Origin of the sequence: Sphingomonas sp. AX6, from assembly GCF_902506605.1 — a bacterium.
In the GTDB taxonomy this organism is placed as follows: Bacteria; Pseudomonadota; Alphaproteobacteria; order Sphingomonadales; family Sphingomonadaceae; genus Sphingomonas.
On sequence record NZ_LR733979.1, the window covers coordinates 1,123,484 to 1,236,988 of the forward strand.

The 113,505-nt window shown below is 63.3% G+C and carries 108 protein-coding genes and 2 tRNA genes (2 of these 110 only partly in view); 62 read left to right on the forward strand and 48 right to left on the reverse strand.

The window, feature by feature from the left end; translation table 11 throughout:
• A protein-coding gene (locus ENHY17A_RS05545) for a patatin-like phospholipase family protein (RefSeq protein WP_159710824.1) crosses the window boundary here: on the reverse strand, positions 1–443 show its beginning. 715 nt of this gene lie to the left of the window's left edge; 443 of the gene's 1,158 nt are visible here — the first part of the coding sequence; it begins with the start codon at positions 441–443; its stop codon lies off the left edge, out of view.
• Between the two features lie 120 nt (positions 444–563).
• Here ENHY17A_RS05545 and ypfJ point away from each other — a divergent pair, with 120 nt between their 5' ends.
• A complete protein-coding gene (gene ypfJ / locus ENHY17A_RS05550) occupies positions 564–1,448 on the forward strand; it encodes a KPN_02809 family neutral zinc metallopeptidase (RefSeq protein WP_159714185.1) in 885 nt (294 codons plus the stop codon).
• Between the two features lie 6 nt (positions 1,449–1,454).
• On the opposite strand, the gene ENHY17A_RS05555 is transcribed toward ypfJ, so the two are convergent.
• The 10 genes from ENHY17A_RS05555 to ENHY17A_RS05600 form a co-directional block, all read right to left on the reverse strand.
• Complete coding sequence (locus ENHY17A_RS05555) at positions 1,455–2,663, reverse strand: GGDEF domain-containing protein (RefSeq protein WP_159710826.1); 1,209 nt, start codon at positions 2,661–2,663, stop codon at positions 1,455–1,457.
• Positions 2,664–2,716: 53 nt separating this feature from the next.
• On the reverse strand, positions 2,717–3,706 hold the full coding sequence (locus ENHY17A_RS05560) for an NADP-dependent oxidoreductase (protein ID WP_159710828.1): 990 nt from the start codon (positions 3,704–3,706) through the stop codon (positions 2,717–2,719).
• A 159-nt stretch (positions 3,707–3,865) separates the two neighbouring features.
• Entirely contained in the window at positions 3,866–4,807 is a 942-nt protein-coding gene (locus tag ENHY17A_RS05565; RefSeq protein WP_159710830.1) for a DUF2171 domain-containing protein, read from the reverse strand.
• A 142-nt stretch (positions 4,808–4,949) separates the two neighbouring features.
• Positions 4,950–6,623: an MFS transporter gene (locus ENHY17A_RS05570; protein ID WP_159710832.1), complete on the reverse strand. Its 1,674-nt coding sequence runs from the start codon at positions 6,621–6,623 to the stop codon at positions 4,950–4,952.
• Positions 6,624–6,742: 119 nt separating this feature from the next.
• Positions 6,743–7,888 carry a glycoside hydrolase family 53 protein gene (locus ENHY17A_RS05575; RefSeq protein WP_159710834.1) on the reverse strand — a complete coding sequence of 382 codons (1,146 nt, stop codon included), beginning with the start codon at positions 7,886–7,888 and terminating at the stop codon, positions 6,743–6,745.
• Positions 7,885–10,560 carry a TonB-dependent receptor gene (locus ENHY17A_RS05580; protein WP_159710836.1) on the reverse strand — a complete coding sequence of 892 codons (2,676 nt, stop codon included), beginning with the start codon at positions 10,558–10,560 and terminating at the stop codon, positions 7,885–7,887. Before ENHY17A_RS05580 ends, ENHY17A_RS05575 begins: the two co-directional genes overlap by 4 nt.
• Before the next feature lie 99 nt (positions 10,561–10,659).
• On the reverse strand, positions 10,660–12,954 hold the full coding sequence (locus tag ENHY17A_RS05585) for a glycoside hydrolase family 2 protein (protein ID WP_159710838.1): 2,295 nt from the start codon (positions 12,952–12,954) through the stop codon (positions 10,660–10,662).
• Positions 12,955–12,956: 2 nt separating this feature from the next.
• Positions 12,957–13,592 carry a 2-dehydro-3-deoxy-6-phosphogalactonate aldolase gene (locus ENHY17A_RS05590; RefSeq protein WP_159710840.1) on the reverse strand — a complete coding sequence of 212 codons (636 nt, stop codon included), beginning with the start codon at positions 13,590–13,592 and terminating at the stop codon, positions 12,957–12,959.
• A complete protein-coding gene (locus ENHY17A_RS05595) occupies positions 13,589–14,458 on the reverse strand; it encodes a 2-dehydro-3-deoxygalactonokinase (protein ID WP_159710842.1) in 870 nt (289 codons plus the stop codon). Before ENHY17A_RS05595 ends, ENHY17A_RS05590 begins: the two co-directional genes overlap by 4 nt.
• Positions 14,455–16,095, reverse strand: coding sequence for a sodium/sugar symporter (locus ENHY17A_RS05600; protein ID WP_159710844.1), 1,641 nt, complete (start codon positions 16,093–16,095; stop codon positions 14,455–14,457). The genes ENHY17A_RS05595 and ENHY17A_RS05600 overlap by 4 nt, the downstream gene beginning before the upstream one ends.
• Positions 16,096–16,283: 188 nt before the next feature.
• Here ENHY17A_RS05600 and ENHY17A_RS05605 point away from each other — a divergent pair, with 188 nt between their 5' ends.
• Complete coding sequence (locus ENHY17A_RS05605; protein ID WP_201296344.1) at positions 16,284–17,021, forward strand: FadR/GntR family transcriptional regulator; 738 nt, start codon at positions 16,284–16,286, stop codon at positions 17,019–17,021.
• 24 nt (positions 17,022–17,045) lie between these two features.
• On the opposite strand, the gene ENHY17A_RS05610 is transcribed toward ENHY17A_RS05605, so the two are convergent.
• On the reverse strand, positions 17,046–18,839 hold the full coding sequence (locus tag ENHY17A_RS05610; RefSeq protein ID WP_159710846.1) for an IlvD/Edd family dehydratase: 1,794 nt from the start codon (positions 18,837–18,839) through the stop codon (positions 17,046–17,048).
• A gap of 257 nt (positions 18,840–19,096) precedes the next feature.
• Between ENHY17A_RS05610 and ENHY17A_RS05615 the strand changes: the two genes are divergently transcribed.
• The 9 genes from ENHY17A_RS05615 to ENHY17A_RS05655 all read left to right on the forward strand — a co-directional run bounded on the left by ENHY17A_RS05615 (position 19,097) and on the right by ENHY17A_RS05655 (position 30,021).
• Complete coding sequence (locus ENHY17A_RS05615) at positions 19,097–20,848, forward strand: gamma-glutamyltransferase family protein (protein WP_159710848.1); 1,752 nt, start codon at positions 19,097–19,099, stop codon at positions 20,846–20,848.
• Positions 20,845–21,267, forward strand: coding sequence for a VOC family protein (locus ENHY17A_RS05620; RefSeq protein ID WP_159710850.1), 423 nt, complete (start codon positions 20,845–20,847; stop codon positions 21,265–21,267). The genes ENHY17A_RS05615 and ENHY17A_RS05620 overlap by 4 nt, the downstream gene beginning before the upstream one ends.
• Before the next feature lie 162 nt (positions 21,268–21,429).
• The gene (gene acnA, locus ENHY17A_RS05625) at positions 21,430–24,102 is read left to right on the forward strand and encodes an aconitate hydratase AcnA (RefSeq protein WP_159710852.1); all 2,673 of its coding nucleotides are present in this window, start codon (positions 21,430–21,432) and stop codon (positions 24,100–24,102) included.
• A gap of 578 nt (positions 24,103–24,680) precedes the next feature.
• Positions 24,681–25,634: a polysaccharide deacetylase family protein gene (locus tag ENHY17A_RS05630; RefSeq protein WP_159710854.1), complete on the forward strand. Its 954-nt coding sequence runs from the start codon at positions 24,681–24,683 to the stop codon at positions 25,632–25,634.
• The gene (locus ENHY17A_RS05635; protein WP_159710856.1) at positions 25,631–26,551 is read left to right on the forward strand and encodes a GNAT family N-acetyltransferase; all 921 of its coding nucleotides are present in this window, start codon (positions 25,631–25,633) and stop codon (positions 26,549–26,551) included. Before ENHY17A_RS05630 ends, ENHY17A_RS05635 begins: the two co-directional genes overlap by 4 nt.
• Before the next feature lie 84 nt (positions 26,552–26,635).
• Positions 26,636–26,947 (forward strand): YdeI/OmpD-associated family protein, encoded by a 312-nt coding sequence (locus tag ENHY17A_RS05640; RefSeq protein WP_159710858.1) that lies wholly within the window; start codon positions 26,636–26,638, stop codon positions 26,945–26,947.
• Between the two features lie 28 nt (positions 26,948–26,975).
• Positions 26,976–27,704: a DNA repair protein RecO gene (gene recO / locus ENHY17A_RS05645; protein WP_159714191.1), complete on the forward strand. Its 729-nt coding sequence runs from the start codon at positions 26,976–26,978 to the stop codon at positions 27,702–27,704.
• Between the two features lie 164 nt (positions 27,705–27,868).
• Positions 27,869–28,912, forward strand: a complete 1,044-nt coding sequence (gene leuB / locus ENHY17A_RS05650; RefSeq protein ID WP_159714194.1) for a 3-isopropylmalate dehydrogenase — start codon at positions 27,869–27,871, stop codon at positions 28,910–28,912.
• Positions 28,909–30,021: a glycosyltransferase family 2 protein gene (locus ENHY17A_RS05655; RefSeq protein ID WP_159710860.1), complete on the forward strand. Its 1,113-nt coding sequence runs from the start codon at positions 28,909–28,911 to the stop codon at positions 30,019–30,021. Before leuB ends, ENHY17A_RS05655 begins: the two co-directional genes overlap by 4 nt.
• Here the strand turns inward: ENHY17A_RS05655 and ENHY17A_RS05660 are convergent.
• Entirely contained in the window at positions 30,018–31,259 is a 1,242-nt protein-coding gene (locus ENHY17A_RS05660) for a phospholipid carrier-dependent glycosyltransferase (protein ID WP_159710862.1), read from the reverse strand. The genes ENHY17A_RS05655 and ENHY17A_RS05660 overlap by 4 nt on opposite strands.
• Positions 31,260–31,516: 257 nt before the next feature.
• On the opposite strand from ENHY17A_RS05660, the gene ENHY17A_RS05665 reads away from it, so the two are divergent.
• The 5 genes from ENHY17A_RS05665 to ENHY17A_RS05685 all read left to right on the forward strand — a co-directional run bounded on the left by ENHY17A_RS05665 (position 31,517) and on the right by ENHY17A_RS05685 (position 35,114).
• Positions 31,517–32,725: a trans-sulfuration enzyme family protein gene (locus ENHY17A_RS05665; RefSeq protein ID WP_159710864.1), complete on the forward strand. Its 1,209-nt coding sequence runs from the start codon at positions 31,517–31,519 to the stop codon at positions 32,723–32,725.
• A complete protein-coding gene (gene apaG / locus ENHY17A_RS05670; protein ID WP_159710866.1) occupies positions 32,722–33,120 on the forward strand; it encodes a Co2+/Mg2+ efflux protein ApaG in 399 nt (132 codons plus the stop codon). Before ENHY17A_RS05665 ends, apaG begins: the two co-directional genes overlap by 4 nt.
• Positions 33,121–33,241: 121 nt before the next feature.
• On the forward strand, positions 33,242–34,036 hold the full coding sequence (locus ENHY17A_RS05675) for a LysR family transcriptional regulator (protein ID WP_159710868.1): 795 nt from the start codon (positions 33,242–33,244) through the stop codon (positions 34,034–34,036).
• Complete coding sequence (locus tag ENHY17A_RS05680) at positions 34,033–34,581, forward strand: GNAT family N-acetyltransferase (RefSeq protein WP_159710870.1); 549 nt, start codon at positions 34,033–34,035, stop codon at positions 34,579–34,581. Before ENHY17A_RS05675 ends, ENHY17A_RS05680 begins: the two co-directional genes overlap by 4 nt.
• 65 nt (positions 34,582–34,646) lie before the next feature.
• Positions 34,647–35,114 (forward strand): YkgB family protein, encoded by a 468-nt coding sequence (locus ENHY17A_RS05685; RefSeq protein ID WP_159710872.1) that lies wholly within the window; start codon positions 34,647–34,649, stop codon positions 35,112–35,114.
• A gap of 4 nt (positions 35,115–35,118) precedes the next feature.
• Here ENHY17A_RS05685 and ENHY17A_RS05690 read toward each other — a convergent pair whose 3' ends face one another.
• Complete coding sequence (locus ENHY17A_RS05690) at positions 35,119–36,405, reverse strand: serine hydrolase (protein WP_159710874.1); 1,287 nt, start codon at positions 36,403–36,405, stop codon at positions 35,119–35,121.
• Positions 36,406–36,418: 13 nt separating this feature from the next.
• Positions 36,419–38,398 carry a DNA topoisomerase IV subunit B gene (gene parE / locus ENHY17A_RS05695; protein WP_159710876.1) on the reverse strand — a complete coding sequence of 660 codons (1,980 nt, stop codon included), beginning with the start codon at positions 38,396–38,398 and terminating at the stop codon, positions 36,419–36,421.
• 166 nt (positions 38,399–38,564) lie between these two features.
• On the opposite strand from parE, the gene ENHY17A_RS05700 reads away from it, so the two are divergent.
• Entirely contained in the window at positions 38,565–39,410 is an 846-nt protein-coding gene (locus ENHY17A_RS05700) for an outer membrane protein (RefSeq protein ID WP_328799129.1), read from the forward strand.
• 77 nt (positions 39,411–39,487) lie between these two features.
• Here the strand turns inward: ENHY17A_RS05700 and ENHY17A_RS05705 are convergent, their stop codons facing one another.
• From ENHY17A_RS05705 to ENHY17A_RS05715, 3 genes are all read right to left on the reverse strand, one after another.
• A complete protein-coding gene (locus ENHY17A_RS05705; protein ID WP_159710878.1) occupies positions 39,488–41,140 on the reverse strand; it encodes a TadG family pilus assembly protein in 1,653 nt (550 codons plus the stop codon).
• Complete coding sequence (locus tag ENHY17A_RS05710) at positions 41,137–41,565, reverse strand: TadE/TadG family type IV pilus assembly protein (protein WP_159710880.1); 429 nt, start codon at positions 41,563–41,565, stop codon at positions 41,137–41,139. Before ENHY17A_RS05710 ends, ENHY17A_RS05705 begins: the two co-directional genes overlap by 4 nt.
• A gap of 282 nt (positions 41,566–41,847) precedes the next feature.
• Positions 41,848–42,588, reverse strand: coding sequence for a GcrA family cell cycle regulator (locus ENHY17A_RS05715; RefSeq protein ID WP_159710882.1), 741 nt, complete (start codon positions 42,586–42,588; stop codon positions 41,848–41,850).
• Positions 42,589–42,659: 71 nt separating this feature from the next.
• On the opposite strand from ENHY17A_RS05715, the gene ENHY17A_RS05720 reads away from it, so the two are divergent.
• The 8 genes from ENHY17A_RS05720 to queE all read left to right on the forward strand — a co-directional run bounded on the left by ENHY17A_RS05720 (position 42,660) and on the right by queE (position 49,668).
• The gene (locus ENHY17A_RS05720) at positions 42,660–43,505 is read left to right on the forward strand and encodes an ABC transporter permease (protein WP_159710884.1); all 846 of its coding nucleotides are present in this window, start codon (positions 42,660–42,662) and stop codon (positions 43,503–43,505) included.
• Between the two features lie 101 nt (positions 43,506–43,606).
• The gene (locus ENHY17A_RS05725; RefSeq protein WP_159710886.1) at positions 43,607–44,083 is read left to right on the forward strand and encodes a hypothetical protein; all 477 of its coding nucleotides are present in this window, start codon (positions 43,607–43,609) and stop codon (positions 44,081–44,083) included.
• 133 nt (positions 44,084–44,216) lie between these two features.
• The gene (locus ENHY17A_RS05730) at positions 44,217–45,413 is read left to right on the forward strand and encodes an aspartate aminotransferase family protein (protein ID WP_159710888.1); all 1,197 of its coding nucleotides are present in this window, start codon (positions 44,217–44,219) and stop codon (positions 45,411–45,413) included.
• Between the two features lie 157 nt (positions 45,414–45,570).
• The gene (gene argF / locus ENHY17A_RS05735; protein ID WP_159710890.1) at positions 45,571–46,494 is read left to right on the forward strand and encodes an ornithine carbamoyltransferase; all 924 of its coding nucleotides are present in this window, start codon (positions 45,571–45,573) and stop codon (positions 46,492–46,494) included.
• Between the two features lie 119 nt (positions 46,495–46,613).
• Positions 46,614–47,543, forward strand: a complete 930-nt coding sequence (gene hslO, locus ENHY17A_RS05740) for an Hsp33 family molecular chaperone HslO (RefSeq protein WP_159714200.1) — start codon at positions 46,614–46,616, stop codon at positions 47,541–47,543.
• 219 nt (positions 47,544–47,762) lie between these two features.
• Entirely contained in the window at positions 47,763–48,179 is a 417-nt protein-coding gene (locus tag ENHY17A_RS05745) for a DUF3617 domain-containing protein (protein WP_159710892.1), read from the forward strand.
• A 170-nt stretch (positions 48,180–48,349) separates the two neighbouring features.
• A complete protein-coding gene (gene queC / locus ENHY17A_RS05750) occupies positions 48,350–49,039 on the forward strand; it encodes a 7-cyano-7-deazaguanine synthase QueC (protein WP_159710893.1) in 690 nt (229 codons plus the stop codon).
• Positions 49,036–49,668, forward strand: coding sequence for a 7-carboxy-7-deazaguanine synthase (gene queE, locus ENHY17A_RS05755; protein WP_159710894.1), 633 nt, complete (start codon positions 49,036–49,038; stop codon positions 49,666–49,668). The genes queC and queE overlap by 4 nt, the downstream gene beginning before the upstream one ends.
• A 121-nt stretch (positions 49,669–49,789) precedes the next feature.
• Here queE and ENHY17A_RS05760 read toward each other — a convergent pair whose 3' ends face one another.
• The 3 genes from ENHY17A_RS05760 to lipB all read right to left on the reverse strand — a co-directional run bounded on the left by ENHY17A_RS05760 (position 49,790) and on the right by lipB (position 51,704).
• The gene (locus ENHY17A_RS05760; protein WP_159710895.1) at positions 49,790–50,461 is read right to left on the reverse strand and encodes a hypothetical protein; all 672 of its coding nucleotides are present in this window, start codon (positions 50,459–50,461) and stop codon (positions 49,790–49,792) included.
• A 206-nt stretch (positions 50,462–50,667) separates the two neighbouring features.
• Positions 50,668–50,937 carry a hypothetical protein gene (locus tag ENHY17A_RS05765; RefSeq protein WP_159710896.1) on the reverse strand — a complete coding sequence of 90 codons (270 nt, stop codon included), beginning with the start codon at positions 50,935–50,937 and terminating at the stop codon, positions 50,668–50,670.
• 95 nt (positions 50,938–51,032) lie between these two features.
• A complete protein-coding gene (gene lipB / locus ENHY17A_RS05770; RefSeq protein WP_159710897.1) occupies positions 51,033–51,704 on the reverse strand; it encodes a lipoyl(octanoyl) transferase LipB in 672 nt (223 codons plus the stop codon).
• Positions 51,705–51,756: 52 nt separating this feature from the next.
• On the opposite strand from lipB, the gene ENHY17A_RS05775 reads away from it, so the two are divergent.
• A complete protein-coding gene (locus tag ENHY17A_RS05775) occupies positions 51,757–52,608 on the forward strand; it encodes a hypothetical protein (protein WP_236547765.1) in 852 nt (283 codons plus the stop codon).
• 14 nt (positions 52,609–52,622) lie between these two features.
• The gene (locus tag ENHY17A_RS05780; protein WP_159710899.1) at positions 52,623–53,333 is read left to right on the forward strand and encodes a hypothetical protein; all 711 of its coding nucleotides are present in this window, start codon (positions 52,623–52,625) and stop codon (positions 53,331–53,333) included.
• Here ENHY17A_RS05780 and ENHY17A_RS05785 read toward each other — a convergent pair.
• The 8 genes from ENHY17A_RS05785 to ENHY17A_RS05820 form a co-directional block, all read right to left on the reverse strand.
• Positions 53,297–53,896 (reverse strand): GNAT family N-acetyltransferase, encoded by a 600-nt coding sequence (locus ENHY17A_RS05785; RefSeq protein ID WP_159710900.1) that lies wholly within the window; start codon positions 53,894–53,896, stop codon positions 53,297–53,299. The two genes, ENHY17A_RS05780 and ENHY17A_RS05785, sit on opposite strands and share 37 nt — an antisense overlap.
• Before the next feature lie 97 nt (positions 53,897–53,993).
• The gene (gene hemF, locus ENHY17A_RS05790) at positions 53,994–54,836 is read right to left on the reverse strand and encodes an oxygen-dependent coproporphyrinogen oxidase (protein ID WP_159710901.1); all 843 of its coding nucleotides are present in this window, start codon (positions 54,834–54,836) and stop codon (positions 53,994–53,996) included.
• A gap of 25 nt (positions 54,837–54,861) precedes the next feature.
• Positions 54,862–55,923 (reverse strand): 5-(carboxyamino)imidazole ribonucleotide synthase, encoded by a 1,062-nt coding sequence (locus ENHY17A_RS05795; RefSeq protein ID WP_159714203.1) that lies wholly within the window; start codon positions 55,921–55,923, stop codon positions 54,862–54,864.
• 17 nt (positions 55,924–55,940) lie between these two features.
• Positions 55,941–56,426 carry a 5-(carboxyamino)imidazole ribonucleotide mutase gene (gene purE, locus ENHY17A_RS05800; protein ID WP_159710902.1) on the reverse strand — a complete coding sequence of 162 codons (486 nt, stop codon included), beginning with the start codon at positions 56,424–56,426 and terminating at the stop codon, positions 55,941–55,943.
• Between the two features lie 265 nt (positions 56,427–56,691).
• Positions 56,692–58,116 (reverse strand): aldehyde dehydrogenase family protein, encoded by a 1,425-nt coding sequence (locus ENHY17A_RS05805; RefSeq protein WP_159710903.1) that lies wholly within the window; start codon positions 58,114–58,116, stop codon positions 56,692–56,694.
• Positions 58,117–58,203: 87 nt separating this feature from the next.
• Positions 58,204–58,812 carry a flavodoxin family protein gene (locus ENHY17A_RS05810; protein ID WP_159710904.1) on the reverse strand — a complete coding sequence of 203 codons (609 nt, stop codon included), beginning with the start codon at positions 58,810–58,812 and terminating at the stop codon, positions 58,204–58,206.
• A gap of 331 nt (positions 58,813–59,143) precedes the next feature.
• Positions 59,144–60,556, reverse strand: coding sequence for a type I glutamate--ammonia ligase (gene glnA, locus ENHY17A_RS05815; protein WP_159710905.1), 1,413 nt, complete (start codon positions 60,554–60,556; stop codon positions 59,144–59,146).
• A gap of 95 nt (positions 60,557–60,651) precedes the next feature.
• Positions 60,652–60,990, reverse strand: coding sequence for a P-II family nitrogen regulator (locus tag ENHY17A_RS05820; protein WP_159710906.1), 339 nt, complete (start codon positions 60,988–60,990; stop codon positions 60,652–60,654).
• Between the two features lie 248 nt (positions 60,991–61,238).
• Between ENHY17A_RS05820 and ENHY17A_RS05825 the strand changes: the two genes are divergently transcribed.
• The 3 genes from ENHY17A_RS05825 to ENHY17A_RS05835 all read left to right on the forward strand — a co-directional run bounded on the left by ENHY17A_RS05825 (position 61,239) and on the right by ENHY17A_RS05835 (position 63,226).
• Positions 61,239–61,916, forward strand: a complete 678-nt coding sequence (locus ENHY17A_RS05825; RefSeq protein ID WP_159710907.1) for a type 1 glutamine amidotransferase domain-containing protein — start codon at positions 61,239–61,241, stop codon at positions 61,914–61,916.
• Between the two features lie 144 nt (positions 61,917–62,060).
• Complete coding sequence (locus tag ENHY17A_RS05830) at positions 62,061–63,116, forward strand: serine hydrolase domain-containing protein (RefSeq protein ID WP_159710908.1); 1,056 nt, start codon at positions 62,061–62,063, stop codon at positions 63,114–63,116.
• A 36-nt stretch (positions 63,117–63,152) separates the two neighbouring features.
• Positions 63,153–63,226: transfer RNA gene (locus ENHY17A_RS05835), tRNA-Gly, on the forward strand.
• 117 nt (positions 63,227–63,343) lie between these two features.
• Here ENHY17A_RS05835 and dinB read toward each other — a convergent pair.
• On the reverse strand, positions 63,344–64,414 hold the full coding sequence (gene dinB, locus ENHY17A_RS05840) for a DNA polymerase IV (protein WP_159710909.1): 1,071 nt from the start codon (positions 64,412–64,414) through the stop codon (positions 63,344–63,346).
• Between the two features lie 94 nt (positions 64,415–64,508).
• Entirely contained in the window at positions 64,509–65,264 is a 756-nt protein-coding gene (locus tag ENHY17A_RS05845) for a competence/damage-inducible protein A (RefSeq protein WP_159710938.1), read from the reverse strand.
• 64 nt (positions 65,265–65,328) lie between these two features.
• Here ENHY17A_RS05845 and map point away from each other — a divergent pair, with 64 nt between their 5' ends.
• Positions 65,329–66,153, forward strand: coding sequence for a type I methionyl aminopeptidase (map, locus tag ENHY17A_RS05850; protein WP_159714206.1), 825 nt, complete (start codon positions 65,329–65,331; stop codon positions 66,151–66,153).
• 139 nt (positions 66,154–66,292) lie between these two features.
• Complete coding sequence (locus ENHY17A_RS05855) at positions 66,293–67,105, forward strand: metallophosphoesterase family protein (RefSeq protein ID WP_159710940.1); 813 nt, start codon at positions 66,293–66,295, stop codon at positions 67,103–67,105.
• A gap of 143 nt (positions 67,106–67,248) precedes the next feature.
• Here ENHY17A_RS05855 and ENHY17A_RS05860 read toward each other — a convergent pair whose 3' ends face one another.
• The 7 genes from ENHY17A_RS05860 to ENHY17A_RS05890 form a co-directional block, all read right to left on the reverse strand.
• On the reverse strand, positions 67,249–67,998 hold the full coding sequence (locus ENHY17A_RS05860; protein WP_159710942.1) for a class I SAM-dependent methyltransferase: 750 nt from the start codon (positions 67,996–67,998) through the stop codon (positions 67,249–67,251).
• A gap of 101 nt (positions 67,999–68,099) precedes the next feature.
• Positions 68,100–71,507, reverse strand: coding sequence for an autotransporter outer membrane beta-barrel domain-containing protein (locus tag ENHY17A_RS05865; RefSeq protein WP_236547766.1), 3,408 nt, complete (start codon positions 71,505–71,507; stop codon positions 68,100–68,102).
• Between the two features lie 286 nt (positions 71,508–71,793).
• Positions 71,794–72,351, reverse strand: coding sequence for a 30S ribosomal protein S9 (gene rpsI, locus ENHY17A_RS05870; protein WP_159710946.1), 558 nt, complete (start codon positions 72,349–72,351; stop codon positions 71,794–71,796).
• Positions 72,351–72,830: a 50S ribosomal protein L13 gene (gene rplM / locus ENHY17A_RS05875; protein WP_159710948.1), complete on the reverse strand. Its 480-nt coding sequence runs from the start codon at positions 72,828–72,830 to the stop codon at positions 72,351–72,353. Before rplM ends, rpsI begins: the two co-directional genes overlap by 1 nt.
• Before the next feature lie 138 nt (positions 72,831–72,968).
• Positions 72,969–73,757, reverse strand: a complete 789-nt coding sequence (locus tag ENHY17A_RS05880) for a hypothetical protein (protein ID WP_159710950.1) — start codon at positions 73,755–73,757, stop codon at positions 72,969–72,971.
• Positions 73,750–74,082: a divalent-cation tolerance protein CutA gene (gene cutA, locus ENHY17A_RS05885; protein ID WP_159710952.1), complete on the reverse strand. Its 333-nt coding sequence runs from the start codon at positions 74,080–74,082 to the stop codon at positions 73,750–73,752. The genes ENHY17A_RS05880 and cutA overlap by 8 nt, the downstream gene beginning before the upstream one ends.
• Positions 74,079–75,146: a COX15/CtaA family protein gene (locus ENHY17A_RS05890; protein WP_159710954.1), complete on the reverse strand. Its 1,068-nt coding sequence runs from the start codon at positions 75,144–75,146 to the stop codon at positions 74,079–74,081. The genes cutA and ENHY17A_RS05890 overlap by 4 nt, the downstream gene beginning before the upstream one ends.
• Positions 75,147–75,282: 136 nt before the next feature.
• Between ENHY17A_RS05890 and ENHY17A_RS05895 the strand changes: the two genes are divergently transcribed.
• From ENHY17A_RS05895 to ENHY17A_RS05945, 11 genes are all read left to right on the forward strand, one after another.
• On the forward strand, positions 75,283–75,654 hold the full coding sequence (locus tag ENHY17A_RS05895; RefSeq protein WP_159710956.1) for a MerC domain-containing protein: 372 nt from the start codon (positions 75,283–75,285) through the stop codon (positions 75,652–75,654).
• A 50-nt stretch (positions 75,655–75,704) separates the two neighbouring features.
• Positions 75,705–76,181 (forward strand): Fur family transcriptional regulator, encoded by a 477-nt coding sequence (locus tag ENHY17A_RS05900; RefSeq protein ID WP_159710958.1) that lies wholly within the window; start codon positions 75,705–75,707, stop codon positions 76,179–76,181.
• 38 nt (positions 76,182–76,219) lie between these two features.
• Complete coding sequence (dxs, locus tag ENHY17A_RS05905; protein ID WP_159710960.1) at positions 76,220–78,148, forward strand: 1-deoxy-D-xylulose-5-phosphate synthase; 1,929 nt, start codon at positions 76,220–76,222, stop codon at positions 78,146–78,148.
• A gap of 10 nt (positions 78,149–78,158) precedes the next feature.
• Positions 78,159–78,911 carry a TlyA family RNA methyltransferase gene (locus tag ENHY17A_RS05910; protein ID WP_159710962.1) on the forward strand — a complete coding sequence of 251 codons (753 nt, stop codon included), beginning with the start codon at positions 78,159–78,161 and terminating at the stop codon, positions 78,909–78,911.
• Positions 78,912–78,940: 29 nt separating this feature from the next.
• Positions 78,941–80,014, forward strand: coding sequence for an efflux RND transporter periplasmic adaptor subunit (locus ENHY17A_RS05915; RefSeq protein WP_159710964.1), 1,074 nt, complete (start codon positions 78,941–78,943; stop codon positions 80,012–80,014).
• The gene (locus ENHY17A_RS05920; protein WP_159710966.1) at positions 80,014–83,157 is read left to right on the forward strand and encodes an efflux RND transporter permease subunit; all 3,144 of its coding nucleotides are present in this window, start codon (positions 80,014–80,016) and stop codon (positions 83,155–83,157) included. Before ENHY17A_RS05915 ends, ENHY17A_RS05920 begins: the two co-directional genes overlap by 1 nt.
• 16 nt (positions 83,158–83,173) lie before the next feature.
• Positions 83,174–83,728 (forward strand): TspO/MBR family protein, encoded by a 555-nt coding sequence (locus ENHY17A_RS05925; RefSeq protein WP_159710968.1) that lies wholly within the window; start codon positions 83,174–83,176, stop codon positions 83,726–83,728.
• 166 nt (positions 83,729–83,894) lie between these two features.
• Positions 83,895–84,200 carry an accessory factor UbiK family protein gene (locus tag ENHY17A_RS05930; RefSeq protein ID WP_159710970.1) on the forward strand — a complete coding sequence of 102 codons (306 nt, stop codon included), beginning with the start codon at positions 83,895–83,897 and terminating at the stop codon, positions 84,198–84,200.
• 109 nt (positions 84,201–84,309) lie between these two features.
• On the forward strand, positions 84,310–84,813 hold the full coding sequence (locus ENHY17A_RS05935) for a YbjN domain-containing protein (RefSeq protein ID WP_159710972.1): 504 nt from the start codon (positions 84,310–84,312) through the stop codon (positions 84,811–84,813).
• A gap of 17 nt (positions 84,814–84,830) precedes the next feature.
• Positions 84,831–85,610: a pyrroline-5-carboxylate reductase gene (gene proC, locus ENHY17A_RS05940; RefSeq protein ID WP_201296346.1), complete on the forward strand. Its 780-nt coding sequence runs from the start codon at positions 84,831–84,833 to the stop codon at positions 85,608–85,610.
• Between the two features lie 215 nt (positions 85,611–85,825).
• Positions 85,826–86,440: a hemerythrin domain-containing protein gene (locus ENHY17A_RS05945; protein WP_159710976.1), complete on the forward strand. Its 615-nt coding sequence runs from the start codon at positions 85,826–85,828 to the stop codon at positions 86,438–86,440.
• A 281-nt stretch (positions 86,441–86,721) separates the two neighbouring features.
• Here ENHY17A_RS05945 and ENHY17A_RS05950 read toward each other — a convergent pair whose 3' ends face one another.
• The gene (locus ENHY17A_RS05950; RefSeq protein ID WP_159710978.1) at positions 86,722–87,231 is read right to left on the reverse strand and encodes a MarR family winged helix-turn-helix transcriptional regulator; all 510 of its coding nucleotides are present in this window, start codon (positions 87,229–87,231) and stop codon (positions 86,722–86,724) included.
• Between the two features lie 80 nt (positions 87,232–87,311).
• Between ENHY17A_RS05950 and ENHY17A_RS05955 the strand changes: the two genes are divergently transcribed.
• The 3 genes from ENHY17A_RS05955 (at position 87,312) to ENHY17A_RS05965 (ending at position 90,725) form a co-directional block, all read left to right on the forward strand.
• Complete coding sequence (locus ENHY17A_RS05955; protein ID WP_159710980.1) at positions 87,312–88,403, forward strand: branched-chain amino acid aminotransferase; 1,092 nt, start codon at positions 87,312–87,314, stop codon at positions 88,401–88,403.
• Between the two features lie 61 nt (positions 88,404–88,464).
• Positions 88,465–88,539: transfer RNA gene (locus tag ENHY17A_RS05960), tRNA-Gln, on the forward strand.
• A 113-nt stretch (positions 88,540–88,652) separates the two neighbouring features.
• Positions 88,653–90,725 carry an integrase gene (locus tag ENHY17A_RS05965; protein ID WP_159710982.1) on the forward strand — a complete coding sequence of 691 codons (2,073 nt, stop codon included), beginning with the start codon at positions 88,653–88,655 and terminating at the stop codon, positions 90,723–90,725.
• A 225-nt stretch (positions 90,726–90,950) separates the two neighbouring features.
• Here ENHY17A_RS05965 and ENHY17A_RS05970 read toward each other — a convergent pair whose 3' ends face one another.
• Entirely contained in the window at positions 90,951–91,961 is a 1,011-nt protein-coding gene (locus tag ENHY17A_RS05970; protein ID WP_159710984.1) for a hypothetical protein, read from the reverse strand.
• Positions 91,962–92,337: 376 nt separating this feature from the next.
• On the opposite strand from ENHY17A_RS05970, the gene ENHY17A_RS05975 reads away from it, so the two are divergent.
• The 7 genes from ENHY17A_RS05975 to ENHY17A_RS06005 all read left to right on the forward strand — a co-directional run bounded on the left by ENHY17A_RS05975 (position 92,338) and on the right by ENHY17A_RS06005 (position 100,886).
• Positions 92,338–95,760, forward strand: coding sequence for a MobA/MobL family protein (locus tag ENHY17A_RS05975; protein WP_159710986.1), 3,423 nt, complete (start codon positions 92,338–92,340; stop codon positions 95,758–95,760).
• A 351-nt stretch (positions 95,761–96,111) separates the two neighbouring features.
• Positions 96,112–96,876, forward strand: a complete 765-nt coding sequence (locus ENHY17A_RS05980; RefSeq protein ID WP_159710988.1) for a ribonuclease H-like domain-containing protein — start codon at positions 96,112–96,114, stop codon at positions 96,874–96,876.
• Between the two features lie 47 nt (positions 96,877–96,923).
• Positions 96,924–97,586, forward strand: coding sequence for a hypothetical protein (locus ENHY17A_RS05985; protein WP_159710990.1), 663 nt, complete (start codon positions 96,924–96,926; stop codon positions 97,584–97,586).
• Positions 97,586–98,518: an AAA family ATPase gene (locus ENHY17A_RS05990; RefSeq protein ID WP_159710992.1), complete on the forward strand. Its 933-nt coding sequence runs from the start codon at positions 97,586–97,588 to the stop codon at positions 98,516–98,518. Before ENHY17A_RS05985 ends, ENHY17A_RS05990 begins: the two co-directional genes overlap by 1 nt.
• Positions 98,519–98,606: 88 nt before the next feature.
• Positions 98,607–99,140 (forward strand): hypothetical protein, encoded by a 534-nt coding sequence (locus ENHY17A_RS05995; RefSeq protein WP_159710994.1) that lies wholly within the window; start codon positions 98,607–98,609, stop codon positions 99,138–99,140.
• Between the two features lie 55 nt (positions 99,141–99,195).
• Positions 99,196–100,068 (forward strand): hypothetical protein, encoded by an 873-nt coding sequence (locus ENHY17A_RS06000; RefSeq protein WP_159710996.1) that lies wholly within the window; start codon positions 99,196–99,198, stop codon positions 100,066–100,068.
• Between the two features lie 329 nt (positions 100,069–100,397).
• Positions 100,398–100,886: a nuclear transport factor 2 family protein gene (locus ENHY17A_RS06005; RefSeq protein WP_159710998.1), complete on the forward strand. Its 489-nt coding sequence runs from the start codon at positions 100,398–100,400 to the stop codon at positions 100,884–100,886.
• A gap of 28 nt (positions 100,887–100,914) precedes the next feature.
• Here ENHY17A_RS06005 and ENHY17A_RS06010 read toward each other — a convergent pair whose 3' ends face one another.
• The 5 genes from ENHY17A_RS06010 to copC are packed head-to-tail and all read right to left on the reverse strand — an operon-like array spanning position 100,915 to position 105,455.
• Positions 100,915–101,304: a MerR family transcriptional regulator gene (locus tag ENHY17A_RS06010; protein ID WP_159711000.1), complete on the reverse strand. Its 390-nt coding sequence runs from the start codon at positions 101,302–101,304 to the stop codon at positions 100,915–100,917.
• Complete coding sequence (locus ENHY17A_RS06015; RefSeq protein WP_443018289.1) at positions 101,301–103,661, reverse strand: heavy metal translocating P-type ATPase; 2,361 nt, start codon at positions 103,659–103,661, stop codon at positions 101,301–101,303. Before ENHY17A_RS06015 ends, ENHY17A_RS06010 begins: the two co-directional genes overlap by 4 nt.
• A 49-nt stretch (positions 103,662–103,710) precedes the next feature.
• Positions 103,711–104,124, reverse strand: coding sequence for a DUF305 domain-containing protein (locus ENHY17A_RS06020; RefSeq protein WP_159711002.1), 414 nt, complete (start codon positions 104,122–104,124; stop codon positions 103,711–103,713).
• A gap of 57 nt (positions 104,125–104,181) precedes the next feature.
• The gene (gene copD, locus ENHY17A_RS06025) at positions 104,182–105,069 is read right to left on the reverse strand and encodes a copper homeostasis membrane protein CopD (protein ID WP_159711004.1); all 888 of its coding nucleotides are present in this window, start codon (positions 105,067–105,069) and stop codon (positions 104,182–104,184) included.
• Positions 105,069–105,455 (reverse strand): copper homeostasis periplasmic binding protein CopC, encoded by a 387-nt coding sequence (gene copC / locus ENHY17A_RS06030; RefSeq protein WP_159711006.1) that lies wholly within the window; start codon positions 105,453–105,455, stop codon positions 105,069–105,071. Before copC ends, copD begins: the two co-directional genes overlap by 1 nt.
• 119 nt (positions 105,456–105,574) lie before the next feature.
• Between copC and ENHY17A_RS06035 the strand changes: the two genes are divergently transcribed.
• From ENHY17A_RS06035 to ENHY17A_RS06070, 8 genes are all read left to right on the forward strand, one after another.
• Entirely contained in the window at positions 105,575–105,853 is a 279-nt protein-coding gene (locus ENHY17A_RS06035) for a hypothetical protein (protein ID WP_159711008.1), read from the forward strand.
• Positions 105,850–106,287, forward strand: a complete 438-nt coding sequence (locus ENHY17A_RS06040) for a periplasmic heavy metal sensor (protein WP_159711010.1) — start codon at positions 105,850–105,852, stop codon at positions 106,285–106,287. The genes ENHY17A_RS06035 and ENHY17A_RS06040 overlap by 4 nt, the downstream gene beginning before the upstream one ends.
• A complete protein-coding gene (locus tag ENHY17A_RS06045; protein ID WP_159711012.1) occupies positions 106,284–106,844 on the forward strand; it encodes an RNA polymerase sigma factor in 561 nt (186 codons plus the stop codon). The genes ENHY17A_RS06040 and ENHY17A_RS06045 overlap by 4 nt, the downstream gene beginning before the upstream one ends.
• A 72-nt stretch (positions 106,845–106,916) precedes the next feature.
• Complete coding sequence (locus ENHY17A_RS06050) at positions 106,917–108,065, forward strand: acyltransferase family protein (RefSeq protein ID WP_159711014.1); 1,149 nt, start codon at positions 106,917–106,919, stop codon at positions 108,063–108,065.
• 92 nt (positions 108,066–108,157) lie between these two features.
• Positions 108,158–110,029 carry a copper resistance system multicopper oxidase gene (locus tag ENHY17A_RS06055; protein WP_159711016.1) on the forward strand — a complete coding sequence of 624 codons (1,872 nt, stop codon included), beginning with the start codon at positions 108,158–108,160 and terminating at the stop codon, positions 110,027–110,029.
• On the forward strand, positions 110,026–111,258 hold the full coding sequence (locus ENHY17A_RS06060; protein WP_159711018.1) for a copper resistance protein B: 1,233 nt from the start codon (positions 110,026–110,028) through the stop codon (positions 111,256–111,258). Before ENHY17A_RS06055 ends, ENHY17A_RS06060 begins: the two co-directional genes overlap by 4 nt.
• Before the next feature lie 37 nt (positions 111,259–111,295).
• Positions 111,296–111,832 carry a DUF305 domain-containing protein gene (locus tag ENHY17A_RS06065; protein ID WP_159711020.1) on the forward strand — a complete coding sequence of 179 codons (537 nt, stop codon included), beginning with the start codon at positions 111,296–111,298 and terminating at the stop codon, positions 111,830–111,832.
• 8 nt (positions 111,833–111,840) lie between these two features.
• Positions 111,841–112,263, forward strand: a complete 423-nt coding sequence (locus ENHY17A_RS06070) for a DUF411 domain-containing protein (protein ID WP_236547768.1) — start codon at positions 111,841–111,843, stop codon at positions 112,261–112,263.
• 54 nt (positions 112,264–112,317) lie between these two features.
• On the opposite strand, the gene ENHY17A_RS06075 is transcribed toward ENHY17A_RS06070, so the two are convergent.
• The 3 genes from ENHY17A_RS06075 to ENHY17A_RS06080 form a co-directional block, all read right to left on the reverse strand.
• Entirely contained in the window at positions 112,318–112,530 is a 213-nt protein-coding gene (locus ENHY17A_RS06075) for a hypothetical protein (protein WP_236547769.1), read from the reverse strand.
• A 27-nt stretch (positions 112,531–112,557) separates the two neighbouring features.
• Positions 112,558–112,890, reverse strand: a complete 333-nt coding sequence (locus ENHY17A_RS14705; RefSeq protein WP_236547770.1) for a hypothetical protein — start codon at positions 112,888–112,890, stop codon at positions 112,558–112,560.
• A 77-nt stretch (positions 112,891–112,967) separates the two neighbouring features.
• A complete protein-coding gene (locus ENHY17A_RS06080) occupies positions 112,968–113,366 on the reverse strand; it encodes a MerR family transcriptional regulator (RefSeq protein WP_159711024.1) in 399 nt (132 codons plus the stop codon).
• An 81-nt stretch (positions 113,367–113,447) separates the two neighbouring features.
• Here ENHY17A_RS06080 and ENHY17A_RS06085 point away from each other — a divergent pair, with 81 nt between their 5' ends.
• Positions 113,448–113,505, forward strand: the beginning of a protein-coding gene (locus ENHY17A_RS06085) for a cation transporter (RefSeq protein WP_159711026.1). Its footprint extends 587 nt past the window's final position; 58 of the gene's 645 nt are visible here — the first part of the coding sequence; the start codon lies at positions 113,448–113,450; its stop codon lies off the right edge, out of view.

Genomic DNA, 113,505 nt, shown 5'->3' on the forward strand with positions numbered 1-113,505 from the left:
TCGTAATAGCTGAGCGCCCCGTCGCTTCCCGGTACGGCCCATTGCGGCGGCATCAGGCGCGGGCGAAAAAAGCCGGGGACTCCGGTTGCCAACACCATCGCGGCGGACATTTCATGCGCCCATTCGCGAAACACGTCGCTGTCGGGCAGCGGCAGATCGGGCAGGATGCTCGCCGACAGGCTCCAGAATTCGCGTAACCGCTCGACCCGGCGTTCGGGTGGATTGCCCGCTACGATCGCTGCATTGACCGCGCCGATCGAAATGCCCGCGACCCAGTCGATCTCGACCCCGTGCTGCTCCAGCGCCTCGATCACGCCCGCCTGATAGCTGCCGAGCGCACCGCCGCCTTGCAGCACCAGCGCCACGCAATCGGGCAGTGGCAGCGTGGCGCACTTCGTACGGTTGCGCTTGCGCGGCGCGCGGATCGGTTCGACGTCGGCCATGAGGCATAGATGGCCCTTTTGGTGCAGTGCATCAACCAGTCGATCAACACGGCGCGATTGCAACCCTTGGCCGCGCGGCGCATTCTGACCGCGTAACGAAACCAGCAAGGTCTGATGCTCATGCGCCTCGACGATATCGGCCCCAGCGACAATGTCCGCGATCTGGGAAGCGGCGGCGGCGGGGGAGGCGGCGGTGCGGGCATGTTGCTCGGGCTGTTGCCGATGCTGTTCGGGCGCAAGATGGGTTGCGGCGGGATTGCGCTGCTGCTGATCGTCGGGGCCGCCTATCTGTTCATGTCCGGTGGCGGTGGGTTGCTGGGCGGCACCAGCGGGGTACAGCAGAGCCAGACCGCGGGGCAGACGCCCCAACAGGTCTGTTCGCTCGAAGCGCGCCAAACCGCTTGCGCCGCGCATGCCCTCGCCGAGACGACTTGGGCGCAAATCTTTCAGGAACAGGGCGCGCGCTATCAGTCGGCAAGTCTCAATTTCTTTCAACGCAATGCTGATTCGGGCTGCGGCGCGGCGCAATCGGCGATGGGGCCGTTCTACTGCCCCAGCGACACCGGCATCTATCTCGACGCGACGTTCTTCGACGAACTGGAAACGCGGTTCGGCGCGGCGGGCGATTTCGCCGAAGCCTATGTCATCGCACATGAAGTCGGCCACCACGTCCAGAATCTGACCGGCCAGATGGATCAGGTTCGCCAGCTTCAGGCGCGGGCGTCGCAGACCGAAGGCAACCAGCTATCGGTGCAACTCGAACTCCAGGCTGATTGCTACGCAGGCGTCTGGGCCGCCCGCAACCGCGACCGGCTGGAACCCGGCGATATCGAGGAAGGGATGACCGCGGCCAATGCGATCGGCGACGACACGCTGCAACGCCAGTCGCAGGGAACGGTGGTCCCCGACAGCTTTACCCATGGTACGTCGGAACAGCGGATGACGTGGCTGCGGCGTGGGCTGGAAAGCGGCGGCGATCCGGCGGTGTGCAACACCTTCGGCTGAGATAGGCTAAGCCGCCAGACGCACCTGATTGCGGCCGCCCGATTTTGCGGCGTACAGCGCGTGGTCGGCCCGGCCCATCAGTGAATCGCGATCCTCATCGTTTTCGAACGTGGCGATGCCGGTGCTGATCGTGATCGTCGCCTCCACTCCGGACGGCAGCGGCACGGTCGAGCGTGCGATGATCCGCCGCAACCGCTCACAAATGGTGCGCGCGGCGGAGATTTCGGTGTGGGGCATCAGCACCGCGAATTCCTCTCCGCCGATCCGCCCCACCAAGTCGTGCGATCGCAGCGTGTCGGTCAACAGCGTTGCGACATGCGTCAGCACGATGTCGCCGGCACGGTGACCGTGGCTGTCGTTGATGCGTTTGAACAAATCGATGTCAACGATGGCGACCGCCAGCGAACGCCCGGTGCGCGCCGACAGGTCGCGTTCGCGCTGGAGCGCGGCAAAAAAGCTCCGGCGATTGAGCAGGCCGGTCAATTCGTCATGGCTCGCCATGTAATGCAGTCGTGCCGACAGCGCGACCGCGCGGACATGCGCGCGCGCTGCGCCGACACCGATCATTCCGGCAATCCCGAGGAAGACGAGCGCGAGCGCGGCCAGCGAATAGGTCAGTATTTCCTGACGCCGGTCTGCCGCGGACGCGGCATCGGCGTGGAGGCGCTGTTCGTCGATTTCGGCCTGCGCCAGTGCGTCGATTCGCCCTAGAATCGATGCCATGCGCTGTTCGGTACGGCCCGACCGTAGCCGCTCGATCGCGACTTCGCGCGCGCCGTTCTGCTGCATTTCGACCAGCCGGTCACCCATCACATAAATGGAATCGAGTTCCATACCGATGGCGGCGACCTGGGCACGGCGATCGGCGTTGTTCCCTGCAAGCGAGCCGAGCTTTTCGACCAACGCGCGGCCTTCATTGCGTTCGCGCACGAACGGCAGCAGACTGCGGGCTTCGTTGGTGATCATATAGCCACGTACCGCACGGCCCGCCGCGTGGATCGACAATTGCAGCTTGCTGGAGACGAGCAGCATGTCCTGCGTCAGCACATGCTGTGCCTCCGCTGAGTTTCGAATGCGCGCCTGGTTCATCGTCGATGCCACCAGCGCGGCCAGCATCACGACCAGCAGCACCAGCGCGCCAAAGCCGATCCACTGGCGCCGCTTGCGGTCGCGCGCTTCGCTTCGTTCGAAATCGAGAGGGGCGGGATTCGTCAACACTTACTCCTGCCTCCTTGGTAGAAGGCAGGAGTAAACAGGGTGTTAGTGGATCACGTCTTGACCAGCATCTTGCCCTTGTTGCCGCCGGTGAACAGCCCCAGAAACGCGTCGGGCGCGGATTCCAGCCCGTCGAACACGGTTTCCTCGCGCTGCAATTTGCCCGCTGCCTGCCAAGCAGCCATGTCGCGGTAGAAGTCGGCCGATTTGGACATGTGATCGCTGACCAGAAAGCCCTGGATGCGGATGCGCGCGGCGATGGTGCGGGCGATGTAGCGCAGGCTGGTCGGTTTTCCGTCGTTGTAGATGTCGATCATCCCGCAGATCGCGAACCGGGCGTTCTCGCGCGCGGTTGCGAATGCCGCGTCGAGATGATCGCCGCCGACATTGTCGAAATAGACGTCGATGCCTTGCGGGGCCGCCGCCAAGAGCGCGCGGACCAGCGATCCTTCGGCCTTGTAATCGATGACGTGATCGGCACCCAGCGAACGCACCCAGTCGCATTTGTTCGCACCACCCGCAGAGCCAATGACGGTCATGCCCTTGGCCTTGGCGATCTGGACAACGGTGGAGCCGACCGCGCCGGCGGCAGCGGACACGAACACCGTCTCGCCTTCCTTGGCTTCGGCAACCTGGAGCAGCCCGAAATAAGCGGTCATGCCGGGCATGCCGAATTGGCCGAGAAAGGCCTGATCGGGCAGGCCGAGCGCGGGCAGTTTCTGGACTTCTTTCGCCGAGAGAACGGCTTCGTCGCGCCAGCCGGCCATGTGCAGCACCTTGTCGCCGACCGCGATGCCGTCCGCCTTGCTTTCGACCACGTCGCCGACCGCGCCGCCGGTCATCGGCTCGTCGAGCCCGAACGGTGCGGCATAGCTTTTCACGTCGTTCATGCGGCCGCGCATATAAGGATCGACCGACAGCCAGCTATTGGCGATCCGCACCTGGCCATCGGCCAGTGCGGGCAGGGCGATGTCCTTCAGCGCGAAATCGTCCGCTACGGGCGTGCCGTTGGGACGGCGCATCAAATGCCAGGCGCGAGCCATTTTCTTTCTCCTGTTGGGATTGGATGGGCTCAGCATGGCCAAGCCGGTTGCAATTCGCAACCCATTTCGCCGCGACACAGAAAAGGGGCCGGACGTCGCCGTCCGGCCCCAGATCGACTCCCGCGCAGCTGCGAATGCACGCGGTCACCGCATGGACCCCTAGTAAGTGCCCGAAAAGCTACGGTTGAGGTTGTGCGTTCCGACCGCGTCGTCGCGGTCGCCGAACATCGCGCGATTATTTTCCTCGTCGCGCCATTCGCGTTTGGCCTCATCCGCGGTCTTCCGGATCGTCACCTTGTCATCGACCGTTTGAATCCAGCGCGACGGGATCGAGTGGTGATGACCGCCGGCGTCCTTGTCGCTTTTGGTCAGGATGATGCGGTCGCCGCGCACCTTGTCGACGGTGCCGACATGGGTGCCGTCGGAACCGACGACTTCCATATGTTCGGCAGCCTGTTTCAGGCTGTCGCGCTGACCCTGGCGTTCGGTGCGGAAGCTGGCGAATTCGTTGCGGAATTTCTGCGAGTTCTCCCGCCGATATTCGTCGTAATCGCGGTCGAGTTCGCCGATGCGCTCGCGCCGCCACGACGAATAATGCGGATCGGTTTCGTATCGATCATCGTAGCGCTGGTCGAGTTCGCGGCGATGCTCGGCCTGGTCGTCGCCGAACCAGCTACGCACTTCGTCTCCGGCACGTGCGATGAAGCCGCGGTCGTCATAGTCATAACCCGGCTCGCCACGCGGACGATCGCCTGCCGACCGGTTGCGACCGTAATCGGCGAAGCGCTGACCATCCTGAGCTTGGCTGCCCTGCCAGTTTCCGCCGCGATCATTGGTCGTGCGACGCGCACCGCCATAATAATCGCGCGCGCCATAGCTTTCGCGCCCCGGTGTGTCGCCGCGATACCCGCTGTTGCGGTCGTAATCGTTGCGATCCGAGCTTTCGTCGTCGCGGCCATAACCGGCGGCGCGATAGTCGCGTGCCGACGAATAGCCGTAGTCGCCACCCGACCCATAGTCGGTGCCATATGTCGAGCGCTCGCGACGTCCGTAATGATCGCGGCGGGGATCGGTGCTGCGTGGATAGCGGTCGTAACCCATCTAGGCCTCCTCTTAATCCATGTTAAGATGCTGGGGCGAAACGACTTATCGGGCCGCGTCCCTCATCTGCCACGACAGCGGATCAGGGGGAAATAGGTTCCCTAAATTGGTCGCATTTGGGCCGCGCTTTGGCGCAGGAGGCCTATTCCTCGTCGATCTTGCGGCGAAAGGTTTCCGGCAACAGAAACACGCCGATGACCACCGTGATCGCCGCGACGATCACCGGATACCACAGCCCCGAATAGATGTTCCCGGTCGCCGCCACGATCGCGAACGCCGTCGTCGGCAGGAACCCGCCGAACCATCCATTGCCGATATGATAGGGCAGCGACATCGACGTGTATCGGATATTGGTCGGAAACAGTTCGACCAGCATCGCGGCGATCGGCCCATAAACCGCGGTCACATAGAAAACGAGGATGAACAGGACCAGCACCACCATCGGCTTGTCGATTGCATTCGGATCGGCCTTGGCGGGGTAGCCTGCATCGGCCAGTGCTGTGGTGACGTCGCGCTGAAACGTTGCGATCGCCGCTCCCCGGTCGGGGGTGCCGACCGCGTTCGGATCGACCGCCGGAATGACGGTCTGGCCGATGGCGATGCTTGCCACCGTTCCGGGTGCCGCCTCGACATTTTCGTAACTGATGCCGGCCTTTGCCAGATAGGATTTGGCGATGTCGCAGCTTTTGGAATCGAACTTGTTGCGCCCGACCGGGTCGAACTGCACCGAACAGTCGTTCGGATCGGCGGTGACAGTCACAGGCGAGGATTGGGTAGCGGCATAAAGCGCCGGGTTCGCTGCATTCGAGAGCATGCCGAACAGCGGAAAATAGGTGATCGCGGCAAGCAAGCATCCGGTCAGGATAATCGGTTTGCGCCCGATCTTGTCGCTCAGCCAGCCGAAGATGACGAAGAACGGCGTTGCGATCAGCAGCGCGATGGCGACCAGGATATTCACCGTCGCACCATCGACCTTCATCACTTTTTCAAGAAAGAATAGCGCGTAGAACTGGCCGGTGTACCAAACCACCGCCTGACCCGCGACCGCACCGAACAGTGCAAGCAACACCAATTTGAGATTGGGCCAGTTGCCAAAACTTTCCTTGATCGGCGACTTGGCGGTTTTCCCTTCGTCCTTCATCTTTTGATAGACGGGGCTTTCTGCCAATTGCATCCGAATCCACAGCGACACGGCGAGCAGGCCGATCGATACCAGAAAGGGCAGACGCCAGCCCCAATCGGCAAACGCCTCCTCGCCGACCGCCAGGCGCACGCCGATGACGACCAGTAACGCCGCGAAAAGGCCGAGTGTCGCGGTCGTTTGAATGAAGCTGGTGAACAGCCCGCGCTTTCCCTCGGGGGCATGTTCGGCGACATAGGTCGCAGCGCCGCCATATTCGCCGCCCAGCGCCAGCCCCTGGAGAAGCCGCAGCACGACGAGCAGGACCGGCGCGGCTACCCCGATCGAGGCGTAGCTTGGCAATAGTCCGACGCAGAAGGTCGAAAAGCCCATCAGGCCCATCGTCACCAGGAACGTGTATTTGCGCCCAACCAGATCGCCCAGGTGCCCGAACAATAGCGCGCCGAACGGGCGCACCGCGAACCCGGCGGCGAAAGCGGCCAGCGCCAGGATGAAACCCGTCGTCTCGTTGACGCCGGAGAAGAATTGCTGGGTGATGACCACCGCGAGCAGGCCATAAAGGTAGAAATCATACCATTCGAACACGGTGCCGAGCGAAGAGGCCAGAATGACCTTGCGCTCTTTCCGGCTGATCGCGCGCCGGTCTTCGGCAACCGGTTCAGATATGGTTGCCATGTCCAGTTTTCCCCCGAGTTGAATATTCCGCGATCACGCCTTGCGCGCCATGCGTCCGATAAGACCATTGGTTGCCCCGGCGCGCAATGGCGCAGGTCGCGATCGATGGCATTGGACGGTCAGGGCGCAATGGCGGGCGCGCTCGCGGCTTCTGCCGGGGTATAGCTCCGCCCCAGAAAGTCGAAGGCGGGCAGCGCTTTATGCTGACCCAAGTCGAACCATGCGGCGTTTTCCCAGTTGGAACCTGTTCCCCAGCGCGTCTTGCACCCGGTGGAAACCCAGGCCGGTTCCCAATAGACGACGCCGATGCCGCCATTGTCGACGACCAACTGCGTCATGTCTGTCAGATAGGCGAGCTGCCCTTTGGGCGTCGCGGGATAGTCGGCGAGCAGCGTGTCGGGGCCGAGCAGGTCGGGCGAGCTGTCCTCGCCTTCGCGCGAAAAGGGATAAGCGGTCTCCACCAGAACCACATCGGCCTTGTAGCGTTGCTTCGCCGCCTTGATCGTCGCGCCCAGCTGTGCGGGCGTCCATTTCGACCATTTGCGGTAATAGCTGATGCCGATCAGGTCGTAATCGACCACGCCCGCTACCGTCGCATCGTCGAACCAGGGCAGGACGTTTTCCGGCTGGGCGATGTGGAGCATCACCTGGGGCGCGGTGCCGGTCGCCTTGCCCGCTTCTCGGACTGCGCGGATACCGGCGTTGAGCAAGATGGCGTTGCGATCCCAATTGATCGCCTTGGTCGGGCCGGCCATCAATTCGCCGTTGGTTTCATTCCCGACCTGTACCCAGTCGGGCATCAGCCCTTCGCCGTTGAGGCGGATGAGCGTGTCATAGGTGAATTGATGCAGCGCCGCCGCCTGCTGGTCGGTCGTCATGCCTGTCCATGCGGCGGGGACGAGCTGCTTTTCGCCGTCCGCCCAATCGTCCGAATAATGGAAATCGAGCAAGGTCGCCTGGCCCGACGCCTTGGCGCGGCGCAGCGTCTTCACGACATCGTCATAGTCGCTGTAGGGCGTCCATTTGGCATCGTTCCACAACCTTACGCGCACGATATTGCCGCCGCGTGCCGCCATATAGTCGAACGGATCGATGCGCTTGCCCGCGGGATCGCGGAACACCGCCCCGCAATCCTCCATTTCGTTCACATAAGACAGGTCCGCCCCCAGATAGAGGCCGTTCTTGGTGCTGAGCGGCGCGTCCTGCGCGATTGCCGCGGTGCCGAGCGCGGAGGCCGCCAGCAGCGATACGAACCGCCCGATCACAGCGTGAACCCGATGCCGAGCATGTAGCGTGTCCCGAATTTCTCGTACCGACCCTGAAGATCGCGGTCGCCATAATAGGTTTCGAACGGTTCGTTGGTCAGGTTGTTGGCCTGGAACGTCAATTGCAGCCCGGCGACCGGGGTGTTGTCGGGGAATTCGTAGCTCATCTGGAAATCGAGCACGCCTTCGGGTGCGGTGAACAGGATACGATCGGTATCGCCCAGCTCGGTCGCATAGCTGTCGCGGTAGCGATAGCCGACCCGGCTCTCGAACCCCGCCTTGCTGTAGTAAAGCACGGCGTTGAAGACATGTTTGGACAGCCCAGGCAGCGCGATCGAGCCGATCGCATTGTCGTTTTCATCGACCGAAATGTTGCTGTCGGTAAAGCTGTAGTTGAGATAGGTGCCGAACCCGTCGAGCGGTGAGGGCAGGAAGGTGAACGCTTTCTGGAACAGCACTTCGAATCCGCGGATATAGCCGCCATTGCCGTTGACCGGCTGGCGGAACGTGCCCTCCAGATCGGGGCCACCGGCGGGATCGGGGACGAAGATCGTCGTGACCTGCGGCACGATGAAGGTGTCGAGATCCTTATAGAAACCAGCAACGGTCAGCGCGCTGTCGGCATCGAAATACCATTCGAGGCTGGCGTCTAGCTGATTGGCGCGGAACGGCTCCAGGAACGGGTTGCCGCCGAATGCCGACGGCGCGCCGAAGGTGAAGACCCCGAACCCGGCGTTGAGATCGTCGAGCGGTGCACGCGCCACCGCACGGCTGGCACCCAGGCGGAGTTGCAGCTCGTCGGTAATCTTGAAATTGAGGTTCAGGTTGGGCAGCCAATCGGTGAATTCGTTGCGTACCGCAACTGGCGTCGCGATTTCGATCACGCTGAAATCGGGTTGCTCAATCTGGTCGATACGCGTGCTTTGCGACAGGGTTTCGGTGCGGATGACGCGAAGCCCCGCATTGCCCGTCACCGGTAGCCCGAACAGCGACCCATCCAGGTTCAACTGGGCATAGCCCGCATAGGTGTTTTCCCCCACGACCCAGCTCGACCGCTGGTCGAAGAAGGACGTGGTCGGGTTGATGGGGCCGAACAACTGCTCGACCGCGTCGTCGATGCGGATCGATCCCACGCCGGGCAGCCCGGCATATTCGCCGCCGAAATAGAACGGGTCGTTGAGCAGGCTGGCGGGGATCGGCGTGCGTGCTGCGGGGTCGATAAAGCCGAACTGGGTGCGCTGGGTATAGTCCTTCGACCGGTCGGTGAACCGCGCGCCGACCGCGATCGAGCGGAACAGACCGCCGCCCAGTTCGCGCGACACGTCCAGCGTCCCCGACCACATCTCGTCGTTGATGATGGGCGCGCCGCCGCCATTTTCGGGAATCTGGAAGTCGGCGATGCGGAATATGTTGGGATCGGTCAGGTCGAGGTTGATCGACATATCGGGCCGCCGCCCGCGATAGGACTGGAAACTGGTGGTCGGCACCGCGCCGAACGGCTGGGTGCGCAGCGTCAGGAATTGCTGGTCGCGGTGCGTGGTCGAATAGGCGGCGTCTGCAGCGATCGTCCAGCCGTTCGCGGTGTATCGGGCATTCAGGCCGCCGGCATAAAGATCGTCCTTGAAGAAGAACTGTTCGTTGACCCCGCGCACGACCTGGCCGAAGCCTTCGTTGCCCGGAAAGACGGTGGTGGTAACGCCGGTGACATAGCCATTGTCGGTGACGATGCCGCTCTGCACGTTGCCGAACGGCAATCCCTCGACCCGGAAACCGCGCTGGGTTTCGTCGAACGAGACGTGGCTGTAGAGGAAATCGGCATTGATCTCGAGACTGTCGGACGGCTGCCACTGAACCGCGGCGAGCCCGCCGTGCCGTATATCGTCACCGCCGCGTGCCAGTGCTTCGAACCCGAACGGGATATTGTCATTGCCCTGGCCGTCGCCGTCGAGGTCGGCGAAGCTGTTGGTGTAGCGAAAGATGTTGGTGCGCGTCGTCGCCACCGCCTGACGCCGCCCCGAATAGCCGATCGCCACGCCCAGCGTATCCGACAATTGGCCGATATAGCTGATGCTGGCGATATAGCCGAACGGATTGGCGTTTTGAACGTTGTCGGCCTCGTCGCTGAACCCGCCGCGCAGATTAACGACAAGGTCGTTGCCGCCGCGATCGAGCGGCTTGACGGTGCGCAGATCGACCTGGCCCGCGATCGCGCCTTCGACCTGGGCGGCGGTTGGCGATTTGAAGATGAAGGCGCCGTTCAGCAACTCGGCCGGAAACTGCTCGTAACGAATGTTGCGGCTTGCCTCTGCCGAGACGATCTCTCGTCCGTTGAGCAGCGTGTTGACCAGGTTGGGGCCAAGCCCGCGGATTGAAATCTGGGTGCCGTTGCCGCGGTCGCGGTTGGTGGTGATGCCGGGGAGACGGGCGAGCGATTCGGCGATGCTCGCCTCGGGCAATTTGCCCAGATCTTCGGACGCCAGCACTTCCTGAACCCGGTCGCCGTCGCGCTTTTCGATCAGCGCCTTGCGCAGCGCCTCTCGGTAACCGGTGACGACGATGTCGCCTTCCTGGGTCTCTTCGGTGGCGGCGGGCTGCGTATCCTGCGCTCGGGCGTCGATCGCCCCGAATGACGATAGAATCGTGGTCGCAAGCAGCAATCTGGAAATGCGCATGGTTCTCTCTCCCCGAACGATACCGGTTACTCCGGCTTATTTGTCATACTTATACTGGGCAGATTTATCATACAAGTAAGAATGGGGAGGTGGATGTGATTATCCGGTACAGGGCCCGAGCGACGTCAATGCGCTGCCGATTGGGCGTGCGGCGAAGCTGGAGGGGGCGCTGGGGCTGTCGGGTGCGCGGATCAGAACCGATGCGATGCCACCTTCGCTTTGTGCGCTGGTGTCGCCGACCAGTTCCCATCCCTGGGGGGCCGTGAATGCGAAGCGAGCGTTATGGGTGGGCACGGGGCGCCCTGCCGTATCGCGCAGATGCGCGCGCAGGAACACCAGGTCGCGCGACCCGACCGGCACCCCGGCATCGTCGATCGCAACGCAATATCCGGTGGCGGCTCCGGGCGTATCGACCCGGTCGCGCGCGACCTCGACGCCCCCGATATAGGCGATCGCCTCCAGCGCGCCCGGCGCGAATCCGCCGACGTTGAACAGAAAGGGCGGGCTTGCCAGCCGCTTGCCGATCCGGTCGCGTGTCGGCGGCGTGCGCCCCAGGCTTCGACCATTGAGGCGCAATTCGATTTCGTCGGCATTGCTGAACACGCGCACGACCGGGTTCGAAGTCGCCGTCCAATAGCTGGCAATCGCGACCATCGGTCCGCTGTCGTACAGGTCCGATCGCTCGCTTGCGGAGCGTTGCGAACGAAAGAAGTGCCAGGCGAATTTGGGCAGCCGTTCCAGGCTCATCACGCCTGAATGTTCGAGGTCGTCGGCATAGCCGCGATTATAGTCGAACATCGCCCAATAGCCGTCGGCAAAGGCGGGGGTGGAGAGGTTGTCGTCATGCGCCTCCTGCACGTTGATAGCCTGTTGCAGCAGTCGGGCCTCGCCCGCGCCGAGCGCCTGTCGCGACGTCCGCGCCTCTTCCTTCAAATCGCCCCAGCTATCCTGGGCGAACCCTGCATTCTGCGCATAATATTCCCAGTCGCCATATTCGGACACGACATAGGGGACATCCGGCGTCTCGTAATGCTGCATCCGGTGCTGGCGCGCCTGGAGGAAGATGTCGTAGCCGTCATTCTGCCAGCCCGCCGACCAGGCCTGATTGCCTGGATATTCTTCGTGCACGATGCGGTGGAAGTCGGCGACCATGTCCTTTGGCATCGCGCTTTCGTTGAGCGAGCATTCCCAGGCGATGACGCTGGCATGGTTGCGGTCGCGGCGGATCATGTCGCGGCAAGTCCGCATCACCTGTGCGCGGAACGCAGGGTCGGGATTGACGAACTGCCAGCCGGGGATCGCGTCGATCAGCACCAGGCCGAGTTCGTCCGCGGCGGCCATGAAGGCGGGCGAATGGGGATAATGCGACAGCCGGACATAATCGAACCCGGCTTCCTTGATCGCCTTGGCATCGCGGTAATCGGCCTGCGGCGAGATCGCATAGCCGACGTAGGGATATTCCTGATGCCGGTTCACCCCGCGAAGGAACATAGCCTCGCCGTTGATCGAAAATCCTTCGCGTGTGATCGCCAGCGTGCGGATGCCGATACGGGTTTCGGTGGTGTCGGTGCTGCCGCCCGCCTCGACGGTCGTGACCAGCCGATAGAGATTGGGGTTGCGCGGCGACCACAGCCGCGGGCTGGCAAGCTCGATCCGTTGGTCATTGCGCGCGGTCGCGCCGGGGGCAAGCGGCGTGGTTGTCCGCGCTTCCGCCACCAGCCGCTCGCCATCGTAGAGCCGGTGGGTGACGCTAGCCTGCGCCGCAGCGGTCCCGGCATTGGCGACATCCGCGGCGATCGCGATCGTTGCCGCGTCGGCGCTCACAGCAGGATAGGTGACGAACAGCCCGCCGACTGCCACCCGGTCTGCAAGCATCTCGTCGGTCAGGTGCACCGGCGGCTTCACGATCAGCCGAACCCCGCGATACAGCCCGCCATAGGTGTTGAAATCGAGCTGTTCGAGCGGCTTCGGCCCGGTGATCGCATTGTCTCGATTGTCGAGCTTCACGCGGATTTCATTGGCCGCGCCGAGCGTCAGATGCGGGGTCAGGTCGATCGTGAAGGGCAGGAATCCGCCCAGATGCGTGGTCACTTTCGTGCCGTTCACCCAGACATCGGCGACGTTCATCGCCGCTTCGAAGCGCAGCAACACGGTCTGGCCCTGCCAATCGGCGGGCGCGTCGAATGTCTTGGCGTACCACGCGTCGCCTTGCCACTGATCGTTGACGATGCGCGGTTCGATCCGCGCGGTGTGCGGCAGGGTGACGGGTTCGGCGCGTGCGGGATCGAACGCCGCGCCGTCGCGGTGGAACTGCCAGCCCTGATTGAACGGCACGTCGCGGGCGGCAGCCGGGGTGGCCGCGACCAGCGCGGCAAGTGCGATCGATCGGAACATGGTCAGTCCTTTCTGAAGGCGGCGATGAAGGCGCGCGCGTTCGCACTCACCCGATCGGCGGTCATGCCGGGTTTGTAGAGGGCAGAGCCGAGCCCGAACCCGGCGGCACCGCCCGCGCTCCAGGGGGCCATAGTGTCCGGCGCGATGCCGCCGACGGGGAGAATGCGGACATCGGCGGGAAGGACCGCGCGCATTGCCTTGATGACGGAGGGCGCAAAGGCCTCCGCCGGGAACAGCTTGAGCGCGGCGGCACCGGCCTTGAGCGCGGCGAACGCTTCGGTCGGGGTGGCGATGCCGGGGATCGCGACAAGACCGCGGCGGGCGGCTTCGGCAATCACCGCGACATCGGCGTTGGGGGCGATGATCAGCGTGCCGCCCGCCTGTTCGACGGCGGCGACCGATGCGGTATCGAGCACGGTGCCCGCGCCGATCACCGCGCGTCCCCTCAGAATGTTTGCCAAGCGCGAAATGCTTTCCAGCGGATCGGGCGAGTTGAGCGGCACTTCGATCAGCGCGAAGCCCGCATCGACCAATGCTTCGCCGATCGCGACCACCTCGTCTGGCTTCACCCCGCGCAGGATCGCGACCAGCGGGCAGCGGGCGAAGGCGGCGTCGAACGAGGCGCGATGATCGGTCATGAACGAAGCTCCTGAATGGCGACGATGCCCGCGACAAAGGCGGCGTGGCTGTCGACCAAGGTGGCGGTGCCGCCCAGCGTCTCGATCGCGCTGGCATAGAGCGCGCCCAGGGTCGGATCGGCAAGGATGTGGACGGCATCGCCCGCTTCAACCTGCGCCGCGACATCGGCACCGATCAGGATGCCGCTGGCCCGGCTGGGGGCGTCGTCGGGCTTGAGCGTTCCGAGCACGCTGGCCGCGCGGATGCCGAACAAGGCGGTCGCGAGATCGCTTTGCGCACCGCGTCGGACGCCCTCGACGAAGGCGGGGCAGGGCAGGACGTCGCCCGTGAGTTGCGCGGCGAGAATGCTGTGGTCTTTCAGAAGCGCGAAGATCTCCCCGGTCATGGCGGTCGCGAAGTGCGTGACTTCGCCCCCCGTCATCCGCACCCATTTGCAATGCGTGCCCGGCTGGCAAAGCAGCGCGTCGGCAGGCGCGAGTCCGGCGGCGACCGCCCCCAGCAATTGAACCTCCTCGCCACGCATCACGTCGGATCGGGTGCCGTCGTTCAGCGACATGCCCGGCACGATGGCGGTACGATCATCGATTGCCAGCAAGGACGACGCCAGTGCGGGCAGTCCCGCCGGAAGGCGCGCATAGGGTGCCTCCCGCCAGCCGATCGTCGATCCGACCATGCCCGCCATCAGCATGGGTAGATCGCCCAGCCGCCCGCGGATCGCGGCAACTTCGGCACCATAGCCGAGGCCCGCCATCGCCTTCACCCCGCGGTCGTCGCGAAACGTCGCGGCAACCGCGCCTTGCTCGATCCGGTAGGCGCGCCGGTTGGTCGTGCCCCAGTCGACCGCGATGAACGGCGCTTTGCTCACCACATGCTTGCGTAGAGCGCGACGAGGATACCGACGACGGCGATAGCGGCGGCGTTGAACGACCCGCTGGTGGCATAGCTGACGCTGCCGGTGTCGATCCGGTCGCTGCCTGCCGCCCCCGGCTTCCACAGCGAGAACAGGATGGCGAGGCCCAGCGCGATGAAGAACACCCACATCATCCGGTTGATGAAGGGAATGGCGTTGAGCGCTGCGCTGCCGCCCATGTCGGCGGGGAACCAGAAGATGAAGCTGAACGCGATCGAGGCGATGGCGGCGGCGATCGCACCGGCTTCGCTTGCGCGCTTCCAGAACAGCCCGAGCAGGAAGATCACGGTGATGCCCGGCGTGATGAACCCTGAGAACTCCTGGATGAACTGGAACGCCTGGTCGAGGCTGCCGAGCAACGGCCGCGCCGCGAACAACGCCATCACGGTCGCCACTGCGGCGGTGATCCGACCGACCAGCACCAGATGGCGCTCGGTGGTCATGCGGGTGGCTTCTTCCGCTTCTGTGCCGTGTTCGTCTTCGGCCTTGCTCTCTATGCCCTTGTATTTGGCATAGAGATCAAGCGTGAAGATCGTCGCGACCGAGTTGATCTTGGATGCGGTCGATGCGACCACCGCCGCCATCAGTGCTGCGAACACCAGCCCGAGCAGGCCGCTCGGCAGATAGCGCATCATTGTCGGATAGGCTTGATCGGCAGGGTCGAGACTTGGCGCCAGGATCACCGCGGCCAGGCCGGGGACCACCACGACCAGCGGCATCAGCAACTTCAGGAACGCCGCGAACACGATGCCCTTTTGCGCTTCCTTCAGGTTCTTGGCCGCCAGCGCGCGCTGGATGATATATTGGTTGAACCCCCAATAGCTGAGGTTGGCGATCCACATGCCCCCGATCAGCACCGCGATACCGGGCAGTTCGTTATAGCCGATGTCGCCGGGCTCCAGGATCATGTTGAACTTTTCGGGCGTCTGGTCGAGCAGGGTGGTGAACCCCGCCCAGATGCCCTGGCCGCCGCTGACTTCGTTGAGCGTCAGGCCGGAGATGATGAGGCCGCCGGTGACCAGCAACGTGACCTGCACGATGTCGGTCATCGCCACCGCCTTCAGCCCGCCATAAAGCTGATAGAGCAAGGCAAAGCCGCCCAGTGCGAACAGCGCAACCATCTGATCGACGCCCGCGACCTGATTGACCGCGATCGATCCCAGCCACAGGATCGAAGTCAGGTTTACGAAGATATAAAGCCCTAGCCAGAATACCGCCATGATCGTGCGGATGTTCGGCCCGTAGCGCTGCTCGAGAAACTGGGGCATCGTGTAGATGCCGTTTTTGAGGAAGATCGGCAGGAAATATTTGCCGACGATCAGCAGCGTGATCGCCGCCATCCACTCGTACGACGCGATCGCTAGCCCCAGTCGGTATCCCGAGCCCGACATGCCGACGATCTGTTCGGCCGAAATGTTCGCCGCGATCAGCGATGCCCCAATCGCCCACCAGGGAAGGTTTTTGGACGCGAGGAAATAGTCGGAGGAATCCTTGGCCTTGCCGCCCTTTTCCCGGCTGACATATTGCGCCAAACCGAAAATGAAGATCGCGTAGATCACGATCACGATGACGTCGATTTGTGCCAGGCCCATGAACCTCTCCCCTTATGATGGGCGGCTTTTACCCCGTTGGCGGGCAGTTGCCGATCCTCACGGCATAAAGGCCGTTATTCCTCGATTTATATGATTTATTCGACTTGTCTAGTATTGGACGATATCGAACGCTAATCAGATCGCGCGCCACGGAGCGGGCGACAGCGGCAAGGAGCGATCGGAACGGCATGACGGGTGTATCGCGCGACGGATCACGACAGGATATGCCCCAGCTCGGCCGCAACCTGACCTATGGGATGCTCGACAGTCTGGGCCGCGCGATCGTCACGGGATCGTACACCGATCGGACGTTTCCGACCGAAGCCGAACTCGCCAAGCAGCACGGCGTCAGCCGGTCGGTCACGCGGGAAGCAGTGAAAATGCTGACCGCCAAGGGCCTGCTCAGCGCGCGTCCCCGCCAGGGAACGACGATCCAGCCGCCGGGCTCTTGGAACCTGTTCGACGCGGACGTGCTGCGCTGGCTGCTGGAACGCCAATTCTCGATCGACCTGCTGCGCCATTTCAACGAACTGCGCGTCGCGATCGAGCCCGAGGCGGCGGCACTTGCCGCGCAGCACGGCGACGATAAAGATTTCGCCTCGATCACCGCCGGATTGGAGCGGATGGTGGTGGCCGAACGCGGCGAGGACGATCCGCTGGAGGCCGATATCGCGTTTCACGTCGCGATCCTGCGCGCGTCGAAAAACCCGTTCTACACCCAGTTTCGCGACGTGGTGGAAACCGCGCTTCGCACGTCGATTCGCTTCACCAACCGGATCAAGGGACGCACCGCCAGCGTCGCCGACCATGCCGCGGTGTGCGATGCCATCCTTGCGCGCGATGGCGACAGTGCCCGCACCGCAATGCGTCACCTGATCGGCGAAGTGCTGCAACTGATCGAAACGGCGGACGAGGCCAAGTCCTGAACCGTCAGAGGGCCAACATCCTGGTCAATGACTGTCGCGGGGAAGGCCACGGGTCTGGGCGATCCGCTGATATTTCACCGCGCTTTCGATCACCGCACCATCGTCGAACTGGCCGACCAGATCGCGGTGGATTTCCTGCCACGGGGTTTGGGCTTCCGGCGCGACACCGCCCGGCGATGCCGCTTCTCGCCGCTGCGCCAGTTCTTCGTCCGACAGCATCGCATCGACGCGTCGCTTGCGCAGGTCGATGCGGATGCGGTCGCCGCTTCGCAGCAACGCCAGCCCGCCGCCGACCGCCGCCTCGGGCGACGCGTTCAGAATTGATGGGCTGCCGCTGGTCCCCGATTGCCGCCCGTCGCCGAGACAGGGCAGCGCATGGACCCCGGCCTGGATCAGTGCGACCGGCGGGCGCATGTTGACGACCTCCGCACCGCCCGGATAGCCGACCGGCCCCGCGCCGCGCATCACCAGCACGGTGCGGTCGTCGATTCCGAGCGACGGATCGTCGATCCGCGCATGATAATCCTCCGGCCCGTCGAACACGACGACCTTGGCCTCGAACGCTTCCGGGTCTTCCGGATCGCTCAAATAGCGGGCACGGAACGCGTCCGAAATCACGCTCAATTTCATCACCGCGCTGTCGAACAGATTGCCCGACAGCACCGTCAATCCTGCCGCCGATTTGAGCGGGGTGGAAAGCGGTCGGATCACGTCGGCATCGGCGATTTCCGCCGCGCCGATATTGTCGGCGGCGCTTCGGCCATTGGCGGTCAACGCATCGCCGTCGATCATCCCGGCACGGAACAGTTCGCCCATCACCGCAGGCACGCCGCCCGCGCGGTAGAAATCCTCGCCCAGATACTCGCCCGCGGGTTGCAGATTGACCAGCAACGGCACGTCGGCCCCATGGCGTTCCCAATCGTCCAGCGTCAGCTCCACCCCGATATGCCGCGCGATCGCGTTCAGGTGGATGGGGGCATTGGTCGATCCGCCCAGCGCCGAATTGACGCGGATCGCGTTGAGGAAGGCGGGGCGGGTGAGGATGTCCGATGGCTTGCGGTCGGCGCGCACCATCTCGACGATCTGCCGCCCCGTCTCCCAGGCGCATTGCTGGCGATCGCGATGCGGCGCGGGGATCGCCGCCGATCTGGGCAGCGACATGCCCAACGCCTCGGTCAGCGAGTTCATCGTCGTCGCGGTGCCCATCGTGTTGCAAAAGCCGGTCGAGGGCGCGGACGACGCGACCAGTTCGATGAAGCCCTTATAGTCGATTTCGCCCGCCGCGAGCATTTCGCGCGCGCGCCATACGATCGTGCCCGATCCCGTTCGCTTGCCCCGGTGCCAGCCGTTCATCATTGGCCCGACCGACAGCGCGATCGCCGGAATATTCACCGTTGCCGCCGCCATCAGGCAGGCCGGCGTGGTCTTGTCGCAGCCGATCGTCAGCACCACCCCGTCGAGCGGATAGCCGTAGAGGATCTCGACCAGCGACAGATACGCCAGATTACGATCGAGTCCGGCGGTCGGGCGTTTGCCGGTTTCCTGGATCGGATGGGTGGGAAATTCGATGGGAATTCCGCCCGCTTCGCGGATTCCGTCCTTTACCCGTTGGGCAAGCACCAAATGATGGCGGTTGCACGGCACCAGGTCGCTTCCGGTCTGAGCAATGCCGATGATCGGGCGGTTCGACTGGAGTTCTTCCAGGCTAAGCCCGTAATTCAGATAGCGCTCGATATAGAGTGCGGTCATGTCCGGGTTTTCCGGCGCGTCGAACCATGCGCGCGATCGCAGGCGCACCCCTTCACGCTGATCAGCCATCTCGTCCATCATCCTCCCCGCGCCCCATGTTCGGATCGTGCCAAGCCGCTAGGCCTGCGTAGGGCGATGAATAACCAAGCGCCGCGTCATTAGAAAGCATATATATCATATATAAGAGCGATTATCGGTGAATGGCGGGTTCGCGGCGCCGACCGCCATGCCCGGCGGTTGTTCCACTGCCACCGCAACGGGGGTTTCATCGCCATCGCCAATTCCGCTAGCGTAGCGGCACAGCGAATAGAGGGGCGCGTTTCGATATGATCCATTTGCCAGCGGCTGCGCTACGGGTGCGCGGTACGATCGCGCTGACTCTCGTGGCGCTCGGCGTGTCCGCATGTGCGCCCGCTGTCGCGCCCCAAGCGGCCGGTCCCGCCACTTCAGCTGCTGGGCCGGTAGATGGCCAAGCGTTCGTCGCCGCGGCGCATCCGCTGGCGGTCGAGGCGGGGTTGAACGTGCTGCGCGCCGGCGGCAGCGCGGTCGATGCGGCGGTCGCGATCCAGGCGATGTTGAGCCTGGTCGAGCCGCAAAGTTCGGGGCTGGGCGGCGGCGCGTTCATGGTCCGCTACGACGCGAAGACGCGTGCCGTAACCGTTTACGATGGCCGCGAAACCGCGCCTGCGGGTGTACGGCCCGACGTCTTCATTGGGGCCGACGGCAAGCCGATCGGGTTTCGCACCGCGGTGCTCTCGGGCAGCGCGACCGGCGTGCCGGGGGTCGTGCGGATGCTGGGCCTTGCCCATCAACGCCACGGAAAGCTGGCGTGGCGCAATCTGTTCGGCGATGCAGCGCAAACCGCGGATCGGGGTTTCGTCGTGACCGCACGGCTCGAGCGGTTCGTCCATGGCAGCGCGCCCCAGGCTAGCGCACCCGATGTCGTCGCTTATTTTCGCAACGAGGCGGGCGAAAAGATTCGCGCGGGCGATCGTCTGCGCAACCCGGCTTATGCCGCCTTCGTCCGCCGGCTTGCCGCAGGTGGGCCTGAGGTGATGTATGGCGGCGAGACCGCGAAAAGGATCGTCGCGCGCGTGCGCCAGGGCGATCTGGCGTCGACCATGACGGAGCGTGATCTCGCGGCCTATCGCCCCGTCGTGCGTGAGGGGCTCTGCAATCCGTACCGCGTTTATATCCTGTGCGCGCCGCCGCCGCCGTCGAGCGGGGTGGGGTTGCTCCAGTTGATGGCGATGGTCGAGCGCACCGATATCGGCACGCGTGGGCCGAGCGATCCGCTTGCCTGGGTCAAATATGCCGAGGCGAGCCGGTTGATGTACGCCGATCGCGACGCCTATGTCGGCGACACCCCCGATGTTCCGGTCAAAGGGATGCTCGATCCGGCCTATGTCGCATCGCGCGCCACCCTGATCGGCGAACGCGCCGGGCCTGCGCCCAAGCCGGGGACGCCACCCGGCGCGCGCACCGCGTCGATCGACGCCACCAACGAGGTCGCCGGAACCTCGCATTTCGTGGTCGTCGATGGCGAGGGCAATGCGGTGTCGATGACGACGACGGTCGAAAGCCTGTTCGGATCGGGTCGCATGGTCGATGGGTTCTTCCTGAACAACCAGATGACGGACTTTTCGTTCGTGCCAAGCGGCCCCAATGCTATCGCACCCGGCAAGCGCCCGCGCTCGTCTATGGTGCCGACGGTCATTCTGGACCGCGACCGCCATCTGGTCGGTGCGATCGGATCGCCGGGCGGGAACGCGATCCTGGGCTATGTGTCGAAGGCGCTGATCGGCGCACTCGAATGGAATCTGCCGATGGCCGAGGCGATCGCGCTGCCCAACCTGATCGCGCGCGGCGACAGCATCAATGGCGAGACGCGTCGTTTCACGCCCAAGCTTCTGTCGGCGATGGCCGCACGCGGCGTGACCGTCCGACCGGGGGCAGGGGAGGATTCGGGGCTGCACGGCGTCCTCATCCGCAACGGGCGGTTCGACGGGGCCGCCGATCCCCGCCGCGACGGCGTGGCACGGACGATCACGCTGGCCCCGCCGCGGACCCGGCAATGAGCGCGCTGACGCCCTTTCACATCGCCTTCCCGGTCGATGATCTCGATGCCGCGCGACGGTTCTACGGCGAGGTGATGGGCTGTCCGGAGGGGCGCAGTTCGACGGACTGGATCGATTTCGATCTGTACGGGCATCAGATCGTGGCGCACCGGGTCTACGGTCATCCGCGCCCGGCGGCGCATAATCCTGTCGATGGCCATGCCGTCCCGGTGCCGCATTTCGGCGTCGTCTTGACGCCCGAACAATGGCAGGCGCTGGCCGATCGGTTGATCGCGCACGCCGTCGCCTTCGTGATCGAGCCGCACACCCGCTTTGCAGGCCAGCCGGGCGAGCAATCGACGATGTTCTTCCTCGATCCCGCAGGCAACGCGCTGGAGTTCAAGGCGTTTGCCGATATGGGCAATCTGTTCGCCAAATAGGCGGGGCAGGGAGGTCCAAAGTCGGCGGCTCACCCCTTCCCCGAACCCGACACGCTTGCTATGGCCCCCGCAAACCAACGCATTCGCGTCTTTGGCGTGCTCGCGCGGCTCCCCGCCGCCTCCCCGTGAGCGCCACGACGAAACAGGGAAGGACTGATTCCAATGACAGCCATCGGCCAGGATACGCTCGGCACCCGCGACACGCTCGATGTCGGCGGCAAGCAGTACAGCTTCTACTCGCTGCCCAAGGCGGCGGCAAAGCTGGGCGACATTTCGCGCCTGCCCTTCTCGATGAAGGTGCTGCTCGAAAACATGCTCCGCTTCGAGGACGGGGTGACGGTCACCCCCGAAGACGCGCAGGCTTTGGTCGACTGGCAAAAGGACGCGCGCTCGGATCGTGAAATCCAGTATCGCCCCGCGCGCGTGCTGATGCAGGATTTCACCGGCGTGCCCTGTGTGGTCGATCTGGCGGCAATGCGCGACGCGATCACCAAATTGGGCGGCGACGCGGCCAAGATCAATCCGCAGGTGCCCGTCCACCTCGTCATCGATCACTCGGTCATGGTCGACGAGTTCGGCACGCCCAAGGCGTTCGAGAATAATGTCGAGCTGGAATATGAGCGCAACGGCGAGCGTTACGAGTTCCTGAAATGGGGTTCGAAGGCGCTCGACAATTTCAAGGTGGTGCCGCCGGGCACCGGCATCTGTCACCAGGTGAATCTGGAATATATCGGCGACGCGGTGTGGAATTCGGTCGCGCCCGACGGCACGACGGTCGCCTATCCCGATACGCTGGTCGGCACCGACAGCCACACAACGATGATCAACGGCCTGGGCGTGCTCGGCTGGGGCGTCGGCGGGATCGAGGCGGAAGCCGCGATGCTGGGGCAGCCGGTATCGATGCTGATCCCCGAAGTCGTCGGCTTCAAACTGACGGGCGCGCTCAAGGAAGGCATCACTGCCACCGATCTGGTGCTGACCGTCACCCAGATGCTGCGTGCAAAGGGTGTGGTCGGGCGCTTCGTCGAATTTTACGGCCCCGGCCTCGATTCGATGAGCCTCGCCGATCGCGCGACCATCGCCAACATGGCGCCCGAATATGGCGCGACCTGTGGCTTCTTCCCGATCGACGACAAGACGCTGACTTATATGCGCCTGACCGGCCGCGACGCCGCGACGGTCGAACTGGTCGAAGCCTATTGCAAGGCGCAGGGCATGTGGCGTGAGGCGGATGCGCCCGATCCGATCTTCACCGACACGCTCGAACTCGACATGGGTTCGGTCGTTGCCAGCCTCGCCGGACCCAAGCGCCCGCAGGACCGCGTGACGCTGGGCAAGGTCGATGAGGTGTTCAACAGCGACTTGTTCAAGATCTACGGCAAGGAAAACGGCCACCGCGTGAGCGTCGAGGGCAAGGACCACGACATCGGCGACGGCGACGTGGTGATCGCGGCGATCACGTCTTGCACCAACACGTCGAACCCCTCGGTGCTGGTCGCCGCAGGCCTCGTCGCGCGCAAGGCGCACGCGCTGGGCTTGAAGCCCAAGCCGTGGGTCAAGACCTCGCTCGCGCCCGGTAGCCAGGTCGTCACCGATTACCTGACCAAGGCGGGCCTCACCGCCGATCTCGACGCGATCGGCTTCAACCTGGTCGGCTATGGCTGCACCACCTGTATCGGTAACTCCGGCCCGCTGGCCGAGCCGATTTCGAAGGCGATCAACGGCAACGACATCGTCGCCGCATCGGTGCTGTCGGGCAACCGCAACTTCGAAGGCCGCGTGTCGGCGGACGTTCGCGCCAACTTCCTCGCCTCGCCGCCGCTGGTCGTCGCCTATGCGTTGAAGGGCACGGTGACCGAGGACATCACCTCGACTCCGATCGGTCAGGGCACGGACGGACAGGACGTGTTCTTGCGAGACATCTGGCCGACCAACGAAGAAGTCGCCGCGACCGTGGCCGCCAACATCGATGACGGCATGTTCCGCGCGCGCTACGGCAACGTCTATCTGGGCGACGAACATTGGCAGAAGATCGAGGTCGAAGGGTCGGACACCTATCGCTGGCCCGCCGCCTCGACCTATGTCGCCAACCCGCCCTATTTCGACGGGATGACGATGACGCCCGCGCCGGTAACCGACATCATCGACGCCAAACCGCTCGCGATCCTGGGCGATTCGATCACCACCGATCACATCTCGCCCGCCGGTTCGATCAAGGCGGATTCGCCTGCGGGGTCGTACCTGCAAGAGCATCAGGTCGCGCGCGCCGACTTCAACTCGTACGGCGCGCGTCGCGGCAACCACGACGTGATGATGCGCGGCACCTTTGCCAATATCCGTATCAAGAACGAAATGGTCCCCGGCGTCGAAGGCGGCATGTCGTCGTACAACGGCGAAACCATGCCGATCTATGATGCGGCGATGCGCCACAAGGCCGACGGCACGCCGCTCGTCGTCGTCGCAGGCAAGGAATATGGCACCGGTTCGTCACGCGACTGGGCAGCGAAGGGCACCAACCTGCTCGGCGTTCGTGCGGTCATCACCGAAAGCTTCGAGCGCATCCACCGCTCGAACCTGGTCGGCATGGGCGTGTTGCCGCTTCAATTCGCAGACGGCGTGACGCGCCAGACGCTGAAGCTCGACGGCAGCGAGACGTTCACGATTAAGGGCGTGGCGGAAATCCGGCCGCGTCAGGACGTAACGGTCACGCTGACCCGCGCGAATGGCGAAAGCGAGACGTTCCAGACCAAGTGCCGGATCGATACCGTCAACGAGCTGGAATATTTCCTGAACGGCGGAATCTTGCATTACGTGCTGCGCAAGCTGGCGGCGTGAGGGACTGGTAACGCCGGAAAATAAAAAGGGCGGCTCCCACAACGGGGCCGCCCTTTTCGTTGTCGCTCTTATCCTAAACACATCTCACCACGCACCTCTACCCGTTTGTCCTGAGTAGCGATCGAGTAGCTCCGAAGGGGCGTATCGAGAGCGCATATCGAAGGATGTGGGACGCGTGACCGTGCTTCGATACGAGCCCTCGATACGCTCGGTGACCCGAGCTACTCGGTCTCTACTCAGCACAAACGGAGTGGAGGGAGTAGCGCGACGCCGGCCGGTGGAGCCCGGAAAAAGTCCGGGGGTGACGGGGTGGGTGGGGCAGGCGCTCCGGCGCGGGCGATGACGGCATTGTTCCCGGATAGCCCCAAGGCGCGTGCGATTGAGGGATTAGCTTAGCGCGAGCCGCCCTTTTCCTGAGTTGCACTCCCCCAAAATGCCGTTCGTTTCGAGCGAAGTCGAGAAACGTGTCACAAGCGTTCAGCCCACGTTTCTCGACTTCGCTCGAAACGAACGGGAGGTGGGAGGGCGCAGTCGAGCGAATTTGCCGAATCTTCACGGGTTGGCGCTAACCGGGCACCATGTCGACGCCCGTATTCATCACCATCGACACCGAACTGATGTGGCGACACCACGCCGCCGGGCTGCCCGTCACGGAGATCGCTGCACGTTCGCTGGAGCCCGCAGGCGTCGGCATCGGCTGGCAATTGGCGGAACTCGATCGCCATAAACTGAAAGCGACCTTCTTCGTCGATCCAATGCCCGCGATGGTGTTTGGTCCCGACGTAATCGCGCGCGTCGTCGAAGCGATCCTTGCGGCGGGGCAGGAGGTCCAGCTCCACCTCCACCCCAATTGGGCAGGCGCAAGTGCGAACGACCGGGCGAAACACGGCAGTTTTGAGCTGATCGACCTGCCCCCCACAGCGCAACGCGACCTGATCGCCCGCGCACGCGATCTGCTGACGGCATGCGGTGCACCCGAACCGGTCGCGTTTCGCAGCGGCAGCTATTCGGCGAACGATGCGACGATCGACGCGCTGGCCGAACTCGGCTTCGCCTATGACAGCAGTCACAACGGCTCCGAACATCCCTGGCCCAGCGCGATTGCGCTGCCCGTCCGCCAGATCGCGCCCACGCTGCATCGCGGGCTGATCGAGGTGCCGGTGACGCTGATCGAGGACACCCCCGGCCACTTACGCCATTTCCAGATATGCGCGCTGTCGGCAGGCGAGATGCGCGCCGCGCTCGACCATGCCGCAGCCAAAGCCCATGCCGCCGTCACCATCGTCGGCCACGGCTTCGAACTCGCCAACCGTGCGGGGACACGCGCCAACCGCCTCCACCGCTCGCGATTCGAGCGGCTGTGCGCGATGCTCGCCGAACGCCGCGACACGATGCCCACCACGCATTTCGCCGAGCGTCCCGCGTTGCGGCTCGATCAGAACGACCAGCCGCTCAGCCCCAGCCAGATGCGGACGCGCTGGCGGCAGGCCGAACAGCTTTGGTCCAATTGGGTCGAGGAGCGCGCGGCATGAGCTTGACGATGTCCGACGGCCTGAATTTCCGCATCGGCGCGCGGACCTTGTTCACGCTCGACAAGTCACTGGTGCGCGTCCCGCTGACGCTCGATCAGGCGTTCGACGGGCGGCTACCCGTGTTGCCGCCGCTACCGGCAGGGGCGGATGGCTACGTCGTGACCTCGCTCCCAGCGGAGCGGGCAGGCGCGCTTGCGTGGGCAGCGGGCGGCATGATCCCGCGCGTGCGTCAGCTTTACACCCGCTATTTTGCCGATCTGTCGGGCGGGTTCGACGCCTATTGGGCGCAAACATCGTCCAACACCCGCAGCCAGATGAAGCGCAAGGCCAAGAAATTGGCGAGCGCCAGCGGCGGGCAGTTGCGGATCGAACGCTATCGCAACGCCGACGAACTTGCCGCCTTCCATGCGATTGCGCGCGGCGTGTCTGCCAAGACGTATCAGGAGAAATTGCTCGATTGCGGCTTGCCCGTCGATGCGTCGTTCCTCCGCGAAATGGCGGAACGTGGCGCAGGCGGCACGGCGCGGGCGTGGCTGCTGTATGTGGCCGACCAGCCCGCCGCCTATCTCTACTGCCCGATCGATGCGGGGACGGTCATCTACGAGTATGTCGGCCATGACCCGCAATTCGCCGACCTGTCCCCCGGCACGGTGCTGCACGTCGAGGCGATGCGTGACCTGTTCGGCGAGGACGGCCTGACCCGCTTCGACTTCACCGAAGGCGAGGGCCAGCACAAACGCGCACTCTCCACCGGTGGCGTGGCGGCGTGCGACCTGCTGCTGCTCGCCCCGACGCTGGGTAATCGCGCGGCGGCGGCGGGGCTGGCGGGGTTCGACGGCAGCGTCGCGCTGGCAAAACGCACGGTCGCGCGGTTGGGGCTGGAGGATATTGCGAAGCGCGTGCGGCGGGGGGCCTGATCGACCTTGATAGACATTGCGCTACGTCGCGGTAGAACGGCAAGCCTCCGCATGTAGCGGACGGCGGCCGACGGAGGACTGGTTGTGGCGCACGCTTTTGCCGATGGCACCGTCCACAAGATACCCGATGATTTGAAGGCGGCGCTGCGATCGGACCCGGCGCTAGTCGCGCTGTGGGAGGCATTGACGCCGCTTGGCCGCAACGAATTCATCTGTTGGGTCGAGGATGCGAAGCAGGCCACGACTCGCAAACGTCGCATCGCGCGAAGCGGCGACGAATTGCTTGAGGGAAAGAAGCGGCCTTGTTGCTGGGCGGGCTGTCTTCATCGCACTGACAAGGCACCGAGCAAATGGCAGCAGGCGGTGCTGATCGACGGGAAGAAGAAAAAGAACTGAACGAAATGTTCGGAACCGCGTGGCACCCATGCACCTGATCGCGCCCGCCATCATCCTGTCCGTCCGCGCGCATGGCGAGCATGGGGCGGTGGTGCGGGCGTTGACGCCTGACGATGGCGTGCAGCCCGGCTATGTCCGCGGCGGGCATTCGCGCAAGCTTCGCCCGATCCTGCAACCTGCCAATGTCGTGCGCGGGGAGTGGCGGGCGCCGACGGACGCGCAACTGGCCGGGCTGACGGTCGAGCTGATCGCCAGCCGTGCGCCGCTCTATTCCGAACCGCTTGCTGCCGCGGCGCTCGACTGGGCAACCGCGCTGACGGCGGCGACCTTGCCGGAGGGGCAGGGCTATCCGCGCATCCATGCCGGGTTGGACGGGCTGCTCGGCGCGATCGAGGCGGCACCTGCGGCGCGGGGCTGGGCGGTGGCGCTGGTGCGCTACGAACTGCTGCTGCTCGCCGAACTGGGGTTTGGGCTGGCGCTGGACGAATGCGTGGTGACGGGCGCGCGTGATGATTTGCGTTTCGTCAGTCCCAAGAGCGGGGGTGCGGTGAGTGCCGGGGCGGCGCATGGCTATGCGGCGAAATTGCTGCGCTTGCCTGGATTTCTGGTCGCGGGCGGAGTCGCGGAATGGGGCGATATTCTCGACGGGGTGGCGCTGACCGGGCATTTTCTCGCGCGCGATTTGTTGATCGGTCGGATGGCGGAGGCACTCGCCGCGCGCGAACGGTTGGTCGAGCGGTTGAAAAGGGCAGCTTGACGGGGGTGAGGGGAGAAGCGGTTGATCGCGGGGGCTGGTGCATTAGAGCAACACTGACGCCACCGTTCGTTTCGAGCGAAGTCGAGAAACCCTGACTGGCGTATGCGAGCGTTTCTCGACTTCGCTCGAAACAAACGGGTGGGGGTATTCGAAGGAGAAGTAAGCTGCCTCAAATCGCCATTCTGCCAGGGGACGGGATCGGACCCGAGGTTGCCGCCGCCGCGCGTGCGGTGCTGGAGGTGCTCGACCTGGGCCTGACGTTCGTGGAGGCACCGGTCGGCGGCACCGCTTATCGCGAGCTGGGCGATCCGCTGCCCGCCAGCACGCTCGACCTTGCCCGGGCATCGGACGCGGTGTTGTTCGGCGCGGTCGGCGATCCGCGTTATGACGCTTTGGAGGACCGGCGCTTGCGGCCCGAAGCGGCGATCCTGGGGCTTCGCAAGGAATTGGGGCTGTTCGCCAATTTGCGCCCCGCAAAGCTGTTCGCCGGTCTGGAGGACGCCTCCGCACTCAAACGTGAGATCGCAGCGGAAATCGACATGGTCATCGTCCGCGAACTTACTGGCGACATCTATTTCGGCGAAAAGTCGCGCGGCGAGCGGGACGGCCTGCCGTGCGCTTCCGACCTGATGATTTATGACGTCGGCGAAGTCACCCGTATCGCCCGCGTCGCGTTCGAGACCGCACGCAAACGGCGTGGCAAGCTGACCTCGGTGGACAAGGCCAATGTGCTGGAAACCTCCCGCCTGTGGCGTGAAACGGTAATCGCGGTGGCAGCGGACTATCCCGACGTGACGCTCGACCATCTCTATGTCGACAATGCCGCGATGCAATTGGTGCGCGCGCCCGGCCAGTTCGACGTGATCGTCACCGGCAATCTGTTCGGCGATATCCTTTCCGATCAGGCGAGCATGTGCGCGGGCTCGATCGGGATGCTGCCGTCCGCTGCGATGGGAGACGGGCCGTTCGGCATGTACGAGCCGATTCACGGCTCCGCCCCCGACATTGCCGGGCAGGGCAAGGCCAATCCTTGCGCGGCGATCCTGTCGGCGGCGATGCTGTTGCGCCATTCGCTAGGCGAGGAAGCGGCGGCCTCCGGAATCGAGGGCGCGGTGGCCGCCGCGATCGCGAGCGGCGCACGGACGGCGGATCTGGGCGGGACGCTATCGACCCAGGCGATGACCGACGCGGTGCTTGCCCGGCTGTGAGTGTCGCACCGCTCCGGCTGGGGGTGGTGGTGCCCGTGTTCAACGAAGCGGCGAACGTCGCGGCGCTGGCCGAACGGCTGGACGCGGTGCTGGGGCCGGACGGTTGGGAAGTGATCTTCGTCGATGACGACAGCCCCGATGGCACGGCGGGCGCGGCGCGTGCGCTGGCGCTGACCGATGGCCGTGTGCGGGTGATCCAGCGGATCGGACGGCGCGGGCTGTCGTCCGCGTGTATCGAGGGGATGTGCGCGACCGCCGCGCCGCTGGTCGCGGTGATTGACGGCGATTTACAGCATGACGAAGCGTTGTTGCCGCGCATGGCCGCGCTGCTGAAGGGCGACCCGGTGCTCGATCTCGTCATCGGATCGCGCTTTGTAGAAGGCGGTGGCACCGGCGACTGGGACCGCGACCGGGTGGCGAAGTCGGCGCTGGCGACCCGGCTGTCCAGGCGGGTGCTGAAAGCGGAGCTGAGCGATCCGATGAGCGGCTTTTTCATGATCCGCAGCGATGTCGTACGCGCGCTGGTCCCTCGACTGTCGGGGATCGGGTTCAAGCTGTTGCTCGACATCCTGACCGCGAGCGACCGGCGGCTACGCTTTGCCGAACTCCCCTATGTGTTCCGAAGCCGGGCGGCGGGGGAAAGCAAGCTCGATTCCGTCATCGCGCTCGAATATCTGATTGCGCTGTACGACCGGATGTTCGGGAAGCTGGTGCCGGTGCGCTTTGCGATGTTCGCGAGTGTCGGCGCGGCGGGAGCGGTGGTGCATCTGGCGGTACTGGCGCTGTTGTTTCGCGGCATGGGCGTGATGTTCGTGCCCGCGACCGTGTTGGCGACCTTTGCTGCGATGACGTTCAATTTCTGGCTCAACAACCAGCTCACCTATCGCGACCGGCGGTTGCGCGGCGCGGGGCCGATGCTGCGCGGATGGCTGTCTTTTTGCGCGGTTTGTTCGGTCGGCGCGGTCGCCAATGTAGGCGTTGCGGGCTTTACGTTCGAGGTGTGGCGCGGCGGCTGGGCGGGCTCGGCACTGCTTGGCATATTAGTGGCGGCGGTGTGGAATTTCGCGCTGTCGTCGCGATTTACCTGGGGCCGATACGGGCGGCGCTAGACCCAGTTAGGAAACCAGGTCCAGTTGAGAAACGCCTGGTCGTTGGTCAGCGGTGCGCCCGACAGGATGGGATAGAAATAGACGAATAGTCCGGCGGCGGGGATCAGAAACCACTGGTCGGCATCGCCCCATCGCCCGCGTCCGAAATGAGCATAGGCGGCGGCGATCGCGACGCACAGAAAGATGCTCGACAGGTGGTAATAGTAGAAGAACCCCAGGCTCTTGGGGATGACCGCATAGATACCGAGCGACCCGGCCCACAACGCCGCGACCCCCAATAGCCGCCAGTCGCGTTGGCGGAGCCACCCGGCGACGCACAGCCCCAGTGCCGCCAGCCCGCCCCACAGGATCGCCGGATTGCCCACCAGCAGCACCCCGCGCTGAACGCCCGCATCCAGTTCGTAATAATACCAGATCGGCCGCAGCATCAGCGGCCAGCTCCACCAATCGGACTGATAGGTATGCGACGCGAGGACGAAGGTCTGAAGCCGATAGATTTCGAACTGAAGCGGGATCAACCCGCCAAGGGTGAGTGGATCGGTGCGGTAGAAGAAAGCGGGGGCGAAGGTCGCTAAATAGGTGACGATGCTGGTCGCCGCGAGGAGGATCAGCAGGGGGAGGGTGCCAAGCCCCGGCCATGCGTCGGGCGTCCGCCACCGAACGACGATCACCGCCAGCCCGGCCAGCGCGCAATAGGGAATCGCCGCCCATTTCGTCCCCACCGCCAGCCCCAGCAGCACGCCCGCCAGCGCCACGCGCCTCGCGACTTTTGCTCGTGGCGCGCGCATCGCCCACAGCAACGCCGCGACCGCGCCGACGACGAACGCCGCCAGAAACGTATCGAGCATCCCAACCCGGCTTTGGACGAACACCATCTGGTTTAGCATGACGAGCACCGCGCCGAATGCCGCAACCCGGACTCGCGCGAACAGCAGCATCAGGATCGCGAACACGCCCATGACGGTCGCAGTCCCGGCCAGCGTCGACATCGCGCGCCAGCCCAGCGGATTGTCCCCGAACAGCGCGATGCCGCTGGCGATCAGCGCCTTGCCCACCAGTGGATGCTCGACATTGGTCGGGCGGTCGAGGTCCAACAGGATTCGCGCGGCGGAGACGTAATGCGTCTCGTCGAACACGATCCCGCCGGGGCGGGTGAGGTGGAGGCTGAATAGCGTCTGGGCCGCAAGCGCCAGCAACAGGGCGACGAGGAGAGGGCGCTGGCCGAGGCGTTCGAGCATTGCGGGTCAGCGTAGCGGGGAGAGGTGAGGGATGCCAGTGGGGCACGTCTGGTTCGATTCCCAATATCCCGTTCGTTTCGAGCGAAGTCGAGAAACGCCCACACACGCTGTCGTCACGTTTCTCGACTGCGCTCGAAACAAACGGGGAGGGGGGAAAGATCGGGGCGAACATCGGTGTGTGGGTCGGCACCGTCTTTCCCAGCCCCAACCCTCTCTTTTGTTGACCGCACCCCGCCTTCCCCGGCAAAGCGGCGCGCATGAAGAGGTTCACTGGTCAAGACCGCTCGATCACGTCGAAATGGCGCCCCGCGACGCAAGCCGTGCGCGGGGGCACTGCGCGGTCGGAATTTGGCGAGACGTCCGAGGCTTTGTTCCTCACCTCTGGCTATGCGTACGACTGCGCGGGCGACGCGGCGGCGCGCTTTGCGGGCGAGCAAGCGGGCATGACCTATTCGCGGTTGCAGAACCCGACGGTCGAAATGCTCGAACAGCGGATCGCGTTGCTCGAAGGGGCAGAGGCGTGCCGCGCGACCGCGTCCGGCATGGCGGCAATGACCGCGGCGTTGCTGTGCCAGTTGCAGGCGGGCGACCATGTCGTCGCGGGCCGCGCGCTGTTCGGATCGTGCCGCTGGCTGACCGACACGCTGCTCCCCAAATTCGGGATCGAGACGACGATCGTCGATGCGCGCGTTGCCGACCGGTTCGCCGATGCGTCGAAGGCGAACACCAAGCTGTGGTTCTTCGAAACCCCCGCCAATCCGACGATGGATGTGGTCGATCTGAAGGCGGTGTGCGGCCTCGCGCGCGAGCGCGGGATCGTCAGCGTCGTCGATAATGCGTTCGCGACGCCCGCGCTTCAGCGACCGATGGAATTCGGCGCGGACGTTGTGGCCTACTCAGCGACTAAGATGATGGACGGCCAAGGCCGCGTGCTGGCGGGCGCGGTGTGCGGGACCGAGGATTTCATCACCAACACGTTGCTGCCCTTCACCCGCAACACCGGCCCGACGCTTTCGGCGTTCAACGCCTGGGTGGTGCTCAAGGGGCTGGAGACGCTGGACCTGCGTATCCGCAAGCAATCGGAAAACGCGCTGGAAGTCGGGCGCTTCCTCGAAGCGCGCGTGCCGCGCATCAACCATCCCGGTTTGCCGAGCCACCCGCAGCACACTCTGGCGATGGCGCAGATGGACATGACCGGCCCGATCTTCTCGTTCGAGGTGGATGGCGGCCGCCAACAGGCGCACGCGCTGCTCGACGCCCTCGCGCTCATCGACATTTCGAACAATATCGGCGATTCTCGCTCGCTGATGACTCATCCTGCATCCACCACCCATTCGAGCGTCGCCGAGGAAAAGCGGCTGGAAATGGGTGTGACCGAAGGAATGCTGCGGCTGAACGTCGGGCTGGAAGATCCCATCGACCTGATCGAAGACCTCGACCAGGCGCTGACGGCGGCGGGGCTGTGAAATCGCTGTTTTCCGAAGTGGCGACCACGCGCGGCATCACCGTCCGCGTCTCGGTCAGCTTTCTGCCCGAACAGTCCGAACCGGGGATGGGGCGCTGGTTCTGGGCCTATCACATCCGCATCGAGAATGAGGGGGATCAGGCGGTGCAATTGCTGACCCGCCATTGGGTCATCACCGACGGACGCGGATCGCGCCATACGGTCGAGGGCGAAGGCGTCGTCGGCGAACAGCCGATGATCATGCCCGATGGCAGCTTCGATTACGTGTCGGGATGCCCGCTCTCGACGCCTGCGGGATCGATGCAGGGCAGCTATCAGATGCTGGCCGAGGATGGCGAGGTGTTCGCGGTAGATATTCCCAAGTTCCAGTTGGTCGCACCGGCGGTGGCGCAATGAGAACAATCGACCAAACAAATCCGTTCGTTTCGAGCGAAGTCGAGAAACGTGGGCTGGGCGCTCGCAAGCGTTTCTCGACTTCGCTCGAAACGAACGGGGTTGGTAGGGTGGGACCAAAAGAATGAAACGCACGCACCTTCCCCTGAACGGCCTGCGGGTGCTCGATGCCGCCGCGCGCCACCTGTCCTTCACGCGCGCTGCCGACGAATTGGCGGTGACCCCCGCCGCCGTAGGCCAGCAGGTCCGCGCGCTGGAGGATACGCTGGGCGTCGTCCTGTTCCGCCGCACCACCAAGGGGCTGGAACTAACCCCCGAAGGCGAGGCCGGGCTGATCGCGCTCCGCACCGCATTCCTGCAATTCGAGGAAGCCGTGCGCGCGATGCAGGCGGGGCAATCGTCCAAATCGTTGACCATCGCCGCACCGCGCGACCTGACCAACAAATGGCTGATGCCGCGCCTGTCGAAAATCGCGGCGGGCGACGGCGAATTGCGGTTTCAGTTGATCGCCGCCGACGATGCCAGCGTCGATTTCACCGAAGCCAATCTCGACCTCGCCATCCGCTGGGGCGAGGGGCCGGGCGAGCATGAAGGCGAAGCGCTCGAATCCGACGGCATGGTGAAGGTCGCGGCACCCGGTGGTGGCCTCGATCAGGTGATCGCTTGGCCCGGCTGCGACGTGACCGAGGGGCAGGCGCTGGTGCGCGTCGCTGATGCCGGCCTCGCGATCGATGCGGCGGCGGCGGGGCTGGGGTGCGCGAGCGTCCCCGAATTGCTGGCGCGCGCGGATATCGAGGCGGGCCGCGTGGTCGTGATCGGCGAGCCTGCGGCGTCGCGGCTGGGGTATTGGCTGGTCGCGCCGCTCCCGCAATGGCGCCAGAAAAAGGTGCAGGCGCTGGTAGAGGCGCTGGGCGAGTGAGGGACACGCCGCGCCTTGAAAGCGCGCGGCTGGTGCTGCGGTTGCTGTCGCCCGACGACGCCGATGCGTTGCACCCGACCTTTGCCGACGAGGCGCTGATGACCTGGTGGTCGTCCGCCGCGCAGAAGGATGTGGAAGAAACCCGCGCCTATCTGGCTCAGGAAGGACGCGCCGATGCCATGCAGTGGCGCGGGTGGGCGATTGTCGAGCGCGGCGAAAGCGATGAAGCGATCGGGTTCGTATCGACCGGCGAACGTCGGGCGGACGTGTCGGAGATCGGCTATATGCTCGCCCGTTCGCATTGGGGACGCGGCATTGCGGCGGAGGCGGTCGGCCGGGTCATCGAGCATCTGTTCGACGCGGAGGGCCAGCGTCGCGTGTTCGCCGACACCGATCCCGACAATCTGGGCTCGCGGGCGTTGCTCGAACGGCTGGGATTCCAACTCGAAGGCACGCTGCGTGGCGAATGGGAAACCCATATCGGCGTGCGCGACAGCGTGATTTACGGCCTGCTGAAGGACGAATGGGCCGCACGACGGCGTTGAGCCTGTAACCTCCCGGTGCTGGCCTGCGAATGGACGTGCCAAGGCAACGATCATCGCAGGTTTTCATGCACCTCTCCCAACTCCCCGTTCCTGCCAATGCGAGCGGGATTGCCGCGCTGCGCTGGGCGCTCGTTTTGATTTTCGTGATGTTCGGCACGGCCAAATTCGCCGCTTACGAGGCGGAAGGCGTAGCGGGGATCGCCACACACTATCCGCTGTTCGCCTGGATGTATCCGCTATGGGGCGTGCAGGGGGCGAGCAATGCGATCGGCATCGTCGAACTCGCCACCGCGCTGATGCTGGCGGCGGGCGCGTGGTCGGTGCGCGCCAGCGTCGTCGGGGCGGCGATGGGATGTGCAACCTTCCTGATCACGCTCAGCTTCATGCTGGGCGCGACGATCTGGGAAGCGGGCTATGGCGCGCCGTTCCTGGGCAGCACGGGCCAATTCCTGATCAAGGACATCGTGCTGCTGGCGGGCTGTTATGCGATCCTGATCGCGTCGCTGCGCCGCGCGGGGTGGGCGCGCGGGTGACGGGTCATTCCTTAGCCGCCTGGGTCAGCACCCGGTTCATCAGCCCGAAGAACCGCGCCTGATCGACCACCGCGTCCGACTGGTGCCAGTTGCCGGTCACCGCGCGCCACTCGCCGCTTTTGGTACGCACCAGATAGCTGGCCGAGATGACGCCCGGCTCCGACCCGCCCTTAAACCCCTGATAGGCGTAACGCGACGCGTCGCCGCCCGGATTGACGGCCAAGATCGCCAGGGCCTGTTCGTCGCCGGTCGTGCGGATCGTATCGAGCACGCGCGCCATGTCGGCTGGCGAGGCAAACCATTCGATCTGGAGCGCCAGCGGCTTGTCGCCGAACAGCGCGGCGTCGAGCGGGGTTGCCTTGACCTTGGGATCGGCCAGCCGCTTGGCGCGCGCCTCAGGGGTCAGCGTCGCCCAATCGGCGACGAGTGCGGCGTTCGAGGGATGCTTGAGTCGGAAAAACTCCTCCGTCGTCAACAGCGGCAGCGACGCGTCCGGGTTTGCCACGCCGCTCTTACGCACCATCGCATCGACATTCGCACGGCCCAACGCGGTCATCAGCGTGTCGGTAGCCGTATTGTCGCTGATCGAAATCATCTGCGTCGCCAGCGTATGCAGTGTCACGGGCGCACCGGCGGGCCAGCTCTGGAGCACGCCGCCAGGCAGCGATCGTTTGCCGATCGGGACCACGTCGGACCAGCGCCGCGTGCCCGCCTTCACTTGCCGCGCAGCCTCCGCCAGCACCCACAGCTTGAAGCCCGATCCCAGTGGGGCGGCACGGTCGCCGTTGAGCTGCGTCACCGCGACCGGCACCGTGCCGCCCAGGCGGTACACGCCGTACCCCGCATTGCCGGGAAGCGCCCGAAAATCGGCTTCGATCTTGGCAGCGCTGTCGCCGCGCATCTCGGTTCCGGTGAACAACAGCCCGACGACGCTGTGGGGCGCATTGGCATCAACACTGATCCGCCCGCGCGCAATCCCGCGTTCGAAGCCAATGACTATCATCGCCTCGTTCGGGCCGAGCGGCGTCACCTGTTCGACGCCGGTCGCCTTGCCCATTGCGGTTGCAAGCTGCTTGCCCAACTCACGAAACTTCGTCTCAGGCACCTGATCGCGAAACCCGGCGGCGAAATAAGCGTCGTAATCGCCGTCGCCGTTAAGGATCGCGGGCAGTTGGTCTAGCCGTTGCTGGAGCGCAGGCGACGACGCGGCCGCGACCGGTGGTGTCTGGGCATTCGCCGCCCCTGCCGACGCGCCCAGCAATGCCAGCGCCACCGCAATGCCTCGGATCATAATTGGCTCCCACTCACGCGTCGATGACGTCCTCGTCCAATCGCGCGGCATTTTCCTGGATGAACTGGAAGCGGTGGGCCGGGTTGGTGCCCATCAGGCGGTCGACCAGATCCTTCACGCCAGCGCGTTCCTCATATTCCTGGGGCAGGGTGATGCGGATCAGGTTGCGGGTTTTGGGGTCCATCGTCGTTTCGCGGAGCTGGCCGGGGTTCATTTCGCCCAGGCCTTTGAAGCGCGAAACCTCCACCTTCTTGCCCTTGAAAGGCCCCGCCTCGATCTCGGCGCGGTGGGCGTCGTCGCGGGCGTAGAGCGACTTGGCAGCGACGGTCAGACGGTAGAGCGGCGGCTGGGCGAGATAGAGATGCCCGCGGCGGACCAGTTCGGGCATTTCCTGGAAGAAGAAGGTCATCAGCAACGTCGCGATGTGCGCGCCGTCGACATCGGCGTCGGTCATGATGATGATGCGGTCGTAGCGCAGCGCGGTTGGGTCGCAATCCTTGCGCGTCCCGCAACCCATCGCCAGCGTCAGGTCGGCGATTTCCTGGTTCGCGCCGATCTTGGCCATCGTCGCCGAGGCGACGTTCAGGATCTTGCCACGGATGGGTAGGATCGCCTGGGTCTTGCGGTCGCGCGCCTGTTTGGCCGATCCGCCCGCGCTGTCGCCCTCGACGATGAAGAGTTCTGTGCCCTCGGTCGCATCGGCGGAACAATCGGTCAGTTTGCCGGGCAGACGCAGCTTGCGCGCGCTGGTGGCGGTCTTGCGTTTGACCTCGCGTTCCTGCTTGCGGCGTAGACGTTCGTCCATGCGCTCAAGCACATAGCCGAGCAGCGCCTTGCCCCGGTCCATATGGTCGGACAGGAAATGGTCGAAATGGTCGCGCACCGCGCGCTCGATCAGCCCGGTGGCCTCGGGGGAGGTCAGGCGATCCTTGGTCTGGCTCTGGAATTGTGGGTCGCGGATAAAGACCGACAGCATCAATTCGCTGCCGACCATCACATCGTCGGCGGTCAGGTCCTTCGCCTTTTTCTGCCCCGTCAATTCGCCGAATGCGCGCAAACCCCGGACCAGCGCCTGTCGCAAGCCCGCCTCGTGGGTACCGCCGTCGGGGGTCGGGATGGTGTTGCAATACCAGCTATAGCTGCCGTCGCTCCATAACGGCCACGCGACGGCCCATTCGACGCGGCCCTGTGAATCCGGAAAATCCTGACGCCCGGCGAAGAATTCCGCGCTGGCACATTCGCGTCCGCCCAATTGCTCCCGCAGATGATCGGCAAGCCCGCCGGGGAACTGAAAAACCGCTTCTGCGGGGGTATCGTCCGAAATAAGCTCGGGCGTACATTTCCAGCGGATTTCGACACCCGCGAACAGATACGCCTTCGACCGCGCGAGCTTGTAGAGACGCGCCGGTTTGAAATGCATTTCGGGGCCGAAAATTTCGGTGTCGGGCGTAAACGCGACGCTGGTCCCCCGCCGGTTGGGGGTGCCGCCCAGATGTTCGAGCGGACCCAGCGTCTGCCCCCGGCTGAAAAGCTGGCGGTACAATTTCTTGTCGCGCGCGACCTCGACCACCGTGTCGCTCGACAATGCATTGACGACGCTGACGCCGACGCCGTGCAGGCCGCCGCTGGTCGCATAGGCCTTGCCCGTGAACTTGCCGCCCGAATGGAGCGTGGAAAGGATTACCTCCAGCGCCGATTTGTCGGGGAACTTGGGATGCGGATCGACCGGGATGCCGCGGCCATTATCGGTAATGGTCAGGCGGTTGCCGGGCTCCAGCGTCACCTCGATCCGGGTGGCGTGGCCCGCGACGGCTTCGTCCATCGCATTGTCGAGCACTTCGGCGGCGAGATGATGCAGCGCTCGCTCGTCGGTGCCGCCGATATACATGCCGGGGCGGCGGCGAACGGGCTCCAACCCTTCGAGCACCTCGATCGACGAAGCGTCGTAGTCACCGGAGGAGGAAGCGGGGGAAGCAGCGAAAAGATCGGACATTACCACCAGCTATATCGCGCCGGATGCGCGCCGCAAATCGGCAATACCGTGGCCGAAATGCCACAATTGATCCCGATCAAACGCGTCAAGGGATCGAATCTGCATCCGCCGACGTTGTGCTCTCGAATCTTCCATCGCGTAACAACAAGTACGGAGACACCCCCCCATGAATATGCGTTCCCTGATGGGCGCCGGTATCGGCGTCCTGGCCCTCGGTGCGGCCCTTCCTGCAGCTGCTCAGGATTCCGACTATAACGACGACTGGACGGGCGTCTATGTCGGCGGTTCGTTCGGCTATGGCGTCCAGAGCAATGACGCCGGTTCGTTCGTGCAGTTCGATACCAATCTCGACGGCGAGTATAACGATACCGTTCGCACGGTGACCGGTGCCAACGCATTCTCGCCTGGCTTCTGCAATGGCCAGTCGCAGGGTGCGACCCGCGCAGCCGGGTGCACCAGCGACAAGGACGGCTTCGAATATTTCGCTCGCGCCGGTTACGACCAGCAGATGGGCAATTTCGTCGTCGGCATCATGGGTGAATTCGGCCGCGCCGAAATCCGCGACAGCCAGACCGCATTCTCGACCACGCCAGCCAATTACGTATTCAACCGCGAGCTTGATTGGCAGGCCAATGTCCGCGGTCGCGCGGGCTATGCCACCAACGGCGCGCTCTTCTATGTCGCAGGCGGTCCGTCCTACGCCAAGATCGACCGTGAATTCACCAGCACCAACGGTGCAAACTCGTTCACCGAATTCGGCGACGACATGCTGTGGGGCGTGAGCGGCGGCGGCGGTGTCGAGGTCAAGGTGACCAGCAACATCACGTTCGGCCTCGAATACATGTATTCGCGCTTCAACGACAATGACGACAACGGCGTTTCGGTCGGTCGCGGCACCGCGCCTGCGACCAACCCCTTCCTGCTCGTCAATGCCAGTGGTACCGACATGCGCCGGACGGACACGAAGTTCGATTACCACGGCATCCGCATGACCGCGGGCCTGCGCTTCTAACGCGTAGCCCCATCATGTAAGTAAATGAAAGGCCGACGGGGCGTACTTCCTGTCGGCCTTTTTCGTGCGCTTTGGGCCTAACCCACCAGCATCGGCTGGCCGCAGCGGACGCCGTTCACCCACACGTCCGCCTGGCCGTACCTGACGCCCAGCGTTCCGGTCGCCAGATTGACCAGTCCATCTAGCGCCGGTGCCGCGACATTCAGCGTCTGGCCGACCGCGGACACCAGCGGACCGGTGGGAACCGGCAATCCCAGAACGCGCGGCGTCAGCGTCGTCGATTGAATCAGGCTGGCGGTCAGTCCCTGTACCGCGGCTCCGCTAGATACCGTCTGAGGCGTCCCGGATCCGATCTGCGCGGCGGAAAAGCTGACACGCTGCCACGGTTCGGCTCCGCCCAGCGCAAGGACGCCGCGCGCCTCGACATCGACCAACAGCGTATCGACCAACCTGGTGCTTTGGATCGTCATCTTGCGCGAAAAATCGTCGAGTCGCCGCGTATCGACTTCGCCCAGCGCGATCGTACCCAGCCCCGGACGCGCGCCCACCTCCACGCGTGCGGTGGCGGGCGTGGGGCAGGTGATTGCGTCGATCCGCGCCTCGGCCTCCGCCAGTTCGACGAACAGGGGCACGTTGACCGCGACGAGCGGGCCCAGTCCGGGAAGCGAGACATTGGCGAGCCGGGTTTCGAGATAGATGCGGATTTGCGCGGTGCGAACGATTGGCTGTCCGCCGTCGCCGATCGCGATCCAGGGGCTCCCCTCGGGACGCTGACCGACCGCCAGCCACGCGCGGGTGTGTGCAAGGCCAGGGATGCCCGCGCCCAGATCGAGCGCGACCTGACGTTCGCCGTTCGATAGCTGGAGCACGCTGGTCAGCAGGGTCAGCGCGTTGACCTTGACCAGCCCCGCCGCCGCCTGGTCCTGACCCCCCATCGGGCCGAGGTCGATCAGTGTCGAAAGATCGACGCTGTTGCCGACCGCCATTCCGGCGGCGATCCTCGCAAGCAGTGCCTGTGCGACCGCATCGTCGATCGCCGCGAGCCCGATTGCTTCCACCAGGTCCGGCATCGCCACGTCGCTGGCGAGAATTCGGTCGTAGCTGCCGAGTTCGAGGTCGGCGGTGCTATTCAGCGCATCGACGAACCCCAGCAAATCGATGTCCGCGTCAGCCAGCGCGTTGTAATCGGCGACCGACAGCGACACGTTCGATCCCGTCAGCGCCGACAGATATTGATTGAGCAACCCGCCCTCCAACGCGGCGAGCCGACTGCCGACCGAGATCGCGGCGAGATCGACTCGCGCGGCACGCGCATGGCGCCCGATCGCAACATCGCTGCGCCCAAAGATACGCGCCAGGAACGTCGGTGATTGGGTGGACAGCGTCACTTGAACAGCGTTTGCCGGCGTTGCACCGGGGGTGAAGCGATCGGCGCTGGCGATGCTCGGATCGGCGACATAGCGGCCCGGCATGGCCACGACCGCGAAGTCGCGATCCCACCCCGCCTCCGCGACCAGCGCGTCGGCGTGCGATTGGGCGGACGGAAGGTCGGCCGCGGCGGCCAGCGCGGCAGCATCCGCCAGCCCCTGCAACCGCCGGGTCTCTAACTGCACCGATCCGATATCGACCGCCAGCGCTCCGGCCCCGATCAGCATCGGCATGGCCAGCGCGATCAGCGGACCGATACCGCCATGCCGGTCATGCCCCAGCCGTGCGATCCGGCCGCTCATGTCCCGCTGCCGATCCGGACAACCGCCCGTCGCTGGATCAGCGTGTCGGGCACGGGGAGCAGTGGGCTGCTCAGCAACGCGATGCCGCTGGCGTCGTGACGGACGGTGACGGTCAGCAGCGTGTCGGATTCGACGATTTCGCTCTGTGTCAGCGACGGATCCAATGATCCGGCGCGTGCGGACGCCGCAATGCTGTCGCGGGCGATGGCGACGCGCTCGGTGCGGTTCAGCCCGCCCAGCGTCGCGCGCGCAGCATCGTTGGCGGCCTGCTGAACCTCATGCGCGACCAGGAAATACTGGCCGTAGGCGAGGATGCCGATGATGAGGACAAGCAGCAGCGGCAGCGCCAGCGCGAATTCGACGAGCGCCGCACCGCGTTGATCGCGGAATGTGGCGGTGGGCCAACGGGAAATGCGCTTTGCCATAGCGCCGATGATGACGCGCCGGGGTTAGCGGCGCGGAAGCGGCTGTCGGCGGACGGTTACGCGAATTGCGTCGTGGAATTGGGGTGGTGGCGGCTTTGATTCGCCAAAACGGATGCAATTCTACGTGGATCGCAGATTCGGGGCCCGGCGGCGTCATTTCTCGGGGGGAGGGGCGCTGAGTCTGCTCGCCCCAAATGCCGTACTCCGGCGAAAGCCGGAGTGTTGGCAATGATGCGCTTCCGCTGGCCAGCACTCCGGCTTTCGCCGGAGTACGGCACGCAACTATCGAACCCGTGGACCACCATAGGGCAGCGGCGGCGGGGGACGGCGATCGCGGCGCGGCAGTTGCGCCTGATAGGCATGGCCGCAATGATCGACGCAATAAGGGAAGCCGGGGTTCACCGGCTTGCCACAGAAATGGAAATCGGGCTCGCCCGGATGGCCCAGCGGCCATTTGCAGATGCGGTCGTTCAGGTCGAGCAGGCTGGTCTTGCCCGCAATATCGGCCGAAGGCTTTGCGGGCACCAGGCGCCGGGGCGGGGCCGGGGTCGCAGGCGGGGCCTGATCACCCGGGTTCTGGCGCACGAAACCGCCGGGGCCGACCGATCGCAGGATCGGGCCAGCGGGCTTTTTGACGGGCGCGTCAACCGTGTCGTCATCGTCCTGATCGTCGATGTCAGGGTCGGGCGCAGGAGGCGCAGGCTGGGCTGCGACCGGCTGGGGACGCGGGGCTGGTGCCGGTGCGGCAGGTGCCGGACGTTCGGCGGGCGCGGGCGCCGCGACTTTTGCCGCGGACGGCGGCGGAGACGATGTTTCGGCCGGCTTGGCGGTTTTCGCCGCTGCTTTGGCCTTTGGCTCTCCGGCCTTTACCGGCGACGGTCGCGATTGCAGGCCCAGGCGATGCGCCTTGCCGATCACCGCGTTGCGGCTGATGCCGCCCAGTTGTTCGGCAATCTGGCTGGCGGTGTTGCCCGATTCCCACATCTTGCGCAGCGTATCGATCCGCTCGTCGGTCCAGCTCATAGTGTTCCTCTAGTCCAGCGATGCCTATGCCGGGTTGCGGTTGGGCCGCTGTCGCCCTACGCGACGAACCCATGACCGACCAGCCCAAACACGGCGAAATCAGATTTGGCCAACCCGGCGATCCGGTGATTCGGAACGTCAATTGGGGTGGCCTGAAGACCCTCTATATCAAGGAGGTGCGCCGCTTCTTCAAGGTCCAGCTCCAGACCGTATGGGCACCCGCCGTCACCACGCTGCTTTTTCTGGTCATATTCTCGGTCGCACTGGGCGGCGGTGGTCGCACCGTGACGCTGGAGGGGCAGGCGTATCGCTTCGCCGATTTCATCGCACCGGGGCTGATCATGATGGGAATGCTGCAAAATGCGTTCGCCAATGCCAGCTTCTCGCTGCTCGTCGGAAAGATCCAGGGCACGATCGTCGATTATCTGATGCCGCCGCTATCGACTGCCGAATTGCTGGCGGGCCTAGTCGGAGGCGCGGTGACGCGGGCGTTTCTGGTCGGCGGCGCGGTTTGGCTGGCGATGGCGCTGTGGCCGGGCGTAGACGTGACACCGGTGCATCTGTGGGCGATCCTGTGGTTCGGGCTGCTCGGCTCGCTGTTCCTCGCGTTGCTCGGTGTCCTCACTTCCATTTGGGCGGAGAAATTCGATCATGCCGCGGCGGTCACCAATTTCGTCGTCGCCCCGCTCGCGCTATTGTCAGGCACCTTCTATTCGGTCGAGCGGCTGTCGCCCTTGTTTCAGGCAATCAGCCATGCCAATCCCTTTTTCTACGTGATTTCCGGCTTCCGCTACGGGTTCCTGGGCGCGGCGGACTCGCCGATCCTGGTCGGCAGCGTGGTCATTCTGGGCGTCAACATCGTGCTCGGCCTGACCTGCTACACGCTGCTCCGGCGCGGCTGGAACATTAAAAACTGACGCTGCCCAAGCGCGTGAACGCCGGCTGACGACTGCATTCAGCTTCGCCACACGCGAACAGGCGCACGCCATCGCTTCTCATTCTTGAGGAGGATTGGGCTATGCGTAAGATGATGATTGCACTGATGGCGGCCAGCACCGCCTTTGCAGTGGCACCCGCAGCCGCACAGGATTGGCGTGGCGGCGGATATGAGAATGATCGTCGCGGACCCGGATATAATCAGGGGGCGCGTCAGCAGCTTGAGCGGGTGCGCATGGAAATCGACCGCGCGACCCAGCGCGGACGACTGGATCGCCGCGAGGCCGGTTATTTCCAGCAGCAACTGCGTCAGCTTTATCAGCTCGACGCCCGGTATCGTCGCGGCGGATACGACCGCAACGAACAGCGCGACCTTCAACAGCGTATCGGCCAATTGTCTCAGCGCGTGCGCTATGCCGCCAACGGCAATGGCGGAGGGTGGCGCAATGACGACCGGCGCGACGATGGACGCTGGAATCGTAACGACCGGGACGATCGTGGCGACCGTTACGAACGCCGCGACCGCGACGACGATCGCTGGGACGATGACGACGATTGACGGCGAAGCGTTGACCTTGGCGTCCCCGCGGCGCTAGATCGACACCGAATGCAACAGGCGGTCTGTTCGGGCCGCCTGTTCGCGTTTTCGGAGATTTTTGCGCATCTTTCGCCTCAATTCAGGAGTGACCCCGATGACCATCACCGCCCTCATGCCCGTTTATCCACGGTGCGATGTGCGGCCGGTGCGCGGGGAGGGGTGCTATCTGATCGGCGAGCGCGGCGAGCGCTATCTGGATTTTGCCAGCGGCATCGCGGTCAATTGCCTGGGCCATGCCCACCCGCATCTGACCAAGGCGATCGCCGATCAGGCCGCGACGCTGATGCACGTCTCGAACCTATACGGTAGCCCGCAGGGTGAGGCGTTCGCCCAGCGGCTGGTGGACAATTCTTTCGCCGACACTGTGTTCCTGACCAATTCGGGTGCCGAAGCGGTGGAATGCGCGATCAAGACTGCGCGGCGCTATCACCACGCGAACGGCAATCCCCAGCGGCACAAGTTGATCACGTTCAACAACGCCTTTCACGGTCGCACGATCGGCACGATCTCGGCGACCAATCAGGACAAGTTGCGCGACGGGTTCGAGCCATTATTGCCCGGCTTCGCCTATGCGCCGTTCGACGATCTGGACGCCGCGCTGGCGCTGATCGACGACAATACTGCAGGCTTCCTGGTCGAACCCATCCAGGGCGAAGGCGGCATCCGCCCCGCGTCGCAGGCGTTTTTGCAAGGATTGCGCGACGCGTGCGACAAGCACGGCCTGCTGCTGGTCCTCGACGAAGTGCAATGCGGTTACGGGCGGACGGGGACGCTATTCGCGCACGAGCAATATGGGATCAAGCCGGACATCGTCGCGGCGGCGAAGGGCATCGGCGGCGGCTTCCCGCTCGGCGCGTGCCTCGCGACCGAAGAAGCCGCAAAGGGCATGGTCGCGGGTACGCATGGTTCGACCTATGGCGGCGGGCCGCTCGCCTGCGCGGCGGGGCAAGCGGTGCTCGACGTGATGCTTGAGGACGGATTCTTCGATTCCGTGAAGGCGAGCGGCGAGCGGCTGCGCGCGGGCCTCGAACAGATGATTCCCAATCACGATCATTTGTTCGACAGCGTGCGGGGCATGGGGCTGATGCTGGGGCTCAAGCTGAAGGACACGGCGGTATCGCGCGATTTCGTCGCGCATTGCCGCGATCATCACGGGCTGCTGCTGGTCGCTGCCGGCGATAACGTCGTCCGCATCCTGCCGCCTTTGGTGATCGAGGAAAGCCATATCGCCGAGGCGATCGAAAAACTGAGCGACGCCGCGCGGGTCTATGTCCCCGTTAGTGATGACTAGAACGTAGTGAACTCGGCAGAATTGTCATTGCGAGCGCAGCGAAGCAATCCAGGGTGTCGCGAACGCTTCGGACTGGATTGCTTCGCTGCGCTCGCAATGACGATCCGGGAATACTCAAACCCCTGCCCTGTACGGACCGGATGACTAGGAATTGCCCATGACCATTCGCCATTTCCTGAACCTGTCTGACGCCGGACCCGACGGCATCGCCGCGATCCTTCACGATGCGATCGACCGCAAGGCCGCGCGCAAGGGCTTTCCCAAGGGCAAGCCCGACGCGGACGCGCCGCTGGCGGGACACGCGCTGGCGATGGTGTTCGAGAAGAACTCCACCCGCACGCGTGTCAGCTTCGACATGGCGATCCGCCAGCTTGGCGGCGCATCGATCGTGCTCGACGCGGGCACCATGCAACTCGGGCGCGGCGAGACAGTAGCCGACACCGCGCGGGTGCTGTCGGGCTATGCCGACGCGATCATGATCCGTACCGACGATCACGCAAAGGTCGTGGAAATGGCGGAATATGCCTCCGTCCCCGTCATCAACGGCCTGACCGACGACAGCCATCCGTGCCAGATCGTCGCCGACCTGCTGACCGTGATCGAAAGCGGCAAATCGCTCCCCGGCCTGAAATGGGCATGGCTGGGCGATGGCAACAACGTCCTGCATTCGATCGTCGAGGCAGGCGGGTTGATGCAGTTCGACGTCTTCGCTGCCTGTCCCGAGGGCTATGATCCCGACCCCGCCTTCATGGCAAAGGGCGGCAATCGCGCGGTGCTGACTCGCGATCCCATCGAAGCCGTTCGTGATGCCGATGTCGTCGTCACCGACACCTGGATTTCGATGGGCCAGGACCATGCCGACGCCAAGCTCGCCGCGATGATGTCCTATCAGGTGACCGAAGCGCTGATGGCGCACGCAAAGCCCGACGCGGTGTTCCTCCACTGCCTGCCCGCACATCGCGGTGAGGAGGTGGTGGAATCGGTGATCGATGGCCCGCAATCGTTGATCTGGGCGGAAGCCGAAAACCGTCTGCACGCACAGAAATCGATCCTGCGCTGGTGCCTGGGCCAGATCGGCTGAACCAACCGCGCAAGATTGTAAGGCGCGCGCACGCTTCCTAAATCCGTCGTGCCAGCGCAGGCTGGCATCTCATGCCACCTGCCGCGCGCTTGCGGCCTGATATCCCGGCCTTTGCCGGGATGACGGGATTTTTCGATTTGACCGACATCACCGCCCCCGACCTCGACCGGGTCACCGCCTTCACCATCCCCGATCGCCATGCCCGCGGGCGCGTCGCACGGTTGGGGCCAGCGCTGGGCGAAATCCTCGACGCGCACGCCTATCCCCCCGCGATCGAGCAATTGCTGGCCGAATCGCTGACGCTGACGGCGTTGCTCGGCGCGACGCTCAAGGACAATAAGGGCCAGTTGACGCTTCAGGCGCAAACGACCGGCGGCATCGTATCGCTGATGGTCTGCGACTATCAGGACGGGGCATTGCGTGGTTACCTGCAATATGACGTCGACCGGTTGAGCGAGGCACCTGCGGAGCCCAGCCTCTACGCGCTGTTCGGCACCGGGCATCTGGCGATCACCTTCGACCTCGGCACCAGCGGCGAACGCTATCAGGGCGTGGTCGCATTGGACGGCGCGACGATCGCGGAGGCGGCGGAGAATTATTTCGCCCAGTCCGAACAGATCCCGACCCTGATCCGGTTGGGCACCCACCGCGACGCCGATGGCGCGCTGATCGCGGGCGGCCTGTTCCTACAACACATGCCCGAAGGCGAGGAAGGCCGCGAGCGGCTCCACACCCGCGAGCATCACCCCGAATGGGAGCATGTCGAGGCGTTGGGTGCGACGATGGGCGCTGACGAACTCGCCGACCCCGCGCTGACGCTGGAGACGATCGTGTGGCGGCTGTTCAACGAGGAACGCGAGGTGCGCGTCCAGGACGGTATCGCGCTGTCCAAGGGCTGTCGCTGCGACGTCGATTATATCCGCCAGGTGCTCGCCAAATTCCCGGTCGAAGAACGCCGCGAAATGGCCGAGGCCGACGGCATGATCCACGTCGATTGCGCGTTCTGTGCGAAGAAGTTTCCGGTGCCCGTGGAAAGTGCGGACGCCTAAAGGGCCGAGCCCATCACCAATCGTCATTGCGAGCGCAGCGAAGCAATCCAGCGCCAGCGCGTGCCACCGCTGGATTGCTTCGCTGCGCTCGCAATGACGAGGGGAGGATTCGCACCTACGGGATTGCACAGCCCAAACCGTCTTCCCACATGACGGATCAGGCGTTGGCCGGACGATGGGGCCGTCCGGGCATGCGAACATGCTTGGGGAGATCGAGCGATGATTAGCGGGCGAATGGCGCGCGCGACTGCGGCTGTGCTGCTGGCGACCGGAATGCTGGTGGCGACGACGGCGCGCGCCGATGCGCCGCAAACCTCGGTGCTGGCGACGATCGAGCCGGGTCAGTGGCAACTCCACGATACCGGCGACAACGCGCGCCGCAATCTGTGCGTGCGCGACCCCCGCGCGTTGCTTCAGCTCGGCCATGCCGACACCGCGCAATGTTCGCGGTTCGTTGTCGCGCAGTCCCCGCGTGAATTGACGGTGCATTATACCTGCCCCGGCGCGGGGCACGGACGCACCACGATCGGCCTCGTCACCCCGCGTTCGATCAAGCTCGAAACGCAAGGGATCGCGGGCGGACTGCCCTTTCAGCATAATTATGCCGCGCGGCGCACGGGTGCCTGTGGGCAATGACTCGTGCGCGTTAATCCGATCTTTACCGGCGCGGGATTAGAAGGAGCCTGTGTTTCCCACCCGGTGGGTGCGACAGCTCCCCTGTCTGACAGGGTTTTTCCCAAGCCTTTTCAGGGCCGCTCTCAGAGCGGCCCTTTCTTTTGCCGGTCGTGTCGATTAGGCGCGCGCCGATGACCAATGCCCAGCCTCTAGCCGTCGTCCTCGTCTCGGGCGGCCTCGATTCGATGGTCGCCGCAGCACTTGCCAAGGAAGCGGGCTATCGCCTGCTTGCGCTGTCGGTCGATTATAATCAGCGCCATCAGGTCGAACTCGCCGCCGCGCGCCGGATCGCCCACGAACTCGGCGCAGAGCGGCACATCGTCATGCCGATGGACCTGTCGGCATTCGGTGGGTCTGCGCTGACCGCCGATATCGATGTGCCAAAGGACGGCGTTCAGCCGGGCATCCCGGTGACCTATGTGCCCGCGCGCAACACGATCTTTCTCAGCCTCGCGCTCGGTTGGGCCGAAGCCGCTGGCGCGCGTGATCTGTTCATCGGCGTCAACGCGCTCGATTATTCGGGCTATCCCGATTGCCGTCCCGAATTCATCGCCGGGTTCGAGCATCTCGCCGATCTCGCGACCAAGGCGGGGGTGGAGGGCGAGCCGTTCAAGATTCACGCGCCGCTCCAGCATATGACCAAGGCGGATATCGCGAAGGAATCCGTGCGGCTGGGCCTCGATGCCGGGCTGTCCTGGTCCTGTTACGACCCCGCGCCCGGCGGCGTGCATTGCGGACTGTGCGACAGTTGCCGCCTGCGTCACAAGGGGTTCGAGGAAGCGGGACTGCCCGATCCGACCCGCTATGCCGTGATCGTATGAGCTACGCGGTCAAGGAAGTGTTCCTGACGCTGCAAGGCGAAGGCGCGAATGCGGGCGCGCGCGCGGTGTTCGTGCGCTTTGCCGGATGCAATTTGTGGACCGGGCGCGAGGCCGATCGCGCGAGCGCGGTGTGCAAATTTTGCGATACCGATTTCGTCGGGATGGACGGCACCGGGGGCGGACGCTTTGGCGATGCCAATGCGCTGGCCGATGCGGTGGCGGCGGAATGGGGCGAGGGGGCGGACAATCGCTTCGTCGTTTTGACTGGCGGCGAACCGATGCTTCAGGTCGATACGGCCTTGGTCGACGCGCTACACGCACACGGTTTTCGCATCGCGATCGAGACCAACGGGACGCTAGCGGTCGAACCGGGTATCGACTGGGTATGCGTCAGTCCGAAGGCGGGGAGCCGTGTCGTCCAGACCAGTGGCGACGAATTGAAGCTGGTGTGGCCGCAACCTGGCAGCGATGTCGATGCGATCGAGCGATGGGACTTCGCCAATTTCCTGATCCAGCCGATGGACGATGCGCGCGGAGAGGAAAATGTTCGCGCCGCAGTCGATTTTGCGATGGCGCGACCGAAATGGCGGCTGACGCTCCAGACCCACAAGATGCTGGGGTTGCGCTAAAGGGACTGATCCCATCTTGGTGCTCCTGCGAAAGCAGGAGCGTTGGCCACCGGCGGTTCGCTAAAAGCCAGGGCTCCTGCTTTCGCAGGAACACATCCGTCGGCTCAACGCGTCGGACCTCCTACCCAGCGTAGAATTTCCCGCAGCGGCGTTCCTGCCACACGTTCCGGCGCCAGCAGCGCTCGTTCCCGAACTCGCGCAACACCGGCATCGGCGCGGGATAGCGGAACAGGAATTGCTGCTCGCCCCAAGGCACCAGGCTGTTGCGGAGTTCGCGCATATGGTTGTGGGCGACGTCGTTCAGCCCACCGGCGGGCGCGAACAACGTGGCATAGCCGACCCTGCCCGCGGTTTCGCAGAACGGATATTGCGCCGCGACCACCGAGAAGCCCGACCACACGCGAGAGAAATACTGGTCGAGCGCCGTCTGGCCGGGGCGGCCCTTGCCCAGCGTCCGGTTGAAATAATTGTGCAGCGTCGCGTGGGTGCGATCGAGTTCAGGGTCGTGGTTCTTGAGCAATGCGTTGTAATTGCTCACCAGCCTTAGCGTCGGTTCGAAATCGCACTGGAGCGCGGCCAGGTTCATCGCCGCGCGCAGGTTCCACACCAGTGCCGCGCTCAATTCCTCGGGGGTTGCGCCGGGCAATTCCGCGCTGACCATGCCGGGTTCGGCACCCGTCACGCGCGGGCCGCTGACATCGGCGGATTTGAAGAAGAACTGGGCCTGTGCGGGCACGGCCCCAAAGAACAGGACGGCGGCGATCCCCACCGTCATCAGACGCAACACGTTCATAATTCCCCTCGCCACAACACGCGCTTTTCGAACTCGAACCTATGGTTAAGCCCTTTTGACTCCGGCCCCAAGCCCCTTTTTGCGCGTCCGCGAAACGACCTTCGCGGTCACGCCCAAGCAAAAGGGCCGCCCGGTCGCCCGGACGGCCCTCTAACCGATCATGAAACGATCGACAGCCGCACCGCGAACCCGCGATGCCGACACGATTACATCGTGTCGTTGCTCATCATCGTGTCGTTCATCATCATGTCGTTCGACATCGTGTCGTTCATCATCATCATGTCGTTGCCCATGGCACCGTCGACGATGGTCATGTTGTCGGTCATCGTGCCGTCGAGCATCGGATCGGTGGTGTTCAGATCGACAACGGTCGTGTTTTCGGTCGTGGTTTCGGTGGTGTCGCCACATGCTGCAACGAGCAGTGCCGCGCTGGCGATCATCGAACCGGTAACTGCCTTGGAAATAAATGCGCGCATAAAAAGCTCCCTAGATAATATGATCTGGACGGTGGTTTGGACCTATCCCCAAATCGAAGCGGACAGTAATCGCTTACGGCCTCGCCCTCAAGTGGTCAAAAACGTGTCGGTTTCTCGACATATTCGAGGAACGTCGGCATGCTCAACGCAAGAGCCGCGTCAAAGGTTGCAGGCGTCACCATTTTGCCGAGGGCGGCGGCGCTGGTAACCGGGAATTCGGCAAGCCCGCACGGCACGATTCCGCCGAAATCATTGAGGTTTGGCGACAGATTGACCGAAAAGCCGTGCATCGTCACCCAACGCTTCACCCGCACCCCAATCGCGCCGATCTTTGCCTCCATGCCGCCATCCTTGGTCCAAATCCCAATCCGGTCCGGCACCGCATAGGCATGAATGCCGACTTCTGAGAGCGCCGCGATTACCCAGGATTCGAGCGCATGGACATAAGCGCGCACATCGCGGCCCCGCTCGGCCAAATCGAGCATGACATAGCCGATCCGCTGTCCCGGCCCATGATAGGTGTAACGCCCGCCGCGTCCGCTCTTGAAGACCGGAAAGCGCGGATCGATCAACTCACGCACGTCGGCCGACGTGCCCGCGGTGTAAAGTGGGGGGTGTTCGAGCAGCCAGACCAGCTCGGGCGCGCCGGAATCGCGGATCGCGGCGGCGCGCGCCTCCATCGCCTCCATGGCGGTCGGATAGTCGACCGCGGCGGGCGCTAGGCGCCATTCGATCGAATCCGGAACAAGTGACGGGTCGGTGGCCATTGGCAAGTCGTGGGCTCGCAGCTACGAGTGAAGCGTTAGGGTCCAACTGAGCATGGAGGGGCATGTGGTCAAGATGGGGGCGGTCTGGGACCGCACGACGAAATTCCTGCGCGCCAACAGCGGCGCGGTGTTGACGATCTCGGCATTGGCGATTTTCCTGCCGACCGTGGTGGGCACCGTGCTTCAGGCGGCGCTGGCAGGCGACGATCCGACATCGACGAGCGCGGCGGGCGGGATCGTCAGCCTGATCACGACGATCATATCGATGCTGGGCCAGATTGCGCTGGTGGCGTTGGCGATCGACGCGACCTTGGGCACGAGCGGAGCGTTTTCGGTGGCCGGACGGCGATTGCTGCCGGTAATCGGGGTGTCGATCCTGGTCAGCCTCATTTTCCTGCTGCTATTCCTGCCGTTCATCGTCATTCTGTTCGGATCAGGCGTTGACTGGGCCGCACTTCAGGCGGGCGATGCGTCGGCAATGCCCGAAATGGCGGGCGGTATGGGACTGTTCCTGGGTCTCTACACAGTGGTGTTGATCCCGGTCATCTTTTGGCTGGCCGCGCGCTTTTCGGTGATCATGCCGGTGGTCGTGTGGGAACGCCTCGGCGTCGGGGCGATCGGACGTACCTTTCGCCTGACCAAGGGCTATGCGCTCAAGATCGTCGGTGTGTTCATCCTGTTCCTGATCGTGTTCATCGTCGCGGGTCTCGCCATCGGTGGCGTATTCGGCGCGATCTTCGCGCTCACGACCGATGGGGTTCAGGGACTCACCGTCGGGGGCATATTGATGGCGATCATCATGGGCCTGCTGACGGTGGTTTTCACCGTGATCTACACCGTGTTCCTGACCAAGCTCTATAAGAGCCTGATCGAGGAAACCGAGCCTGCTGCGGTGTTCGAATGAGGCGTAATCCGTAAATGAGAATCGACCCGGCGAGTGCGCTCGCCGAAGCCGTCGCCCGTTACAAACTGGAACGCCCCGCGCTGCACGCAGTCGCGGGGCTGTTCTTCTTCGTGCCCGCGCTGGCGTTGCTGTTCTTCGTCGAAAACGGTCCGCCGACGGAAGGGGAGACGGTCACCGACGCCTTGCGAGCAATGCTGATCGACAATTGGCCGTGGCTGCTGGGCGTGCAGTTGCTCGAGCTGTTCGGGTCGGTCTGGCTCTATGCCTGGTTGCTCGGGCACGACAAGCCGGTACTGGGGCAGGCGCTACGCCGCGCGGTCGCGCTGTTTCCAATGTTCCTGATCGCATCGGTGCTGATCGGCATGCTGACCTTTGCCGGGCTGCTGTTCTTCCTCGCGCCCGGTTTCTACGTCATCGGACGGACCTTTCTGGTCGCGCCGGTTCTGATTGCCGAGCCCGGAACGACGGCGATCAAGGCGTTCGAGGAATCGATCCGCCGGACGCAGGGCATGGGCTGGATGCTGTTCGTCGTCGCCGCCGCGATCTGGCTGACCGGGCAGTTCCCCAATCTGCTGTTGCGCCCGTTGGAAGCACCGCTGGGGATGGCGGGGACGGTATTAATCGACGGTGCCGCGGCGCTGGCCGGTGCAGCAGTGACGTTGCTGATCCTGTTGGTAAAGGTCGTCGTCTATCGCCGCACGGCGGGGTCGAAGCGCGGGACGTGAGGCGCTGAATCGCGCGGCAGATGGGCGGTCAGCCGCGGATCGGCGAACGTCTCTATCGAACGCGCGAACGGCATGAAGCCGTGACGGATGTAGAAGCCAAGCGCGCGCGGATGGTCGAGCGTGCAGGTGTGAACCCACATCCGCGTCACGCCGCGTCGCCATCCCAAGCCGAGCGCGTTGGCCATCAGCCACCCGCCATGCCCCTTGCCCGCCAGTTCGGGCACGACCGCGAGATAGGATAGTTCGCACGCGCCGCTTTCCCGGAAATCGAGTTCGAGCATCCCCAGTTCGACGCCCGCGCGGTCTATCATCGCATAAACTTCGACCAGCGGATCATCGAGAATTGCGCGGAGTTGCGTAGCGGGCATTACGAGGCGCGAGAACCACAGCCACGGCGCGCCAACGCGGGTGAACAGCGTGCGATACCGGTCGCTGTCGGGGTTATGCCAGCGTTTGAGCATATACGGACTTGGGGGCAGCGGACGAGCGGGCGGGCGCTGGGTCATTTCCAACGCGGTGACGATGGTGGCGACATGACCGCCGGGGACGGGGGTCAAACTCACCTCAACGCCGTCATCCCAGCGGAAGCTGGGACATCAGGCGATGGAGTGCGCGCCTGCCGCACGATATCCCAGCCTGCGCTGGGATGACGGACCGAGCTCACCCCCATGTCGCGACCGGGGGCAGGCTCATCAGAATCGCGTCGATATTGCCGCCGGTCTTCAGTCCGAACAACGTGCCCCGGTCATAGACCAGGTTGAACTCGGCATAGCGTCCGCGCCACTCAAGCTGCTTCGCCTTGTCGGCATCGGTGAACGCCATTCCCATCCGTCGCCGCACCAATGCCGGATAAATGTCGAGGAACGCGCGCCCGACATCCTGGGTAAAGGCGAAATCGGCGTCCCAGTCGCCATCGAGATGATCGTAGAAGATTCCGCCGACGCCGCGGTGGACCTGACGGTGCGGGATGTAGAAATAATCGTCCGCCCATTGTTTGAACCGCGGATAATGCGCCGGGTCGTGCGCGTCGCACGCGGCCTTCATCCGCGCGTGGAAATCCGCGGTATCCTCGTCATAGGGCAAAGGCGGGTTCAGGTCCGCGCCACCGCCGAACCAGCGTTTGGTGGTGACCAGGAAGCGCGTGTTCATGTGTACCGCGGGTGCGTGCGGATTGGCCAGATGCGCGACCAGGCTGATCCCGGTCGCGAAGAAGCGGGGGTCTTCGCCGGCGCCATGGATCGATTTGGCGAAGTCGCCCTCGAACGTGCCGCCGACGGTGGAAACGTTGACCCCGACCTTCTCGAACACGCGCCCCTTCATGACGCCGCGCACGCCCCCGCCGCCGGGTTCGCCCGACGGATCGACACGGTCCCATGGGGAGTAATCGAACGCGGCGTCGGACCCGGCCTCGCGTTCGATCGCCTCGAACTCGGCGCAGATCAGGTCACGCAAGGTTTCGAACCAGGTACGGGCGGCGGATTGCTGGGGGTCGAGGGGCTGCATGGCCGCAGGCTTTAGCGGTGCGGCGTCAGTCGCGCCAGACGCGCGTCACATGCCCCATCTTGCGCCCGTCGCGCACCTCGCGCTTGCCATAGAGGTGGAGGTGGGCGGCCGGATCGGCCAGAATCGCCGCCCAGTCGTCGGCGTCGGTACCGATCAGATTGGTCATCTCGACCTTTTGCCCGGTGATCGTCGTGGGGCCAAGCGGCAGGCCGCAAATCGCGCGGATGTGGTTTTCGAATTGCGAAGTCGCAGCACCCTCGATCGTCCAATGCCCCGAATTGTGAACGCGCGGGGCCATTTCGTTGAACACCGGCCCGTCGCGTCCGGCAAAGAATTCGCACGCCAGCACGCCGACATGGCCCAGCGCCTCGGCGATCCGCCCCGCAAGTGCCGCCGCCTCGGTCCACTGCGACGCGATCTCGGCTGGCGCAGGCACGGTAGAGGTCGCCAGGATGCCGCCGACATGGACGTTATGCGGCGGCGGATAATGAGTGATCGCGCCGTCCGCGCCGCGTGCCAACACGATCGAAAATTCGTGGCTAAAATCGACGAACGCCTCCAGCACCGCTGGCGCGCCGTTCAACGCCCCCCACGCGGCATCGGCATCGGCGGGGGATTTGAGGCGCGATTGCCCCTTGCCGTCATAACCAAATCGGGTGGTCTTCAGGATCGCAGGACAGCCCACGCTTTCGATCGCAGCATCCAGCTCGGCGCGGCTCGACACCGCGGCCCAGCGCGCGGGCCGGCCACCGAGCCCTTCGACGAAGCGCTTTTCCTCAATCCGGTCCTGCGCGACACGCAACGATGCGGCAGACGGGCGGACCGGTGCGCCGGTAATCGCGGCGATCGGGTCGGCCGGCAGATTTTCGAATTCATAGGTGACGACATCGACTTCCGCCGCAAAGCGTGCGAGCGCTTGCGGATCGTCGTAATCGGCTTGCGTGAACGCCCCGCTCGCATCGTTGGCGGGGCCGGATGCGGGGGCGTAGATGTGCGTGCGATAACCGAGCTGTACGGCGGCGACCGCCATCATCCGGCCGAGCTGCCCTGCACCGATGATCCCGATCGTCGATCCGGGCGGCAGCATCTTCGCCTCTGCCTGCGTCATTGCGGATCGGTCGCGACGCTGGCGGTCTGGTTCGCGCGCCATTCGTCGAGCTTGGCGGCGAGCGCGTCGTCGGACACCGCAAGGATCGATATCGCCAGAAGCCCGGCATTGATCGCGCCCGCCTTGCCGATTGCCAGCGTGCCGACAGGGATACCGCCGGGCATCTGGGCGATCGATAACAGGCTGTCCATGCCCTTCAATGCATTGGATTCGACCGGCACGCCCAGCACGGGCAACCGGGTCATGCTCGCGGCCATGCCGGGCAGGTGCGCCGCCCCGCCTGCGCCCGCGATGATGACCTTCAACCCCCGATCGACCGCACTTTCGGCATAATCGACCAGGCGGCGGGGGGTGCGGTGCGCGGAGACGACCTTGGTTTCATGCGCCACACCGAATGCGCTCAGCACGTCGGCGGCGTTGCTCATCGTCTCCCAATCGGACGTGCTGCCCATGATGATGCCGACGACGGGAGGCTGGGTCATTCGCAGGTTTTTCCGTGGTTGCGCGGAAAGGGAAGGCGGGTGTTAGAGCCGCGTGCGGGGCGGTGCAACCGGGAAGTCCGGGTGGGCCGGGGGGAGGTGAGCCTTCACCACCTCACCACCCCGTTTGTCCTGAGTAGTCACTGAGCGAAGCCGAAGTGGAGGATCGAAGGACAGCCCCGCTTGGATGATCCTTCGATACGAGCCTTCGACTTCGCTCAGTCTCTACTCAGGACAAACGGAGTTGGTGAGTGCGCGCTGGGTCGCCTCACCCATAATCCCCGATCACCGACTTCACTTCCATGAATTCGGCCAGCCCGAACTTGCCGTATTCGCGGCCATTGCCCGATTGCTTGTAACCGCCGAAGGGCGCCGACGGATCGGGTTGGCCGCCATTCACATAGACCATACCAGCCCGCAGCCGCGGTGCGACGCGGCGGACGCTTTCGGCATCGCCGAACACCACCGCCGACAGGCCATATTCGGTGTCGTTGGCGACGCGGATCGCTTCTTCCTCGTCCTTGTACGGGATGATGGTGACGACGGGACCGAAGATTTCCTCGCGCGCGATCGTCATGTCGTTGGTGACGCCGGAAAACAGCGTCGGCTTGACGAAATAACCCGTCTCAACGCCGTCCGGGCGACCGGGGCCGCCGATCTCCAGCTTGGCACCTTCGCCCATGCCCGTGCGGATCAGCCCCTGCACCTTGTCGAACTGCGCCTTGTTGACCAGCGGACCGATATGGCGGCCTTCTTCCATCGGGTCGCCGGTCTGGGTCGCGGCCATCATCGCCTTGGCCGCTTCGATCGCTTCGCCCTGCTTAGATGCGGGCACCAGCATCCGCGTCGGCGCGATGCAGCTTTGCCCCGAATTGACGAGCACGCTCATCAGCGTGCCTTGCACCGCCTTGCCGATATCGGCGCTTTCCAGCACGACCGACGGCGATTTGCCGCCCAGTTCCTGGTGCACGCGCTTGACCGTGTCGGCAGCGGATTTGGCAACCATGATCCCGGCGCGAGTCGACCCGGTGAAGCTGACCATATCAACCTCCGGATGCGCGGTCAGTGCCGATCCGACCCCGGGGCCGTCGCCCTGAACCAGGTTGAACACGCCCTTGGGCACGCCCGCCTTGTCCAGAACCTCAGCGAAGATCGCTGCCGAGCCGGGGCATTCCTCGCTGGGCTTCAGGATCATCGTGTTCCCTGCGGCGAGCGCGGGTGCGACCTTGGCGACGATCTGGTTCATCGGCCAGTTCCACGGGGTGATCAGAGCGACGACGCCGATCGCCTCATGGACGACGGTGCTGCGCCCGACTTTCTCGGTGAACTCGAAATTCTTGAGCGCGTCGATCGCCGCGGTGAAATGACCGATTCCGGCCCCGACCTGCGCCATTTTCGCGATCGCGATCGGGCAGCCCATTTCGGTGGCGATCGCGGTGGCGAGATCGTCTGCACGGTTCTTGTACTCCGCCAGAATCGCTTCGAGCAACGCGACGCGCTTCTCTACCGAAGTCTGCGAGAAGCTATCAAAGGCTGCACGCGCGGCGGCAACTGCGCGATCGACATCGGCGGCGGTGCCGAGCGTGATTTCCGTGCAAGCCTCTTCGGTGGCGGGGTTGATCACCTCGTGACGGGTACCGCCATCGCTATCGACCCATGCGCCGTCGATATAGTGCTTCAGATAGCTTTTCATGGGCAAGACTCCGTCTGTCTTCGAATATCGGGTATGCGCCCATCATCGCGCTGCGCACGACTCGTTGCAAGATGAAACGCGAGGCGTTCAGCCCGGATACGGCTTTGCCTTGAGCAGTTCGGCAAGGTGCGCGGCGTTCGATGCGACCATTTTCGCGGTTTCGGTCACCTTTTCAGGCGTCTCGCGGAGATCCTTGAAATCGGTCGAACCCATCGCCTCGCCAACCCAATAACAGGCGGCGACTGCAGGGATGGTGAAGCCGACATCGTTCAGAGACTGAAAGATTTGCGACGAAGACCAGTGCGCGCCGTCTTCGTTTCCGACGATCGCCGCAATAGCAACCTTGCCATAGCTCGGCATCCGCCCGGCATCGTCGGTTTCGGACAGGAAGGCGTCGAGCCGCTCCAGCACGCGCTTCGCGACGCTGGAAATCTGGCCCATCCAGATGGGGGTGCCGAGAATGACGATATCATGCGCAAGAATTTTCTCGCGGATCGCCGGCCAGTCGTCGCCTTCGCCTTCGTCCGATGTCACGCCCGGCTTCACATTGTGCGCGGCGATGCGGATCGTCTCGGCGATCTTCACGTCATGCGCGCCGAACGCCTTACCCAACACCTCGATCATCGCGTCGGTGGATGAGTCCGCGCTCGCGTCGGACTTCAGCGTGCAATTCAGGGCGATGGCGGTGACGGCCATGATCTTTCTCCGGCTGGTTGAGCGGAAGAGACGAACGGCACGGCGTGGCGTTCCAACTATCTGGGCCTGAATAGGTTTAGACGAACTCCAACGTCCGTTCGCCTCGAGTAGCTGTCGAGCAACGTCGAGACGGCGTATCGAGAGGTCCGCGCCTGACGAGAGCATCTCTCGATACGGGTTGTCGGCTTCGCTCGACCCCTACTCGAGACAAACGGGTGAGGTTAAACGTCGCCCCAGCCCCCCAAACGCGAAACGCCCGGGCATTGCTGCCCGGGCGTCCCGCTGTCCGAGCGGCCGCTATGGCCGCGCGGGGATAAACAACGCGTGAACGTTACGAGGAATAATACATGTCGTATTCGACCGGGCTAGGCGTGGTTTCGAAATTGATCACGTCCTGCCACTTGATGTCGGCATAGGCCTCAATCTGGTCCTTGGTGAACACGTCGCCCTTGAGCAGGAATTCGTGATCGTCCTGCAGCGCGACCAGCGCCTCGCGCAGCGAACCGCAGACGGTCGGCACGTTGACCAGTTCGGCCGGCGGCAGGTCGTACAGGTTCTTGTCCATCGCCTCGCCGGGATGGATCTTGTTCTGGATACCGTCCAGGCCCGCCAGCAGCAGTGCGGCATAAGCGAGATAGGGGTTTGCAAGCGCATCGGGGAAGCGGAATTCGACGCGCTTCGCCTTGGTGCCGGTGCCGTAAGGGATGCGGCACGATGCCGAACGGTTGCGGCTGGAATAGGCGAGCAGCACCGGCGCTTCGAAGCCCGGAACCAGCCTTTTGTAGCTATTGGTCGACGGGTTGGTGAAGGCGTTCAGCGCGCGCGCGTGCTTGATGACGCCGCCGATAAAATAGAGGCACATGTCCGACAGGCCCGCATAGCCGTCGCCCGCGAACAGCGGCTTCTTGCCGTCCCAGATCGACATATGCGTGTGCATGCCCGATCCGTTATCGTCCTTGATCGGCTTGGGCATGAAGGTCGCCGACTTGCCGTAGGCGTGCGCCACCTGATGTACGACATATTTGTAGATCTGCATCCGGTCGGCGGTTTCCACGAGCGTGCCGAAGGTCAGGCCCAGTTCGTGCTGGGCTGCGGCGACTTCGTGGTGATGCTTGTCGCAGGGCAGGCCCATTTCGAGCATGGTGGAGACCATTTCGGCGCGGATATCGACGGCGCTGTCGACCGGGGCGACCGGGAAGTACCCGCCCTTGGCGCGCGGACGATGGCCCAGATTGCCGCCTTCATATTCCTTGCCCGAATTGGTCGGCAGTTCGATGTCGTCGATCTGGAAATAGCTGGTGTTGTATCCGGTTTCGAAGCGCACATCGTCGAACATGAAGAATTCGGCTTCCGGACCCACATAGATGGTGTCGCCGATGCCCGTGGTCTTCAGATAGGCCTCTGCACGCTTCGCGGTCGAGCGCGGATCGCGGGCATAGAGTTCGCCGGTCGACGGTTCGACCACGTCGCAGAACAGGATCATCATCGGCGTCGCCGAGAACGGGTCGATATAGGCCGCGTCCAGATCGGGCTTCAGCACCATGTCCGATTCGTTGATTGCCTTCCACCCCTCGATCGACGAACCGTCGAACATCAGGCCGTCGGTCAGCTGGTCGTCGTCCAGGCTCGATGCGACCATCGTCAGATGCTGCCACTTGCCCTTGGGATCGGTGAAGCGCAGATCGACCCACTCGATCTCGTCGTCCTTGATCTGCTTCAGGATGGCGCCGGCGTCTTTGGCCATGAAAGGCATTCCTTTTCTAATCAGAAAGCGGACATCGCGAATCGCGTAACAAGCTGTCGCGTTGGCCGGTATGTTTCACATATTGCTGCGGTGCGTCAAATGGCGTCGTCGTTACGCTCACCGGTGCGGATGCGGAGCGCGGTTTCGACCGGAATGACGAAGATCTTGCCGTCGCCGATGCGCCCGGTCTGCGCGGCGGCGGCAATCGCCTCGACCACGCGGTCGGCCAGGCCGTCCTCGACCACGACCTCAAGCTTCACCTTGGGCAGGAAATCGACGACATATTCGGCGCCGCGATACAGCTCGGTATGGCCTTTCTGGCGGCCAAACCCCTTTGCCTCGGTGACCGTGATGCCGGACACGCCGACTTCGTGCAGCGCCTCCTTCACCTCGTCGAGTTTGAAGGGTTTGATGATGGCCTCGATCTTCTTCACGCGACACTCCCCGCCTGGACGTTTGCGCCGATCATAGCGTCACACGCGTCCTCCGCCACCCCGCCCTTACAAAGCGCGTGCCATTTATGCGGGCTGCGGCGGCGCGTGGGTTGGGACGCAGATGAGGAAGCTGCGCTGCCCGGTTTTTAGGCATGTCACGCCTTGATGCGCGCTGGCCGGGCACAAGGCTGGCGCTCGCGCGATGGCTTCCTATCTCGGGGACCAGACCCCAACGCATGGAGCACCGAATGAACGTCCTGATGATCCTGACCTCGCACGACCGACTGGGCGATACCGGCAAGAAAACGGGCTTCTGGCTCGAGGAACTGGCCGCGCCCTATTATGTGTTGAAGGATGCCGGCGCGACAATCACGCTGGCTTCGCCCGAGGGTGGCCAGCCGCCGCTCGACCCCAAAAGCGCCGATGCCGATGCGCAGACCGACGACACGCGGCGGTTCGATGGCGACGCGGAGGCAAAAGCCGCGCTCGCCGATACTCGCGCGCTGGTCGAGGTCGATCCCGAACAGTTCGATGCGCTGTTCTTCCCCGGTGGTCATGGGCCGTTGTGGGATCTGGCCGAGGACGAAACCGTGCGCGCGATCATCGAAGCGATGATCCGCGATGAAAAACCCGTTGCCGCCGTCTGCCACGCGCCCGCGGTGTTTCGCCACACGCAGACCGAGGACGGCGAGCCGCTGGTCAAGGGCCGCCAGGTCACCGGATTTTCTAACAGCGAGGAGGAAGCGGTCGGCCTCACCGACGTCGTACCGTTCCTGGTCGAGGATATGCTGACCGAGCGCGGCGGCATCTATTCGAAGACCGACGATTGGGGCGTGCATGTGCTCCGCGACGGGTTGCTGATTACCGGCCAGAACCCCTCTTCGTCGGCGGCGACGGCGCGGAAACTGCTGGACGCGATGGGGTAATCACCGGCGTCACCCCGGCCTCAGTGCCGGGGTCCACCGGGCGGCGCACGCACCGTCGAAGCAACAGAGATTTGTAAGCGGTTTAGTGGACCCCGGCACTGCGGCCGGGGTGACGGATCGGTTAGGCCTTCCTACCTAACAGCAATGTACCGCTTATCCCTTGCCCTGATCGCCGTTGCCGCTCCCGCTTGTTCGCAGCCTGTGCCCGACACCCCGCGCGCCGAAGCCGCCCGTATCGAGACTCGCGGCCTCGACGCCGCGACCATGGCGAGCACCGTTGCAGCTGCCGAACGTCTGCCGCGGCTCCATTCGATGGTGATCGCACGACATGGCCAGACGATTGCCGAACACCGGTTTCGCGGGCCGAGCCTCGACACGCCGGTCAACATCAAGTCCGCATCCAAGACCATCCTTGCCACGCTGACCGGCATCGCGATCGAACGCGGCGTGCTGACCGGCGCGGACCAGAAGATCGCGCCCGTGCTGCGTGCCGACCTTCCGGCCAATCCCGACCCGCGGCTGGCCGATATCGATGTCGGCGATCTGCTGTCGATGCGCGCCGGGCTCGATCGCACCTCGGGCGCCAATTACGGGGCCTGGGTCGCGAGCCCCAATTGGGTGCGCTATGCCTTGGCGCGTCCGTTCGTGGACGAACCCGGCGGACGGATGCTCTATTCCACCGGCACTTCGCATTTGATGTCTGCCGTTCTGACCCGCGCATCGGGGCGTAGCACCCACGCGCTGGCGAACGACTGGCTGGCGGAGCCGCTCGGCATCCGCATCCCCGAATGGCCGCGCGACGCGCAGGGGGTTTATTTCGGCGGCAACGACATGCTGATGTCGCCAAAGGGCCTGCTGCGCTTCGGCGAGATGATCCGCCAAGGCGGCACGATCGACGGCAGGCGCGTTGTCCCCGCCGATTGGATCGCGACGAGCTGGCAATCACGCGGGACGTCGCCGTGGAGCGGCAATGGCTATGGCTATGGTTGGTTCACCAAAACCTCGTCGGGTCACGACGTCCATTTCGCCTGGGGCTATGGCGGGCAGATGCTGTTCATCGTTCCCGATCTTAGCCTGAGCGTAGTGATGATTTCCAACCCCAATCCGCATCCCCGCGCCGAAAGCCATTTGCCCGAACTCCACGCGTTGCTCGATCAGGGAATCGTACCCGCGGCGATTCGCGGGTCAGGGGGCGCTTGACTAAAGCCGCGCGGCGGCTAATCCGGCGCTTGTCAGGCGGGTATGATGTAATGGTAGCCTGTCAGCTTCCCATGCTGAACGCGCGGGTTCGATTCCCGCTACCCGCTCCAGCCGCGATCCACGATTTAGCAAAGCTAGATCGAGAAAAGATCGCGGCCGGTCGGCGGGGCCAAAAGCCCCGACCGACGACGCGGCTTCGCCGCGGCGCGCCTTTCATACCTCGTTCCCTACGCCTCGATCAGATCGAACAAACTATGTCCACGCGCCTCAATCGGCGTCAGGCTGCTCAGCGTCACGCCCACCAGCCGCACCGGCATTTCGAGCGGATAAAGTGTTGCGACCAACGTCAGCGCAGCATCGTGGAGTTCGGCGCGCGAAGCCACCGGGTCGGTTAGCGTGCGGCTGCGGGTGACGATGCGGAAATCGCGATATTTCGCCTTTACCGTCACCGTGCGCCCGCTGGTCTGCTTGGCTTCGCACCAGTCCCAGACATCGTCGGCCATCCGCAGCAACGGCTCCTCGACCGCCGCCGGGGTCGCGGCATCGTCGAACAGGGTGGTTTCCGAGCCTGAGGATTTGCGGACGCGGTTGGCGCGCACCGGGCGATCGTCCTGTCCGCGCGCGATGCGGTGATACCAGTCGCCTGCCTTGCCGAAGCGCGCTTGCAGATAGGCGAGGTCGTGCGCCTTCAAATCTGCGCCGGTGAAGATGCCCAACCGGTTCATCTTTTCCGCGGTGCGTGGGCCGACGCCGTGAAAGCGTTCGACCGGCAGCGCCGCGACGAATGCCTCTCCGCGTCCCGGCGGAATGACGCATTGGCCGTTGGGCTTGTTCTGATCCGAGGCGAGTTTGGCGAGAAATTTGTTGTACGAAATGCCCGCCGACGCGGTGAGGCCGGTGTCGGCGAAGATACGCGCTCGAATTTCCTCGGCCGTGGCGGTCGCGCTATCCAGTCCGCGCCGGTTTTCGGTGACGTCGAGATAGGCTTCGTCGAGGCTCAACGGTTCGACATGTTCGGTATAGTCGAGGAATACGCCGCGAATTTGCTGTGATACCGATTTGTACACGTCGAACCGCGATTTGACGAAAATCAGGTCGGGGCAGCGCCGCCGCGCGGTGACCGACGGCATCGCGGACCGGACGCCGAAGGTGCGCGCTTCATAGCTGGCGGCGGCGACCACGCCTCGCGCGCTGGACCCACCGACCGCGACGGGTTTGCCGCGAAGCTCGGGATGGTCGCGCTGTTCGACCGACGCGAAGAAGGCGTCCATGTCGACATGGATGATCTTGCGGGTCATGGCGCACAGGTTATGTCGTGGCGCGGGAGCAGGCGCAATGTTCTTGTTAGGTTCTGGTCTTTGCCCGGGATTGGGTGGGGAGAGGGAGGCGTCCCTAAATCCCGCCGCGCGTGAAATCGCGACCTTCGGTTTGCAGCCGCGCGATCAGATCATCCGTGCACCTGTTGATCACCATCTGCTCGGTCGCCCGCACCACAAAATTCGCGCCGACCTGACCTTCGCGGAAAAAGGGATAGCTGCCGATCGACACGCCTTCGTGCGCGCGCTCGACCTCGCGCAGCGTGTCGGCGATTTCGCTTTCGGCGACCCAGCAGCCGATGGTCTCCGACAGCACCGGTAGCCCGCCCTCCAGCGTGCCGGTCAATGCGTCGAGCATCCCTGCGGTAATGTGCGGCACACCGGCCATGACGAACAGGTTTTCGATTTTGATGCCCGGCGCGCCCGACATGCGGTTGGGGATCAGTTCCGCACCCTCCGGCACGCGCGCCATGCGCAGCCGAGCCTCGGTCAGACCGCCGCGCGTTTCGTAATATGCCGTCAGCGTCGCGCGCGCCTGTTCGTGGATCGCGACGGGGACGCCCAGCGCGGCGGCGATCGCATCGACCGTGATATCGTCGTGCGTCGGGCCGATCCCGCCGGTGGTGAAGCAATAATCGTTGCGCGACCGCAGCCCGTTGACCGCCTCGACGATCGCGGCTTGCGTATCGCCGACCACGCGGACCTCCGCCAGTCGAATGCCCTGGACGTTCAGCCAGCTCGCAAGCTGGGCGATATTCTTGTCCTGGGTCCGCCCCGACAGGATTTCATCGCCGATGACGACCAGGGCGGCGGTCCAGATGCGCGTGTTCATGGGTGTCGCTCTAGCGTATGCGGCGACTCTCGCAAAGCGGCGGAAAAGCGATTATATGGCGCGGATGACCGACTATGTGCTTGCCGCCGACACCCCGCTCCACCGCACTGGCGCCATCCGTCTCCATGGCCCCGAAGGCTTCGAAGGCATGCGCCGCGCCGGGCGCCTTGCCGCCGACATTCTCGATGCGCTGGCACCGCATGTCGTCCCCGGCGTGACGACGGCGGAACTAGACGATTTCGTGCGAACGCGGATGCTGGACGGCGCCAGCGTGCCCGCGACTTTGGGCTATCGCGGCTACACGCACAGCTGCTGCATCTCGATCAACCATGTCGTGTGCCACGGCATTCCCGGCGACCGGGTGCTGAAGGACGGCGACATCGTCAATATCGACGTGACCCCTCTGCTCGACGGCTGGCACGGCGATACCAGCCGCATGTATCTGGTCGGCGATGTGTCGATCAAGGCGCGGCGACTGGTGGATGTCACCTACGAATCGCTGATGCTGGGGATCGAGCAGGCACGGCCCGGCAATCATCTGGGCGATGTCGCGCACGCGATTCAGACGCATGCCGAAAAGCACCGTTACGGCGTGGTGCGCGATTTCTGCGGGCACGGGGTGGGGCAATTGTTCCACGATGCGCCCGAAGTCGTCCATGCCGGACGTCCTGGGACCGGGCCGGAATTGAAGCCCGGCATGTTCTTCACTATCGAGCCGATGATCAATATCGGCCGCGCGGATGTGAAGGTGCTCGACGACGGATGGACGGCGGTGACGCGCGACCGGTCGCTGTCGGCGCAGTTCGAACATTCGATCGGGATCACCGAAGATGGCTGCGAAATCTTTACGTTGAGCCCGATGGGACGCCACGCGCCGCCTTACGTTTGAGGACCATCTCGGCTCATATCCCGTTCGTTTCGAGCGAAGTCGAGAAACTCGTGCTGGGGTTTTCCATGCGTTTCTCGACTTTGCTCGAAACGAATGGAGTGTTTGGGGCACTCATCCTGCCTTTGCGCGTTGGCCCTTGATGGCCACCGACGATAGCAGCGACATCGATCTTACCGACCACCGCACCGAAAGCGCGCCCTGGGACCATCTCGGTGCGAACGCGACCCGACTGTTCCATGTCAGCGACATCCATTTCGGTGCCGAGGATCGCGAGGCGCTCGACTGGTTCGCAGGGCTGGTGCGCGACGAAAAGCCTCATGCGCTGATCTTTACCGGCGACATTACGATGCGCGCGCGCGGCCATGAATTTGAAGCCGCGAGCGAGTGGTTCGAGCAATTCGACATGCCGGTGACGGTGGAGGTCGGTAATCATGATCTGCCCTATCACAACCCGCTGCTGCGCTTTGTTGCGCCGTATAAGCGTTATCACCGGTTGGAGCGGTTGATCGAGAAACCCTTGGAAATTCAGGGCATCTCGATCGTGCCGCTCAAGACCACCGCGCGCTTCCAGTGGCGGCTCGACTGGTCGAAGGGCTATATCAGCGAAGAAGGCGTCGGGCGGGTTGTCGACAAGGTCAATGCGGTGCCCGACGACCACCTGATCTTCGTCGCGGCCCACCATCCGCTGCTGCCGGTCGCGGGAGCGGCGGGGAAGGGGGATACCAAGCGCGGACCCGAAACGCTCGATGCGCTGGCCAAGGCGGGCGCGCATGCGGTGCTGTCGGGCCATGTCCACGATCCGTTCGACGACGTCCACCGCGCGCATGGCCGCGAAGTCCGGCTGATCGGGGCGGGGACGCTGTCCGAACGCACGCGAGAGACGCAGCCGTCGTTCAACGAGATCCGCGTGAGCGGCGGCAAGTTCGAGACGATGGCGCGGTATCTGGGGTGAGGCAACTAAACCTCCGTCATCCCGGCCGACGTGCCGGGGTCCGCTAAGCCGCTCGCGGTTCACTAAATCCCGAAGCGCAAGGCGTGCCATCCGGTGGACCCCGGAACAAGCCCGGGGTGACACCGGCAGGCCACGTTGCCGTATCAGCCCACGCGCTTCCCGATCAACGTGCCCTTGGTCCCGGCGTGCCGCAGTTCGAAATCGAAATTGGGCCAGCGGTCGCGCCAGCGTTTTGCGATGACGCGCTCTCCCGGACGCGCGGCGTCGTCGAGCATCACCGTGCCGCCGATCGAGATGCGTTCGAACAGCACCTCCGCCGATCCGCGGACGAACGGGTGGATGGTCCAGGGCGGGCCATCGATCAGCAGCAGGTCGATCGTGTCGGGCAGGTGCTTCAAATCATACCACGCCCCCGGCCAGTCGAGTTGCGCGCGCGCGAAGGGGGCGGCGTACATGTCGGCATCGACGCCATGCTCTTTCAGCCAGCCATGCGTTGCCGCGACGAAATCGGCATGCTGGTCGAAACTGGTCAGCCGACCGCCGCCGTTCAGCGACAGGGCCTTGGCCAGGATCAGGCTCGACGCGCCCGATCCCAGTTCGACCACATTGGCCGGACGCGCGGCCTCGATATGATCGACCAGTAAGTGGAGCAGGCCGGTATCGGCTTTCCAGCTCCCCAGATTGGGCAGCGCGTCGGCAGGCAGGCCCAACCGCGCAAGCAGCGCCGCCTTTGCCGCCTTGGTCCCGCCCGACAGGCTCTTGGCCAGCCACGGCCACTGGATCAGGGCCCAGCCGACCACGGTCGCCTTGTCCGCCACCTTGCGCGGCAGGTCTTCGGGCCACGCACCTGAATCGGGCAACGTGAAGAGGCGGGTCTGTTCGCGCGATGTCATCGGTGGGTACGGAGCCGCTGAATAGCAAAAGGGGGACGGCCCGCGTGGACCGTCCCCCTTCATTTTGCAAGCCGGTTGAGACGGGCGAGCGATCCGCCGCGTCAGAAGCGGAACGTGACCGTGCCCTTATACGCCTGGTTGCTGACGTCCTTGCGCTCGATCGTCGTTTCCGCTTCGACCGCGAAGCTGATGCGATCGGTGCCGAAGGCGACGCCGCCCGACACTTCGGCCCAGTCGCGATCGGTGCCCGGCAGCGCGATCAGCGCCTGGGGGCCGACCCCGCCGCGGAAGTTCGCGCCGAAGAAGGCAGGGCGATCCTCGAACTCATGGACGTAGTTCGCGGTGACATAGGGACGGAACGCGCCGGTCGTGACCTTTGCCGTGGCACCGGCGCGGCCCTGGAAGCTGTCGAACGTCCCCAGGTCATACTGGAGCGCCGGACCGCCGCCGCGTTCCACAGTGTCGGTGAACTCGATACGGCTGACCCGTGCCGAGGCGCGCGGAGTCAGCGAGAAGCCACCGCCGCCCATGTCGAAGCCGATACCCGCTTCGGACTGGAAGGCGAAGGCACGGTCGGTCGCGCGGAGATCGAACGAGGTGGCACCAACCGGAACCTGGCGGCTGGTATCGACCTCGAAGACCCCGGCAGAGACCATCGCGTCGAGTTTAAGCCGACCGAGCATGGCGGTGCCGTACAGCGTGCCCTGAACCAACTGGCTCGACGCATTCTGGGTCGGGACTACGGTGTTTCCGTCCAGATCGCTGTAGGTCATCGCGAAGCCCAGCGTGGACACATCGTCCGGGAATGCCTCGACACCGGCGGCGATGAAATAGCCGTCGAAATCGCCGCGACCAGTGGGCGTTGCGGTGGGCAGTCCCATACCCTTACCGTCGATATAGCCGCCCGCCAGATAGATGGCGACGCTATCGGGTAGTACGCCCTGCTGCACGGTCATGCCGTTGCCCACGTCCGACTGAATGTCGCTTGCCAGGTTCGACGTGGCGAGCGAGGCCAGTTGCACCGGCTTGCCGTACATGGCGACGGTGCCGCCTGCATTGGCCTGGCCACTGCCGAGCATCCGGTTGCGGATGAAACGCGACGTCGTGTCGGTCGCAACGATCCCCTGCATCGCGCCTGCGTTCTGCGCGTGGGGTGCGAACCCTTCGAGTTGCGAGCGGATCGTCGCCTGGTTTTGGAGATCGAGTTCGCCGTACAGGTCGGCGAAGCGATCATATTGCCCGCGATTCTGGTCCAGCAGGCGGGCAAATTCCAACTGGATGGGTGACGAACGATCGACGACGTTGCCGTAGAGCCCTGCCTCGATCTCCATCTGTACGCTGTTGGCCGAATAGGTGAAGCGCGGGGTCAGGATCGCACTGAAGGCCGCACCCGGCATGAAGGTTCCGGTCACGCCGCCTTGCGCGGTCAGGATCGTGTAGCGCTGATTGTCGCGAAGACGAAACCCCGAAACTGGCGCGAAGCCGACGAAACCGCCGATGTTCGCGCGCCCCGGCTGACCGCTTCCGGCCGCTACCGCGACCCGATCGGACGTGCCGTTGTCGCCGAGGTCGATCAACAGGTTGCTGCCGCTCGCCAGGATCACGTTGCCGTTGAACGTCAGCGTGCCGATCGTGCCTGTCCCGCCCGGCGCGATCATGCCGGCGATGTTGGTGAAGAACGGCGTGGCGATGGTGCCGCGACCCTGCAACCCGCCGGTCATCAGGAAATAGTCCCCAAGCGTGGTGAGGCGGCCATCGACCGCGACCATGCCTGCGAGCTGGTTTACTTCGATCAGGCTGGTGAGTGATCCGGCACTCCCGATGTTCAGCCGGGCACCCGAACCCGTGATCGTCAGATTGTCGATCGTCGCCGCGCTGCTGAGCGTCGTCGTGCCCGTCGCCGACAGGGTGACGTCGTAATAGCGTCCGACGACCCCGGCGCGCGGATTGGCGACCACGTTGTTCGGTATGAACCCGCTCGCACCCGGCAGGCCGTTGGCGATCGTTGCGGGGGGCAGGGCGGCGGGCGCGGCATCGCCATCCGCCATTGCGACGGAGGCCGCGCCGCTGCGGACGTCGCCGTCATCGCTGAGCGTAGCGGTTGCATTCGTGGGACGGTCTTCGACCATCAGCCCGTTTTGCGACGCGGCCCCCGTGCCGTTTTTGAGTCCGGCATCGATCGCGGCGTGCGCCTCGGCGGACACCGCTTCGGAATTGACGACGACACCGTTGATCAGGAACCGACCGGTGGCCACGTCGAAACACTGGCTCAACGTCGGCGAATCGAAACAGATCTGCCCAAACCCGTTCGGATCGTTGCCGAGCGCGCCTGCGCCCGGATCGTTTGGCACGCCCGCGACCAGCCTGCCATTGGCGTCGAGCACGCGATAACTGGGATCGAGCAGGCTGGACCAGCGCGCTGCGTCCTCCCAATTCCCGTCGCCCGCCTTTGCGCCGACGTAGCGATAGGGATTGTTCTGCGCGATCCAGTCCCAGTAGAGGTAGAGTGGCTGGTAAAAGCTGCTCGTGCCATAGGTGCTGAACGGCTGGGGTCCGAAGAAGCGGCTGCCGCCCGACAGCACGCCCAGCACGACTTTCTCGCCATATGTCTGGTCAAGGATCAGCGGCCCGCCCGAATCGCCACCGGCTGTCGTGCCTTCGTTGGGCAGTGCCCGATCCTTGAACAGGTTGAAGTCGAAGGGAGAAGCCGCCGCCGTGCCGCGACGCGGATCGTCGAAATCGAGCTGGTAGAGATTTTGCGGCAATCCCGAGGGCGTTCCGAACAGAAACAGGTCGCGGTCGTTGAACGAGCCGAGAATACCGATGAAATTCTCCGCCACCCGGCGACGCCAGTCGATCGCGTTGGAATCGCCGACATTGCCGATGCCACTTCGGCCGTAACCGGTCAGCGTCACATGATAGCCGGTGCCCGTCGTCCCGCTAACCGCCGCTGGTGCGGGGAGTGCGGAAAACAACATGGCCCAGGTCGGAATATCGCGGGTCGGGGTGTCGAACGATGCGATCGCCACATCGGCTTCAAGGAACCCTGCGCCTTGTGGACGCGCGGTCGAGCCGGGATGCCAGAATACCTGGTCGACATTATGGACCAGCGTGTTTGCATTCGTCTGAAACCGGCGCGGATTGGCCTGCCCGCCGATGGTCGGCAGGAACCATTGCTGGATACCCGCCAGATTGTCGGCCTTGAACCCGAACGCGATCGGTGTCCCGCCGCTTGAAGAGCCGTAGCTTGTTTGGGGCTGTGTATTCACGCAATGCGCGGCGAAGATCATCGTGCGCGGATTGATCAGGGTTCCCGTGCACGTACCGATGCCGCCATTGGCCGCTGCGACGAACATCTGGCCGATGCCGTTCACATCGACAGGGTCGCGCGCCGTGGTGGGCGTGCCAGGCTGCGAAATGACGATCTGGGGTGTTTCTTCCGACGCGGTCGGTCGCGCGTGCGGTGTATCTTCGGCACCGGTGGGAGGAACGGGTCCGACCTGAGCCATTGCGGACGGCGAAAGCCCAAGAGCAAGCGCGGCGGAACTGGTTAGCAGGAACGAATGGAACGACGCGGAACGCTGGCGCAAAACGGACATGAAACCCCCCTGATAAGACTGACTCGATCGGCCAGTTCCGCAACGCTATCAGCAAGTGGTTGGGCAGCAAGCGAATTTGCGTGACGATGTCACGCCGGTTGCGACGCTGTTACAATTTGGCCACGCACCGTGACCGAAACGAAAAAGGGCGGCCCGTTGCCGGACCGCCCTTTCGCGTTTCGATAGATCAAAAAGCTTAGCGCTTAGAGAACTGGAAGCTACGGCGGGCCTTGGCCTTGCCGTACTTCTTACGCTCGACCGCGCGGCTGTCGCGGGTCAGGAAGCCTGCTGCCTTGACGGCTGCGCGCAGCGTCGGTTCGTAGCGCGTGATCGCCTGGGCGATGCCGTGCTTGACCGCGCCGGCCTGGCCCGAAAGGCCACCGCCCTTGACGGTGCAGACGACGTCATACTGGCCGTCGCGATCGGCGACGCCGAATACCTGGCTGATGACGAGACGCAGCGTCGGACGCGCGAAATACACTTCCTGGTCGCGACCATTGACCGTGATCTTGCCGCTGCCGGGCTTCAGCCAGACGCGAGCGACCGCGTCCTTACGACGACCGGTGGCATAGGCGCGGCCCTGCTTGTCGATGATCTGCTCGCGCAAAGGCATCGTCGGGGCGGTGGGCTGAACCGGGGCTGCTTCGACGGTCGAGTCGGTTGCCGTGGTGGTCGCTGCGGGCGCAGGCGTCGCGGCCTGTTCGCCGCTGGCGATTGCGCCCAGATCGGAAAGGGACTGGCGGTTGTCGGACATTATGCGCCCACCTTGTTCTTGCGGTTCATGCCCGCGATGTCGAGGACTTGCGGGTTCTGGGCGGCGTGCGGATGCTCGGTGCCCTTGAAGATGCGCAGATTGCGCATCTGCTGACGGCCCAGCGGACCGCGCGGAATCATGCGCTCGACTGCCTTTTCAAGGATACGCTCGGGGAAGCGACCGTCGAGAATCTTGTCCGCGGTCACTTCCTTCAGGCCACCGATGTAACCCGTGTGCTTGTAATAGACCTTGTCGGTGCGCTTCTTGCCGGTGAACCGAACCTTGTCGGCGTTGATGACGACGACATTGTCGCCGCAATCGACGTGCGGGGTGAAGCTGGTCTTGTGCTTGCCGCGCAGGACGTTTGCGATGATCGACGCTGCACGACCGACCACCAGGCCTTCGGCATCGACGATGTGCCATTTCTTTTCCACTTCGTGCGGCTTGGCCGACTTGGTGGTCTTCATCAGCGCCTTCATGGGCTATTTGACCTTATATGTGCGAGTGAAACGCGAACGCGCCGCCCACAGGGACAGCGCGATTGAGCGGCCAAATGCCGTTAGGGGCGCGAAAAGTCAAGCGGGCCGGGCTCGATTAAACGGGTATTTCAATACCGGTCATTTTTCCGCGAGTGATATTTTAGTGATCGACACTTGCTCCCGGTCGCCGATTCGCACGCTTGTTCGGTCGGTCGATTGCGACAGCAATCCGCTTTGCGAGTCGAGGATCGCAACGGTTTCACGCTCGCGGTCGATCGTTGTCCCTGGGCTGCGCTCGGTCCCTGCCCGCATGGGTTCGCTGCCGCGAACGATCCTGGTCAGTCGCAAAGCGCGCCCGCCGGTCCGTTCGAGCCGCTCCGTACCGACAAGCGTTGCAGCGGTGCCGTTCGCCGATCGACCCGGCAACGAGACTGGACGTAGGGCATAGGGTCCGTCTGCGGCGATGGCGGGAATAACCAGCGGATCGAGCATCGACCACAGCATCGCCACGCGCTGACGACGCGGTGCCACGCGGAGCGAGGCGACGACCGGCGCGCCACGGGTGCCTGTCGCGTCGATCGACATCCCATCGACGAGTGCGGTCCAATGTCCGTCGATCGCGTCGATCGAACCGAGCGTCCCCTGCGGGGTCAGGCGATAGCGGACCGTGCGCCCTTTCAATCCCGCCAATGCGCGTTCGAACATCGCACCTTCTTCGCCATTGCCGCCGACAATCCGGTCGAGCGTCAAATCGGCAAACAGGCCGTCGCCGTCACGGGCGAAGCGCAATGTCCGCTCGATCCGGTAGCGCCGCTCTCCGCCGGGGTCGCTGCGGACCTGCTCGGTCACGTAGGCGAATTCGCGGTCGAGCGGCGGGGCAAACAGTGCGCCCTGAACCATCGCGCTGGCGACGACGAGATTAAGCATCTGAAGGTCTGGCGTCGGTTTCGGTCGCAACCCAGTCGGCGATCTCGACCGCAACCGCGACCGGCCAGATTTCGATCGCGGGAAGATCGTGGCCGTGCAGAGCGGCGATGCGATCGGCGAGCGGCTGGGCGAGTGCCAGTGTGGTTTTGAACAGGGCGGGCAATTCGACGCTACGCTCGACCTTGCCCTGCCAGCGATAGATCGACCGGCAGCGATGTTCGACATTGACGCACGCCGCCAGCTGTTCGTCGATCACAACCTCTGCAATGCGTTCCGCCTCCGTCCAGTCGGCAAAGGTCACACGGACGATCGCGATGTCGGTCATGCGGGCACCCGATGCGACATGGGCGCAGCGACGGCTTGCGTGCCCAGCCTGTGCGCGCCCCAGGTCACTGCGCCGACCAATAGCGCACCCACCACCTGATGCAGCACCGCCAGCACGATATCGACGCCCGACAACACGGTCGCGATACCGAGCAGGATCTGGATGCCGAGCAAGGCGTGGATCGCGATCGAGGTGCTGCGCTCGCCGGAACGCTTCACCCGGATCGCTAGCATCAGCAGCGCGGCGAAGGCGACCCAGGCCCACCAGCGATGAATCCAGTGGAGGACGTAAGGATCGTTGACGATCGCATCCCAGAAACTGCGCATCGCGAATTCTTCCGTAGGGAAGAAGCGGCCGTTCATCATCGGCCATTGATCGGTGACCAGCCCGGCGTTGAGGCCCGCGACGAACGCGCCGAACAGCAATTGCACGAACAGGATGGCACCGACCGTTAGCGTGAAGGGCGTCAGGCGGGCGCGGGGCGCTGCTGGGTCACGCGCCAGGTTCAGCATATCGCGCGCGGTCCATAACAGGCTGGCCAGCACGAACAGGGCGAGGAGAAGATGCGCGGCAAGGCGGAAGTGGCTGACGTCGGTGCGTTCCGCCAGACCCGATGCGACCATCCACCAGCCGATCACGCCCTGCAGTCCGCCAAGCAGAAACAGCCCGACCAACCGCGGCTTGAACCCCGACGGGATCATCCCCTTCACCCAGAACCAGGCGAGCGGAAGGGCGAAGGCGACGCCGATCAGCCGCGCAATGACGCGGTGGATATATTCCCAGAAAAAGATGAACTTGAACTCGTCCAGGCTCATCCCCCGGTTGACCTGCTGATATTCGGGGATCTGCTTGTATTTCTCAAACTCGATCAGCCACTGGGCTTCGTTCAGCGGGGGGAGGACGCCCGACACCGGCTTCCATTCGGTGATCGACAGTCCCGATTCGGTCAGTCGTGTGATGCCACCCACCGCGACGATCGCGACGACCAGACATGCGACGAAGAACAGCCAGTTGGCGATAGCGCGGGGCGCGCCGATCCGCGCGCGGGGTTCGACCTGATCCATATGGCCAGTCCTATGCGCGACGGGGTTGCCGGGTTCAAGCGCGGTGGATCGATCAGGATCGACGGATGAACCGATCAGAATTTTCATTCATGTGATATTGTAACCTAACACGATCGATGGCATATGCGTCCTCGTGATGGCTTCAGGCAATTCCTACCGCCGCGGCAAAGTCGACCGCTGGGCAATCGGGCTTTCGGGCCTGTGCATGGCGCATTGTCTGGCGACTGCGCTGGTCTTCGGCGCGGCGTCTGCGGTCGGTGGGCTGCTACATAGTCCGTTCATCCACGAAGCCGGGCTGGTCTTTGCGATTCTGCTGGGCGGGATCGCGCTGGGACGCGGCATTCAGGTCCATGGACAAAAGCTTCCGCTCGCGATCGGTGCTGTCGGCCTGATCGTGATGGCGGGCGCGCTGACGATGCCGCACGGCAACGGCGAAGTCGGCGTGACGCTGATCGGCGTTACGCTGCTCGGTTGGGGCCATTATCTCAATCGCCGCGCAGTCGCCTGACACGGTTGGGGCGATTGCCAGCAGGGTCCGCAACGCCTAGATTCCACCCCATGGCCCACGCACATCACGAACATACCGGAATTGCCCTGTCGGATGCTGCCCGCGTCACGCTCGAATCGAAGGGCGAACAGTGGACGGATTTGCGCGCGCAGATTTTCGGTGTGCTGGCAGGGTTCGATAAACCGGCCAGCGCCTACGACATTGCGGAAGGTGTCTCGGCCGCAGCAGGCCGACGGATCGCACCCAATACCGTGTACCGAATCCTCGACCTGTTCGTGGCGTCGAATTTGGCAAGGCGAGTCGAAAGCGCGAATGCCTATGTCGCCAACGCGCATCCCGATTGCCTGCACGACTGCATCTTTCTGGTGTGCGACAATTGCGGCCAGACCACGCATATCGACGATGACAAGATTACCAGCACCGTCCGCAAGGCGGCGGTTGCCACCGGTTTCCTGCCCGTGCGTCCGGTGATCGAGGTGCGCGGCACGTGCGCCGAATGCGACGGAGCGGGAGTAACCGCGCAGTAACAATCGACACGAGTTTGGTGCTGGAGTAAGCACGTCGGATGTCCGAACTGCCCCACACGCCGCTCCTCGACACGGTCGATAGCCCCGCCGATCTCCGCAAACTCAAAGCCAGCGACTTGCGGCAACTCGCCGACGAGTTGCGCGCGGAGATGATCTCCGCGGTCGGGGTCACCGGCGGGCATCTCGGCTCGGGACTCGGCGTGGTCGAACTGACCACCGCGATCCATTATGTCTTCAACACGCCCGAGGACCGGTTGGTCTGGGACGTCGGCCATCAATGCTATCCGCACAAGATCCTGACCGGACGCCGCGACCGCATCCGTACCTTGCGCATGGGCGGCGGCCTTTCGGGCTTCACCAAGCGGAGCGAGAGCGAATATGATCCGTTCGGCGCGGCGCATTCCTCGACATCGATTTCGGCGGCGCTGGGCTTTGCGATCGCCAACAAGCTGAACGATGCGCCGGGCAAGGGGATCGCGGTCATCGGCGACGGTTCGATGTCGGCGGGGATGGCCTATGAGGCGATGAACAACGCCGAACAGGCGGGCAACCGTCTGGTCGTGATCCTGAACGACAACGACATGTCGATCGCCCCGCCGGTGGGTGGCTTGTCTGCCTATCTGGCGCGGATGGTGTCGTCGAGCGAGTATCTGGGGCTGCGGAGCCTCGCCAAAAAGGTCGCGCGCCGACTGCCGCGCCGGGTCCATTCGGCGGCGGAAAAGGCCGAGGAATTTACCCGCGGGATGGTGACCGGCGGTACGTTGTTCGAAGAACTGGGCTTTTACTATGTCGGGCCGATCGACGGCCATAATCTCGACCACCTGATCCCGGTGCTGGAAAATGTCCGCGACGCGAAAGAGGGGCCGGTGCTGGTCCATGTCGTGACCAAGAAGGGCAAGGGCTACGCGCCTGCGGAAAACGCCGCCGACAAATATCACGGCGTCCAGAAATTCGACGTCATCACCGGCACCCAGGCCAAGGCACCACCAGGCCCGCCCTCGTACCAGAATGTGTTCGGCGATACGCTGGCAAAGCTGGCCGAGACCGACGAACGCATTTGCGCGATCACCGCGGCGATGCCGTCGGGCACCGGGGTCGACAAATTCGCCGCCGCACATCCCGACCGCAGCTTTGACGTGGGGATTGCCGAACAACATGCTGTGACTTTTGCGGCGGGGCTCGCCGCGCAGGGGATGCGCCCGTTCTGCGCGATCTATTCGACCTTCCTCCAGCGCGCATACGATCAGGTTGTCCACGACGTCGCGATCCAGAACCTGCCCGTGCGGTTCGCGATCGACCGCGCCGGGTTGGTCGGCGCGGATGGATCGACCCATGCGGGCAGTTTCGACGTCACCTATCTGGCGACGCTCCCCAATTTCGTGGTGATGGCCGCTGCCGACGAGGCCGAGCTGGTCCACATGACCTATACCGCCGCCGAGCATGACTCTGGCCCGATCGCGGTGCGCTATCCACGCGGCAATGGCACCGGGGTAGCACTTCCCGAAACCCCGCAACTGCTGGAAATCGGCAAGGGCCGGGTGGTACGCGAAGGCAAGAAGGTCGCGATCCTATCGCTCGGCACGCGGCTCGCGGAGGCGATGAAGGCGGCCGATGCGCTCGAGGCCAAAGGCCTGTCGACCAGCGTCGTCGATCTCCGCTTCGCCAAGCCGCTCGACCAGGATTTGATCCGACGGATGCTGACGACGCACGAAGTCGCGGTCACGATCGAGGAAGGCTCGATCGGCGGGCTGGGCGCCCACGTCCTGACCTATGCCAGCGACGAAGGGCTGATCGACGGCGGGCTGAAACTGCGCACGATGCGCCTGCCCGACGTGTTCCAGGATCAGGACAAGCCCGAAAAACAATATGACGACGCGCGGCTGAATGCCGAGCACATCGTCGATACCGTGCTGAAGGCGCTGCGCTGGAACGAAGAGGCGGGGGCCGAGGCGGGCGCGCGCGCCTGAGTCCGCTAGCATGCCTAAAATTCGCGCCGACCAGTTGCTCGTCGATTCCGGGCTAGCCGAATCGCGGACGCGCGCGCAGGCGCTGATCATGGCGGGGCTGGTGTTCGTCGGTGATCGCAAGGTCGAGAAGCCCGGCCAGCAGGTGGCGGACGACATGCAATTCGACGTGCGCGGGCGCGACCATCCCTGGGTGTCGCGCGGCGGAATTAAACTGGCGCACGCGTTGACGCATTTCCAGATCGACGTGACTGGTGCGGTCGCGATCGACGTGGGTTCGTCCACCGGCGGCTTCACCGATGTGCTGCTGACGAACGGCGCATCGCGGGTCTACGCGGTGGATAGCGGCACCAACCAACTGGCGTGGAAGCTGCGCCAGGACGACCGGGTCATCGTCCACGAACAGACCAGCGCGCGTATCCTGACGGCCGCGCACATTCCCGAGCCGATCGATCTGGTGGTATGCGACGCCAGCTTCATCGGCCTTGCCAAAGTGCTCGACGTGCCGCTGGGTTTCGTGCGCGAAGGCGGGCGGCTGGTGGCGCTCATCAAGCCGCAATTCGAGGCGGGGCGCGACGAAGTGGGCAAGGGCGGGGTCGTTCGTGACCCTTCCGTTCATGTCCGGGTCACAAATGACATCGCACGGTGGCTGGAACAATCCGGTTGGACCGTCGGCGGTATCGTCGAAAGCCCGATCACCGGTCCCGAAGGAAACGTAGAGTTTTTGATCTCGGCCGTGAAACGACATCACCCGACTTGCGTTTGACGCTACGTCCGCATAGCCGAAGGACAATCATGCGTATCACGATATTGGCGATGGCCGCGCTCCTCGCGGGTTGCAGCGGGGATGCAAGCGACGGTGCTCGCGGACCCACTATACCCCTAGTCTCCGCTGCGGCGGTCGAATCCGTGCGTTTCGTCGATCGGATCGAGGCGGTGGGCACTGCGCGCGCCAACGAACAAGTGACGCTGACCGCGCCGGTGACCGAACGGATCGAAAGCCTGTCGTTCGACGATGGCGATTTCGTCACGCGTGGCCAACGGATCGCGACGCTCCGGCGCGGCCAGGAAGTCGGTGCCCTCGCAGAGGCTAATGCCCGCCAGCGCGAGGCGCAGCAGCAATTGTCGCGTATCGGCGAGCTTCGCGAACGTGGGTTCGCTACGCGTAGTGCGCTCGACAGCCAGACGGCGCTGGCGGGACAAGCCTCCGCCCAGGCGCAACAGGCGCGCGCCGCGATCAGCGACCGGATCGTGGTCGCGCCGTTCGCGGGCTACGTCTCTTTGCGCAATATCTCGGCAGGCGCGGTCATTTCGGCGGGGACCGAAATCGTGACGATCAGCGACATTTCGCAGATCAAGCTGGATTTCGCGGTCCCGGAAACCGTGCTGTCGCAGCTTGAGGTGGGACAGTCGATCGAGGCGCGCTCCGCCGCGTTCCCGGAGATGCCGTTTCGAGGCACGATTTCGGTCATCGACGCGGTCATCAATCCCCAGACGCGCGCCGTTACCGTTCGTGCAGTGCTGCCCAATTCCGACGCGCGGCTGCGTCCGGGCATGTTACTGACCGTCAGCATCGAATCCGCTGCACGCACCGTGCCCGCGGTTCCAGAACTGGCGATCGTGGGGGAGGGCAATCAAAGCTTCGTCTTCGTCGTCGATGGTGAAAATGCGCGCCGCGTGCCGATCCGCACCGGCCTGCGCCAGAACGGCATGGTCGAAGTGGTCGAAGGATTGCGGCCGGGACAGCGAATCGTCACCGAAGGGGTGGTGAAGATCACCGATGGCCAGGCGATCCGCATCGCGGGCACGCAGAACGCTCAGCCACGACCTAAAGCGGCCGAGCCCGCCGCCAACAAGGCCGGCGGCTGATGGTTCTTTCGGACATCTCGGTCAAACGGCCGGTTTTCGCCGCCGTCATGGCGATCCTGCTGACGTTGGTCGGGATCGTCGGGTTTCTGAGTTTGTCGGTCCGCGAATATCCCGATACCGATCCGCCGATCGTGTCGGTTTCGACTGCCTATACCGGTGCTGCCGCCAGCGTCATCGAATCGCGCATCACCCAACCCATTGAGGATACGCTGGCCGGGATTGAGGGGATTCAGACGATCACCTCGACCTCGCGCGACGGCGAATCGCGCATTTCGATCGAATTCGCACCGGGCGGTGACGTCGATGTGTCCGCCAACGACGTGCGCGACCGTATCGGCAGCGTGGTAGAGGATTTGCCCGAAGAAGCGCTCGCTCCTGAAGTGCGCAAGGTCGATGCCGATGCGTCGCCGATCCTGTTCCTGGTCATTTCGCGGCCCGGCTGGACCCCGCTCGAGCTGTCCGATTATATCGACCGCAACATCGCCGATCGCTTCTCGTCGATCGACGGCGTCGCGCGCGTGTTCGTCGGCGGCGATGCGCGTCCGTCGATGCGCGTGTGGCTTCAGCCGCAACGTCTGGCGGCGTTCCAGCTAACGCCCTCGGATGTCGAAGCAGCGCTGCGCACCCAGAATGTCGAGCTGCCTGCCGGTCGTCTCGAATCACAACAGATCAACACCACGCTGCGGGTTGAGCGTCAGTTCGCCAGTGCCGACAGCTTTCGGCAGTTGATCGTCGGGCGTGGTGCCGATGGCTATCTGGTGCGACTGGGCGATGTTGCCCGCGTCGAGGTTGCCCCCGAAAATCCCTATTCGCGGTTCCGCCTGAATGGCGAGCAGGCGGCGGGTCTGGGCATCGTTCGCCAGTCGGGCGCCAATACCCTTGCGGTGGCAGATGCCGCAAAGCAACTCGCGATCGATATCCAGCCCGAATTGCCAGAGGGGATGACGATCAGCGTCGGCTCCGACGACGCGCTGTTCATCTCGGAGGCGATCAAGAAGGTCTATCAGACACTGGCCGAAGCCGCGGTGCTGGTCGTGATCGTGATCTTTCTCTTCCTGGGAAGCTGGCGCGCGACGATCATTCCTGCCGTTACCGTGCCGATATGCCTGCTCGGTGCGTTCGCTGTGCTGTGGCTTGGCGGCTTTTCGATCAACCTGCTGACGTTGCTGGCGATGGTTCTGGCGATTGGGTTGGTGGTCGACGACGCGATCGTGGTGCTCGAAAACGTCTATCACCGGATCGAGGAAGGCGAACCGCCTCTCGTTGCCGCGTTCGAAGGCACTCGACAAGTCGCGTTCGCGGTCATCTCGACCACGCTGGTCGTCTGCGCGGTGTTCGTCCCCATCATGTTCCTGGCCGGACAGACGGGATTGTTGTTCCGCGAATTGGCTGTCGCGATGATCGGCGCGGTCGCGTTTTCGGGATTCCTTGCGCTCAGCCTGACGCCGATGCTGTGTTCGAAGATGCTTAGGAAGCAGGAACGCGGTCGATTCACCGGCTGGATCGACGACAAGTTTCAGCGGATGGAGGGCTATTATAGTGGTCGCCTCGATACCGTCATCGCCAAACCCGCAGCGGTGGTGATCGGCACGATCGTCTTCCTTGCGGTGGCAGCGCTGGCCTTTACCCAGATCGAGGCTGAATTGGTGCCCGCCGAGGATCAGGGCGTGGCGCAGGCGCAGATCACCGCGCCCGAAGGCACCGGCTTTGCCCAGATGGACCAATATGCGCTTGATGTGCAGGCGCAATTGCTGCCGCTGATCGGTGAAGAGGGCGCCGACGGCGAAGAGGGCGAAGGCGCGGTGCGATCGATCATCACCCGCACCCCGGGTGGTTTCGGTGCGAGCGACGATTTCAACAGCGCCAGCTTCATCGTCTTTTTGAAGGAATGGGGCGACCGCGATCAATCCACCGCCGATGTCGCGCAGCAGATCAACCAGATCCTGGCGCAGCAGCCCGCGGTGCGCGGCAATGCGCAGGTGCGTTCGGCGCTGGGGCGCGGGCGCGGTCAGCCGGTCAACTTCGTGCTGGCGGGCGCGACCTATGAAGGGCTGACCGCCGCGCGCGACCGAATTCTGGCGGCGGCGGCGCAAAATCCGGGGCTCATCAACGTCGATTCGGATTACAAGGAAACCAAGCCGCAGCTGTCGATTCAGGTCGATACCACGCGTGCGGGCGATCTGGGCGTATCGGTGCAGGATGTCTCGGCGGCGCTCCAGACGCTGCTCGGGTCGCGCCGGGTCACCACTTATGTCGATCGTGGCGAGGAATATTATGTCGTGCTCCAGGCCGAGGAAAGCGACCGGTCGACGCAAGCCGATCTGGCATCGGTCTTCGTGCGCGGGCAGGGCGGCGAGTTGATCCCGCTGTCCAACCTCGTCACGACCAGCGAAAATGCCGGCCCGCGCGAGCTGGGGCGGTTCAACAAACTGCGTGCGATCACGCTCCAGGCCGGGCTGGCGCCCGGATATTCGCTGGGCGAGGCGCTGACCTTCCTTGAGGAACAGGCCGCAGCGTCGCCCGAAGTTGTTGCCGTCGGCTATCGTGGTGAGAGCCAGTCCTTCAAGGAAACCGGCGGATCGATCGTGCTCATTTTTCTGCTCACCATCGCCATCGTCTATCTGGTGCTGGCCGCGCAGTTCGAAAGCTTCGTCCATCCGATCGTCATCATCGCAACGGTGCCATTGGCGGTGGCGGGGGGAATGATCGGGCTGTGGCTATTCGGCCAATCGCTCAATCTCTATTCGCAGATCGGCATCGTCATGCTGGTAGGGCTGGCGGCGAAGAACGGCATCCTGATCGTCGAATTTGCCAACCAGTTGCGCGATGACGGTAAGGATATCGCGGAGGCCATTCGCATCGCGTCCGCGCGACGTTTGCGCGCAATTCTCATGACCTCGATCGCGACCGTGGCCGGCGCGATCCCGCTGGTGGCGATGTCGGGCGCAGGCAGCGCGTCGCGATCGGCGATTGGCGTCGTCATCATCTTCGGCGTATCGCTGGCGACCTTCATCACCCTGTTCCTGATCCCGCTTCTCTATTCACGACTGGCGAAATATACCGGCTCGCCGCTTGCGGTGACGCGCGAACTCGACGAACAACGCGGACGGGAAACGCCGGGGCATCTGCAACCGGCCGAATAACAGAGGAACATGCCGCTTGGGTGAGATCGCATCGCGCAGCCAGCTTCGCTGGTCGTTCCTCCGCTGGGCGTTCGTGACCGTGCCCTTCGTCGTGCTGCTTGGCTTCGCATCGGGGCAATTGGTGCCGAGCGGCGATGCCAATCCCTGGTACGCCGCACTGGTAAAGCCAGCGGGTACGCCGCCGGGCTGGGTGTTCCCCGTTGTCTGGACCAGCCTTTACATCATGCTCGGCCTGGCGCTGGCGCTGATCCTGAATGCGCGCGGGTCGCGCGGGCGCGGACTGGCGATCACGCTGTTCCTGGTCCAGCTTGCCCTGAACCTCAGCTGGACCCCGGTATTCTTCGGTGCGGGCAAGATCCAACTCGCACTGTGGATCATCGTCGCGATGCTCATCCTGTCGATCGCAGTCACAATCCTGTTCGCCCGTATCCGCAAGCCTGCCGCGTGGCTGATGGTGCCGTACATGGTGTGGATCAGCTATGCCGGTTGCCTGACCTGGGGTATCGGTCAGCTCAACCCCGACGCCGAAGGGGTTGCACGACCCGCGCCCGTTACCCAGATACGGCTTTAGGGCGCCAACCTAACCCGTTGGTCCCGAGTAGCCTTCGAGCTTGTCGAGAAGGCGTATCGAGGGATGCCTTTGAGCTGTCTCGATATGGGTTCACGACTTTGCTCGAACCCTACTCGACACGAACGGATTTGAGGCGGGGCGCGTACAGCCGCCCTTGGAGACAATGATGCAAAGCCAGAACCGCATTTTCGACGATTTCGTGAAGTTCGTGAACGGCGCGGCCGGGACCGTCGCCGGCATGGCGCGCGAAGGAGAGCAGGGTGCGCGCGAGCGGGCTCGGGAATGGATTGGCGGCATGGATTTCGTGTCGCGGGACGAGTTCGATGCGGTCAAGGCGATGGCGGCTGCCGCGCGCGACGAGAATGATGCGCTCAAGGCGCGGATCGACGCGCTCGAAGCCAAGCTGGGCGGCGTTGCTGCATCCACCGCAGCGCCCAAAAAGCCGCGCAGCAATTCGACGGACGCAGCCTGAACCTGCGCTTTTCCACAGCAAATTGCCGCATTGCCGTGCGCTTGCCTTGTTGGGCGGGCGCATCTTTGGCATGTTACGCCGCAATGATTGACGTGAAACAGGCCCGCTGATGCTCGACGAAACGGAGCTGGAGCGCGACGGCGACGCCCCCATCGACATGCTCGAAAGCTATTTTTCGGCGCATGGCTGGACCTATGAGCGCGACGAGGACGAAGTCGTCGCGAAGTATAAGGGAAGCTGGGCGGAATATGAGCTGCGCGCGATCTGGCGCGAAGCCGACAGCGTCCTGCAATTTCTCGCCTTTCCCGATGTACGTGTACCCGAGGAACGCCGTGGCCAGCTTTACGAGACGCTGAGCCTGGTCAACGAACAGTTGTGGATCGGGCATTTCGAGCTGTGGTCGGCAAGCGGCATCCTGCTTTATCGCCACGCCGCGATGATCGACGGCGAGGAGGAAGCGACGCTGACGCTGGCCCAGGCCGAGATGCTGGTCGAAAGCGCGATCGACGAATGCGAGCGCTTTTATCCCGTATTCCAGTTCGTGTTGTGGGGCGGGAAGAGCCCAAAGGAGGCGATTGCCGCCTCGATGGTCGAAACCAGAGGAGAAGCCTGATTATACAGTCGTTGTGGATGATCGGATGCGGGAACATGGCAGGGGCCATGCTGCGTCAATGGGTGGCAGGCGGGGCCATCGACCCCACGAAGGTGACGGTGATCGATCCCGGCCAACCCCAGATTCCCGGCGGCGTCAGGCATGTGACCGAGTTACCGGATGGCGATACGCCCGACGCGGTGATGCTGGGGGTCAAGCCACAGCTTCTGGATGCGGTGGCTGAAAATGTCGGCGACCGGTTCGCAGCGGTGCCGATCCTGTTTTCGATCCTGGCCGGTGTCGACGAAGCCGCGCTCGCCCGCCGCTTCGGGTCGAAATCGGTGGTGCGGGTCATGCCCAATCTGCCTGTCGGGATCGGCAAGGGCGTGGTCGCGCTTTACAGCAGCGATGTCGATGCCGGTTTGCGCGCCGACGCGGACGCGCTGATGGCACCGCTCGGGCTGGTCGAATGGATCGACCGTGAGGAACTGTTCGATTCGGTCACCGCACTGTCGGGCTGTGGCCCCGGCTTCGTCTATCGCTTCATCGATGCGATGGCACAGGCGGGCAAGGCGATCGGATTGCCAGAGGATCAGGCGTTGAGGTTGGCGACCGCAACGGTCGAAGGCGCGGCGACGCTTGCCAGCAACGACGACGCGACCCCGGCCGAACTCGCCGATCGTGTTGCCAGTCCTGGTGGTTCGACGCGCGAGGGGATGAACGTGCTCGACAAGGACGATGCGCTGAAATCGCTGATGCGTGCGACGCTGGAGGCATCCCGCCGCCGCAACGTGGAAATGGCCGAAGCCGCGCGGTAAGCCGCGACAAAGCGACCCTAAATTCCGTTCGTGCTGAGCTTGTCGAAGCACTGCTCTTTTCTTCGCTTCCAAGTAGGACAGCTTTTGGCTTGCGCCGCCCTTGGGGTCGACAGGCTCAATGCGGGCGGGGAGAGGTGTCTGGCTATTCATTCCCCGTTTGCCGGAACGTCCTTCGCGGCTCGCTCGTTTACCCAACGAGCGAACCCCAGGAGGACATGATGGCGACCACCAAGCAAAAACTCCCCGACCGCGACGATGACGGCAAGTTCGTTGCCGACGACGACCGCGGGCTTCCCAATTTCAAGGTGCTGGCCGCTTCCGTCGCAGGCGGCGCGGCGCTGGGCATCATGGCGATGCTCGGACGCAAGGCTGCCGTTCAAGCGCCGACATTGCTCGCGGGCGACTGGGACGAGGCGCTGGCGGCCGAGCACAGCGCGGTTCTGAAAATCTTCGACGCGATCGAGGCGACCGACGAGCGCAACACGACCAAGCGCACGGTACTGCTGACGCAATTGAAACATGCGCTGATGAAGCATGCGGTTGAGGAAGAGAATGTCATCTATGCTCGGCTCGCCGACGACGATGAAGCGTCAGCGCACCGGCTGAACGAAGAACATGGCGACGTGAAACGCTATCTCTACACGCTCGACACCACGCCGAGGGAATCGGGCCAATGGATCGCGACCGTCCGCCGTTTTCGCGCCGATATCGAAAAGCATATGAAGGAAGAGGAACAGCACCTGTTCCCCGCCCTGAAAGCGCGCCTGACGCCCGAGGAAAACAAGAAACTGACGAGCGCAATGAACCGCGAAGGGTTCAAGGTAGCTTGACCCTAACTCCTCCCCCATCGGGGGAGGGGGCCATCCGCTGGATTGGGGATTGGGTTTGCCGCACACGCAACGTCTGCGACTAACCCTGCTCCGTCAGCGCTATGCGCTTTCACTTCCCGATTGGGGAATTTATTGAGTCGCCAGCACCCAGAGCATGACCAAACCGGCGATAATTCCAAACGCGGTGCCCGTGTAAACCGCCCGCTGGTCGTGCCAACCGTCACGAAATCCTGCGCGAAATCCCCGTATCATTTGCTCTCGGCACCACATCGCCGCTCTCCTCATTTCCCGCGCCCCAGATTGGCGATCCTGACGCGCTCCTCGGTCGGCACCAGCCCTTCTAGCACCCCCCAGAAACCCGTGACCGACCCTTGCCCTGCGCTGGCATAGGCACTCGACAACTTTTCGCGCAGGCGGTCGTAGAGCGACGCCTCCAGCTCCGCCCCCGCCGCTGTCAGCCTTAGCAATTTCTGCCGCCGATCGCGCAGGCCGGGCTGGCTGTCCACCAGCTCGCGCTTCGACAGATCGTTCAGCACCCGACCCAGCGATTGCTTGGTGATCGCCAGCATATGCAGCAATTCGCCCACGGTCAGGTCGGGTTTGCGCGCGATGAAATACAGCGCCCGCTGATGCGCCCGGCCCAGCCCCTGCATATCCAATTCATCGTCGATCGCGCGGAACAGATGCGCCGATCCGAAGAACAGCAATTCGATCCCGCGACGGATCTCGGCTTCGCGCAGGAACAGGGGGGATGCGGCACGGATGGGGCCGGTGGGGGAAGGGGAGGCCATTGTTGACCGGTTCTGGCACTCCCCCTAAGCCACCGCAAGCTACGGCCCGGACGCGCTCGGGCTTCACGAGAGGACCGTCCATGACCGCCGCGCCCGCCTTCGCGATCGAAACCCATCCGAACCCGCGTTCGGACGCGGAGCGCAAAGGCCTGCTCGCCAATCCCGGCTTCGGCAAGATCTTCACCGATCACATGGTGATGATCCGCTATTCGGCCGACAAGGGCTGGCACGATGCGAAGGTCACCGCACGCGGCCCGATTGAGATCGACCCGGCCTGCGCAGTGCTGCATTATGCGCAGGAAATCTTCGAAGGAATGAAGGCGTATCGCCTGCCCGATGGCGGTGCGGCTTTGTTCCGGGCCGATGCCAATGCCCGGCGGTTTCAGGCATCCGCGCGCCGCATGGCGATGGCCGAATTGCCCGAAGACCTGTTCCTCGAATCGGTGCGCGCGCTGGTGAAGGCCGATGCCGACTGGATACCGCATGTCGAGGGCGGTGCGCTCTATCTGCGCCCCTTCATGTTCGCAAGCGAGGTGTTCTTGGGGGTGAAGCCCGCCTCGGAATATCTCTACATGGTGATCGCATCGCCGGTGGGGGCCTATTTCAAGGGCGGCGCGCCGTCGATCTCGCTTTGGGTGTCGCAGGATTACAGCCGCGCCGCACCCGGCGGCACGGGGGCGGCGAAATGCGGCGGCAATTACGCCGCCAGCCTGCTCCCTCAATCGGAAGCGATTGCAGGCGGGTACGATCAGGTCGTGTTCCTCGATGCCGCCGAACACCGTTGGGTCGAGGAACTGGGCGGCATGAACCTGTTCTTCGTGATGGACGACGGGTCGATGGTCACCCCCCCGCTCTCGGGCACGATCCTGCCCGGCATCACCCGCGATTCGGTGATCCAGCTCGCGCGCGATGCAGGGATGACGGTGCGCGAGGAACGCTATGCCATCGACCAGTGGAAGGCCGATGCAGAAAGCGGACGCCTTCGCGAAACCTTTGCCTGCGGCACCGCGGCGGTCGTGACCCCGGTGGGCAAGGTCTCTGCCCCCGACTGGAGCTTTTCGATCGGCAATGGCGGCCCCGGCGACGTCACCACGCGACTGCGCGACCAGCTCGTCGCGATCCAGCGCGGCGAAGCGCCCGACCCGCACGGATGGGTCGAGCGCCTGTTCTAGAAAAAGGCCCACGCGACCCCTTCCATCACGCGAAGGGGTCGCTATAAGCGCCGGACCCTGCTGGGGCGTCGCCAAGCGGTAAGGCAGCGGCTTTTGATGCCGCCATTCGCAGGTTCGATCCCTGCCGCCCCAGCCAGGTCCTGATTTTCCTCAGCTAAGGCGCGAAAAACCTCAGCTTTTCGTGCCTTACGGGCTGCATCAAGCGTGTCAGTGGCTGCACTTGCTACCAGTGTGTGGAGCCAGTGCCTGATGCCAGCAATCGAAAACGTTACACGCCGCGGCGCCGTCTATTGGTGGCGGCGGCGCGTCCGCTTCGCCGCGGGCAGCCTTCCGCCTATAACGGTCGCAACAACAGTCAGCCTTTTAACGAAGGAGCAGGGAATTGCCCGCAGGCGTGGTGCGGCCCTGACTGGCGGGAGCGAGGATATACGGATGAGCCTCTACGAACGAATTGAGCGCGAAGGTCTAACCGCGGAACAGGTAACCACCTTGTTTCAAGAAGAAATAGTCCGTTATCGCAACATGCTCGCCCACCAGCAGACGACGATCCAGGAGGATGGCGAAGGTGACGTCCAAAAGCGGATGGAACAGATGCTCAGCATATACGCCGCCCTTAACGCCGATTTCGCCGTAAATGGGTTCGACGACTATATGGATATCGGGTATGTCGGCGGCTTCAACGAGCGCTTTTCAAATCTCGACGACGAATCCCGCGCCCATCTGATCGCCATGCTGTCGCGCAGCGGCGACCTGCCAAAGACTTTGTTTAGTGAAGCGCAAAAGCTTTTAGGGCGCGTCGATATCGCTGTGACCGGTGATCGAGCCGAGAATGCCCGACGCATCATGTGCGAGGCTCGGGCGATCGCAGCTGCGACCTATACTGATCCGAACGTTCGCGGGGCAGCCAATGCGGTGGCGTTGATGGCGACACTTGTCAAAGGGGCCATCCCGGGTATTGCGACGGTGCCCGTTGTAAATAACGTGCCAATCGATCCAAATCTGCCCAGCCCCCTCGTTGAGCCCCTTAGCGCCCCGGTGATGTCAAGCTCAGGCTTGACCGAGGAACAGCAGAAATACGCCTCGATGACACCGGTTGAGGCGGTGGATGCATATTTCAGCGTCAAGCCAAAGGCCCGCGGAAGAGCAGACAACGAAGGCCAAGTCACGGCGGCTAACGGGAAGAAAAAATCGCAGCCCAAGGTTTGGGGGCACAGCCAGCGGCGCCAATTTCGCGCTGCACCTTATCTATTTGGAAAGTCCAATGGCGGAAAGCCTTTGGCTGCAACTACACAAAATGACCTGAACACCTTCTATGACCATCTTAACCTCATGCCATCGACACATCACAAGTCGCCACGTCACGAGTCGATGTCGCTTGATGAAATCTGCGAAGAGGCAGCAGCACGTGTTGCCAAGGGGGAAAGGAAAATCGACATCGGACTAGATGTCGGTACAGTCAATCGACACTTCGCAAACCTGAAAAAGCTATGCTTGTGGATGGCGACGAAAACGCCCATGGCGCCGCTCGACTTCTCAGACTTCATTCTCGAAGAGGATGATCGTGATGACCGTAATGAGCGCGACCCCTACACGATTGAGCAGGGGAAAGAACTGTTCACGTTGGCGATTTGGACCGGAAGTACCTCGCTTGATGTCCGCTTTGGCCCCAAAAGTGGTGACGCGATATGGCACGATGCCGCCTATTGGGTGATGATGATCGTCTGGTATTCGGGGATGCGTCGAGAAGAGTGTTGCAAGCTTCTGGTGGATGATATCGACGAAGAATGTGGTATTTTCTACTTTAATATCCGCAAGACCCACGCGGGGACCGTGAAGACCGCGCGCAGCGTGCGCCTCGTGCCGATCCATGCAGAATTGCGTCGCCTTGGTTTTCTCGATTACGTCAACGCAATGCGTGACGCGGGTGAGGCATATCTCTTCCCGGAAATTCTTCCGGGCCGAAGCGGAAGGCCGCTAGGGGACGTCTTTTTCAAACAGGTTTGGGGAAAGATTAAGCCGTGCCTGACGTTAGTCCGCCCGGGACAAGCCGTTCATAGCGGTCGCCATATGGTCAGCACCGAACTCAAGATGCTTCAGACGTTTGAGGAGTTTCGCGCCGATCTGCTTGGTCAAGCCTTCGGCGGAGAGAATGCCGGACGATACGCTGGTGCGACGCGCCTTGAAGTTCTTCAGGACGTTATCGTTCGAATTCCAAACGTCACTCAACATTTACCTAACTGCACAGAAATCAGGCTGTTGCCCGCACCTCTGCGTAAGCCCCGTCCGACGCGCGAGCATGGCGGGCGTCGGAAGCGAAACTAAGTTACCAATTATAAGATAGGTCGGAATAAATGGCGAACGGCGGGTGCCCAGCTGCCAATATATCGAATGGACTTGGCGATGGCGATGTTCAAATACAAACTTCTCCTATCGCCGCGTGCAGAGCGGATTGGGCTTCAAACCGCTTAGGAACCGTAACAATTTGAGCATTTGATCATTTGAGCGTGACCGGTGCAGCTAATCTAGTTCCATTCCGCTTTAACCTGCTCAATCGCCTTCCGCTTTCTCTGCCACCCGTTTGGCGTAAATCACTTCGTCGCTAGCGTGTGGTGATGCAAACCTAACGTTGTCGAACGTGGATAAGCCTGGAAGAAATCCGTGGACGTGTCCGAGGAGAAATGTCCACCCGCCCCTGCGATGGACATCGAGGTGGGGGTCCTCCGCTCCTGTGCGAGCGAGCCAGGATTCCACCGCTCGCCATGCCAATTTGGCTCTAACGGAATTGTTCTCTGCATTGGCGAGCGCGAGCGCGCCCCCCGGCTCGAAGAAATCGATTGAGGTAGCGGGCGGCAAACCGGCCGCAATCACTGCTTGGTTCAATACGTTATAACGCTTCTCACGGTGGAATACGAAGCCTGGCACCGGATCGGGCAGATCGATCCAAGAGGCTGCGGCGACGGGATGCGTGCGGGCAGGTTTCGCCTGCGTCGTCGTGCCTTTATTGCCTTTCCCAAAATTCTGATCGGCCAGGATATCAATAATGGCTCCTATTTGCCGTGATGTGGTTCCATTTTTGGTCAACCCGTTAGCCAACATGCGGTCGAGCAGTTTCTCGGCATAAGTCGGAATTTTGGCGGGGCGGGTTGTTGCTAGGACGATATCAAGCAACGCCTTCGATTGGTCGTTGTCGGCCTCCTTTGTCATTTGTTCAATAGCGGAGCGCACTGTTGCAGCATTGGCCTTCGTTTGCGTAGCTTTGATGTACTTGAGTATCGCGGTCGCCACAGTGTCTCCAACGGCACCCTCTACCTGCGCCTTTAACGAAGCCTCGTCGCTGACGTGCTCGATACCGTCGACCACTTTGCGCAACAGGTCTTCCGCCATCGAACGGTCAAGCGGAGTGGTGTTATCGCGCAATTCTGTGCGTAATATTTCCAGTGCCGGAACCGCCTGAGCGAGTTGTGATCGTGCGAACAGCCGGTCCACCGCTCTATCCATTTCACGCGGCCTGCTCATGCGCTCGGTCCAATTCTCATCGCGGCTATCTTCCTGAAACATATTTTGATGTTGTTGATGCGACGTTATGGGACGGCGGCGGCGAAAAGCTAAGCGACCCGATCGCCAGACGACATTTGAGGCAGGCGTGGAAAAGCGATCCGCTTGTCGGCGATCGAAAGTGGCCGGCAAGAAAGAGGGCCGGCAAGGGGAGGCGCACTACCGCTAAGTTGGCAAGCCAACTTAGCTGCGCCGATCGGCAGGTGTGCCGCTGAAGGAAAATCCATTCCTGAGAAACGGCGACTGAAGACCGTTGGCAATTTCCCAAAACGCTTTTCTCTGCGGTCAGAAAACGGGTTTTAGGGCCGACTTGGTAGGTTAGGCTAACGATCCGAAAACCATACCAGGCGCGCAATCGTGCGCGTCTGGGAGATGTGCCGTGACTGAAGACAGGATCACCAAGCTCAAACTCAGAGCGCAACTGGCAGACAGAAACTACGCCATGTCGCGTGAAGGGCGCGAGCCGGAGATCACTGACGATGCGCTTGGCATCATTGGTTGGCGATCGCAGCGTGAGGTTAAAGGAACAGGCGAGTTAGGGTCCAAAGAGCGGATCCAATTCCACGTACCAATGACGCGTGAACACCGGCTGGCCAATGCCGAGGGGGCGACGTCATTCCACTTCGCTCATTCCTTCATCAATAAGGTATCGGCCGAGCAGATGGAGGACGGTCGTCGCAACCGGCCAGGGGCGGCGAGAGCGCACGCCAGATATGTCGAACGCGAAACAGCGGTGGCGATCCAGGCACTCGCTGACGATCCAGCCATTGCGGCATCTCCCTCAGTCGAGCCAGCGCCCAGCGCCGGCAATGAGGAGTACGAACGTGAAACAGACAAAAAAGACGGATTTGCCGCCGGTGGAGCCGGTGGTCGATCCGAGGGAACTGACGCCGGAAGATCCTTTCTACAGCGAGACTTTGAGATCCCTCGCGACTTCGCATCCGGAGATGATGCCGAATCCGGTGCCGATCTGCGTCTCCTGTCCGGCTTCGAACTGGTTCGTCGCGGACGACAGCCTGAATTGCTTCTGCATGCAGTTGCGTCGCTATCCATGGACGCCGGGGAGGTCCTTTCCGCTGTGCGACAGCCGCGGCCCGGCAAGGGCAGCAATGCGAGCAAAACGGACAGAGTAAACACCCAATCGCCATCCGGTCACGATCGCTACATCGTCCGCGGGGGCGCGGTAGCGATCCAACCGGACGGCGATCGCGTGCTGTTTACCAACATCGACGCCGATCCGGACAAGCGAGCCGAATTCTGGACACTCGTCGAAAAGCACGAGCGGTCATCTCAAGGCGACGAAATGTCCTGTCGCTTCAATGATAATGCGGCCTTTTGGCGCGAAGCGGTCATTCAGCCAAATTGTCCTCAACTGCTGCGCGACCAATATAAGTGCGTCGACCACGACAAGATCGCTCGCTTCAAAATCGATTCTGGAAAGGAGATGCGGGCGTTTCTAAAACAGCAAGACGGTTGGAACGTCGACCGCAAACGGCGTAGGGCGAAAGATGATGAAGTAACGAGCCCTGATACCGAGGCTTTCGTTAAATTCCATGATGGTCGGGACGGTCGCGTTCAGTACCGCATCGTCGGCGAGCTGCCAGACGAACTGCCAATGACAGGCAAGGTGCAGATACTGCAAGGCTTTTGCGAAGAGTTTCATCGCCTTCGCCTTCCCTTCGTCGCAGTAATGCACGCGCCAGATCATACCAACAATGAAAAGAACTGGCATTTCCACCTCGTCTATTACGACCGGCCTTGCGCCCGCATTACCGCAGCGCAGATCAGCGAACTTGGACGAAACGAGCACGATATTAGCGGTCTCGAGGTCGGTATGTGGGACTTCACCGCAGCGACGGTGAAAAAGGATCGCGCAAACCGTGAACGGTGGCCATTGCGCCAGAAGAAGGTCACAACGGTAAGCACCCAGGCTTGGCTGATGCGACTTCGCCGCAGCTTCGCCAAGCACACCAACGTCCAGCTCACAAAATATGGCGTTGCGCGGCGGGTCGATCCCCGCCGCCATGAAGATATGGGCATCATTGCCGATCCGCAGGAGCATCTCGGTACTCGACAGGCTGCCACCGAAGCGAGAGGCACGGTGACCGCCGCCGGCAGACGCAACGAAGCGCGGCAGTCCCAAGCGATTATGGGACAGATAGAAGAGGCGCGCGCAAACGCTTACGCGGACGCGACGCGACGCACGTCGGAGTGGAAGCGCCGCTTCGCCGGCCGATCGGCAAGCGACAACGCCGAACCTATGGTGGAGTTTGAGCGGAATCTGATCGCCGCCGCTGACTTGGATTATCTCGCCGCAAGCCTTCGCCATTCGGATGACCGGGCGACTTCGCGCGCCGCCAATCTTAGGCGAATAAACAGCCAACTCGTTCGGGCGATTGATGCCGATGCGTCCGCAGGATTACCGCGCGAACGTCGATACCGCGCCGACATCACCGCTGCCGCCGATCGGTATCTTGATTTTCTAAACGTTGCGCTCCGCGATGACCGCCAGACTGCTTCCGATTGCATCACCGAGGCGAAGTTTCTCCGTGGGAACGCCCAGCGGGCGGAGGGCAGGCTGGCCGACCTTGTCAACGCACCCGCGATTAACCCTGCGGTCCCCATCGCTGCAGCTATCCCTTCCGCAGCCGCGCCCGCCGGTCAGGTGGAGAAGTGGCTCCAACTTGTCGGTAAAGCTCGTCCGCTGATTCTGAAGGACGACACCGGCTTTTCGGTCAATGAGATCAATGCACCGATCGAACTTGCTGCTGCAAAGGTCCAGGCCGAGCTCGGGATCCTGTACCGCCGCCAGCAGGAGGACATCGCAAACGTGGTTCGACAGCTGCCGGCGCACCGTCTCTTGCTCAGTACGCGGAATATCGGCGGGCGTAGTCGACGCACTCTCGTTGATGTTGCGCCTGAACTGGCAAGCGCGTTCTATCGTTACCAAGACAGTCCGGAGATAGAAGCAGCCCTTCATGCGGTTTTCTATCCCGAACAGGCCCATCGTTCGGGAGTCGGCTCCATGCCCCGGTCGTCCATAATCAATGTGCTAGCAGCACAAGAGCGGACCCCGTCGACGCTAGTATCAGAGACGACGCCCCCTGCTCCAAAATTGCCGACGGACGCGTCGGCAGCGTTCGACCCGCCGCCGTCCGCCTCACCCGTCGGAGGCTCGGCGGAACGGCCGATTAGGGCAAGGGATAATCCGCCAGTGCGCTCCGAGGTTAGAGCGCCGGAAAGCATTCAAACTGCGCCGCAAAAATCTTTGGACCCCGCACAAGTCGCGCGCGATCTCGTCGCACGCTCTGCGCGACTTACCTTTGATCCGAACAACCTAATCGATCGCGAATCCTTGGTGGCAGCTAAAGTTGCACCGGGCATGGTCGTTGCGCTGCAGCGCAACGCGTACTTAGCTGTGCGGGTTGGCGTGCAGGTTGATCGAGCTGTCGAGCAGGTGCGGAACCATGCGAAGCTCAATCCGCTCAATCTTATTGAAAAAGATGGCCTCATAACGCTCGGCGGAGAGGCGCCGGCCGCATTAGTCGAGCTGCTGCGGTTCCACAGCGCAGCACCAGCCGTGCAGGAACGCCTGAAAACCCTCTATGATGATTTGAAACTGCCGGGCGTTTCGGAGCAATCGCTCCCAGCTGTTTCGTCCCCGGCAGTAGAACCCGAGCAGATCAATGCGGTACAGCCCCAAGAGCGGGTGGAGCCTGAGGCACCAATCAGTAAGGACATACTGCATGGTGAAGCAGCACGTCGAGCGGCACAAATTGCCGCTTGGCAGCGCGGAAGGTAACCGGTCAAACCTTTGCAGCGTTTCGCCGCCAAGCGCTAGCATAAGAAGTCGACTCCATACTCGCACTTTGCGTTTAATCGTCCGCGCGGACCACTAAATACCTAATGTGCGGGGCACTGGTGTGGCCTACATCTCGTTAATGCTTGGGATGGAAAGCAGTCGCTTTTTTTGTCCCTAGCGTGGAAAAGCCGATCGAGATCGGCCTGTGATCAGGATCCTGAGAGGAAAAAGCTGAATTCAGCACCGCCTCAGCGCTCTGATCGCGCCCGCGGCCAATGGCCGCAACTACTGTAAATGAGGTATATCATGCGCGTTTCTCAGCGCCCGCCGGCTCGCGTCGGCAATTCCGTCTTGGCCTATGACATCGAAACCATCGCTCCAGCGATGCCGGATGGCTCTTTTCCGCCCTGGCCAACCCACCGTCCGGTCGCGATTGGTTTTGCAGCGGCAAAACGCCACGACGGCAATTGGAGTTTCGATATTGAAGCGCTGGTACTCGGCGATGCCACAACCGAAGCCGATCTCGTCCAGGCGGCAGACCGACGAATGGCATCTGCGGAAGTCATTACCGGATATAATTCCGCTCAATTCGACGCGCTGGTACTCCGGCTGACAGCCCAGCGCTGTCGAATCTGGGACGCCAAAGCGCTTGGCGACCATGCCGCAGCTCACCGTTACGGCGGCGATCACGCTGATCTTGCCGATCTTTATGCCAGTTACGGACGCAAGGTCTCGTTGTCGGCGATCGCCGACGAGGTTGGCATTCCGGTTAAAACCGACATTGGGGGCGGCGACGTTGCCGCGCTGTGGGCGGCCGGTGAACATGAGCGCATCCGCCAATATGTGGCCGAGGACGCCGTTGCGACGATGGCCCTCTATTTTGCCTGGTCCGCATCGCGCGCAGGTGAAGAGGCCCTGGTCACCCAACCGATGGCCGCGCTGGCGCGGCACATCCAAGCAACGCCTGAGCTGCATCACCTGTCTGCGTTCGTGGAGTGTTCGCTCACCCGTTGGTGTCGCCCGCGTTCGCTCAAGGCTGACATCGCCGCGGCTCTGGAACGGCTGACCAACCGCTTTCGTCGCGAAGTAGAGGAGCGCAGCTTCGCCACCCACTGATCTCTCATCACTACCGCCAACGCCCTTTTGGCCCGGTCATCCCTGCGATGGCCGGGCCTTTTCATTTCCGGGCCTTTTCATTTCGAGGTAAGTTTATGACCACTGATACTATCGCCCTCTCCACCGCGTGGATCCACCAACATGCTTGCCGCGATCGCCCAGCGCGCACGCTATTGGTCGGCGCATCAATCCTGACGTGCTCCGATCGATTCGGCTCGGCTGCGTTCGATCTGGCTGCACACAGCACCACCGTCACCGACGATGCGGCTGAAACCATGGCGTGGCTGGCCAAGCGTCTGGAAGTTGCGCCTGCGCGACTGCTGCTTTGGCGGGCCGAAGACATCGTCGTGCCGTCGCTGATCTCCGCATGCGAAACAGCCCGCGACACTATGACCGCCGCCCGGCTGCTGCGTGCACTCGATCGCGCGTTCGAAGGTGAGGTGATCGATGTGGCGGAACAGCACGGCGGATCGAAAGCCAGTTCTTTCGACGCGGTCATGCATTCTGCCGGGTTGCCGTTCAGCCCTATGGCAAAAGACGAACTGCATCATGCACACAGCACCGGTTGCCACGCTGACATCCGGGAACACCTTGCAGCGCGCGCAGTCTCAACGTTTCGACTGTGGCTGCAAGGCCGTGATGACGTCGGGGATTTGATCGCGGCAACCGACGCTTGGAGCGCGACCCCGGACGCGGAGGTGCGGCTGTGATGATCATCAATCACAAACCGCATGTCCGACCGTGCGTATCGATTCCGTCCGACGGCAATGAGGGCAACGACTGGATCGCTTCGATCAGCGAGATGTACGCGCCACTAACTTCGCATCTGCCGTTGGCGGGTGCATCGGCAATTGCGCAAGCCCGTGGCGGATCAGAACCACGCATCGCTGCCGCCTTGCGTGCGGAAGCACCTTGGATGCAGCCGGCGATCGACCGCATCGCCGAACAAGCCGAGATGCAATTGTGGGCAGGTCAGCCATGGCTCGCGGTTCGGCCCCTGTTGCTGGTCGGGCCCAGTGGCGCAGGCAAGACGCATTTCGCACGCGCGTTGGGCAAATTGTCGGGTTGCGGTGACGCGATCCTCAGCTTTGCAGGCGTCAGCAACAACGCTGAACTGGCCGGGAATCCGCGCGGATATCGCCACCCGCTACCGTGTCTGCCTGCCACCGCAATGCTTCGAACTGGTACCGCCAACCCGGTTATCGTCATCGACGAAATCGACAAGGCGGCCGCTGGCGAACTGGGCGATCCAGTGGCGACGTTGCTCGGACTAACCGAACGATCGACCGCCCGCCGCTATTTCGACGGATGCCTCGCCGCTGAGATCGACCTTTCGCATATCAACTGGGTCATGACCGCAAACAGCATTGCTCGTCTTCCGGCACCGCTGCTGTCTCGCGTCGATGTGGTGGAGGTGACCGGCCCCAGGCCTGACCATGCCGAACTGGTCCTTGCCAGTCTGTGGCAGGCGGTCGCTCGCGATCTTGGGCTTCCACCCTTGGCACTGCCGCACATCGAAAAGCCTGCAGAAGCAATGTTGCTGCGCCTGTTTCGCAACACGCGTTCGGTCCGCCGATTGCGGCGGGCAATCGAAACGCTGGTGGCGGTGTCGGTCCGGTACACACCGCGAACGATCAACTGAAGGACTGAAAGGGAAAGGTGACGGTGGGCACCGTGAGAGACGGAAAAAAGCTCCGGCCTGCAGGCCGTCACCAAAGAGGAAACGAACAATGAATGTACAACTGAACCGGCAAAATATCATGCTCGCCCTGCGGCAAACGATGGGATGGCCGCCCTACGCACCGGCTAACGATTGCCTGGCTTTTACCAGCGGACGGCCAATGGATGTCGAGAACGGTATCGAAATCGGTCGGATCGCGACTGCGCTCGGCAAGGACGTGATTTATTCGGGATGGGCAAGCGAGAGCGCGCGTGAGCCATCCGGATTTACGATCGCCTATCGCATGATCGACAGCGTCGACATTGTGGACCGGGTCGTTCCTTATGTCGCCAACGACGGCTCCCCGGTTATCTTGATCAGCACCACGCAGGACGAGCATTTTGCTATTGATGCGCGCGGATCGCTGGTGCGTGCAGCAGGCAAACCCCAGGCCCCAGGAAAGGGACGCCTGCTGGCGATGAAGCGGATCAAGGCATTGGCCAAAAACCTCCGCACCACGTTGCTTGAGCAAAACCGCCATGTGCCCGTCGGCGCACCCGTCGAACGACCCGCGCCGGCCGAAACCATCGTCCGCTTTGGCTGACCCCCGCGGCGGGTACCCGGAGTGCCCGCCGCTATTTATGCCCGGAGACCAAATAATGACCGACACAATCACTACCCGCGCGCCACGCTGCTGGATCGTTCTCGACCTCGAATCCGCTGTGATCGACGACACCGCGCATAAGCGCTATCAATCCATGGAACGCTGGGTTCCATCTGACGACAAGCCAATCCGCCGCGGATATCAGCGCAGCGAAGACCCGCTAACGACACCGCGCTGGACTTTTCAGACCGTCACCACGGCATCGATGATGGTCCTTGTCGAAGACGACCAAGGGGGTATCGACGTCAGCCGCTTCGTCACGTTGTCTGCGCCGGATTATGACGAGCGCAGCGTTCTGACTGGCATATTGCAGGTGCTGGCAGACACCCCGCAAAATGCCGAAATCTGCACGTGGGCTGGTCTCGCGCATGACATCCCCATCTTGATAAGCGGGTGCATGCGACACGGCTTAAGTTTGCCCCGTGGCTGGGGGTGGTTGGCACACGGCGGCTATCACAAATCGCGCCATCTCGATCTTGCACATGCCTACACTGCTGGGATGAAAATGAAGCCGATACACTTGGCCGAGGTACTGGCGGCCATGGATATTCCAGCAAAGATTACGGCGCCGGCATTCGCGATCGCACAAATGATTTACGCCGGATGTTGGGAAGGCGTGCAACAGGCATGCGAAATCGACGCTATGGGAACCGCGTGCCTGCTCGCCCGCTGGCGGACTCTGAACGACGGACGCATTCCCGTGGAGGCGGTGGAAGATCGCATCCTTCGCCGCGTCATCGAACTGCGCAGTCGGCGAAGTTACATCCCCGCTCTTGAAGCGCATCGTTTGGCGCGCTTCAAAGCCAGCATCGCGAAGGCCGCCAACGATGCGAAAGCCTTGGCACCTTGGCTGGACGAGGCCGCCTGAAGTTCAGGGATGATTTACGTGTGGGGTTTAGCCTCGAAAAGATGACGAGGCTGGCCCCACCAAATCATGCGCCGTTTGAAGAAAATTCGGACAGGCTGTCTGCAAAATTTCAATCCGGCGCATGAGTAGGTAAGACCCATCATGTCTGGCCCGATTACGCTTAAGGACGGCTATCGACCCCTGCCGCGGGCGGAGATCGAAGCCGAACTCGGTGAAGTCGCTAGACTCTCCCACGCCGCGATATTGCGAGCGGTGTGAGGGGATGGCGGCTCGCTTGCGTAATATATGCTGAAGGGCCGAAAACACGGCTTGGCATGAGGGGATATTCGATGCGCTTTGGTCTCATTATTTCAGCGGCGGCTGTCGTGGCGATTTCCACGGCTCCGGCCGCGGCCCAGCTTCGTCCCCCGGCATCGGCAGCTTCCGCCCAGCTCGCACCCGAAGTGCGCGACGCAGCGATGGTCGTCGATGCCTTCCACGAGGCTTTGCAGTCGGGTGACAAGGCGGCGGCGCTGGCATCGCTAGCCTCCGATGCGCTGGTCTATGAAAGCGGTCGGGTCGAGCGCGACAAGGCCGAATACGCATCACATCACCTGTCCGCCGACGCGGCGTTCGCCAAGGCCACAAAACGCTCGGTGACGCGCCGGTCGGGTCATGCGGCCGGCAACATGGCGTGGATCGCCTCCGAAGCGAAGACGAGTGGCACATACAGGGATCGAGCGATCAATAGCCTGTCGACCGAAACGATGGTGCTCCGTCGGACGGGCGATGCGTGGCAGATCGTTCATATCCACTGGTCGTCCGCGGATGTGAAGTAACTCGGCATAAACCGGGCGCTCGCCCGGCCTAGCGATCAGCAAGCCCATCCAGTATCGGGCAGTCGGGTCGAACGTCTCCAGTGCAGCGTTCAGCGAGATGGAGCAGCGTGGCCTGCATTGCGCCGAGCGCCCGTGCCTTGCGTCCGAGCCCGTCAGCGCGGGCAAGTGCCAACGCCTTCACCTCGGCGCTTTCTCGGCGGTCGTTGGCCCACAAGTCGAGCAGACTGGCGATCTCGCCGATCGGAAAGCCAAGATCGCGGGCATTGGCGATAAATCGCAATCGGTGAAGGTCAGCCTTCGAATAATCGCGATAACCACTGTCGCGCCTTTGGGGTGCGGGGATCAGGCCTATTGTTTCATAGTGTCGTATCATCCGTTGCGACACGCCGCTTGCGCGTGATGCCGCGCCGATGTTCACAGCTTGACCCGGTTGAGCCGCAGCGCGTTGGCAACGACGGTGAACGACGAAAGCGCCATCGCTGCGCCTGCGAACATCGGCGACATCAGGATGCCGAACGGCAGATAGAGCACTCCCGCTGCGATCGGCACGCCGATTCCGTTGAACAGGAACGAGAAAAACAGGTTCTGGCGCACGTTGCCCATCGTCGCGCGAGCAAGCTTGCGCGCCCGCACAATGGCCGAGAGATCGCCGCGCGTGAGGGTCATGCCGGCGCTTTCGATGGCGACGTCGGTTCCCGTGCCCATGGCAAGCCCGACGTCGGCGGCCGCGAGCGCGGGCGCGTCGTTGATCCCGTCGCCAGCCATCGCCACGCGAGCACCGGCGCTCTTTAGCTCGCCCACGATCCTTGCCTTGTCTTCGGGCCGCAGGTCGGCATGAACCTCATCAAGGCCGCCGACTGCTTGCGCCACAGCTTCGGCGGTCGCCTGGTTATCGCCGGTGAGCATCACGATCTTCAAGCCTTCGGCGCGCAACGCCTCCAACGCCTCGCGTGCATTGTCCCGGATTGGATCGGCAACAGCCAGCAGACCGGCGGGCGCGCCATCGACAGCAATGAACATCACACCCGCGCCCGCTTCACGATGCGGAGAAGCCGCTGCTTCGAGTTTCGTCGGATCGGCGCCAACACGCCGAAGTTGGGCGGCATTACCGATGACCACCATTCTGCCATCTACCGCAGCACTGACGCCAAGACCCGTCTGAGAATCGAAATTCTCCACCCGACCGATCACCAGTTCGCGTTCCTCCGCCGCTGTGACGATCGCGTGCGCAAGTGGATGCTCCGACTGTCCCTCGACCGCGGCGGCAAGCCCCAGGAGCGTGTCCACATCAAATTCCCCAAGCGGTTCGATGGCGACGAGTTTCGGTTTGCCCTGAGTGATCGTGCCGGTCTTGTCGATTACGAGCGTATCGACTTTTTCGAACGCTTGAAGCGCCTCGGCATTCTTGATGAGCACGCCGGCGTGCGCACCACGACCGGTCCCGACCATGATCGACATGGGCGTAGCCAGGCCAAGCGCACACGGACAGGCGATGATCAAAACCGCGATCGCGTTCAGCAACGCATGGCCGAAGCGCGGCTCGGGGCCGACGAAGTTCCAAACGATGAATGCGCCAAGCGCAATCGCCACGACCAGCGGCACGAACCAACCGGAAATGCGGTCTGCCACCGCCTGGATCGGCGCGCGGCTGCGTTGCGCTTCGGCGACCATCCGCACGATCCGGGCCAGTATCGTGTCTGACCCGACGGCGCGTGCCTCCATGATCATGCTGCCCGTTCCATTGACGGTGCCGCCGGTGAGCGCATCGTCCACAGTTTTGCCTACCGGCACAGGTTCGCCGGTTAGCATCGATTCATCGACCGTTGAGCGACCTTCGACCACAACGCCGTCGACTGGGATCGCGTCGCCCGGCCGGATACGCAGCCGGTCGCCGCCAACCACATCCCCCAGCGGCACTTCTTCGTCCGAACCATCGGCACCGACCCGCCGCGCGGTCTTGGGTGCGAGGTCCATCAGAGCACGGATGGCTCGACCGGTTGCGGCGCGCGCACGCAATTCCAGCACTTGCCCAAGCAGCACGAGCGTCACGACCACGCCCGCCGCCTCGTAATAGACCGGCACCATCCCACCATGCATTCGGAAGGTCGGCGGAAAGAGGCCCGGCGCAAACGTCGCGACAAGACTGTAAAGGAAGGCGGCACCGACGCCGATCGCGATCAGCGTAAACATGTTGAGATGGCGCGTCCGGATCGAAGCCCAGCCGCGTTCGAAGAAGGGCTTGCCCGCCCACAGCACGATCGGCGCGGTCAGCGCTAGTTGAACCCAAGGCGATGCGGTCGGGCTAACGATTTGAAGTCCCAGCATCTCGGCGATCATCGACACGATCAACAGCGGCACCGCAAGGACCGCCGACACCCAGAAGCGCCGGGTGAAATCGACCAGTTCGGGGTTGGGTGCGTCGTCGAGCGACGGTTCCTCCGGCTCGAGCGCCATTCCACAGATTGGACAAGTGCCCGCACCCTCCTGCCGGATTTCGGGGTGCATCGGGCACGTCCAGATTGCGCCGGGCGTGGCCGTGGGTTCGGAACGCGGGGCAACGCCGAGATAATTCTCGGGATCGGCGACGAATTTGGTGCGGCATCCGGCGCTGCAGAAATGATAATCACTGCCATCATACGCCGCATGATGGAGAGTTTTGGTGGGATCGACGGTCATCCCACATACCGGATCGGTTACCAACGGCATGGAGGAAGCGGCATCCTCCGTCTTACGGCAAACCTGTCCCGAATGGCCGTGGTGGTCGGAATGGGTCATCGAGTCGTCCTCCATGCCGCCTCAAATAGGGCCTGACATCATGTCAGGGTCAAGGCGTCTTTTTCCGAGCGGCCAACCATGCGTCGATCTGAGCGATTTCGGCACGTTGCTCACCGATGATCTTTTCCGCCAACTCGCGCGCTTCGGGATCGGTGCCGCGTTCCAGCTCGGTTTGCGCCATCGCAATGGCGGAGCCGTGATGCACCTTCATTTGGCGCATAAAATCTTCGTCCGGTTCGCCGGTGAACGCGGGCATATTCGCCATCATGTCGTTCATCGACTGCTTATAGCCTCGGGTGGCGGGAGAATCGCCTGGAGCGGGAGTCGTTCCCACCGTCATCATCCCGTTTTCCGGCATCTGCATCGCCGCATTGCCGGTGCTCGCTTCATCGCGTTCGCCTGAACATGCCGTCACGAAAAGCGCTGCGGCGAGCGACAGAAGGATTGGCGATCGACCCATCATGATTTTCTCCTTTTTGGATTCCGGCGTGAACGCGCGCGAACGGGTTTCGGGTGCGGTTCAGCCGACCGGTGACAGGGTGCCAAGGATCGCGACTGCGGCGAGAACGAGCAGGCCCAGCGCGGTTTCCGTCAGGATGGCGGCCCGCAGACGTTGCACGGCAATTCCCTGCCCTCCGGTATCGACCATTGCTTGGGCACCGGGAACCAACCGCCAGCGATTGAGCCCGGCCAGCCCGAGCATTCCGCCGAACAGAGCGATCTTCAGCAACAACAACCGACCATAATCGGTGCCGAATGCCGGAAAGAATCCCTCAATCCCGACGATCGCCAGCAGATTGACAATGCCGGTGAAAATGATTGCGCCCACCACGACCGCACCGACCCTCGAGAATCGATCGAGTATGGTAAGCGCCGAAGCAAGCGCTTCGGGCGTTCGGCAATCCAGCAGCAATATGCGCGCGAACATCACGAGCGCTGCGATCCACAGCGATGCCGCGACGAGGTGAACGACATCGCTGGTGCGGTGCACCAGACCGAGCGTAGCTTCCGACGCACCCGCATGCCCGTTCCATGCCAGCGACGCGACAGCGATCACCGCGAGCAGCCCGATAAGCACTCGGGACATTCGCACGATGGCCGACATTACCAACAGGCCCAACACAGCGATCCGCACGAGATGCGACAAGCCCATCGGCGTTTCCAGCGCGAGAAAGCTGACCATATCGCGGTCGAGCGCGGCCAGGTCGTTGCCGGTCATTGCCAGCGCGGTCGCCCCGAATTGAGCGATGGTGATGATTACGCCAAGCGCAGCCAGCCAAGCCATGATGCGCCGATCGACGACCGGCGCATATCGACCCAGTCCTCCGCCGAGCGCTAACCCCGCCAGCAACAAAAGATCGGCATAGACGGCGAAGCGCAAACCGATCGCCGCCCACTCGCCCATCATCAGCGAATGCTGAAATTATGCTTGCCGGTGATGCGGTGCGTGTCGGCACCGACGATGACCCAGTCTGCCCGGTACGTGCCTGCTGGCAACGGCTTGGCCGATGTCAGTACGATCGACTTGCCGTCGGCAGAGATCGCGCTGGTTACGCCCGTCATCTTCATGTCGGGATGATTGGCCATCCCCGGCATTCCCGTCATTGTGAGCGTCGCGTTCGAAAGCTTGGGGGTCAGGCGTTCGCTGAAGTTCAGTCGAACGACATTGGTGCGTGCCGCGGTCGCATTGGCCGCCGGGCTGGCGCTGACCAGCTTGGGATGCGCGAAAGCGGCGGTTGGCGTCAGCAGCGTCGCCAAGGTGGCGATGATGGCGGCGGTCGGATTAAATTTCATCTCGATCTCCTGTGGGATGTCGCACTCTATACGCATCGCGCGCACGCATCCCTCATCTGAACGATGAGGGGCGATTGCGCGGGATGCGTAAAGGGACTGGGCAACAAGTGAGACCTGCCATGAATACCAACATCGACGACACGCTTGCTGCATTGCGGCGGCAACCATCGCATAGCGGCCTTGTCGGGCTGGAGGATCGCGTGCTGCGCGCAATCGAGGACCAGCCAACGGCGACATTCGGCGCTGGCACGACGCTCACGGCGGTGTCGCTGGCGCTAGCGCTGGGTGTATTCAGCAATATCTTTCCTTCCACCAAGGCGAATGCCGCACCAAATCTGGCACCCTTCGGTACGCCCGGCGCGCTGGCCCCATCGACCCTGTTGGGCGAAGCGCGATGAGGTCACGTCGGTTCCTGCTTGTCGCACTGCTTGCTTTTTTGGCAGCAGTGGCTGGCGTAATCGTCGGTCGACAATTGGTCGAGCCCGAGCCTCATCCCGGCACGGAGCTTCACGCCGTTCTTCATGAACAGATGAACCTCGACGCCGATCAGGAGCGCCGCTTGCACGAACTCGAAGAAGCATTCGCGGTTCGCCGACGGGCACTCGAAGGCGAAATGCGTGCCGAGAACGCCATGCTTGCCGAAGCGATCGCGGTCGAACACGGCAATGGTCCGCGTGTTGCGGCAGCGGTCGATGCCTCGCATCGGACCATGGGTCAGCTGCAAAAGGAGACCCTCGTTCATATCTTTGCGATGCGGGCACTCCTCCGGCCCGATCAGGCGGCAAAGTTCGACGCCGCCGTCACGAAGGCGCTGACCGAAGACGTTCGGTGACCGAAGACCTTGCCGACCAACCGGACAGCCAACTTGTCGCACTGTCGCTGGCAGGGCGACAGGTGGCGTTTGCCGAACTCGTGCGGCGTCACAAAGCAGGACTTCACCGGCTGGTTGCCCGGATCGTCGGCGACGAGGATGAGGCACTGGACGTCGTTCAGGAAACCTTCGTGGCCGCTCATCAAGCGCTGCGCAGCTATGATGCGGCGCGCCCGATGCGCGCCTGGCTTTCGCGCATTGCCATCAACAAGGCACGCGACTGGCACCGCCGCAAGGCAGCCCGGCGATTCATCTCGATGTTTCTGCCGCTCGACCGTGCACTTGATGCCGTCGATGAGACGCCGTCGGCCGAGACCTTGGCGGCAGACCGGCAAGAATTGACCAACCTTTCGGCCGCCCTCGCTCAACTGCCCACTAATCTACGCGAGACGTTGGTTCTGCGGACGGTCGAGGGCTTAACCCAGGCCGAGACTGCCGAGATACTGGGTGTGAGCGAGAAAGCGGTGGAGACGCGACTCTATCGCGCCCGGCAGAAGTTGACGGCGATCCTGGCGTGAGGTTTCGGCGCTGAGCGCGATTTAAAATTCCGGCTTGTCGAGGGGTACGCACCGGGGCTGCGTATCGGTCACATGGGGGATGAAGATCGCAGCGCCGGCCAGCCACCGCGAACAGGCGCATATGTCATCATGGACGCGATGCGGTGCATACTCGCGGTCGCTGTCGCGTTCGCCCATGGCTGGTACCTTCTGATCGAGGATTACGGTGAGCACGTCTCGCCCTTTGCGTCCGCGGGCTATTTCCTGGCCGGATTCGCTCATGCCAGCGTGATCCTGTTTTTCGTGCTCAGCGGCTATTGGATCGCGAGCAGCGTCGATCGCCGGATGGCGCAGGGGTGGCAATGGTCGAGCTATCTCGTCGATCGGCTGTCACGACTCCTGATCGTGCTTGTGCCGACATTGGCGATCGGCGGTACACTCGATGCATTGGGTCTGTATGCGCTGGAATCGCCCACGCATGGCGGTGTGACCGACACCTATGTGTTACGTACCGACGTCGATACAGCGCTTGGTTGGCAAACGCTGGTCGGCAATCTGCTGTTTCTGCAAAGCATCATTGTTCCGCCCTATGGAACGAATGGCCCCCTATGGAGCCTCGCTTATGAGTTCTGGTTCTACATCTGGTTTCCGGCTTTGCTTATTAGCGTGCGCGCCAGACGTCCCTCATTTTTTCTGGTTGCGTTCGCTGTTGCGATGGCCGCACCTGAGATGTTCGTCGGATTTGCCTGCTGGCTCTGCGGGGCCTTGCTCTTTTGGGTAACGAACAGAGGCAGTCAGGGCGGCTCATCGTTTCTGAAGCTCCGCCCATGGCTTGCCGCCGCCGGTGCGGCGCTCGCCGCGATGCTCGTTTTCGTGCGTGCGACCGGTCTTGAAGGAAAGGAGGTGCCCTTGGCGCTGACGTTTGCGGGGTTTTTGTTCGTTCTGTTGCGTACCGAAATATCGGCTCCGCGTTGGTTGACCCCATTCGCATCCTATGGGGCAAAAGCGAGCTTCTCGCTTTATGCGCTCCATTTTCCGCTACTTGCGATGGCCGCCGCCCTGTTGATCGATGATCAGCGCCTGGCGCCTTCCTTTGCCAGTATCGGACTGATGCTAGCGACCTTGCTGGTGGTGATCGCAACTTGCGGTTTGTTCGCAAGGCATACGGAACGCCACACCGCTCGTGTCCGTGCCTTCGTTTCGGACGGTTTACGTAGTCGGCGAGCCCGCGGTACCGAGTGAGTTTCACCAACGATCGCCGTAAGCCTCACGAAAGCGGTGAGGGCAATTGCGCTGGCGTGCGTAATAAGATGAAACCATCCGGAGCTTTCTGAATGTCCCTCTCACTCGACCGCCGCAGCCTGCTGCGCGGCGCTGCCTTGGGCGGCGGTTCGCTTGCCCTCGCCAGCTGGTATCCCGCCTGGGCTCAGCCGGTTTCCGCAGGCATCTTGCGGCCGCTTCCGACCGTATCGGGCGAGGATATCCGCCTGAAGATCGCGCATCAGATGATGACGATCGACGGTCGCGAAAGCCATGCGATCGGCATTAACGGCACCGTTCCCGCCCCGCTCATCCGTCTACGCGAAGGACAGAATGTCCGGCTGCACGTTGAAAATGCGCTCGACGAGGACAGCTCGATCCACTGGCACGGACTGATCCTTCCCTTTCACATGGACGGCGTGCCGGGCATCAGTTTTCCCGGCATCAAGCCGCGGACGACCTTCACTTACGAATTTCCGATCCTGCAAGCCGGCACCTACTGGTATCACAGCCATTCGGGATTGCAGGAGCAGCTCGGGCATTACGGTCCGATCGTCATCGATCCAAACGGCGAAGACCCGATCCGCTCGGACCGCGAACATGTCGTCGTGTTGTCCGACCACAGTGAAATGCACCCGCACATCATCTTTAAGAAGCTCAAGCAGCAGGGTGGATATTTCAATTTCCAGAAACAGACGCTCTTCGACCAACTTCGCGGCGAGGGGCAAACTGCGAAGGAGCGTCTCGATTGGGGCAAGATGCGGATGGACCCGACCGACGTGTCTGACGTGACTGGCTCTACCTATAGCTACCTGGTCAATGGTCATGGCCCGCGTGACAATTGGACCGCATTGTTCACGCCTGGAGAGCGGGTGCGTCTGCGCGTCATCAACGCGTCGGCAATGACCACCTTCAACGTTCGCATTCCGGGCCTGAAACTCACGGTGGTCCAGGCGGATGGTCTGAATGTGCGTCCGGTTGCCGTGGACGAGTTCCAGATTGCCGTGGCGGAGACCTACGACGTCATCGTCGAACCAACCGACGACCGCGCCTACACCTTGGTCGGCGAAAGCGTCGATCGCTCGGGCATGGCGCGCGCGACGCTCGCTCCGCGCGAGGGTATGGCGGCAGAAGTTCCGCGCCTACGCAAGCGGCCGCTTGCCGACATGAAGGACATGGGCATGGGCGACATGTCCGGCATGGATCATGGCGCAATGGGTGGTGCGACTACAGGTGCCGCAGCAACCGGCGGTGCGAATTGCGCGCCCGAACATGCTGCAATGGGGCACTGCACGCCCATGCCTTCAAGTGATGCCGGATCGATGGCCGGGATGGACCACAGCGGCGCGGCCCAAGGTGCCGCAGGCGGTGCAATGGCGGGCATGGATCATTCGATGCGCGATTTTTCGGTCGCGCCCGAGGTCAAGAAAACCCCAACCGTCCAGACGATTTCGCCTATGCCGATGGATCGAACCGGGGAGCCCGGTCAAGGGCTGGAGGATGTCGGCCACAAAGTGCTGGTTTACCGCGATCTGATGGCCGTCGACCGCAATCCCGACGTGCGTGCGCCCGATCGCGAGATGCGCATCCATCTCACCGGCAATATGGAGCGCTATATGTGGGCCTTCGACGGCGAAAAGCTGAACGAGGTCAAAAAACCGATCCCGTTCTTACAGGACGAACGGGTGCGCGTTACCCTCGTCAACGACACGATGATGGGACACCCCATCCATCTGCATGGCCATTTTTTCGAGCTGGTCACCGGGCATGGAGAGTTTGCGCCACGCAAACATACCGTGCAGGTCCAGCCGGGCGGCACAGTCACGTTCGACGTGACGACCGACGCGGTCGGCGACTGGGCGTTCCACTGTCACATGCTCTATCATATGCACGCAGGCATGATGCAGGTCGTCACCGTCCGTCCGCGCGGGGGAGAAGCCGCATGAAAACGCTGTTTCTCCTTACCGCTGCTTCTGCAATCGCGCTTGCGACGCCCGCCGTCGCGCAGACGATGGATCATTCGAACATGCCGGGCATGAAGATGCCCGCCAAACCGGCTCCAGCTGCCAAGCCCAACCCGGACGCGAAGCCACGAGCGGCCACGCCCCAACGAGGTGCCCCCCGCTTGGCACAGGATAAGCCGACGACTGCTCCGGTCGTCGATGCCTGTCCGCCAGAGCATGCAGCGATGGGCCATTGCAAACCGGAGGGCGCAACCTCGCCGGAACGCGAAGAGGCCGCGGCCGACCCCGAGCAGCGGGTCGGCGGGGCGCAGGATCCAGCGCCAGGCGCGGCGGATTCCAATTGCCCGCCCGAGCACGCCGAAATGGGCCACTGTGTGCCGCAATCCGCTCGCACCTCGGAGCCGGACGCGATGCAGGATATGGCGATGCCAATGGGGGAAGCGATGGGTAGCCTTGGCACCGCACTCCCGGCGGGCGACGCGCCCGCACCGGCAGCCCCCGAACCCGATTATGCGGATCGTGTCTGGGGCGCGACCACGATGCAGCCCGCCCGCGACGCCCTGCGCCGCGAGCATGGCGGCGGCAATTACAGCCAGGTGATGATCGACCTTGCCGAGATAAAGATTGCCGACGGTCATACCGGCTATAAGTTCGAAGCCGATGCCTGGTTCGGCGGCGACATCAACCGCTTCGTCGTCAAGGCAGACGGCGAAGGTGAGTTCGGCGAGCCGTTCGGAGACGTCGAACTGAAGGCGCTCTATTCCCGCGCCATCGGCCCCTATTTCAACCTTCAGGCTGGCGTTCGGCAGGATCTGGGCGTCGGCCCCGATCGCACCCATGCCGTCATCGGCGTCGAAGGACTCGCCCCCTATTGGTTCGAAGTCGACGGTTATCTCTATCTTTCGACGCAAGGCGAAGTCCGCGCTAGCGCGTCTGCCGAATATGACCAGCGCCTCACCCAGCGCCTGATCCTCCAGCCCAAGATCGAATTTGATCTGTCGGCGGAGGATATTCCCGAAATCGGGATTGGGTCGGGCCTGACCAGCGCCGAATTCGGCCTGCGTTTACGTTACGAAATTGCCCGCGAATTCGCGCCTTACATCGGCATCGTCCACGAAGCGAAGTTCGGCCGTACCGCCGATTTCGCGCGCGCGGCGGGCGACGATCCGTCGTCGACCAACCTCGTTGTCGGGGTTCGTGCCTGGTTCTGACGCAAACCTCATGGAGCGGTTCGAAGGGAGATAGACGATGAGCTATGGTCGGTTTGCTGCGATGATCGCAACATCAACCGTCGTGATGTTCGGCTTGATGTACCTGAACACCTACGCGCTGGACCATCTGGCGTACAGTCAGACGCGTACGTGGATGGCGATTGTGATGGGCGCCGTCATGGCGTTCATCATGCTTGGGTTCATGTGGTCGATGTACAAGAACCGAGCCGCCAACATCGCCATCCTAGTTGCGAGCGCCGTCGTATTTGCAGGTTCGCTCTGGCTCGTGCGGAGTCAGCAAACGGTCGATGACGCGTCCTATATGAGGGCAATGATTCCCCATCATTCAATCGCGATCATGACGAGCGAACGGGCTCGAATACGCGATCCACGGGTCCGCGAACTCGCTGACAAAATTATCGAAGCTCAGGTTCGCGAAATTGCCGAAATGAAGGCATTGATCGCCGATCTTGAGCGCACCCCCGCCGGACCGGATGCCCCGCTGCTTCCCGATTACCGGGAGAAAGGTTTGGCAGTGCCACCGCCATCTAGGAACGAGGAAAAAACGAGATGATAAAATTCATGGCACTATTGCTTGGGATTGCGATCCCAGGAACCGCAATCGCACAAAATCCAATCGTCATGCACCGCGATCCGGGATGTGGCTGCTGCGAGCAATGGGTACGTCAGGTGGAAACCGGGTTCAAGCGCGAGGTCCGGACCGTCGACGATCCTCGTCGCGGTGCACTGAAGGCGCGGATTGGTGTTCCCGCTTCTCTGGCGTCCTGCCACACGGCGATCGTCGATGGCATGGCGTTCGAAGGCCATGTTCCCATTGCCGATATGAAGCGCGTACTCGCGGCGCGTCCCAAGGGCATCAAGGGCCTTGCGGTGGCAGGAATGCCATTGGGGTCGCCGGGAATGGAGGTGCCGGGAATGCCGGCCCAGCGCTACAACGTTGTCGCCTTCGGACCATCAGGACAAAGGGTGTTCGCGCGGCATTGAGCGACAGAGTGGATCGAAGCGGGAGAGGCGCGGACGCCTCTCCCTCCATAGTGGTTAGTTCTTTGGTTTTGGCGACATATCATGACCGCCATGTTTGTCGCCCGGTGAATCCTGCTTCATCTTATCACAGCAGCCCGGCTTATCGCCTTCCTTCTTGCAGCAGCAGGGCTGCATCTCCTTGCAGCAATCCATATCCTGCGCCGCAAACGCTGCGGTCGAAAAGGTGAGAGCCAGACCGGCCCCGATTAGTTTGATCGTCTTCATCATGATCTCCGAACATTCTGGTTAGTGACATTATTGGAGCATTGATGGATGGCGCGGCGGCGGCGGGATCGGTCCTGAAACGACGCTTACCAACCTCCGAATTGCAACCTGCCAAACAGGTGCCTCGACGCCGATTTCACCGGCGATGCCGAACCGAAGGTCGGGAAGGCTGACGACGCATTTTGCCATGCAGCTAGTGCGTGGTGATTTGGACGGTGTCTGGTTCGCATTCTCCTCGCACATCACATCGGTCTTCATTGAGAGATCGGGACAAATCGGCGAGAGGCTCACGCCAACCAACGACATCGTCAGCGTCACCGCGAACAACCAAAGCCATGAGGGCGCGGATCCGAGACGATTCATTACGCGAAACATCTACTCTCACGAAACCCATTGGCATAGCGCACGGTGCCGATTTTCCTGCGGCCGGTATTTCCAAGCTACCGCGTGATGTCCGTTCCAAGCGCATCCAGAATCCGGCATTCGGCCACCGTCCCGCCGCGGCAAGACGTCACCAGATCCCCGAGTTCGCGCCGGAGCGCGGTCAGATCCGCAATCTTTCGGTCGATCTCCTCAAGATGGCCGCTGGCAATCGCGTCCACGGAAGCACAATCCCTGTCCTGGCGGTCGGCGATGTCGAGCAAGGTGCGAATCTGATCTAGCGAAAAGCCGAGATTGCGGGCCCTTCGGATGAAGCTCAGTCGCGCCAGGTCGCTTGCCGCGTAAACGCGGTAGTTGGCATCGGTTCGCCGGGGCGGATCGATCAGGCCGACCTTCTCATACCATCTCACGGTTTCGGCCTTGGTGCCGGTGGCTTTTGCAAGCCTGCCGATCGTCAATCGTTGTGCCACGCGCTTGACCCTGTAGTTGCTACAAGGTCCATATGGGGCGGATAATCGATTCGTCGAGGTATCCGATCAATGGCTTGCACATCCTGCCCGAGTGACAGCACGTCCAACAACGATCCGCGCTGGCGGC

Excerpts from the sequence above, each read along its gene's own strand:
- ENHY17A_RS05560 (WP_159710828.1), bottom strand. The coding sequence starts at position 3,706 with ATGGCTCGCGCCTGGCATTTGATGCGCCGTCCCAACGGCACGCCCGTA.
- ENHY17A_RS05675 (WP_159710868.1), top strand. The coding sequence starts at position 33,242 with ATGAAACGCACGCACCTTCCCCTGAACGGCCTGCGGGTGCTCGATGCC.
- ENHY17A_RS05950 (WP_159710978.1), bottom strand. The coding sequence starts at position 87,231 with ATGGCCTCCCCTTCCCCCACCGGCCCCATCCGTGCCGCATCCCCCCTG.
- ENHY17A_RS05635 (WP_159710856.1), top strand. The coding sequence starts at position 25,631 with ATGAGCTTGACGATGTCCGACGGCCTGAATTTCCGCATCGGCGCGCGG.
- ENHY17A_RS05615 (WP_159710848.1), top strand. The coding sequence starts at position 19,097 with ATGATCCATTTGCCAGCGGCTGCGCTACGGGTGCGCGGTACGATCGCG.
- argF (WP_159710890.1), top strand. The coding sequence starts at position 45,571 with ATGACCATTCGCCATTTCCTGAACCTGTCTGACGCCGGACCCGACGGC.
- ENHY17A_RS05690 (WP_159710874.1), bottom strand. The coding sequence starts at position 36,405 with ATGATCCGAGGCATTGCGGTGGCGCTGGCATTGCTGGGCGCGTCGGCA.
- ENHY17A_RS05620 (WP_159710850.1), top strand. The coding sequence starts at position 20,845 with ATGAGCGCGCTGACGCCCTTTCACATCGCCTTCCCGGTCGATGATCTC.
- ENHY17A_RS05765 (WP_159710896.1), bottom strand. The coding sequence starts at position 50,937 with ATGCGCGCATTTATTTCCAAGGCAGTTACCGGTTCGATGATCGCCAGC.
- copD (WP_159711004.1), bottom strand. The coding sequence starts at position 105,069 with ATGATGGGCGAGTGGGCGGCGATCGGTTTGCGCTTCGCCGTCTATGCC.
- ENHY17A_RS06000 (WP_159710996.1), top strand. The coding sequence starts at position 99,196 with ATGACCGACACAATCACTACCCGCGCGCCACGCTGCTGGATCGTTCTC.
- ENHY17A_RS06020 (WP_159711002.1), bottom strand. The coding sequence starts at position 104,124 with ATGATGGGTCGATCGCCAATCCTTCTGTCGCTCGCCGCAGCGCTTTTC.
- ENHY17A_RS05605 (WP_201296344.1), top strand. The coding sequence starts at position 16,284 with ATGACGGGTGTATCGCGCGACGGATCACGACAGGATATGCCCCAGCTC.
- ENHY17A_RS05855 (WP_159710940.1), top strand. The coding sequence starts at position 66,293 with ATGGCCACCGACGATAGCAGCGACATCGATCTTACCGACCACCGCACC.
- hemF (WP_159710901.1), bottom strand. The coding sequence starts at position 54,836 with ATGCAGCCCCTCGACCCCCAGCAATCCGCCGCCCGTACCTGGTTCGAA.
- lipB (WP_159710897.1), bottom strand. The coding sequence starts at position 51,704 with ATGGCCACCGACCCGTCACTTGTTCCGGATTCGATCGAATGGCGCCTA.
- cutA (WP_159710952.1), bottom strand. The coding sequence starts at position 74,082 with ATGACCGACATCGCGATCGTCCGTGTGACCTTTGCCGACTGGACGGAG.
- ENHY17A_RS05825 (WP_159710907.1), top strand. The coding sequence starts at position 61,239 with ATGAACGTCCTGATGATCCTGACCTCGCACGACCGACTGGGCGATACC.
- ENHY17A_RS05920 (WP_159710966.1), top strand. The coding sequence starts at position 80,014 with ATGGTTCTTTCGGACATCTCGGTCAAACGGCCGGTTTTCGCCGCCGTC.
- ENHY17A_RS05745 (WP_159710892.1), top strand. The coding sequence starts at position 47,763 with ATGATTAGCGGGCGAATGGCGCGCGCGACTGCGGCTGTGCTGCTGGCG.
- ENHY17A_RS06050 (WP_159711014.1), top strand. The coding sequence starts at position 106,917 with ATGGGGGATGAAGATCGCAGCGCCGGCCAGCCACCGCGAACAGGCGCA.
- proC (WP_201296346.1), top strand. The coding sequence starts at position 84,831 with ATGATCGGATGCGGGAACATGGCAGGGGCCATGCTGCGTCAATGGGTG.
- rplM (WP_159710948.1), bottom strand. The coding sequence starts at position 72,830 with ATGAAGGCGCTGATGAAGACCACCAAGTCGGCCAAGCCGCACGAAGTG.
- ENHY17A_RS05760 (WP_159710895.1), bottom strand. The coding sequence starts at position 50,461 with ATGAACGTGTTGCGTCTGATGACGGTGGGGATCGCCGCCGTCCTGTTC.
- ENHY17A_RS05600 (WP_159710844.1), bottom strand. The coding sequence starts at position 16,095 with ATGGGCCTGGCACAAATCGACGTCATCGTGATCGTGATCTACGCGATC.
- ENHY17A_RS05890 (WP_159710954.1), bottom strand. The coding sequence starts at position 75,146 with ATGGATCAGGTCGAACCCCGCGCGCGGATCGGCGCGCCCCGCGCTATC.
- purE (WP_159710902.1), bottom strand. The coding sequence starts at position 56,426 with ATGACCCAGCCTCCCGTCGTCGGCATCATCATGGGCAGCACGTCCGAT.
- copC (WP_159711006.1), bottom strand. The coding sequence starts at position 105,455 with ATGAAATTTAATCCGACCGCCGCCATCATCGCCACCTTGGCGACGCTG.
- ENHY17A_RS05710 (WP_159710880.1), bottom strand. The coding sequence starts at position 41,565 with ATGGCAAAGCGCATTTCCCGTTGGCCCACCGCCACATTCCGCGATCAA.
- ENHY17A_RS05945 (WP_159710976.1), top strand. The coding sequence starts at position 85,826 with ATGATGGCGACCACCAAGCAAAAACTCCCCGACCGCGACGATGACGGC.
- ENHY17A_RS05915 (WP_159710964.1), top strand. The coding sequence starts at position 78,941 with ATGCGTATCACGATATTGGCGATGGCCGCGCTCCTCGCGGGTTGCAGC.
- ENHY17A_RS05705 (WP_159710878.1), bottom strand. The coding sequence starts at position 41,140 with ATGAGCGGCCGGATCGCACGGCTGGGGCATGACCGGCATGGCGGTATC.
- ENHY17A_RS05860 (WP_159710942.1), bottom strand. The coding sequence starts at position 67,998 with ATGACATCGCGCGAACAGACCCGCCTCTTCACGTTGCCCGATTCAGGT.
- ENHY17A_RS05630 (WP_159710854.1), top strand. The coding sequence starts at position 24,681 with ATGTCGACGCCCGTATTCATCACCATCGACACCGAACTGATGTGGCGA.
- ENHY17A_RS05900 (WP_159710958.1), top strand. The coding sequence starts at position 75,705 with ATGGCCCACGCACATCACGAACATACCGGAATTGCCCTGTCGGATGCT.
- parE (WP_159710876.1), bottom strand. The coding sequence starts at position 38,398 with ATGTCCGATCTTTTCGCTGCTTCCCCCGCTTCCTCCTCCGGTGACTAC.
- ENHY17A_RS05895 (WP_159710956.1), top strand. The coding sequence starts at position 75,283 with ATGGCTTCAGGCAATTCCTACCGCCGCGGCAAAGTCGACCGCTGGGCA.
- ENHY17A_RS06005 (WP_159710998.1), top strand. The coding sequence starts at position 100,398 with ATGCGCTTTGGTCTCATTATTTCAGCGGCGGCTGTCGTGGCGATTTCC.
- ENHY17A_RS06035 (WP_159711008.1), top strand. The coding sequence starts at position 105,575 with ATGAATACCAACATCGACGACACGCTTGCTGCATTGCGGCGGCAACCA.
- ENHY17A_RS05935 (WP_159710972.1), top strand. The coding sequence starts at position 84,310 with ATGCTCGACGAAACGGAGCTGGAGCGCGACGGCGACGCCCCCATCGAC.
- ENHY17A_RS05990 (WP_159710992.1), top strand. The coding sequence starts at position 97,586 with ATGATCATCAATCACAAACCGCATGTCCGACCGTGCGTATCGATTCCG.
- glnA (WP_159710905.1), bottom strand. The coding sequence starts at position 60,556 with ATGGCCAAAGACGCCGGCGCCATCCTGAAGCAGATCAAGGACGACGAG.
- ENHY17A_RS05610 (WP_159710846.1), bottom strand. The coding sequence starts at position 18,839 with ATGGCTGATCAGCGTGAAGGGGTGCGCCTGCGATCGCGCGCATGGTTC.
- ENHY17A_RS05685 (WP_159710872.1), top strand. The coding sequence starts at position 34,647 with ATGCACCTCTCCCAACTCCCCGTTCCTGCCAATGCGAGCGGGATTGCC.
- ENHY17A_RS05700 (WP_328799129.1), top strand. The coding sequence starts at position 38,565 with ATGAATATGCGTTCCCTGATGGGCGCCGGTATCGGCGTCCTGGCCCTC.
- ENHY17A_RS05565 (WP_159710830.1), bottom strand. The coding sequence starts at position 4,807 with ATGGGTTACGACCGCTATCCACGCAGCACCGATCCCCGCCGCGATCAT.
- ENHY17A_RS05865 (WP_236547766.1), bottom strand. The coding sequence starts at position 71,507 with ATGGCTCAGGTCGGACCCGTTCCTCCCACCGGTGCCGAAGATACACCG.
- ENHY17A_RS05665 (WP_159710864.1), top strand. The coding sequence starts at position 31,517 with ATGAAGAGGTTCACTGGTCAAGACCGCTCGATCACGTCGAAATGGCGC.
- ENHY17A_RS05930 (WP_159710970.1), top strand. The coding sequence starts at position 83,895 with ATGCAAAGCCAGAACCGCATTTTCGACGATTTCGTGAAGTTCGTGAAC.
- ENHY17A_RS05795 (WP_159714203.1), bottom strand. The coding sequence starts at position 55,923 with ATGCTGCCGCCCGGATCGACGATCGGGATCATCGGTGCAGGGCAGCTC.
- ENHY17A_RS05955 (WP_159710980.1), top strand. The coding sequence starts at position 87,312 with ATGACCGCCGCGCCCGCCTTCGCGATCGAAACCCATCCGAACCCGCGT.
- ENHY17A_RS06040 (WP_159711010.1), top strand. The coding sequence starts at position 105,850 with ATGAGGTCACGTCGGTTCCTGCTTGTCGCACTGCTTGCTTTTTTGGCA.
- ENHY17A_RS06060 (WP_159711018.1), top strand. The coding sequence starts at position 110,026 with ATGAAAACGCTGTTTCTCCTTACCGCTGCTTCTGCAATCGCGCTTGCG.
- ENHY17A_RS05730 (WP_159710888.1), top strand. The coding sequence starts at position 44,217 with ATGACCATCACCGCCCTCATGCCCGTTTATCCACGGTGCGATGTGCGG.
- acnA (WP_159710852.1), top strand. The coding sequence starts at position 21,430 with ATGACAGCCATCGGCCAGGATACGCTCGGCACCCGCGACACGCTCGAT.
- ENHY17A_RS05580 (WP_159710836.1), bottom strand. The coding sequence starts at position 10,560 with ATGCGCATTTCCAGATTGCTGCTTGCGACCACGATTCTATCGTCATTC.
- ENHY17A_RS05780 (WP_159710899.1), top strand. The coding sequence starts at position 52,623 with ATGAGAATCGACCCGGCGAGTGCGCTCGCCGAAGCCGTCGCCCGTTAC.
- ENHY17A_RS14705 (WP_236547770.1), bottom strand. The coding sequence starts at position 112,890 with ATGAATCGTCTCGGATCCGCGCCCTCATGGCTTTGGTTGTTCGCGGTG.
- ENHY17A_RS05805 (WP_159710903.1), bottom strand. The coding sequence starts at position 58,116 with ATGAAAAGCTATCTGAAGCACTATATCGACGGCGCATGGGTCGATAGC.
- ENHY17A_RS05660 (WP_159710862.1), bottom strand. The coding sequence starts at position 31,259 with ATGCTCGAACGCCTCGGCCAGCGCCCTCTCCTCGTCGCCCTGTTGCTG.
- ENHY17A_RS05775 (WP_236547765.1), top strand. The coding sequence starts at position 51,757 with ATGGAGGGGCATGTGGTCAAGATGGGGGCGGTCTGGGACCGCACGACG.
- ENHY17A_RS06070 (WP_236547768.1), top strand. The coding sequence starts at position 111,841 with ATGGCACTATTGCTTGGGATTGCGATCCCAGGAACCGCAATCGCACAA.
- hslO (WP_159714200.1), top strand. The coding sequence starts at position 46,614 with ATGACGGGATTTTTCGATTTGACCGACATCACCGCCCCCGACCTCGAC.
- ypfJ (WP_159714185.1), top strand. The coding sequence starts at position 564 with ATGCGCCTCGACGATATCGGCCCCAGCGACAATGTCCGCGATCTGGGA.
- ENHY17A_RS06015 (WP_443018289.1), bottom strand. The coding sequence starts at position 103,661 with ATGACCCATTCCGACCACCACGGCCATTCGGGACAGGTTTGCCGTAAG.
- ENHY17A_RS05970 (WP_159710984.1), bottom strand. The coding sequence starts at position 91,961 with ATGTTTCAGGAAGATAGCCGCGATGAGAATTGGACCGAGCGCATGAGC.
- map (WP_159714206.1), top strand. The coding sequence starts at position 65,329 with ATGACCGACTATGTGCTTGCCGCCGACACCCCGCTCCACCGCACTGGC.
- queC (WP_159710893.1), top strand. The coding sequence starts at position 48,350 with ATGACCAATGCCCAGCCTCTAGCCGTCGTCCTCGTCTCGGGCGGCCTC.
- ENHY17A_RS05585 (WP_159710838.1), bottom strand. The coding sequence starts at position 12,954 with ATGTTCCGATCGATCGCACTTGCCGCGCTGGTCGCGGCCACCCCGGCT.
- ENHY17A_RS05570 (WP_159710832.1), bottom strand. The coding sequence starts at position 6,623 with ATGGCAACCATATCTGAACCGGTTGCCGAAGACCGGCGCGCGATCAGC.
- recO (WP_159714191.1), top strand. The coding sequence starts at position 26,976 with ATGCACCTGATCGCGCCCGCCATCATCCTGTCCGTCCGCGCGCATGGC.
- ENHY17A_RS05880 (WP_159710950.1), bottom strand. The coding sequence starts at position 73,757 with ATGCTTAATCTCGTCGTCGCCAGCGCGATGGTTCAGGGCGCACTGTTT.
- ENHY17A_RS06075 (WP_236547769.1), bottom strand. The coding sequence starts at position 112,530 with ATGATGAAGACGATCAAACTAATCGGGGCCGGTCTGGCTCTCACCTTT.
- dinB (WP_159710909.1), bottom strand. The coding sequence starts at position 64,414 with ATGACCCGCAAGATCATCCATGTCGACATGGACGCCTTCTTCGCGTCG.
- ENHY17A_RS05995 (WP_159710994.1), top strand. The coding sequence starts at position 98,607 with ATGAATGTACAACTGAACCGGCAAAATATCATGCTCGCCCTGCGGCAA.
- ENHY17A_RS05810 (WP_159710904.1), bottom strand. The coding sequence starts at position 58,812 with ATGGCCGTCACCGCCATCGCCCTGAATTGCACGCTGAAGTCCGACGCG.
- ENHY17A_RS05725 (WP_159710886.1), top strand. The coding sequence starts at position 43,607 with ATGCGTAAGATGATGATTGCACTGATGGCGGCCAGCACCGCCTTTGCA.
- queE (WP_159710894.1), top strand. The coding sequence starts at position 49,036 with ATGAGCTACGCGGTCAAGGAAGTGTTCCTGACGCTGCAAGGCGAAGGC.
- ENHY17A_RS05830 (WP_159710908.1), top strand. The coding sequence starts at position 62,061 with ATGTACCGCTTATCCCTTGCCCTGATCGCCGTTGCCGCTCCCGCTTGT.
- ENHY17A_RS05845 (WP_159710938.1), bottom strand. The coding sequence starts at position 65,264 with ATGAACACGCGCATCTGGACCGCCGCCCTGGTCGTCATCGGCGATGAA.
- rpsI (WP_159710946.1), bottom strand. The coding sequence starts at position 72,351 with ATGTCCGACAACCGCCAGTCCCTTTCCGATCTGGGCGCAATCGCCAGC.
- ENHY17A_RS06065 (WP_159711020.1), top strand. The coding sequence starts at position 111,296 with ATGAGCTATGGTCGGTTTGCTGCGATGATCGCAACATCAACCGTCGTG.
- ENHY17A_RS06055 (WP_159711016.1), top strand. The coding sequence starts at position 108,158 with ATGTCCCTCTCACTCGACCGCCGCAGCCTGCTGCGCGGCGCTGCCTTG.
- ENHY17A_RS05590 (WP_159710840.1), bottom strand. The coding sequence starts at position 13,592 with ATGACCGATCATCGCGCCTCGTTCGACGCCGCCTTCGCCCGCTGCCCG.
- ENHY17A_RS05715 (WP_159710882.1), bottom strand. The coding sequence starts at position 42,588 with ATGAGCTGGACCGACGAGCGGATCGATACGCTGCGCAAGATGTGGGAA.
- ENHY17A_RS05720 (WP_159710884.1), top strand. The coding sequence starts at position 42,660 with ATGACCGACCAGCCCAAACACGGCGAAATCAGATTTGGCCAACCCGGC.
- ENHY17A_RS05910 (WP_159710962.1), top strand. The coding sequence starts at position 78,159 with ATGCCTAAAATTCGCGCCGACCAGTTGCTCGTCGATTCCGGGCTAGCC.
- ENHY17A_RS05965 (WP_159710982.1), top strand. The coding sequence starts at position 88,653 with ATGCCAGCAATCGAAAACGTTACACGCCGCGGCGCCGTCTATTGGTGG.
- ENHY17A_RS05985 (WP_159710990.1), top strand. The coding sequence starts at position 96,924 with ATGGCCGGGCCTTTTCATTTCCGGGCCTTTTCATTTCGAGGTAAGTTT.
- dxs (WP_159710960.1), top strand. The coding sequence starts at position 76,220 with ATGTCCGAACTGCCCCACACGCCGCTCCTCGACACGGTCGATAGCCCC.